Raw genomic sequence first — 111,913 nt, 5'->3', positions numbered from 1 at the left:
ATAATTTCCCAGGACTGCAGTTTACGCGCCGGATGACTGCCGACGCCACGGGAAATAAATAAGCCGCCATTTTGTACGCGAATCGGGAGAGGCATGGATAATTCAAGCATATATATTTAATTTTCCGCTAACGAAACGATAAAAAATCTCTTTCCAACTGATTATTAATCATAAATTAACGCCTTTCCGGATCGGAATCACACTTTTATGACGAAGTCGGAATCGTCCTCTTTTTATACTTTTCCCTTCCCTTGTTGCCTCGTTTATTCGGTGCAAAATAATTAATGTATTTGCAAAAGACAAAAAATGTCCGCCGGTCAGACAGCGGAATAATTCTGAACATCATCTTCGGGAGTTATTTATGACTACGGCTCCGATTACGACAAGCGACCTCACGAAGCACGTGCAGGACGCCAAATTATCTCTCCGTGAAAAAATAGGCTATGGTCTGGGCGACGCCGGTGGAACGGTCATCACCTGCCTGATCATGAACTTTCTCACTTTTTTCTATACTGACGTCTTTGGGCTCACCCCGGCGCTGGTCGGTACTCTGTTCCTTGCGCTGCGCGTGTTTGATGCTATTTCCGATCCGATCATGGGCGTCCTCGCCGATCGGACCCAAAGCCGATGGGGACGTTTTCGCCCCTGGCAGCTATGGATTGCGGTTCCTATTGCAGCGATCGGGGTGCTGACCTTTACCGTGCCGGATGCCGGCATGGGGGTAAAAATCGCCTGGGCCTTCGGCACTTACCTGCTGCTTTCAGTCAGCTATACCGCGATTAACGTCCCCTACTGCGCGCTCATTAATACGATGACCACTCGCCATAGCGAGGTGATATCCTGCCAGGCATGGCGCTTTGTACTGTGCGGCGTGGCAGGATTCCTGGTCTCCGTGGGCCTGCCGTGGTTGGTTAAAGCGCTCGGTCAGGGGAATACCGCCCAGGGTTATCAGTATGGTGTCGGCGTACTCTGCGCCATCGCGGCGGTGATGTTTTTGTGCTGCTTTTTCTGGGTACGTGAGCGTGTTTCCCTGGAGATGCTCGGCAAATTCACCCTGCGCGAACATATCGCCGGTCTGCGTAAAAACGATCAGTTGTTACTCATGCTGGCGATGTCATTCCTGTTGATCAACGTGTTTAACATTCGCGGTGGCGGCTACATGTACTTTATTACCTATGTACTGGGCGGCTCTACTGGCTATACATCGCTGTTTTTCACCATGGTCACCTTTTCCTCGATTCTGGGCGCCGCGATCGTCAATTGGCTGTCGCGCCACGTTGATACCGTCAAGCTCTATTACTACACCAATCTGGTATTGGCCTTACTGGCGGTGGGGATGTGGTTCCTGCCAACCGGTCCGTCCTGGCAAACGCTATGGCTGGCGGTCATTCTCGGCAATGGCATCATCCTGGGCTTTACCCTACCGCTGCATTTTTCGTTGATGGCCTTCTCTGATGATTATGGTGAATGGAAGACGGGTGTCCGTTCGTCAGGGATGAACTTTGCTTTCAACCTGTTCTTTATCAAGCTGGCATGGGCCTCCAGTGCGGGCATTATCAGCCTGGTATTTATCTACGTTGCTTATCAACCCGGCGCCAGCAACCAGACTCCATCCTCACTATCGGGGATCACGGCGATGGAAACCCTGCTGCCCGCGCTGTTCCATCTGTTGCTGGCCTTCGCTATCCGCGCCTGTAAGCTCAACAATCCCATGATGTCGCGCATTGCAACCGATCTGCGCGCACGTCACATTCAGTCTTAAGGAGAAATCATGGAAGTCGATCTGCACAAACTGAAAGTTAACGATCCGTTTCTGGGTCAGTATCAGCAACTGGTGCGTGATGTCGTCATTCCCTATCAGTGGGATGCCCTCAATGACCGGATCGCCGAGGCTGAACCCAGCCATGCGATAGAAAACTTCCGTATCGCCGCAGGTCAGCAGGCAGGGGAATTCTACGGAATGGTGTTCCAGGACAGCGATGTGGCGAAATGGCTGGAGGCAGTCGCCTGGTCATTGTGTCAGAAGCCAGATGCGGAACTGGAAAAAACCGCCGACGAGGTGATTGAGCTGATTGCCGCCGCGCAATGTGAAGATGGTTATCTGAACACCTATTTTACGGTGAAAGCGCCCGGGGAACGCTGGACCAATCTCGCCGAATGCCATGAATTGTACTGTGCCGGTCACTTGATTGAGGCTGGGGTGGCATTCTTCCAGGCAACCAGTAAACGCCGCCTGCTGGAGGTGGTATGTCGCCTCGCCGATCATATCGACAGCGTCTTTGGTCCGGACGGCAATCAGCTGCACGGCTACCCGGGACACCCTGAAATAGAGCTGGCGTTAATGCGTTTGTACGATGTGACTCAGGAACCACGCTATATGGCGCTGGCTAATTACTTCGTTGAACAGCGTGGGACACAGCCGCATTTCTATGACATCGAATATGAAAAACGCGGCAAAACTTCCTTCTGGAATACCTATGGGCCGGCGTGGATGGTGATGGATAAACCCTACAGCCAGGCGCATTTGCCGCTTGCCGAACAGACCACCGCTGTGGGTCACGCGGTTCGCTTTGTTTATTTAATGGCCGGCGTAGCGCACCTTGCACGCCTGAGCAAGAACGAAGGCAAACGCCAGGACTGCCTGCGGTTATGGAAAAACATGGTCCAGCGTCAGTTGTATATTACGGGCGGCATTGGCTCACAGAGCAGCGGGGAAGCCTTCAGCAGCGATTACGATCTGCCGAATGATACCGTTTATGCGGAAAGCTGCGCCTCTATCGGGCTGATGATGTTCGCGCGCCGCATGCTGGAACTGGAAGCCGACAGCCAATATGCTGATGTGATGGAGCGCGCGCTTTACAATACCGTTCTGGGCGGTATGGCGCTGGACGGTAAACATTTCTTCTACGTCAACCCACTGGAAGTGCAGCCCAAGGCTTTAAAATTCAATCATATTTATGACCATGTTAAGCCTGTTCGTCAGCGCTGGTTCGGCTGTGCCTGTTGCCCACCGAATATCGCTCGTCTCCTGACCTCGCTGGGACATTATATCTATACGCCACGCGAAGAGGCGTTGTATATCAATCTCTACGTCGGTAATCAGGCTGAGATCCCGGTAGGAGAAAAGACGTTACGTCTGCGTATCAGCGGTGACTATCCCTGGCAGGAACAGGTCAAAATTGTCATCGAGTCTCCGTCAGCATTGAACCATACGCTGGCGCTGCGTCTCCCGGACTGGTGCGAGGGGGCACAGCTCACCCTGAACGGCGCGCCGGTCACGCAGGATATACGCCAGGGCTATCTGCATATCCAACATCTCTGGCAGGAAGGCGACACCCTGATGCTAACGTTGCCGATGCCGGTTCGCCGGGTATATGGTAATCCGCTGGTTCGCCACCAGGCAGGCCAGGTGGCGCTGCAACGCGGTCCACTGGTTTATTGTCTTGAACAAGCTGATAACGGTGAGGCGCTGCATAACCTACTGCTGCCACGCGATGCCAGGTTCACGGTGTTTGAAGGAAAGGGGCTGTTTGCTCACAAAATGTTGATTCAGGCCCCAGGCTACAGAAAACATGCAGAAAACGCCGATGCGCAGAAGCTGTGGAGCTACGATCACCCTCTGGCCACCCCCCATTCACAGACGTTGACCTTTATTCCCTGGTTTAGCTGGGCAAACCGCGGAGAAGGCGAAATGCGTATCTGGGTTCGGGAAGCCGAATAAGGCCAGGCACAACGCGACCCCTCTTCCCCGGCAACACACCGTTCGCTGTCCGCCGGGGAGCAGGCGTTAATGATTAAAGAAACAATGCTTTATCGCGCAGGATATGATCGTTGCCGCGACGGCGGGTGTAGCCAATCCGATCGAAATACTCGAGGATCTGGATCGCCAGCTTCCGCCCTACGTTTAAGGTATCGCGAAAATCCGCCGCGCAGGTTGAGCCGCGCAGCTGATCCAGCTCGCGCACCCGCTGGGCGAACTGCACAATGCGATCGTTGCGGTAGTAACGATCTTTGACGATCGCGGTAATCATCCCCTGCTGCGCCGCCTGGCGCAGCACCGCGCGCATCAGGGACTCTTCAACATGGACTTCGCGCGCGAGATCGCGCACCCACCAGGGATCATCGCCGAACAGGGTCTCCACCTTCCGCCAGACCGCCTGCTGCTCGTCGGTAAACCCGGCTTTATGCTCGGGCAGATGCAGCCAGCCGTGATGGCTGTGGACTAATCCGCTCTCGCGCATCTGCTCAATCAGCAGCAGCACCAGCGCTTCCTCTTCCATCGGCAGCGCGATGCGGCGCAGGCGCTCCCGGCCAGGGCCCGGCTCGTCGCGATGCTGCTCATGGTAGCGCGCCAGGGCATCCAGCAATTTTCGCTGCCAGCGGGCGGCAAGCGGCGCACTAAGCAGGCGCTGTCCGGCCTGCAGATAGTCCGGTCGCTGGATCAAGGCCGCCATTCCGGCTTCACTCAGCTGCCGCGCCCAGGCGAAGCGCTCAAGCCGGACGGCGTCCCGCTGCAGATGCAGCTCCAGGGCCTGCGCATCGTCAGCGCCGACCGCCGCCAGGGCGTGCAGCCACTGCAGATACTCCGGTTTACGCTTGCCGCGGCGCGGGGGATCCAGCGTCACCACCCGTGCGCCGGCCAGCGTCAAGCGAGCGGAGATATCGCGGAGCACCAGCCGGTCGTTATCCGCCAGCCACAGCGGAGTATCCAGCACCAGCTCCGCCAGGCCGCCCTCCAGGAGCGACACCCGGCCGGTGATGTGGCTGGCAGCGTGGTGAATATGCAGCGGCTGCCACTGGCTGAGCGGCGTATGGCACTGCAGTTCGACAATCACCCGCTCTGCAGGCTCCGGCGGCGGTGAGGAGAGCAGCCAGTCGCCGCGGTGCAATGCCTCTTTCTGCGCATCGCCGACAATATTCAGCGCAATGCGCTGCCCGGCGTGCGCCTGCTCAACCGCTTGATTCTGGGCATGCAGGCCGCGGACGCGCATCGGCGTGTTGACGCCGGTGAGCCACAAAGTATCCCCGACCCGAACTTCGCCGGAGAGCGCCGTCCCGGTGACCACCAGCCCCGCCCCTTTGACGGTAAAGGCGCGATCCAGCGCCAGGCGAAAACGCCGCTGCTGTGGATGGGGGCGCTCCGCAAGCTGCAGCAGATGGCTGCGCAGTTCGGCAATACCGATGTTTTCCACCGCCGCGGTGGGGAAGAAAGCGGCGGCGTCAAAGCCCAGTTCGCGCAGGGTCTGCTCGACCTCCGCCTGAACCTCCGCCACCCTGGCGGCCGCCACGCGGTCCGTCTTGGTGAGGGCCACCGTCAGCGTCGGCTTTCCGGTCAGCTGCAGGATCGCCAGGTGTTCGCGGGTTTGCGCCATCACGCCGTCATCGCAGGCCACCACCAGCAGCGCATGGTCGATCCCTCCCACCCCCGCCAGCATGTTGGACAAAAACTTTTCGTGCCCGGGCACGTCAATAAACCCCAGCACCCGCCCGTCCGGTTGCGGCCAGTAGGCATAGCCGAGATCGATCGTCATTCCCCGCGCTTTCTCTTCCGGCAGACGATCGGCATTTACGCCGGTTATCGCCTGCAGCAGCGTCGTTTTGCCGTGGTCAACATGTCCAGCGGTGGCAATAATCATCGTAACAACATCTCCATAAACCGGGTTTCATCTTCCAGACAGCGCAGGTCCAGCCAGAGCCGACCGTCATAAATGCGGCCAATCACCGGGCACGGCAGCGCGCGCCAGCGGGCCGCCAGCGCCTCCAGCCGGCTGCCGCGGCCGTCATGCGGGGTAAAGGTCAACGCCGCGCCAGGCAGACGGTCGACAGGTAACGAGCCGCTGCCAATCTGCGACTGGCAGGCTGCCACGTTGACGGCAAAATCAGCATAGTGTGCCGCCAGGGCAGGCTGCAGACGTTCGGCCTGCCGGCGGATTTCGTCCGCCGGGCGGGTGAGCAGGCGCAGCGTCGGTAAGGTGTCCCGCAGCGCTTCCGGATGCTGATAGAGGCGCAGCGTGGCTTCCAGCGCCGCGAGGGTCATTTTATCCGCGCGCAGGGCCCGCTTCAGCGGATGGCTTTGCAGGCGGGCAATCAGCGCGCGTTTGCCGACGATAATTCCAGCCTGCGGGCCGCCGAGCAGTTTGTCGCCGGAGAAACTGACCAGGCTCACCCCGGCGGCGATCATCTCCTGCGGCATCGGCTCCTTCGGCAGGCCATACTGACTGAGATCCACCAGCGACCCGCTGCCCAGGTCGGCCACCACCGGGACGTCCAGCTCGCGGCCGATGACCGCCAGCTCCGCTTCGTCGACGGCTTTGGTAAAGCCTTCAATGCTGTAGTTGCTGGTGTGGACCTTCATCAGCAGGGCGGTATTGTCATTCACCGCCTGGCGATAGTCTTTGGCATGGGTGCGGTTGGTGGTGCCCACTTCGTGCAGCTGACAACCTGCCTGACGCATTACGTCGGGGATGCGGAACGCCCCGCCGATCTCCACCAGCTCGCCGCGGGAGACCACCACCTCCCTGCCGCTGGCGGTGGCCGCCAGCATCAGCAGAACGGCTGCCGCGTTGTTGTTCACGATACAGGCATCTTCCGCGCCGGTGATCTGGCACAGCAGATCGGCAATGGCGCGATCGCGATGGCCGCGCCCGGCGTCGTCGAGATCATATTCGAGCGTCACCGGCGCGCGCATCGCGCTGGCGACCGCCTCCACCGCCGCCTCAGCCTGGATGGCGCGCCCGAGATTGGTGTGCAGCACCGTACCGGTGAGATTAAACACCGGACGCAGGGCGCTCTGCCTTCTGGCGGTCAGCCGCTGCGCGCAGGCGCTCAGCCAGTCATGGCTCCAGTCAGGCAGTGTCTGACACTGGCGGATCTGTTCCCGCGCCTCGTCCAGCATCTGGCGCAGCTGCGTCACCACCTGCGAATGGCCGTGCTGCGCCAGCAGGGAGGAAAAAGCGGGGTCGCGGAGTAAGCGGTCAATGGCCGGAAGCCGGGTATAAAGCGCACGAATTTCGGTAGTCATCAATGGGCCTGGCGGTAAGTTATTTTCCCCCCTCCCGACGGGAGAGGGAGTCAACAATCAGCGGCGATTGTAACGCCTCCTTGCGCAAACTGTTACCTGCCTGGGTCAAGTCCGCGGCGGTTCGGTGCGCGCAAAGCTGGCGCGCTGGAACAGCGCATCCACCAGCTTCACCAGCTGCGGCCGGGTGGCGCACCAGCCCGGCGCCACCCGGCGAAAGTTCAGGTAGGCGATGGCGCAGGCCGTGGAGATGGTCGCCAGATTGACCTCGTCGCCGCGCAGCGTCCCGTCCGCCGCGCAGGCTTCCAGCCTGTCGAGGCCGCGCGCCACTTTCTCCCGCTGGCGGAGCAGCTCTTGCTCTGACTGTTGGGCCGCGGGGCGAGCCTTTTCGCGCACCAGCGCCTGGGCGGCCTCCATCACCCCATCCGCCAGCGCCTCTAGCTGGCGCATCCTGAGAGCGGCTCTGGGATCGGCGGGGATCATCGGCGGCGCCACGCCCAGCAGCTCGAGATACTGGGCGATAACCGGGGAGTCAAACCAGCATTCGCCGTCATCCGTCACCAGCGCCGGCACTTTGCCCAGCGGGTTATAGCGCGCCACGCCGTTGCTTTCGCTGTAGGGGGATTCGTTGACAAACTCAAAAGGGATGCGCTTTTCCAGCAGGATCACTGATATTTTGCGCACAAAGGGACTGGTGTAGCTGCCGATCAGTTTCATAGCCTGCTCCTTATCGCCAACAAAGATATGAGTATGGCTCAGGGCGAGGTAAAAGGCAGGTGAGCCTCCCGCTCAACCTGCCGCCGATCGCATTAATGGTCGAGATAGAGGTAGTGCATCCAGCTGGTCATGCGCAGCAGCACTTTACGCATCACCGAAACGTGGGCGAAATGGTCGGAGTAGACCGCCACCTGAGCGTAGATGCCATCGGGTAGCGCATCAATTTCGGCATTCGGATCGAGCTCGATGGTCGCCAGTACGCCATCGCTGCCCGGCGTCACGGTCAGCGACTGCAACGCCCCCTGCGCCTGATAGGTCCCCCCAGGCACCACCGGTAAAATGCTCACCAGTTTACCGTGGAACACCTGTCCGGGCAGGGCATTAAACACCGCTTCCGCGTCGTCGCCCTTCTCCAGCCTTAACAGCGAATTTTGCCTGAACTGGGCGACGATCAGCCGTTTTTGCTCGGGGATAAACACCATCACCGGCCGCAGCGGCAGCGAGGCGGCGTAGGTCCCCGGACGGATCAACACCTGAGTGATATACCCATCGCTGGGCGCCCGCACGGTGGTCTGATCGAGATTATATTTCGCCTCCGCCAGCTGGGCGCGCAGGCTGGCCACTTGCGACTGTTCGCCGTTGATCATGCTATCCAGCTGGCTCTGGATCTGCGCCTGCTCCGCCACCGACGCCTTGACCAGCGCATCCTGGGCCAGATAATTCTGCCTGGCGTTATCGATGTCGCTTTCCGAGAACGGATTCACCCGCGCCTGGCTCCCTTTCAGGTAGCGCTGATAGTCCTTGTATAAGCGATCGCGTTCCGCCGACACGCGGGTGGTGTTGGCCTGGGCTTCAGAGAGCTGCGCCTTGAGGGTGTTAATACTGTGCAGCGCTGTCACCAGGTCGGCCTGCAGGCGATCGACCCGCGCCTGGTAGCGCGCCGGGTCAATGGTAAATAACACCTCGCCCTTTTCGACGCGCTGATTCGCTTTGTCGGTGACGCTGCTGACGACCCCGGTCACCTGCGGCGTAATAGGAATAGATATTACCGCCTTTTGCGCCAGAAAGGTGTAAGGGTGGTTATAGTTCATTAATAAAATAAGCGCGCTAACAATAAATACGCCCCCCAGCGCCGCGGTGGGAACCGTCCATTTATTAACCGGTATTTTGAAGATTTTAAATATCGACCAGGCGATGGCCACGTAGGTCAAAATGATCAACAGATCCATAGTTTATTTCTCCGCCGCAGCGGTGGACTGTGGCCGCTGGATGGCCGCCACCTGATGTTCAAGGTCGCTCAGTCGTTGGCGAAGCTGTTGTATATCCGTCTCTTTTTCAGGTTCGTCGGGGTCCGTATTCGCCTTATGCTGCATGCCCCAACCGCGCTCAGGCCGGTACAGCGTGGCCCATATCCATAAAAATGGCCAGATGACGTGGAGAGTAAAAAGACTGACCCATCCGGCGACATGAATAGCATCGGAATGGGGGTGGTTGCGTTTTTTGGCAATTAAATAGGGAATATCGTGAATAATGATAATCCCATAAAAAATGACCAGAAAAACGAAGATCAGAACGCCCAGCGCAAAATAATTGAGAAACATAATTCCCTCGGCTTTACGCTAATAATTTATATGAATTTTAATCACGGCCCACTGATATCCGGACCGCTGATTTGAGCATAATTCACCCCTTTCATTTTTGCCATCCGGCGGAAAAAAGTTATTTAACAAACATGGTTGCTTAGTTACAGCGCCGCCTCGCCCTGGCCGCAAAACCGGGCCGAGATCACAGCGGCAAAAATCCACTGTGAAATTCTTTGTGATCAAAATCACAAACAAACAACAAAAACACGAAACAAAATTGTGACAAATATCACACAAAAACGCAGATTAGCGACTAAAACGGCGGTCTGTTGTTTTTTTACACAGCCATTATGTGATCGCAATCACTACAAAACCCTCTCCGCCCCCTATATTCATGTGATCTAACTCACACTTAAGGGCGCTGGCTGGACAGCTAAACGATTCAGTGCCAGATTTCGCACTATCAATCAGGGCCCGGCTACCTCTGCCGCCACATTAACAACAAACCTCGGGCTTTTAGCCTGCGCGATACGCAAAACAGAAGAAGGGGTGTTTTATGTCATCCGATATCAAGATCAAAGTGCAAAGCTTTGGTCGTTTTCTCAGCAATATGGTGATGCCGAATATCGGCGCGTTTATCGCGTGGGGTATCATCACCGCGCTTTTCATTCCGACAGGGTGGTTGCCAAACGAAACGCTGGCGAAGCTGGTCGGTCCGATGATCACCTACCTGCTGCCGCTGCTGATCGGTTACACCGGCGGTAAATTAGTCGGCGGCGAACGTGGCGGCGTGGTCGGGGCGATCACCACCATGGGCGTTATCGTCGGCGCGGATATGCCGATGTTCCTCGGCTCCATGATCGCCGGCCCGCTGGGCGGCTACTGCATCAAGAAATTCGATAACTGGGTAGACGGTAAGATCAAATCCGGTTTTGAAATGCTGGTGAATAACTTCTCCGCCGGCATCATCGGGATGATCCTCGCCATTCTCGCCTTCCTCGGCATCGGCCCGGCGGTAGAAGTTCTGTCGAAAATTCTGGCGGCTGGCGTTAACTTCATGGTGGCGCACGACATGCTGCCGCTGGCGTCTATCTTCGTGGAACCGGCAAAAATCCTGTTCCTCAATAACGCCATCAACCACGGTATCTTCTCGCCGCTGGGTATTCAGCAGTCCCACGAGCTGGGTAAATCCATCTTCTTCCTGATTGAAGCTAACCCGGGTCCGGGGATGGGCGTTCTGCTGGCGTACATGTTCTTTGGCCGCGGCAGCGCTAAACAGTCTGCAGGCGGGGCGGCTATCATCCACTTCCTGGGGGGTATCCATGAAATCTACTTCCCGTACGTGCTGATGAACCCACGTCTGATCCTGGCCGTTATCCTCGGCGGGATGACCGGTGTCTTCACCCTGACCATCCTCAACGGCGGTCTGGTCTCTCCGGCTTCCCCGGGCTCTATCCTGGCGGTGCTGGCGATGACGCCGAAAGGGGCCTACTTCGCGAACATCGCAGCCATTATCGCCGCGATGGCGGTCTCCTTCGTCGTCTCTGCGGTTCTGCTCAAGACCAGCAAAGTCAAAGAAGAAGACGATATCGAAGCCGCGACCCGTCGTATGCATGACATGAAAGCGGAATCCAAAGGCGCCAACCCGCTGGCGGCTGGCAATGTCACCAACGACCTGAGCCATGTGCGTAAAATCATCGTCGCCTGCGACGCCGGGATGGGCTCCAGCGCCATGGGCGCCGGGGTACTGCGCAAGAAAGTGCAGGATGCCGGCCTGAGCAACATCTCGGTCACCAACAGCGCCATCAATAATCTGCCGCCGGATGTTGACCTGGTGATCACCCACCGAGACCTGACCGAGCGCGCCATGCGCCAGGTACCGCAGGCGCAGCATATTTCGCTGACCAACTTCCTCGACAGCGGTCTGTACACCAGCCTGACCGAGCGTCTGGTGGCGGCCCAGCGCCACATCGACAACGAAGTCAAAGTCACCGATAGCCTGAAAGACAGCTTTGATGATACGGACAAAAACCTGTTCAAGCTGGGTGCGGATAACATCTTCCTCGGTCGCAAAGCGGCCACCAAAGAAGAAGCCATTCGCTTCGCCGGCGAGCAGCTGGTGAAAGGCGGCTACGTCGAGCCGGAATATGTGCAGGCGATGCTGGACCGCGAAAAACTGACCTCGACCTATCTCGGCGAGTCCATCGCGGTGCCGCACGGCACCATCGAAGCGAAAGACCGCGTGCTGAAAACCGGCGTCGTCTTCTGCCAGTACCCGGAAGGGGTGCGCTTTGGGGAAGATGAAGACGATGTTGCCCGCCTGGTGATCGGCATCGCCGCCCGCAACAACGAGCACATTCAGGTGATTACCAGCCTGACCAACGCGCTGGATGACGAAACGGTGATTGAGCGCCTGGCGAACACCACCAGCGTCGACGACGTACTGGCGCTGCTGAATAAATAATCAGCGCTATCCAACCCTCTCCTTTGGGAGAGGGTTGGGGTGAGGGAAAAAGCCTCACCCCAGCCCTCTCAGGTAAAAACATTAATTGAAGGTTAATACTATGAAAGCATTACATTTTGGCGCAGGTAATATCGGACGTGGCTTTATCGGTAAACTGCTGGCTGACGCGGGCATCGACCTGACGTTTGCCGATGTCAATCAGACCGTACTTGATGCCCTGAATGCCCGTCATAGCTACCAGGTTCACGTCGTTGGCGAAAATGAGCAGGTGGATACCGTCTCCGGCGTGAATGCCGTCAGCAGCATTGGCGACGAGGTAGTGGAGTTGATCGCCAGCGTCGACCTGGTGACCACCGCCGTCGGTCCCGTCGTTCTTGAGCGCATCGCCCCGGCCATCGCCAAAGGGCTGGCGAAGCGCAAGGCGCAGGGCACTGAACGCCCGCTGAACATTATCGCCTGCGAAAACATGGTGCGCGGCACCACGCAGTTAAAAGGCCACGTATTTAACGCTCTGGCGGAGGAAGATAAAGCGTGGGTGGAAACCCATATCGGCTTCGTCGACTCCGCCGTTGACCGTATTGTGCCGCCATCGGCGTCCGCTACCCATGACCCGCTGGAAGTCACCGTGGAAACCTTCAGCGAATGGATCGTCGATAAAACCCAGTTCAAGGGCGAACTGCCGACCATCCCGGGAATGGAATTAACTGATAACCTGATGGCATTTGTCGAACGCAAGCTCTTCACCTTGAACACCGGGCATGCTATAACCGCCTACCTCGGAAAACTGGCGGGCCACCAGACGATTCGCGACGCGATACTCGACGAGAAAATTCGGGCCGTCGTGCAGGGCGCGATGGAGGAGAGCGGCGCGGTGTTGATCAAACGCTACGCCTTTGACCCGCAGAAGCACGCGGCTTATATCCAGAAAATTCTTGGCCGTTTCGAGAACCCGTACCTGAAAGACGATGTCGAGCGCGTTGGCCGTCAGCCGCTGCGCAAACTGAGCGCCGGCGACCGTTTAATTAAGCCGCTGCTGGGTACGCTGGAATACGGCCTGCCGCACCGCAATCTGGTGAAAGGGATTGCGGCGGCGATGCATTTCCGTAGCGAAGACGATCCGCAGGCGCAGGAGCTGGCGACACTGATCGCCGACAAAGGGCCGCAGGCCGCGCTGGCGCAGATTTCCGGCCTTGACGCGGCAAGCGATGTCGTCGCGGAGGCCGTTAACGACTACAACGCGGTAAAATGATGCACAACCTGGCGCGGCCGACGTCGCGCCCATTACGACTCCTGTCAGATATGCAGGCAATGATGGAAGAAACACAAGCATTTGAAAACCGTGTGCTTGAGCGTCTGAATGCTGGCAAAACCGTACGAAGCTTCCTGATCGCCACCGTCGAGCTGTTAACGGAAGCGGTCAATATTCTGGTGCTTCAGGTGTTCCGTAAAGACGACTACGCGGTGAAATACGCCGTCGAGCCCTTGCTGGAGGGCAGCGGGCCGCTCGGCGATCTCTCAGTACGCCTGAAGCTGATTTATGGCCTTGGGGTGATAAGTCGTGCCGAATATGAAGACGCCGAGCTGCTGATGGCCCTGCGCGAAGAGCTTAATCACGACGGCAATGAGTACAGCTTTACCGACGACGAAATTATCGGTCCGTTCGGCGAACTGCACTGCGTCGCCGCCCTGCCGCCAACGCCGCAGTTTGATGACAGCGACGCCGAACTGCTGGCAATGCAGAAACTGCGTTACCAGCAGATGGTGCGTTCAACGATGGTGTTGTCCCTGACTGAGCTGATTTCACGAATCAGCTTAAAAAAAGCCTTCCAGAAATCAACGCTCTGATTCCGGCTCCGTCTGGTCGCAGGTCGGCCGGTAAAGCTGACGATAATATTCCAGACGCTGCAGAAACAACGCTTCCTTATCCTGAGGGATATCTCGCGGTACATGCTGCAGCCGCGGAGACTTTTTCAAATACTCCATAAACGCCTGACTGGAAGCCATAAAATCAACCGCTTTGTCGATTAAACGTGGTACGCCGTCGCCGATCTTTGCCATCACGTCCTCCTTTTGGGAATAATCTGATTAAGCATTAGCCAATTCACCGGCGTGGGTTAAGGAAAACGTGCTTATCTGCCGACAGGCTTCACAGAAATGAAATTAGCGCGGGTATCGGAAGGAATAATTATAAAATTCAAATTATTAGCAGATTAAGGTATCGTATTCTGACGGCGATAAACGGCGAATTTTTGATAAATAGCTATCAACAATAGCGGTCACGGCACATACTATAGGCGAATGAAGCCCCTTTTTTAACAGATCAAATCACCATGAAAGAAGTCGAAAAGAATGAAATCAAACGTCTGAGCGATCGTCTCGACGCCATCCGCCACCAGCAGGCCGAGCTGTCGCTGGTGGAAGCCGCCGATAAATACGCGGAGCTGGAGAAAGAAAAAGCCACTCTGGAAACGGAGATTGAACGTCTGCGTTCCGTCCAGAGCCAGAAGCTGAGCAAAGAGGCACAGAAGCTGATGAGCCTGCCGTTCCGCCGCGCGATTACCAAAAAAGAGCAGGCCGATATGGGCAAGCTGAAGAAAAGCGTCCGCGGCCTGGTGGTCGTCCATCCGATGACCGCCCTGGGCCGGGAAATGGGCCTGAAAGAGATGACCGGTTTCGCCCGCAGCGAATTCTGATCCCCAGCCCTCTCCGTTCGGAGAGGGTTATTCTGTCCTCCCCCCCTTTTTCGTTCCCTCTCCGGCCGATTGGTCCAACCAATAATTTTATCTACCCCCGGCAGTTCACAAATCCATCAAAATACATCACAAACCCGTTGCCTAAGAGTAACATCTGGTTAACCATTCGTTGTCATCAACCCTGCTATCCCTAATTGGCCGGGCCAATTTTACCTACGACGGGTCGGCAAAGAGCGCAGACTCAGCTCCCCGTCCTGGCGGCCCGATGGAGACCCTGCATGAATCTCTGGCAACAAAACTACGATCCCGCCGGTAATATCTGGTTATCCAGTCTTATCGCATCGCTACCGATTCTGTTTTTCTTTTTTGCGCTGATAAAGCTCAAACTGAAAGGCTATCTCGCCGCTACCTGGACCGTTGCGATCGCCCTGGCCGTCGCATTGCTGTTCTATAAAATGCCGGTGGATCGCGCCCTGGCCTCGGTGGTGTATGGCTTCTTCTACGGACTGTGGCCCATCGCCTGGATTATTATTGCCGCAGTCTTCGTCTATAAAATCTCGGTGAAGACCGGACAGTTCGACATTATCCGCTCGTCGATCCTGTCGATTACGCCTGACCAGCGCCTGCAGATGCTGATCGTCGGCTTCTCGTTCGGCGCCTTTCTCGAAGGGGCGGCGGGATTTGGCGCGCCGGTGGCGATTACCGCGGCGCTGCTGGTCGGCCTCGGGTTTAACCCGCTGTATGCCGCAGGCCTGTGCCTGATCGTCAACACCGCGCCGGTGGCCTTCGGCGCGATGGGCATCCCGATCCTGGTGGCCGGTCAGGTGACCGGTATCGACAGCTTCGCCATCGGCCAGATGGTGGGCCGCCAGCTGCCGTTCCTGACCATTATCGTGCTGTTCTGGATCATGGCGATTATGGACGGCTGGCGGGGCATCAAAGAGACCTGGCCGGCGGTGATGGTCGCAGGCGGCTCGTTTGCTATCGCCCAGTACCTCAGCTCTAACTTCCTTGGCCCGGAGCTGCCGGACATCATCTCATCGCTGGTCTCCCTGGTCTGCCTGACCCTGTTCCTCAAACGCTGGCAGCCGGTGCGCATCTTCCGCTTTGGCGATATCGGCGCCTCGCAGGTGGATATGACGCTGGCCCGCACGCGCTACACCGCGGGACAAGTGATCCGCGCCTGGTCGCCGTTCCTGTTCCTGACCGCCACCGTGACCCTGTGGAGCGTGCCGCCGTTCAAAGCGCTGTTCGCACCGGGCGGCGCGATGTATGACTTCGTCATCAATATTTCGGTGCCGTTCCTCGACAAAATGGTCGCCCGCATGCCGCCGGTGGTCAGCGCCGCGACGCCTTACGCCGCCATCTATAAGTTTGACTGGCTGTCGGCAACCGGCACCGCCATTCTGTTCGCCGCCCTGCTGTCCATCGTCTGGCTGCGCATGAAGCCGAAAGACGCGCTGACCACCTTCGCCGGAACGCTGAAGGACCTGGCGCTGCCGATCTACTCTATCGGCATGGTGCTGGCGTTCGCCTTTATCTCCAACTACTCCGGGCTGTCGTCGACCCTGGCCCTGGCGCTGGCCCATACCGGCCACGCGTTTACCTTCTTCTCGCCGTTCCTGGGCTGGCTGGGGGTATTCCTGACCGGTTCGGACACCTCGTCTAACGCCCTGTTCGCCGCGCTGCAGGCAACGGCGGCGCAGCAGATTGGCGTCTCCGATATCCTGCTGGTCGCGGCCAATACCACCGGCGGCGTCACCGGCAAGATGATTTCCCCGCAGTCGATCGCCATCGCCTGCGCCGCGGTAGGCCTGGTGGGTAAAGAGTCGGATCTGTTCCGCTTTACCGTCAAACACAGCCTGATCTTCACCTGCATGGTGGGCCTGATCACTACGCTGCAGGCCTACGTTTTAACCTGGATGATACCGTGATAGTGATGCCTAAACGCCTGGCCGACGACGTGGCGCGTCGCGTCCGGGCGCTGATTGAAGAACAACAGCTGGAGGCGGGCATGCGACTGCCCGCCGAGCGCCAGCTCGCCGCTCAGCTCGGCGTCTCGCGCAATTCCCTGCGCGAAGCGCTGGCGATGCTGGTCAATGAAGGGGTGCTGCTGAGCCGTCGCGGCGGCGGCACTTTCGTCCGCTTCCAGCATGAGCCGTGGTCGGAGCAAAACATCGTCCAGCCGCTGAAGACGCTGCTGGCCGATGACCCTGACTACAGCTTCGACATCCTCGAGGCCCGCCACGCCATCGAAGCCAGCACCGCGTGGCACGCGGCGATGCGGGCCACCGACGCCGATAAAGAAAAAATTCGCCTGTGCTTTGAAGCGACCCAGAGCGAAGACCCGGATATCGCCTCGCAGGCGGACGTCCGCTTTCATCTGGCCATCGCCGAAGCCTCGCATAACGTGGTGCTCCTGCAAACCATGCGCGGCTTTTTCGACCTGCTGCACTCCTCCGTCAAGCAGAGCCGTCAGCGGATGTATCTGGTGCCGCCGGTTTTTGCCCGCCTGACCGAACAGCACCAGGCCGTCATGGAGGCGATTGTCGCCGGCGACGCCGAGGCGGCGCGCCAGGCGATGATGGCCCACTTAGGTTTTGTCCACGCCACCATTAAACGTTTTGATGAAGACCAGGCCCGCCAGGCGCGAATTACCCGCCTGCCCGGCGATGCTATTGATAATTCCAGGGAGAATTCGTGATGATTATTTCCGCCGCCAGCGACTATCGCGCCGCCGCCCAGCGTATCCTGCCGCCGTTCCTGTTCCACTATATCGACGGCGGGGCTTACGCCGAACATACCCTGCGCCGCAACGTCGAGGACCTTTCCGACGTGGCGCTGCGCCAGCGTATTCTGCGCAATATGTCGGACCTGAGCCTCGAGACCACCCTCTTCAACGAGAAGCTGGCGATGCCGACGGCGCTGGCGCCGGTGGGGCTGTGCGGAATGTACGCCCGCCGCGGCGAAGTGCAGGCCGCCGGCGCAGCGGATGACAAAGGCATTCCGTTTACCCTCTCCACCGTTTCCGTCTGTCCGATCGAAGAGGTCGCCCCGACCATCAAGCGGCCGATGTGGTTCCAGCTGTATGTTCTGCGCGACCGCGGCTTTATGCGTAATTCGCTGGAGCGCGCGAAGGCGGCGGGTTGTTCAACGCTGGTCTTTACCGTCGATATGCCGACTCCCGGCGCCCGCTACCGCGACGCCCATTCCGGCATGAGCGGCCCGAACGCCGCCCTGCGCCGCTACTGGCAGGCGGTCACCCATCCGCAGTGGGCATGGGACGTTGGCCTCAACGGCCGTCCGCACGATCTGGGGAATATCTCCGCCTATCTCGGCCAGCCGACCGGCCTGGAGGATTACATCGGCTGGCTGGCGAATAACTTCGATCCGTCGATTTCATGGAAAGACCTCGAGTGGATCCGTGATTTCTGGGACGGACCGATGGTGATCAAAGGGATCCTCGACCCGGAGGACGCCCGCGACGCGGTGCGCTTCGGCGCCGACGGCATTGTGGTCTCCAACCACGGCGGCCGCCAGCTTGACGGCGTGCTCTCCTCCGCCCGCGCCCTGCCGGCGATTGCCGACGCGGTGAAAGGCGACATTACCATTCTCGCCGACAGCGGCATCCGCAACGGTCTCGACGTCGTGCGAATGATCGCCCTGGGCGCCGACAGCGTACTGCTGGGCCGCGCTTACCTGTACGCCCTGGCGACCCACGGCAAGCAGGGGGTGGCGAATCTGCTGAATCTGATCGAGAAAGAGATGAAGGTGGCGATGACCCTGACCGGCGCAAAAACCATCGCGGACATTAGCCGTGATTCGCTGGTGCAGAACGCGGAGGCGCTGCAGACCTTCGATGCGCTGAAGCAGCATAACGCGGCATAAGCTGCGCCGTTTTGCTCTCCCCCTCCCCCTCTCCCTCAGGGAGAGGGCCGGGGTGAGGGTTGACCAAATATCTGCTATTCTGCCCCCCGCAATTAAGGGGGCAGTATGCTGAACATCGTGTTATTCGAACCAGAGATCCCGCCGAACACCGGGAATATTATCCGCCTGTGCGCCAACACGGGCTTCAGTCTGCATATCATTGAGCCCATGGGCTTCACCTGGGACGATAAGCGCCTGAGACGCGCCGGACTGGACTATCACGAGTTCACCGCCGTGCAGCGCCACGCCGATTACGCGGCGTTTATCGCCAGCGCGCAGCCGCAGCGTCTGTTCGCCCTGACCACCAAAGGTACGCCGGCGCACAGCGCGGTGAGCTATCAGGATGGCGATTTCTTGATGTTTGGTCCGGAAACCCGCGGTCTGCCGGCCAGCATCCTTGATGCCCTGCCGCCGGAGCAGAAAATTCGGATTCCGATGATGCCGGACAGCCGCAGCATGAACCTGTCAAACGCGGTGTCGGTGGTGGTGTACGAGGCCTGGCGGCAGCTGGGGTATCCAGGCGCCGTGCTGCGCAGCTAACTGACCCCTTCCCGGATGGCGGCGCACCGCGCCTTATCCGGGCGACATGCTGGGAGGGGAGAGATCGTAGGCCCGGTAAGCGCAGCGCCACCGGGCAAGACGTTAAATCCCGTCGCCGTACTCGAAAGTGTGGTGGATGCCGTTGAAATGCTGATCCATATCCATCGCCGGCTTGTCGCTCTCCGGCTTGCCGACGATACGCGCCGGCACGCCTGCGGCGGTGGTGTGCGGCGGAACCGGCTGCAATACCACCGAACCGGCGCCAATCTTCGCCCCACGCCCGACTTCGATATTGCCGAGGATTTTCGCCCCGGCGCCAATCATCACGCCTTCGCGAATTTTCGGGTGACGGTCGCCGCTGGTTTTACCGGTACCGCCGAGGGTGACCGACTGCAGAATAGAGACGTCATCCTCAATCACCGCCGTTTCGCCAACCACAATACCGGTGGCGTGGTCGAGCATAATCCCGCGGCCGATTTTCGCCGCCGGGTGGATATCCACCTGGAAAGAGACGGACACCTGGTTTTGCAGGAAAATCGCCAGCGCACGCCGGCCCTGAGTCCACAGCCAGTGGCCGATACGATAGGCCTGCAGGGCATGGAAACCCTTCAGATAGAGCAACGGCGTCGAGTATTTATCCACCGCCGGGTCACGCGTGCGCACCGCCTGAATATCGCAGGCCGCCGAGGCGATCATTTCCGGGTCGGCGGCGTAGGCTTCTTCCACCACTTCGCGAATGGCGATAGCCGGCATAATCGGGGAAGCCAGCTTGTTGGCCAGCATATAGCTCAGCGCGCTGCCCAGATTTTCATGCTTGAGTAGCGTTGCGTGGTAAAAACTGGCGAGCATTGGCTCACAGTCCGCCAGAGCCCGGGCTTCGGCTTTAATATTATTCCAGACGATATCCAGTTCTTCACACGGCATTGCATACTCCAGGCGATATGGTAATGACCTGCCAGTTCTGCGCTGGCAGGGTCATTCAGGTGACAAAGGAAAGCTAATTGCTGCTGCGCTCGTCCTTGCGGGCGCGACCCAATAAGGTCAATGCTGCCTCGCGCGCAATTTTTCCGCAATACAATACCTGATAAATTTCCTCGGTTATTGGCATTTCGACACCTAAACGCTGTGCCAGAACGCGAACTTCCTTGGTATTGCGGTAGCCTTCAACCACCTGGCCAATCTTTTCCTGGGCGCTTTGCACGTCCATCCCCTGGCCGAGCATCATGCCGAAGCGACGGTTACGGGACTGGTTGTCAGTGCAGGTGAGCACCAGGTCACCGAGACCGGCCATGCCCATAAAGGTTTCCGGGTCGGCGCCCAGCGCCGCGCCAAGGCGAGACATTTCCACCAGGCCACGGGTAATCAGCGCCGTCCGCGCATTGGCGCCGAAGCCGATGCCGTCCGACATCCCCGCTCCGATGGCGATGACGTTTTTCACCGCGCCGCCGAGCTGGACGCCGATAAAGTCCGGATTGATGTAGACGCGGAAGCTCTTGCCGCAGTGCAGCAGGTGCTGCAGATCCTCGGCAAACTGCGGATCCGTCGCCGCCAGCGAAATCGCCGTCGGCAGGCCGGCGGCCAGCTCTTTGGCGAAGGTTGGCCCGGAGATCACCGCCAGCGGGATATCATCGCCCAGCGCTTCACGCGCCACGTCCTGCAGCAGACGACCGGTTTCGGCCTCGAGGCCTTTGGTCGCCCATACCAGACGCGCGTCAGGACGCATCAGCGGTTTAATCTGGCGTAACACCTGACCAAACACATGGCTTGGCACCACCACCAAAATATCGCGGCTGGCGGCCAGGGCGGTGGCCAGGTCGCTTTCAAGATGCAGCGTATCCGGGAAAGGCACATCGGGAAGAAACGCGGCGTTGCAGCGATCGTGTTGCAGCGTCGCGATATGTTTCGGGTCATGGCCCCAGAGCACAACGTGGTGGCCATTTCTTGCCAGGGTGATGGCAAGAGCGGTGCCGTAAGAGCCGGCACCGATCACAGTCATTGCAGCATTAAGTGCGTTCATCAGGCATCCTGATGTTGTTCAGCACCTTCGCCAGCCTGCTGCTGCAGATAGTTCATAAACAGCGCATCGAAGTTCACTGGCGCAAGGTTAAGTTGCGGGAAGGTACCGCGGGAAACCAGGCTGGTGATGCACTCGCGCGCGTACGGGAACAGAATGTTCGGGCAGTATGCGCCAAGGCAGTGCGCCATCTGGGTGCCTTCAATGCCGTCGATGGAGAAAATACCGCCCTGCTGTACTTCGCAGAGGAACGCGGTCTCTTCGCCCAGCGCGGCGGTCACGGTTACACGCAGCACCACTTCATAAACGCCTTCAGCCAGCTGGGTGGAGGCGGTATCCAGATCAAGTTTAACTTCCGGCTGCCAGTCTTTCTGGAAAACTTGCGGCGCGTTCGGCGCTTCAAAAGAGATATCTTTGGTATAGATACGCTGGATCTGGAAGGTCATTTCGGTGCTGTTTTGTTCTGACATAGTAAAACCCTTTCGTGTTGTCCTTAAATACGCGCTTCCGGCAGGGAAAGCGCGCAAAAATTAGCGCAAGAGGGGATCAAGTCCACCACGTGAATCAAGCGCATACAAGTCGTCACAGCCGCCAATGTGCTGCGCATCAATAAAAATCTGCGGAACCGTCGTCCGTCCGCTGCGCTGGATCATCTCCTCACGCTTCGCGGCATCGCCATCGATCGGCAACTCATGGAACGTTACGCCTTTGCTGTTCAGCAGCGCTTTCGCGCGGATGCAGAACGGGCAGGTCGCTTTGGTGTAGATCTCAATATTGGCCATGACTTCACTCCTGTTATTACCCTGAGGGTTTTACGCCGCAGCCTGTGTTCCCCTCACGTCAGGCGCGAAGGGGAAAACGCGGCGGCATCACCACGCGAGGTAAGTTATTTGCCGCGTACCAGAGGGAGGTTTTCGCCGCTCCAGCCAGCAATGCCCTCTTTCAGTACAAAGACTTTTTCAAACCCGGCTTTGTTCAGCGCGCTGGCTGGCTCTTGCGCCTGCATGCCGGAACCGTCTACCACAATAATGGGTTGCGATTTGTGTTTTTCCAACTCGCCGACGTTATTCGCTTTGATATCGCTGGGCAGCAGGTTGATGGCGCCGGCAATATGGCCTTTACGGAAATCGTCACGCTGACGCAGGTCGACCACCACCGCGTCTTCTTTATTGATAAGACGCGTCGCTTCACCACGGGTGATGACTTTAACTTTCGACATCAGGCCCTTGAAGGTGGTGAACAGCACCGCCCCCAGCAGCGCGATCCACGCGATGCTCAGAACAGGGTGACGGCCGATGAATTGCATAATTTCTTGCATGGGGGGTTACAACTCCCGACTAAGTGAGAAAAAAACCAGGAAAGGAGTATACCTGTGCCTTGCGGCAATTACAGCCAGTGAGCGCGATGTAATGTATTTTCTGCGGGCGGCGGCGAAAAAAAACCGTTCTCGCTGACGCGCCGCGGCCCGGCCGCTCCCTTTCTTTGATCTTTCACGGGGATTTAAACGATTCAGCTGTAGTAAAATTACGCAAAATTTCTGTCTTTGAGCATGAGGTTGTCGCAATGTCGGTTACTAAAAAACCTATGGTACTGGTGATTCTGGATGGCTACGGCTATCGCGAAGACCAACAGGATAACGCCATTTACAGCGCTAAAACGCCGGTAATGGACGCCCTGTGGGCCAAACGTCCGCATACCCTGATCGATGCATCCGGCCTGGAAGTTGGCCTGCCGGACCGTCAGATGGGGAACTCCGAAGTGGGCCACGTCAACCTGGGCGCCGGTCGTATCGTCTATCAGGACCTGACCCGTCTCGATGTGGAAATTAAAGAACGCACCTTCTTCGCCAATCCGGTACTGACCGCCGCGGTCGATAAAGCGGTTACCGCGGGTAAAGCGGTACATATCATGGGTCTGATGTCGCCGGGCGGCGTTCACAGCCACGAAGATCACATCATGGCGATGGTGGAGCTGGCGGCAGAGCGCGGCGCAGAGAAGATCTACCTGCACGCTTTCCTCGACGGTCGTGACACCCCACCGCGCAGCGCGGAAAAAACGCTGGCAAAATTCGAAGCCAAATTTGCCGCGCTGGGCAAGGGCCGCATCGCGTCGCTCATTGGCCGCTACTACGCCATGGACCGCGACAACCGCTGGGATCGCGTTGAGCAGGCTTACGATCTGATGACGCTGGCGAAAGGCGAATTCCAGGCCGATACCGCCGTCGCCGGCCTGCAGGCTGCCTACGCCCGTGACGAAAACGACGAGTTCGTCAAAGCGACCGTGATCCGCGCCGCCGGCCAGGCCGATGCCGCGATGGAAGATGGCGATGCGCTGATCTTCATGAACTTCCGTGCTGACCGCGCACGCGAAATCACCCGCGCCTTCGTCAACGCCGACTTCGACGGCTTTGCGCGTAAGAAAGTGGTTAACCTCGACTTCGTGATGCTCACCGAATATGCCGCCGACATCAAAGTGGCCTGCGCCTACCCGCCAGCCTCGCTGGCCAATACCTTCGGCGAGTGGATGGCGAAGCACGATAAAACCCAGCTGCGCATCTCCGAAACCGAGAAATACGCCCACGTCACCTTCTTCTTCAACGGCGGCGTAGAAGAGCCGTTCAAAGGCGAAGAGCGGATTCTGATTAACTCGCCGAAAGTGGCGACCTACGATCTGCAGCCGGAAATGAGCTCCGCCGAGCTGACCGAAAAACTGGTCGCGGCCATCAAAGGCGGCCAGTACGACACCATCATCTGTAACTACCCGAACGGCGATATGGTTGGCCATACCGGCGTGATGGAAGCGGCAGTGAAAGCCGTTGAAGCGCTGGATCACTGTATCGATCAGGTGGCGCAGGCGGTGGAATCCGTTGGCGGCCAGCTGCTGATCACCGCCGACCACGGTAACGCCGAACAGATGCGCGACCCGGCCACCGGTCAGGCGCACACCGCCCACACCAACCTGCCGGTTCCGCTGATCTACGTCGGTAACAAAGCGGTCAAAGCGGTCAATGGCGGCAAACTTTCCGACATCGCCCCGACCATGCTGTCGCTGATGGGAATGGAAATCCCGCAAGAGATGACTGGCAAGCCGCTGTTCATCGTGGAATAATCCTTCCCCATGAGGGGAAAGGCGACGTATTCAACTACATGGATCGCAACGGCAGTTCGATCCGTCCTTTACGCCAGCGCGCTCAGCGCTGGCGTATTACTGTGCGCGTCATCTGCGCACGCCGACGATCGCGATCAGCTAAAGTCCATCCAGGCCGACATCGCCGCCAGGCAGCGGGCGATTAAGCAACAGCAGCAGCAGCGCGCAAGCCTGCTCGCTCAGCTCAAAGCGCAGGAAGAGGCGATCGCCGCCGCGGCCCGCAAACTGCGCGAAACCCAGGACAGCCTGAACCAGCTCAATAAGCAGATTGACGAGATGAACGCTTCTCTCGCGAAGCTGGAGCGCCAGCGCGCGTCTCAGGAGCGTAACCTCGCCGCGCAGCTTGACGCGGCGTTCCGCCAGGGGCCGCATACCGGCATCCAGATGGTGCTGAGCGGTGAAGAGGGTCAGCGCAATCAGCGGATGCAGGTCTATTTCAGCTATTTCAACCAGGCCCGCCAGGAAACCATCGCGGAACTGAAGAAAACGCGCGAAGAGATGGCGGTGCAAAAGTCGATGCTCGAAGAGAAGCAGAGCCAGCAGCAGACGCTGGTCTACGAGCAAAAAGCCCAGCAGGCGAAGCTGGAGCAGGCGCGTAACGAACGGAAAAAGACCCTTTCCGGCCTGGAGTCCTCCATTCAGCGGGGTCAGCAACAGTTAAGTGAATTGCGGGCTAACGAATCGCGCCTACGCGGTCGTATCGCCCAGGCGGAGGCTGCCGCCAAAGCCCGTGCCGATCGGGAAGCTCGCGATGCGCAGGCGGTGCGCGACCGCCAGCAGGAAGCATCGCGCAAAGGCACCACCTATAAACCAACGGAAAGCGAGCGTTCGCTGATGTCACGCACCGGTGGGCTGGGCTCGCCGCGCGGTCAGGCGTTCTGGCCGGTTCGCGGTCCGCTCCTTCATCGATATGGCGAACAGCTGCAAGGTGAACTACGTTGGAAAGGGATGGTTATCGCCGCGTCTGAAGGCACCGAAGTCAGAGCGATTGCCGATGGTCGGGTCATTCTGGCCGACTGGCTGCAGGGCTATGGTCTGGTGGTGGTGGTCGAGCATGGCAAAGGCGACATGAGCCTGTATGGCTATAACCAAAGCGCGCTGGTCAGCGTCGGTACGCAGGTGCGTGCCGGTCAGCCTATCGCGCTCGTAGGCAGCAGCGGCGGTCAGGGCCGTCCGTCGCTCTATTTCGAAATTCGCCGCCAGGGTCAGGCGGTCAATCCACAGCCGTGGTTGGGAAGATAAGTTTTGCTTCAATTTCGCGCAATTGCTCTTGCCGTAGCCGGTTCGCTGGCTCTGGCGGCGCCAGCGTTCGCTGGCAAACTCTCCATCGTTATTGACGATTTTGGCTACCGCCCGCAGACCGAAAATCAGGTGCTGGCGCTGCCGTCCACTATCTCCGTCGCCGTGCTGCCGAACGCGCCGCACGCCCGGGAAATGGCCACGAAAGCGCATAATCTGGGCCATGAAGTGCTCATCCACCTGCCGATGGCGCCGCTCAGCAAACAGCCGCTGGAAAAAGACACCCTGCGCCCCGAAATGAGCAGCGAGGAGATCGAGCGCATCATCCGCGAGGCCTATGGCAAAGTCCCCTACGCCGTCGGGCTGAATAACCATATGGGCAGCGCGATGACCTCCAACCTGTTTGGCATGCAGAAGGTGATGCAGGCCCTGGAGCGCTACAATCTCTATTTTCTCGACAGCGTGACCATCGGCAATACCCAGGCCATGCGCGCCGCGCAGGGCACCGGGGTGAAGGTGATTAAGCGTAAGGTGTTTCTGGACGATACGCAGAATGAAGCCGATATCCGCACTCAGTTCAACCGCGCCATCGCCCTGGCGCGGCGTAACGGTTCGGCGATAGCCATTGGCCATCCGCATCCGACGACGGTGCGGGTGCTGCAGCAGATGGTCTATAACCTGCCGCCGGATATCACGCTGGTGCGCCCGAGCAGCCTGCTCAACGAGCCACAGGTCGACAACTCGACGCCAAACTACGCTCAGCCGCCTGCGCAACAAACGCCGCCGCAGCAGCAGAAGCCGCGTAATCCGTTCCACGGCGTGAAGTATTGCAAGCCGAAGCGCCCGCTGGAGCCCGTGAACGCCAGCCGCTTCTTCACTATCCTCAGCGACAGCATCAGCCAGAGCGCGCTGGTCCAGTACTATCGCCTCAAATGGCAGGGCTGGGACAATCCCGGCAGCTAGACCACTCAGGGGTCCGTTCGCTTTTGCGCGACGGGCGCCTGGTTATCTTCGTGGGCGTACCACGCCTTAAAATATTTGAGAAAGCTGTAAAACGTGGCGTACAGGCCGGTGACCACGCCGACTTTGCCATAGCGCCACGCCCCGCTGAACAGATACCACTTAAAGAAAGCGCCAATGGCGCTGACGATCCCCCGCGTCAGCGAAGGTGTGATCTGCTGGTGCTTCACCAGCCGGGTGGTATAGCTGTTCAGCTTATTAAACACTTCATGCAGCGAATAAAAGGTGTCATGGCGTACAAAGCCCGGCAGCCTGACGGAGCGCGCGTGTCCGACCACCTGGTCATCCACCGGCCGGTCGTTAAACCGCGCCTGCTGGCGGTTAAAGAGGCGCACCGGGTAATCCGGCGAGGAAATGGGGTAGATCGTCCGCACCTGCGTGCCGAGGACAAACCAGTAGCGCGGCAAACGCCAGGCGCAGGCTGGGTCAGGCTCCTCCCCCGCTTTTAACGCCTGAATGGCCGCCACGACGTCGTTATCAAGAATTTCATCGCTGTCCATGCACAGCACCCAGTCATGGCTGGCCAGCCCAATGGCATAGTTCATCTGCGCGCCGTGGGCTTTATAGGCATGGTGATGGACGGTGAGACCAAACTGCTGACAAATAGAGACCGTTTCGTCGGTGCTACCGGAGTCGACGACAATACACTCATCGGCCACCTTCAGCAGCGGGGGCAGCACCTCCATGAGCAGACGTGCAGAGTTACAGGTCAGTAAGCATACGGAGAGTTTAAGCATGATCGTTTCAAAGTTAAACCGCGACTAAACACACTGTATAAGCGAATAACCGTAAAATCGATGTAGAAATTGTGCGCTTGATATTAAGCAGGCTAAAAATGTTATCCAAATCTAAATTAAGGCGCCCGCAGGCGCCTTTTTTGCTGATGTTTACAACAGACCGGAGGCGTTATTCCCAGCTCAGAACCACTTTGCCGGACTGACCAGAGCGCATGGCGTCAAAGCCCTTCTGGAAGTCGTCAATGCCGAAGCGGTGGGTGATGATCGGCGAAAGATCCAGGCCAGACTGGATCAGCGCCGCCATCTTGTACCAGGTTTCGAACATTTCGCGACCATAGATCCCTTTGATAAACAGCCCCTTGAAGATGACCTTGGTCCAGTCGATGGACATATCCGACGGCGGGATACCCAACATCGCGATACGGCCGCCGTGGTTCATGGTATCCAGCATGCTGCGGAACGCCGGCGGCGCGCCGGACATCTCCAGACCCACGTCGAAACCTTCGGTCATCCCCAGCTCGGCCATCACGTCGTTGAGGTTCTCTTTCGCCACGTTCACCGCGCGGGTGACGCCCATTTTGCGCGCCAGCTCGAGACGGTACTCGTTAACGTCAGTGATCACCACGTTACGCGCGCCGACGTGTTTCGCCACCGCCGCCGCCATCACGCCGATCGGACCGGCGCCGGAGACCAGCACGTCTTCCCCCACCAGATCGAAGGAGAGCGCGGTGTGCACGGCGTTGCCGAATGGGTCGAAGATGGACGCCAGGTCATCAGAGATATTGTCGGGAATTTTAAAGGCGTTAAAGGCCGGGATCACCAGATACTCGGCAAAGCAGCCCGGGCGGTTGACACCCACGCCGATGGTGTTGCGGCACAGGTGGGTACGGCCCGCGCGGCAGTTACGGCAGTGACCGCAGGTGATATGCCCTTCGCCGGAGACGCGGTCGCCAATCTTAAAGCCGCGCACTTCCTGGCCAATCCCCACCACTTCGCCGACATATTCGTGCCCGACCACCATCGGCACCGGAATGGTCTTCTGCGACCACTCATCCCAGTTGTAGATGTGCACGTCGGTCCCGCAAATGGCGGTCTTGCGGATTTTAATCAGCAGATCGTTATGGCCGACTTCCGGTTCCGGTACGTCGGTCATCCAGATGCCTTCTTCCGCTTTCAGTTTGGATAACGCTTTCATCTCACACCCTTATTAGGCGATGACGCCCAGTTGTTTGCCGATGCGGGTAAAGGCTTCCACCGCACGCTCAATTTGTTCAGGGGTATGCGCCGCCGACATCTGGGTGCGAATACGCGCCTGGCCTTTCGGTACCACCGGATAGAAGAAGCCGGTGACATAGATCCCTTCTTTCTGCAGTTCGCGGGCAAAGTTCTGCGCCACCACCGCTTCACCCAGCATCACCGGAATGATGGCGTGGTCGGCGCCCGCCAGGGTGAAGCCTGCCGCAGTCATTTTTTCACGGAACAGACGCGCGTTGGCCCACAGGCGATCGCGCAGGTCTGCGCCCTCTTCGACCATCTCCAGCACTTTGATGGAGGCGGCCACGATGGCCGGCGCCAGAGAGTTGGAGAACAGATACGGACGGGAACGCTGGCGCAGCCACTCGACCACCTCTTTGCGTGCGGCGGTGTAGCCGCCGGAGGCGCCGCCCAGCGCTTTACCCAGCGTGCCGGTGATGATGTCGACGCGCCCCATCACATCGCAGTATTCGTGGGAGCCGCGGCCGTTTTCGCCGACGAAGCCGACGGCGTGGGAGTCATCGACCATCACCAGCGCATCGTATTTATCCGCCAGGTCGCAAACGCCTTTCAGGTTGGCGATCACACCGTCCATCGAGAAGACGCCGTCGGTGGCGATCAGCACGTGACGCGCGCCAGCGTCGCGGGCTTCTTTCAGACGCGCTTCCAGTTCCTGCATATCGTTGTTGGCATAGCGGAAGCGCTTTGCTTTACACAGGCGCACGCCGTCGATGATCGAGGCATGGTTCAGGGCGTCGGAGATAATGGCGTCTTCCGGGCCGAGCAGCGTTTCAAACAGGCCGCCGTTGGCGTCAAAGCAGGAGGAGTAGAGGATCGCGTCTTCCATACCGAGGAAATCCGCCAGCTTCTTCTCCAGCTGCTTGTGCGTATCCTGGGTGCCGCAGATGAAGCGTACCGAGGCCATCCCGAAGCCGTGGCTGTCCATACCGGCCTTCGCCGCGTCGATCAGCGCCGGGTGGTTAGCCAGACCCAGGTAGTTATTGGCGCAGAAGTTAATCACGTGGCTGTCGCCGACGGTAATGTCCGCCTGCTGCGCCGAGGTGATGATGCGCTCTTCTTTAAACAAGCCTTCGGCCCGAGCGGTCTCCAGATTGCTAGTTAACTGTTTGTAGAAATCACCACGCATTGCAACTCTCCAGATTCGGCAAAATTTGGCACATATTACCCAAAGCTATACGCTGATACGAGATGATGCAGGCCTGAATGAATTATTTGCAGCATAAATCACGTCAGCCCAGCACCTTATTCTGCGAATGGCTGTAGGCTTGCTCATGTGGTGATATGATATGAGCATTCATGTCCGGATTGTCTCCGGGCTCTCAACTTCAAAGGTACAGTTATGATCATCGTAACCGGCGGCGCAGGCTTTATCGGCAGCAACATCGTTAAAGCGCTGAATGACAAGGGCATTACCGACATTCTGGTTGTCGACAATCTGAAAGACGGCACCAAGTTTGTGAACCTGGTTGACCTGAATATCGCTGACTACATGGATAAAGAAGACTTTCTGATCCAGATTATGGCAGGCGAAGAGTTCGGCGACATTGACGCTATCTTCCACGAAGGCGCGTGCTCTTCCACCACGGAGTGGGACGGCAAGTACATGATGGACAACAACTATCAGTACTCCAAAGAGCTGCTGCACTACTGCCTGGAGCGCGAAATTCCGTTCCTGTACGCCTCTTCGGCGGCCACCTACGGTGGACGCACCAGCGATTTCATCGAGTCTCGCGAGTATGAGCAGCCGCTAAACGTCTACGGCTACTCCAAATTCCTGTTCGATGAATACGTTCGTCAGATCCTGCCGGAAGCCAATTCGCAGATCGTCGGCTTCCGCTACTTCAACGTCTACGGGCCGCGCGAAGGCCACAAAGGCAGCATGGCGAGCGTCGCTTTCCACCTCAACACCCAGCTGAATAATGGCGAAAGTCCGAAACTGTTCGAAGGCAGCGACGGCTTCAAGCGCGACTTCGTCTACGTCGGCGACGTGGCTGACGTCAACCTGTGGTTCTGGGAAAACGGCGTTTCCGGCATCTTCAACCTCGGCACGGGCCGCGCGGAATCCTTCCAGGCCGTCGCCGACGCGACCCTGGCGTACCACAAAAAAGGCAGCATCGAGTACATCCCATTCCCGGACAAACTGAAAGGCCGCTACCAGGCGTTCACCCAGGCGGACCTGACTAACCTGCGTAAAGCGGGCTATGACAAACCGTTCAAAACCGTTGCCGAAGGCGTAACGGAGTATATGGCCTGGCTGAATCGGGATGCGTAAGAGATAACATGAAAATTCTGGTGGTAGGCCCGTCTTGGGTGGGCGACATGATGATGTCGCAAAGTCTTTATCGTACGCTCAGGGCGCGCTATCCCCAGGCGATTATCGACGTGATGGCGCCAGCCTGGTGTCGTCCGTTGTTATCGCGCATGCCGGAAGTGAACGAAGCGATCCCGATGCCGCTGGGCCACGGCGCGCTGGCTATCGGCGAACGCCGCAAGCTCGGCCACAGCCTGCGCGAGCGTCGCTACGATCGCGCTTACGTGCTGCCAAACTCGTTTAAATCGGCATTAGTCCCCTTCTTTGCCAACATCCCGCTACGCACCGGCTGGCGCGGCGAGATGCGCTACGGCCTGCTCAACGACGCCCGGGTGCTGGACAAAGACGCCTGGCCGCTGATGGTGGAACGCTACGTGGCGCTGGCCTACGACAACGGCGTGATGCGCTGCGCCAAAGATCTGCCGCAGCCGCTGCTATGGCCGCAGCTGCAGGTCAACGAAGGGGAAAAGTCGCAGGCCTGCAGCGCCTTTAACCTGTCCAACGATCGGCCGATCATCGGCTTTTGCCCCGGCGCGGAGTTCGGCCCGGCAAAACGTTGGCCGCACTATCACTATGCTGCACTGGCGAAAAAGCTCATCGACGATGGTTATCAGATTGCGCTATTTGGCTCGGCAAAAGATAACGAGGCCGGCAAAGAGATCATCGCCGCCCTCAGCAGCGAGCAGCAGGCCTGGTGCCGGAATCTGGCGGGTGAAACCCAGCTGGAGCAGGCGGTGATCCTGATTGCCGCCTGTAAAGCGGTGGTGACTAACGATTCGGGGCTGATGCACGTCGCCGCGGCGCTGGACCGCCCGCTGGTGGCGCTGTATGGCCCGAGCAGTCCGGACTTTACCCCGCCGCTGTCGCATAAAGCGCGCGTGATCCGTCTGATTACCGGCTACCACAAGGTGCGCAAAGGCGATGCCGCGGAAGGTTATCATCAGAGCCTGATCGACATTACGCCAGAGCGCGTCCTGCAAGAGCTGAACGAATTGCTGACGGAAAAAACCGGGCACGAGGAAGCGTAGCGGATGCGGGTATTGATTGTAAAAACCTCATCGATGGGCGACGTGCTGCACACGCTGCCCGCGCTGACCGACGCCGCGCAGGCCATCCCCGGCATCCGCTTCGACTGGGTTGTGGAAGAAGGCTTCGCGCAGATCCCCTCCTGGCATGACAGCGTCGAGCGGGTGATCCCGGTGGCGATCCGCCGCTGGCGTAAAGCCTGGTTCTCCGCGCCGATCAAAGCGGAGCGTAAAGCCTTTCGCGAGGCCGTCCAGGCGGTCAAGTATGACGCCATTATCGACGCCCAGGGGCTGGTGAAAAGCGCTGCGCTGGTCACCCGTCTGGCGCACGGCGTCAAGCATGGTATGGACTGGCAAACGGCCCGCGAGCCGCTGGCCAGCCTGTTTTACAACCGCCGCCACCACATTGCGAAACAGCAGCACGCGGTGGAGCGTACCCGCGAGCTGTTCGCCAAAAGCCTCGGCTACGCGAAACCCCAAACCCAGGGGGATTACGCCATTGCGCGCCATTTCCTGCAGCACGAGGCTAGCGCTGCCGCCCCCTATCTGGTGTTCCTGCACGCCACCACCCGCGACGATAAGCACTGGCCGGAAAACCGCTGGCAGGAACTGCTCGATCTGCTGGCCGACAGCGGCGTCCGCATTAAGCTGCCGTGGGGCGCCCCGCACGAAGAGGCGCGGGCGAAGCGGCTGGCGGAAGGCCGGGAATATGTTGAAGTGCTGCCGCGCATGAGCCTTGAGCAGGTGGCGCAGGTTCTGGCCAGCGCCCGGGCCGTCGTCTCGGTCGATACCGGCCTGAGCCATCTGACCGCCGCGCTGGATAAACCGAACTTCACGCTCTACGGCCCGACCGATCCGGGGCTGATTGGCGGATACGGTAAAAACCAGCACATCGTGCGGCCGGAAAACAGCGCTAGCACCGGCGATATTACCGCCAGCCGGGTTCATCTTCTTCTGCAAAATCAGGGGCTGCTCTGATGGGATCCCTGTTTAAGCAGATCTATCGCTACACCCGCCCTCGCGCTTATCGTCACAATGAAAATCTGTGGCCTTTTACCCGCATCACCCGCGCGCCGAGCGGCGAAATCAGCGCGTTGCGCTATAAAGGGAAAACGGTGCCGCTGGTCAGCCTGAGCGCGCTGAAAAACAGCATGCAGGGCGAAGTCCTGCTGACCGCCACTGGCCCTTCGACCCGCAATATCGATTTTTCCCTGTTGTCGAAAACGATCCCGGTGATGGGCGTCAATGGCGCCTGGCATCTTGCCGACCGCCTGCACTTTTCGCTCTATACCATCGTCGACATGGAGTTTTTCGATAAGAAGCCGGACATTATCCGCGCCATCGTCAGTCAGCCGGACATTCTGCTGTTCACCACCATGCATGGGATCGCCAAAATCGTCGATCGCCATGCGGACGCGCTGCGCTGCCGTTTGGCGTTGATTGAGGACGGTTGCTATAAGATTTACCAGCCGAAAGTCGCCAGCGAAGCGATAAAGCGCACTTACCAGCAGAATCCGGCGATGTGCTTTCATCCCCAGCGCCCGGATATCTGTTTTAGCACCGATATTCGCCAGGGCGTCTTTGATGCCGGCACGGTGGTCTACTGGGCGCTGCAGATCCTCGCCTGGCTGGGCTTCAGCACTATCCTGGTGAGCGGTCTGGATATGACTAACTTCAACCAGCCGCGATTCTACGAAACACAACAAGAAAAATTGCCTTCGTACCTGGCAACAAAAGTGGATACCCTCGTCATGCCCTCCTTTGCGCATGCCGCGCAGGTACTGCAGCAACGCCAGATCCGGGTCATTAATTTTTCACCAGAAAGCGCTGTGCCGGACACTATTTTCGAAAAGGTTGCGTTTAATGAGTATTTTAAAAATGAGTAACTACGCCAGACAGGGTTACTCGATTGTTTTTCCTTTGTTTTTATTTTTCAGCGCGATTTTTTGCATGTCCACCCGGACCAATAACCTGCTGCATTTATCGATCCTGCTGCTCTTGCTCTCGCTGGTACGCCCGGAAAACCGCCAGGCGCTGGCCGGCGTGTTACGCGAACAGTGGCAGACCTGGGCGCTGCTGGCGGTCTTCTTTATCTATTACGCCCTCAGTAACCTGTGGGGCCATACGCCGCAGCATATCGACTCGCCGATCACCCACGGCGTGTACCTGACGGGCTATCTGTTGCTGATGGCGATGCTGCTCAGCGACGAACGAACCCGCCGCCTGGCCATGCTGGCGGTGGTTGGCGGGGTCACCGCGCTCTCGCTGTGGACGCTGATGTTCGACCACACCCTGGTCCTCACCGAACGAGCGGTCTCCCCCGAGAACCCCGGGCCAACAAACGTTATCGACCTTGCCGGATACTGCGGCATCGGCATCTTAATCTGCGGCATGCTGCTGAAAGAAAAAGCCAGCCACTGGCTCTATCTGCCAGTGGCCATCATGCTGGTGATGATGCTGCTGACCCAAAGCCGCGGGCCGATCATCGCCCTGGTGCTGGCGGTCGGCTGTACGCTGCACCTGCATGTCTTTACCCGCCGCAACCTGCTGATCGCCGCGGCGCTGGCCGTGCTGGTGGCTCTGCTTTTGGTCATGACGCCGGTGGGCGACATGCTGCTCGCCCGTTTCGAAGAGTTGGGCACCCAAAGCGGGCTGCGCCTGAGCATCTGGCACCATACGCTGTCGGAGATAGCCAGCCAGCCCTGGCTGGGACGCGGTTTCAGCTATGAACTGGATTTCATCAACTACAGCGGCGAACACATCACCACCACCCACAGCGTATATATGGGCGCCCTGCTGAAAGGCGGCATCGTGGGTTTACTGCTGTTGCTGGCGGTCATTGCCTGCGGACTGTGGCAGGCGTGGCGCAAGCGCCGCTCCGACAGCCGCTACAGTCTGGCGATCCTGTTTTACGCGCTGGTATTTATGGCCTCGCAGGGGATGTTTATCATCAGCAACCCCCGGGAAACCTGGGTGCTGTTCTGGCTGCCGCTGGGCATTGCGCTCAGCAAAGGGCTGGCGGAAAAGCGTTAACAAGAAAGGGCCGCTGACGGCCCTTTTTTATATTCACTTTTCTATTAACTGCGGGCGGCGACCAGCCGGTCGGCCTGCTCTTTAATCACCGGCCATACCGACTCAATCGCCACATCGGCGACATTCGCTTCTTCACAAACGATCTGCCTCGCTTTGTCATAGCCCGGCGCCCAGATATGATAGCCGGGCAGCCCGGTATCCTTGAGTTTGCGTTTGTTATAGACCGCCACCATCGGTTTATCGAAAGCGCGGGCGATATGCACGATCGAGGTGTCCGGCGTAATGACTAAATCACAGCTGCGAATCACCTCCACGGCGGAGTTGATGGTGCTGTCGGCGACGTACAGCGCCATATCCAGCCCCAGCTGCTGAATTTTCTCGCTGCGACCCACCATCACGATACAGACCCGGTAAGGCAGAGCATGTAGCCGCTCGACCAGGGTCGCCACCTGATGACGACAGAAGTCTTTATCCTCGGAGGCGGTAAAAGGGTTAATGGCGATGCGCAGTGCGACCTCTCCGGCCTGGGAAAGCAAGCGCGCCACTTTCTCCCGCTCATGGCGACAGCCGGGGAGATGATAGTCGTATGGCTGGTCGTCAACGACGCCAAAAAGCTTCACCACCTGTTGATAGCGCAGGGAAATATGGCTGTTGCTGTCAAAAAAAGCGATCGAATGATCGTAAAGTTTATAGGGCTCTTTATTAAAGCCAATCACGCTGGTCGCCCGTAAATCGGCGAGTAATTTAAAGCGTTCATAGCTGGTCACGTCATCAAAATCGATAACCGCATCAAAACCCGCCGCCCGTAACGTATTTAAGGACATGCGTGGTCGATATAAATATACTTGCTCAATGAATTCTGAGCCGGCTAATATTTCGCAGCATATTGGTCCGGTTAACACCGAAACCTGATATCCCCGTTCGGCCAGTATTCTGGCGCAGCCGGTGGTCACCACCATATCGCCGACTTTATCGTCCAGGCGCAATAGCAGCACGCGGCGCACGGGGGCCGGGTCGAAGGGTTTGCGCGCCGGCTTATTTCTGTATCGATAGTTAATTAAATTAAATTTAATACCGCGGAAAAAAGCGTTCTTTTTCCGCGTCAATTGTTTAAGGATACGCATACGGTACCTTGGGCTGTGTTAGCGCTGTGTGATTTTCCGCTGGTAATATTCTGCCAACGTCATGCCCTTCACCTGCGGCGCCAGCCAGCTAAAAAAGGCTTCAAGGTCAGCGTATAAACGCTCAATATCCCGTTCATTCTGGAACGTGGGGCTGCCGCCGGGCATATATTCTGAAGAGTGGAGCATATATTCCACGTAGTCATTGCCCTGCGTCAACGTTTGTTCGACGACTTTTTTCATCGTCTCCACGTTGCCGCCCATCGGACGCAGCCAGTGCACGGAGGGGGAACGCACTTTGCCGCGCAGGCGGTCGTAGCCCTGCTTCACGCTGTTCATCCACGCGGAGTGCTTGTACTGAATGCTCATCGGCACTTCCAGCAGCGGCGAGTGGCCCTCGCGGCTGATGTCATTTTCATCGAGAAAATAGGCATGCTGCGGGAAGCGACGATAATCGGTCCCGCCATCGCCCTGCGGCGCCCCCTTGGCGGTCTTCCAGTTCACCCGCGGCGTCACCGAGCAATCCACCTGATACCCGTACTCCACCAGCAGACGCGCATAGCGCTCGTCAAAGGCCCAGCGCCCGGCGCGATGACTAACCATTTTGGTCTGGAAGGTGTCCTCCAGCAGACGCGTCATATAGTCGACCTTCTCACGCATCATGGCATCGCTGTATTCAATGAGATAAGGCTTATGCCGCCAGTCATCGGCGGTCAGCGGCTCGGTCGGCGGGCTGTTCCAGGCATGCAGATGCATACCGACTTCCGCGGTGCCGCGGGCAATCACGTCTCTGGCGAATTCGATATAAAAGGGGTCGATGGCCATTTCATAATTGGTCAAATAGACCGGTTTAAAGCCATACTTTTCGCAAAGCTGCTGAAAACGCGGGAGATAACGCGCATTCTCGGTGGTGATGCTGTCATGTTTTTGCCAGAGGTTATCGCCCTCTGTATCAATCGTGATAAGAAATGCGGGATTGTGCACGAAAACGTCCTCAGGCCATACGTATCGGGTCATGGTAGAGCAATACAACGCTTCTCTCAATCTGTCTGATCCCCTAGAATCGGAACCCTTATCCTGGATGAAGAACAGAGTATGACGCCTGAAACCCTCTCCCGCAGCCCCTTGAACCCGGCGCGGATCCTGGTCATTAAGCTGCGCCATCATGGCGACATGCTGCTGATCACCCCGCTTATTCACGCGCTGAAACAGCAGTATCCCGCCGCCAGCGTGGATGTCCTGCTGTATGAAGAGACCCGGGATATGCTCGCCGCCAACCCCGATATCCACCATATTTATGGTCTCGACCGCCGCTGGAAAAAGCAGGGGAAAAAGCATCAGCTGAAGATGCAATGGCAGCTCATTCAGACGCTGCGCCAGCAGCGATACGATATGGTGCTCAACCTTGCCGACCAGTGGCCGAGCGCGATTATCAGCAAACTGACCGGCGCCGCGACGCGGATCGGCTTTGATTTTCCGAAGCGTCGCCACCCATTCTGGCGCTATTGCCACACCGCGCTGGCCGCTACCCAACAGCACAATCAGCTGCATACGGTACAGCAGAATCTCTCTATCCTCGCTCCGCTCGGTATCCAGTTGAACGACGCCCCGGCGCGGATGGGCTACAGCGAAGCAGACTGGGCCACCAGCCGCGCCCTGCTGCCGGAGGACTTCCGGGATAACTACATCGTCATCCAGCCAACGTCGCGTTGGTTCTTTAAATGCTGGCGCGAAGACAGGATGAGCGCGCTGATCAACGCGCTGTCCGCCGAAGGGTACGCGGTGGTACTCACCTCCGGCCCCGACGATAGAGAGAAGAAGATGGTGGAGACCATCATCGCCGGCTGCCCGCAGGCGCGGCTGCACTCTTTAGCCGGCCAGTTAACGCTGCGCCAGCTGGCGGCGGTGATCGATCACGCCCGGCTGTTTATCGGCGTCGACTCGGTGCCGATGCATATGGCTGCGGCTCTCGGCACTCCGCTGGTCGCCCTGTTCGGCCCCTCGAAGCTGACCTTCTGGCGTCCGTGGCAGGCGAAAGGCGAGGTGATCTGGGCAGGCGACTTCGGTCCGCTGCCCGACCCGGACGCCATCAACACCAACACCGACGAACGTTATCTCGATTTAATTCCTACCGACGCCGTGATCGCGGCGGCGAAAAAGGTACTGGCATGAGTAAATTCAGGCTGGCTCTGGTGCGGCAGAAGTACCGCCCGGACGGCGGCGCAGAACGGTTTGTCTCCCGCGCGCTGGAAGCCCTCGACAGCAGTCATCTGCAGCTGAACGTCATCACCCGCGAATGGCAGGGGCCGGTGAAACCGGACTGGCAGATCCATATCTGTAATCCGCGCAAATGGGGGCGCATCAGCCGCGAGCGCGGGTTTGCCAACGCCGCGCGGGCGCTCTGGCAGCGCGAATCTTTCGACCTGGTGCAGAGCCATGAGCGTATTCCCGGCTGCGATCTCTACCGCGCCGGCGACGGCGTTCATCGCCGCTGGCTGCAACAGCGCTCGCGCATTTTACCGGCCTGGAAAAGCCGCCTGCTGTTCGCCGACCGCTACCACCGTTATGTGATGCAAGCGGAACGCGAGATGTACGAAGACCCGCATCTGCGTGGGGTGATCTGCAACGCCGAGATGATCAAACGCGAGATCATCGAAGACTTTGGCCTGCCGGCGGACAAGATCCACGTTATCTATAACGCCATTGATAACCAGCGTTTCCTGCCGCCGGGCGAAGAAACCTTTGCCGCCTTACGCGCCAAATGGCAGTTGCCGCTGCAGGCAACGTGCCTGATTTACGTCGGCTCCGGCTTTGAGCGTAAAGGGCTGGCGGCGGCGATCCGCGCCATCGCCCCGACCGATCGCTATCTGCTGGTGGTTGGCAAAGATAAAGATCAGCCGCGCTATCAGGCGCTGGCGAAGAGTCTCGGCTGCGAAGCGCGGGTGCGCTTCTTCGGCATGCAGTCGGAGACGCTGCCGTTCTATCAGATGGCCGATGGCCTGCTGCTGCCGACCCTCTACGATCCGTTCCCCAACGTCATCCTTGAGGCAATGGCCTGCGGTCTGCCAGTGATCACCACCACCGGCTGCGGCGGGGCAGAGTTTGTCGTCAACGGCCACAACGGTTACGTCTGCGACGCCCTGGATATCCCGGCGCTGCAGCAGGCGGTGATGGCCCTGCCTGCCCGCGCGCTGGGCTCCGCGGAAGGCGACCGCGCCCGCGAGCGCATCATGACCTGCACCAGCGAGCGCCTCTCAACCCAGCTGCTTTCCCTTTATCAGGATCTGGTGAAATAACGATGCGCATCTTATTTGTGATTGACGGTTTGCCCGGCGGCGGCGCGGAGAAAGTGGTTCTCACCCTGGCGGCGCAGTTCCTGCGCGACGGCGATCGGGTCTCGCTCATTTCGCTACGCGACGTCTGCGAGTACCCATTGCCCGAGGGGCTCGACTACCAGGTGGTGGCCGATCGCTGCCGCAAACCGTGGCGCAAGCTGACCGAGCTGTCCCGCCGCGCCCGCCAGCTGGACGCCGCGGTCATCCGGGCCGAGCAGCAGGGACAATTTGACCTTGTGCTCTCCAACCTGCACAAAACAGACCGCATCGTCGCCCGCAGCCGGGCGCTGCGCGAGCGCAACGTCTGGTTCTGCCTGCACGGCGTCTTCTCGGCCTCTTATCTTGGTCACCGTACCGGCTTTGACCGCTGGATGAAGCAGCAGAAAATTAAGCGGATTTACCAGGGGCGCAACGTGGTAGCGGTTTCCGACGCCGTGGGGCGCGATCTGGTGGACGCCTTCGCCCTGCGCCCGGCGCAGCTGAAAACCATCTATAACCCCTTCGATATCGCCGCCCTGCGCGCCGGGGCGGAAGCCGACAGCGAGCGCCCGGACGGCGACTACCTGATTCACGTCGGCCGCTTCCATCCCGGCAAACGCCACGACCGCCTGCTCGAAGCCTACGCGCAAAGCGGCATCGACGCGCCGCTGGTGCTGTTAGGCCAGGGGAAACCGGAGCAAGAGCAGCGCCTGCGCCAGCTGGCCAAAACGCTGCAGATTGACGACCGGGTGTGGTTCAAAGGTTTTCAGGAAAACCCCTTACCGTGGATCAAAGGCGCGCGGATGCTGGTTTTGAGCTCGGATAGCGAAGGATTCGGCAATGTGGTGGTGGAGGCGCTGCTGTTGCATACCCCGGTCGCCAGCACCCGCTGCCCCGGCGGCGTCACCGAGATCCTCACCGGCGAACTTGCCCGCGGTCTGGCGGATCTCACCAGTCCGGCGCTGGCTCAGACGATGCAAAGCATTTACCATAACCCGCCGGCCATCGACGATGCCGCGCTGGAAAAATTCAGCGTCGTGTCCATTTGTCAGCAGTACCGTCAGCTGCAGCGCATCTGACGCCGTTAGTTAACCAGGATCGAAGATTTATGAGTCAAACGCCTTTACTGAGCATCGTGGCTGCCGTCTACAACGGTGAGAAATTTCTTGCGCAATTCTTTGAGTGCATTGAACAGCAGCAGCTGGACAGCTATGAACTGATCCTGGTGAACGATGGGTCGACGGACAACAGCCTGGCGGTGATCGCCGAATGGCGGGATCGGCTGCAGAACGTCCAGGTGCTGGAGCAGGAAAACCAGGGCGTCTCGGTCGCGCGCAATACCGGCCTGGCGGTTGCCAGCGGCAAGTACCTCGCGTTTCCGGACATCGACGATAAACTCTATCCGGGCATGTATCGCACGCTGCTGGAGATGGCGGAGAAAGCACATCTCGATGTCGCCACTTGCAACGGCACCTACGTGTACGAAAAGCGCCGCGAGAGCCACCCGATCTTTCCGCTGGATCGCTTGCCCTCGACCGGCGTGCTGCCGGGCCATGTCTGGCTCAAGCAGGCCCTGGACTCGCGGAAATTTCTGCACGTCACCTGGCTCAATATCTATCGCCACGATTTTATCCGCCAGCATCACTTCCATTTCGAACCCGGCCTGCGCCATCAGGATATCCCGTGGACCACAGAGGCGCTGCTGGCCGCGGAGCGCGTGCAGTACACCAGTCAGCAATTCTATGATTACTACATCCACTCTGAGTCGGTGTCGCATAAGCCGGACAACGACGACACGCTGATGCGTTCGGCGCGCCATTACATGAAAATTCTGGAGATGCTGGAGGCGATCAACCAGCGTTACCCGGACAAAGTGCGCCATATCGCCGCCTGTCGCTGGCAGATCGCCAAAGAAGGCCTGGGGATCATCCACACCTTCGACAGTATGAAAGATGAGTCGAAAAAGCATGTTATCATTAAAGAATTCTTCGACCGCGGTATCTGGCGGTTAATCTGGAAAAACGCCTGTACTTTCCGTTTACGCTGGCGCCTGGGACGCCGTTATCTGCGTATTAAGCGTTATCGCCACGCGGGATAGACCAAAAACCCGCTGTTTCCGCCAAAGAGATAGCTTTACGCGGGCTAAATGCTTAGAATTTGCCCGCCAAAACAGAGAACGGATAAATAGTTTGGAATTGCTTTATACCACCCTACTTTACCTTATTCAGCCGCTGGTGTGGCTGCGGCTGCTGCTGCGCAGTCGTAAGGCTCCTGCCTACCGTAAACGCTGGGCGGAACGCTATGGCTTCTGTCAGAACAAGGTAGAGCCGGATGGCATTCTGCTGCACTCCGTTTCCGTCGGCGAGACCTTAGCCGCCATCCCGCTGGTTCGCGCCCTGCGCCACCGCTACCCTTCTCTGCCGATCACCGTCACCACCATGACGCCGACCGGCTCCGAGCGCGCCATGTCGGCCTTCGGCAAAGATGTCCATCACGTCTATCTGCCCTACGATCTGCCCGGCGCCATGAACCGCTTCCTGGACACCGTTCAGCCGAAGCTGGTGATCGTCATGGAGACCGAACTGTGGCCGAATATGGTAGCCGCGCTGCATAAGCGTAAGATCCCGCTGGTGATTGCCAACGCCCGCCTGTCCGAACGTTCCGCCAAAGGCTATGCCAAGCTGGGCGGCTTTATGCGCCGCCTGTTGAGCCGTATTACGCTTATCGCCGCGCAGAATGAAGAAGATGGCAACCGCTTCCTCGCGCTGGGACTGAAGCGCAACCAGCTGGCGGTCACCGGCAGCCTGAAATTCGATATCTCCGTCACGCCAGAGCTGGCGGCCCGCGCGGTGACGCTGCGCCGGCAATGGGCGCCGCACCGCAAAGTCTGGATTGCCACCAGCACCCACGATGGCGAAGAGCAAATTATCCTCCAGGCGCATAAAAAGCTGCTGGAGACCTTTCCGAACCTGCTGCTGATCCTTGTTCCTCGCCATCCGGAGCGCTTCCCTGACGCCCGCGACATGGTGCAAAAAGCCGGAATGAGCTTCACTCTGCGCAGCACCGGCGAGATCCCCTCCTCCAGTACCCAGGTGGTCATTGGCGATACCATGGGCGAACTGATGCTGCTCTACGGCATTGCCGACCTCGCTTTCGTCGGCGGCAGCCTGGTGGAGCGCGGCGGCCATAACCCGCTCGAGCCGGCGGCACACGCCATTCCGGTGCTGATGGGGCCGCATACCTTCAATTTCAAAGATATCTGCGCCAAGCTGCAGCAGGACGATGGCCTGATCACCGTCACCGACGCTAACTCGCTGGTCAAAGAGGTTTCCACGCTGCTGACCGATGAAGACTACCGCCTGTGGTATGGCCGTCACGCGGTGGAAGTGCTGCACCAGAACCAGGGCGCGCTGTCGCGTCTGCTACAGTTACTGCAACCTTACCTGCCGCAGCGGAGTCATTAATGTCGAACCGGCTTTCCGTGGTGATGATCGCCAAAAACGCAGCGGACCTGCTGCCGGATTGTCTGGACTCCGTTAGCTGGGCGGATGAAATTATCGTCCTCGACTCCGGCAGTACCGACGGCACCGTCGAGCTGGCTCGCCGCCTCGGGGCGCAGGTCTATACCCATACCGACTGGCGAGGCTATGGCATTCAGCGCCAGCGCGCGCAGGACTATGCCACCGGCGACTGGGTGTTGATGATCGATACCGATGAGCGCGTCACGCCGGAACTCAGGCAGGCTATTCTTACGGTACTGGCAGCCCCGCAGCGCGGCGCCATCTACAGCATCGCCCGCCGTAACTATTTTCTCGGACGCTTTATGCGCCACAGCGGTTGGTACCCCGATCGCGTCCTGCGCCTGTACGAACGCGCCCGTTACCGCTATAACGATAATCTGGTCCATGAATCGCTGGATAGCCTGGGCGCCGAGGTCATTCCGTTGACCGGCGATCTCCTGCATCTGACGTGCCGCGACTTCGCTGGCTTTCAGCAAAAACAGCTGGCGTATGCCGCCGCATGGGCGCTAGAACGCCACCAGAAGGGCAAGAAGACCTCGATGGCGGGGATATTCAGCCACACGCTGGGCGCGTTCCTGAAAACGCTGCTGCTGCGCGGTGGGGTGCTGGACGGTAAGCAGGGCTGGTTACTGGCGATGGTCAACGCGCAGTATACGTTTACGAAATATACCGAGCTGTGGGCGCTGAGCCACGGCTACTCGGAGAAAGAGTCATCATGAGCACAAAAGCGATCTATCCGGGTACCTTCGATCCCATCACCAATGGCCATATCGATATCGTCACCCGCGCGGCGAGTATGTTCGATAAAGTGGTGCTGGCTATCGCCGCCAGCCCGAGTAAAAAGCCGATGTTCAGCCTTGATGAACGTATTGCGCTGGCGGAGCAGGCGACGGCCCACCTGGTGAATGTTCAGGTGGTCGGCTTCAGCGACCTGATGGCCAGCTTCGCGCGCGCGCAGCAGGCCAATATCCTGATCCGCGGCCTGCGGGCGGTGGCGGATTTCGAATATGAGATGCAGCTGGCCCATATGAACCGCCATTTGATGCCCACCCTTGAGAGCGTGTTCCTGATGCCGTGCAAAGAGTGGTCGTTTATCTCCTCTTCGCTGGTCAAAGAAGTCGCGCGCCACCAGGGCGATGTCTCTCACTTCCTGCCAGCCAACGTCCACCAGGCGCTGTTGAATAAGCTGAAGTAACGCATCTGCTGGGCATGAGCCAGGCTGGCGCTGCGCTTACCTGGCCTACAAACGTCCCCGTCCCACCAGATGCGCACCCGCAGGTCCGCTGACCTGGCCGACAATCATTCCTGTTCCGGTGACTATTTCTGACACTGGCGGCAATAAAAGGTCGCCCGCTGGGCATGTTTGGTCCCGACAACCGGCGTGCCGCAGATCCGGCAGGGTTCGCCCTTGCGGCCATAGACCTGTAGCTCCTGGGCAAAATAGCCGGGCTTGCCATCGCTTTGCAGGAAGTCCTTCAGCGTGGTGCCGCCCTGCTCTATCGAACGCAGCAGGACCAGCTTAATCACCTTCACCAGCTGCTCGCACTCGTCCCGCGACAGTGAGGACGCCAGCCTGTCAGGGTGGATCCCGGCGGAGAACAGAGATTCACTGGCGTAGATATTGCCGACGCCCACCACCAGCTTGTTATCCATCAGCCAGGGTTTGATCGCGGTTTTCTTCTTCGCGCATTTCTGCTGAAGATAATCGGCGTTGAAGGCGTCGCTCAGCGGCTCCGGCCCCAGATGCGCCAGCACCGGGTGGCCTTCCAGCTCTTTGGTCCACAGCCAGGCGCCAAAGCGGCGCGGATCGGTATAGCGCAGGACTTTACCGTTACTCATAACCAGATCAACGTGATCGTGTTTTTCCGCAGGCAGCTCTTCGCTCAGGATGCGCAGGCTTCCCGACATCCCGAGATGGACGATGATCCAGCCGTTCGGGAGTACCAGAAGCAGGTATTTGGCGCGACGACGCACGCTGAGCACCGGAACGTCGCTCAGGCGATAAATCTCTTCAGAAACCGGCCAGCGCAGCCGTCCGTTGCGCACGACGGCGTGCAGAATGGTTGCGCCAACCAGGTGCGGCTCAATGCCGCGGCGGCTGGTTTCAACCTCTGGTAATTCAGGCATGATTTTCCTCCATTAACCCGACGTATTGTGCTTCACGGACAGGTGGCTGAAAAGGGAGTGTGTGAAAGCAATATGGGGGAGTTTTAAAAACAAAAAACCCCGCCGGAGCGGGGTTTTTATACAAGGAGGCTAAAATTATTTGATTTTAGCTTCTTTGTAGATAACGTGCTGACGTACAACCGGATCGTACTTTTTCAGTTCCATTTTTTCCGGTTTGGTACGTTTGTTCTTCGTGGTGGTGTAGAAGTGACCAGTACCAGCGGAAGAAACCAGCTTGATTTTCTCACGAATACCTTTAGCCATGATTTATTTCCTCTAAGTACTTAGTACTTTTCGCCACGGGCACGCAGTTCAGCCAGAACTGTATCGATGCCTTTCTTATCGATTACACGCATACCTTTAGCAGATACGCGCAGGGTGACAAAACGCTTCTCGCTCTCAACCCAGAAACGGTGAGAGTGCAGGTTCGGCAGGAAACGGCGTTTAGTCGCGTTCAGTGCGTGGGAACGGTTGTTACCGGTCACCGGACGCTTGCCAGTAACTTGGCAGACTCGGGACATGTCTATTCTCCAAAAATCAAATTAGCTCGAGCTTCGTATGGGGTATTGGCGCCTCGTCAGGCTTTACAGCCTGGTCATCGCAGTTCAATGTGAACTCTCGACTGCCAGGCCCAAATGCCAAACCCGAGATTCTCAAAGGTGGCGTAGTATACGCTGACTCGGCGATGTGCTCAAGTCCCGAACAGACAAAGATCCCGAAGGATCGCCAGTTCGGGGCTAAATCCAGCCACGTTCGGCAAAAGATACATACGCACCGCGGCCGATAACCAGATGGTCAAGCACACGTATCTCCATGAATCGACAACACTTTACCACCCTTTCGGTAATCAGCCTGTCAGCCTGACTCGGCTCCGGACTACCGGAGGGATGATTATGCGCAAGGATCACGGCGGCGGCGTTCACTTTGATGGCTTCGCGTACAATTTCTCGCGGATGCACCTCAACGTGGCTAAGAGTACCAGAAAAAAGGCGGCTATGTTTCAACACGCGGTTCTGATTATCTAAAAAGATCACCATAAAGATCTCGCGCTCCTCTTCCGTCAGCTGGCTTTGCAAAAATTCCCGCGTCATCGAGGGGGTGACCAGCGCGGCCTCCTCAACCAGCTGCGAGCTAAAATAGCGCCGCGCCAGCTCGGCAATCCCCTTCAGTTGCGCATATTTCGCCAGCCCCAGCCCGTCAACGGCAACCAGTTGCGCTTTATCAGCGGAAAGCAGAGCGTAGAGCGAACCAAAACGCTGCAATAACGCCTGGGCGTAGCTCAGCACATCCTGACGGCGTGTGCCAATGCGCAGAAACAGCGCCAGTAGCTCAACATCCGTCAGCGCCTCGATGCCGAATTGCAGCATCTTCTCCCGTGGCATCAGATTTTCCGTTCCGTCCATGCGCCCTCCTGCGTGAATCAGCCTATCCTGGCACAGCCTGACGACGCTGCCGACCCGCCGCTTTTCACCCTGCGTAGCCGCTCGCAAAGTGAATGCCCGTCAGAGGCACGACGGCGGCAGGATTGTGATAAGATGCGCGGATTCTGGTCTACGGCAACAGGAATACATCATGATGACTCTGGCGGGTAAAAAAATCGTCCTGGGCGTCAGCGGCGGTATCGCGGCGTATAAAACCCCGGAACTGGTACGGCGACTACGTGAACGCGGCGCGGAAGTGCGTGTCGCAATGACGGAGGCGGCAAAAGCGTTCATCACCCCACTCAGCCTGCAGGCGGTATCCGGCTATCCGGTTTCCGACAGCCTGCTCGATCCGGCGGCGGAAGCGGCCATGGGCCATATTGAGCTCGGAAAATGGGCCGACCTGGTGATCCTCGCCCCGGCGACCGCCGATTTGATCGCCCGCGTGGCGGCAGGCATGGCCAATGATTTGGTGTCGACGATCTGTCTCGCCACCCCTTCCCCGGTTGCCGTCTTGCCCGCCATGAACCAGCAGATGTATCGCGCGCAGGCCACCCAGCATAATCTGCAGACGCTCGCTTCCCGCGGCCTGCTGCTGTGGGGACCGGGCAGCGGTAGCCAGGCCTGCGGCGACGTCGGCCCGGGGCGAATGCTCGATCCGTTAACCATCGTGGAGATGGCCGCACAGCATTTCGCCTCCCCTGTCAAAGATTTGCAACATCTCAACCTCATGATTACCGCGGGCCCGACCCGTGAGCCGTTGGATCCGGTGCGTTACATCTCAAACCACAGCTCCGGTAAGATGGGCTTCGCGATTGCCGCCGCCGCCGCACAGCGCGGCGCGAACGTGACCCTGGTCAGCGGACCGGTATCGCTACCGACACCGCCCTTTGTGCAGCGCATTGATGTCACTACCGCGCTGGAAATGGAAGCGGCCGTCCAGGCCAGCGCTCAGCAGCAGCACATTTTTATTGGCTGCGCCGCGGTGGCGGATTACCGAGCCGCCGCCATCGCCGAAGATAAAATAAAAAAACAAGGTGATGAATTAACAATAAAAATGGTTAAAAACCCGGATATCGTCGCCGGGGTTGCAGCGCTAAAATCGCATCGCCCCTACGTCGTTGGGTTTGCCGCCGAAACGAATAATGTGGAAGAATATGCGCGGCAAAAACGTGCCCGCAAAAACCTCGACCTGATTTGCGCCAACGATGTTTCCCAGCCTAATCAGGGATTTAACAGCGATAGCAACGCATTACACCTTTTCTGGCAGGATGGGGAAAAGCGCTTACCACTTGAGCGCAAGGAACTCCTGGGCCAATTATTACTCGACGAGATCGTGACCCGTTATGATGAAAAAAATCGACGTTAAGATTCTGGACCCGCGTGTCGGCCAGCAATTTCCGCTGCCGACCTATGCCACCTCCGGCTCCGCCGGACTTGACCTGCGAGCCTGTCTCGACGACGCCGTAGAGCTGGCGCCGGGCGCAACCACGCTGTTGCCGACCGGCCTTGCGATTCATATCGCCGATCCCTCTCTGGCGGCGGTGATCCTGCCGCGCTCGGGCCTGGGTCATAAGCACGGCGTGGTGCTCGGCAACCTGGTGGGCCTTATCGACTCCGATTACCAGGGGCAGCTGATGGTGTCCGTCTGGAACCGCGGTCAGCAGAGCTTTATTATCGAGCCGGGCGAACGTATCGCGCAGATGGTCTTTGTGCCGGTCGTGCAGGCGGAATTTAACCTGGTGGAATCTTTCGATGCCACCGACCGCGGCGAAGGCGGCTTCGGTCACTCAGGGCGTAAATAAGCCCAGCAACACGGAATCTGCATCCCAACGCGCATAATGCAATAACATCACCGCAAACTCTGGTTTGCGGTCGCGTTGTGGATGTCTGCCTGACAAGTGCTTATTTTCAGGGGTATTTTAAAACATGGCAGAAAAGCAAACTGCGAAACGGAATCGTCGCGAAGAAATACTTCAATCTCTGGCGCTAATGCTGGAATCCAGCGATGGTAGCCAACGTATTACCACCGCGAAACTGGCGGCTTCCGTCGGCGTTTCTGAAGCCGCGCTGTATCGCCATTTTCCCAGCAAAACCCGCATGTTTGACAGCCTGATCGAGTTCATTGAAGACAGTCTGATTACGCGCATCAATTTGATTCTGAAAGATGAGAAGGACACATCCGCGCGCCTGCGCCTGATTGTTCTGTTGATTCTTGGGTTTGGCGAGCGTAATCCTGGGCTGACGCGCATCCTCACCGGACACGCGCTGATGTTCGAACAGGATCGGCTGCAGGGCCGTATCAACCAGCTTTTTGAACGCATCGAAGTGCAGCTGCGTCAGGTGATGCGCGAGAAAAAAATGCGCGAAGGCGAAGGCTATACTCTCGACGAAACGCTGCTGGCCAGCCAGCTGCTCGCCTTCTGCGAGGGCATGCTGTCGCGCTTTGTGCGCAGCGAGTTCAAATACCGTCCGACGGATGATTTCGACGCCCGCTGGCCGCTGGTCGCCGCACAGCTGCAGTAGTTTTTTTGCATTGCCCGGTAGCGCTCTGCTTACCGGGCTTTTTCGTTACACGCCGTAGGCTTCGCGATAAGCGCGAACTGCCGCCAGGTGTTCCGCCATCTCCGGTTTCTCTTCCAGGTAAGCGATCAGCTCTTTCAGGGTGACGATCGAGATAACCTGGCAGCCGTAATCCCGCTCCACTTCCTGAATGGCGGAGATTTCGCCGCGGCCGCGCTCCTGACGATCCAGGGAGATCAGCACACCCGCCAGCTGCGCGCCGTTGGCCTGGATGATCTCCATGGATTCGCGAATCGCCGTACCGGCGGTGATCACATCATCCACCAGCATGACCCGCCCCTGCAGTGGGCTACCGACCAGATTGCCGCCTTCGCCGTGAGTCTTTGCCTCTTTACGGTTAAAGCAGTAAGGCAGGTCGCGGTCATGGTGTTCGGCTAACGCCACCGCGGTGGTGGTGGCAATCGGGATCCCTTTGTAGGCCGGGCCAAACAGCAGGTCGAACTCAATCCCGGAATCCACCAGCGCCTCGGCATAAAAACGGCCCAGCAGAGCCAGATCGCGCCCGGTGTTAAACAGGCCGGCGTTAAAGAAATAGGGGCTCTTACGCCCGGATTTCAGCGTGAACTCGCCAAACTTAAGAACCTGCTTGCTAAGCGCAAACTCAATAAACTGGCGCTGATACGGCTTCATGGATTCGCTCCTCATCTTACTTTTTTACGGTCAAAAAAAAGGCGACTTCTCAGTCGCCTTAAAAACTAATCTGCTAACGCCGCCTTCTGCGTCGTAATAATGGATTCGATCCCCCCTCGGGCTAACGCCAGGAGAGTGAGGAGCTCTTCATGGGTGAACGGCTCGCCTTCTGCCGTACCCTGCACCTCGATGATGCGACCATCTTCGGTCATCACCACGTTCATATCGGTTTCCGCGGCAGAGTCTTCGATGTACTCCAGATCGCAGATGGCTTCGCCATTAACGATCCCAACAGAGACCGCCGCCACCATCCCTTTCATCGGGTTAGTTTTCAGCTTGCCGGCCGCCACCAGCTTATTCAGCGCGTCGGCCAGCGCCACGCAGGCACCGGTAATAGACGCGGTGCGGGTGCCGCCGTCGGCCTGCAGCACATCGCAGTCGAGGGTGATGGTAAACTCGCCCAGCGCTTTCAGATCAACCGCCGCGCGCAGCGCACGGGCGATCAGGCGCTGAATTTCCATCGTCCGGCCGCCCTGTTTGCCTTTTGCCGCTTCACGCGCGTTACGCGTGTGCGTTGAACGCGGCAGCATGCCATATTCAGCGGTGATCCACCCCTGTCCCTGTCCTTTCAGGAAACGCGGTACGCCTTCGTCAATGGAGGCGGTGCACAGCACTTTGGTATCACCGAATTCAACCAGCACAGAGCCTTCAGCGTGTTTTGTATAATTACGGGTCAGGGTAACGGGGCGCACCTGGTTGGCGCTACGACCTGCTGGACGCATGATAGAAATCTCCGGCTTGAAACGAATGTGGCTGCGCATTATACGGATTAAAGGCGCTTATTCCTATCCTGATAAGGTCTCGAAAGCTATAATCCTCCCCACTCTCCTTTAAAAACAGGAACGTCTATGATCCGCAGTATGACCGCCTATGCCCGCCGTGAAATCAAGGGTGACTGGGGTAGCGCCGCATGGGAGCTGCGCTCGGTAAACCAGCGCTATCTGGAAACGTACTTCCGCCTGCCGGAGCAGTTCCGTAGCCTGGAGCCCGTGGTACGCGAGCGCATTCGCGCCCGCCTGACTCGCGGTAAAGTCGAGTGCACCCTGCGTTTTGAACAAGACCCCAGCGCTCAGGGCGAACTGATTCTCAACGAAAAGCTGGCTAAACAGCTGGTTAATGCCGCCAACTGGGTAAAAATGCAGAGCGATGAAGGGGAAATCAATCCGGTTGATATCCTGCGCTGGCCGGGCGTGATGGCCGCCAAAGAACAGGATCTTGACGCCATCGCCGCCGACATTCTGGCAGCCCTTGACGGCGCGCTGGATGACTTCATCGTCGCTCGCGAAACGGAAGGCCAGGCGCTGAAAGCGCTTATCGAGCAGCGTCTTGAAGGCGTGAGCGGCGAAGTGACGAAAGTTCGCGCCCATATGCCGGAAATTCTCCAGTGGCAGCGCGAGCGTCTGGTCGCCAAGCTGGAAGATGCGGAAGTGCAGCTGGAGAATAACCGTCTCGAGCAAGAGCTGGTGCTGATGGCGCAGCGTATCGACGTTGCCGAAGAGCTGGACCGCCTCGAAGCCCACGTAAAAGAGACCTACAACATTCTGAAAAAGAAAGAGGCTGTGGGTCGCCGTCTCGACTTTATGATGCAGGAGTTCAACCGTGAGTCGAACACCCTGGCGTCAAAATCGATCAATGCCGAGGTCACTAACTCTGCGATTGAGCTGAAAGTGCTGATCGAGCAAATGCGCGAGCAGATCCAGAATATCGAGTAATCTCAGATACCTTTCTGAAGGCCGGTTTACCGGCCTTTTTTCATTCATTTCAAAAGCAATGTCTTTTATCCAGTACCCGGCAGGTCAAAAACGCCCCTGCCGCGCACAGCAGCGTCGGGGCCAGATAGCTGTGATCCATGTGGGTGAACTCCATCACCAGCACCACCGCCGTCAGCGGCATCTGCATGGAGGCGGCGAGAAAAGCGGCTGCCCCCACCAGGGCGAAACTGCTTTCATCTCCGCCAGGGAACCCTGATTGCCAGAGCGCGCAGAGCAGCAGGCTGGCCAGCCCGCCCACCGCCAGCCCCGGGGTTAACAACCCGCCTTCCGCGCCGCCGCGCAACACCGCCAGGATCACCACCAGCTTCAGCCCTAACAGGATCGCGACCATGGAGTGAGGCAGCCCGTCGCTGAGCGCCTGCTGCATCGGCCCCTTGCCATTGCCCGGTAGCGCAGGGAACCAGAGGCTAAGGACGGCCAGAAGCGAAAACGCCAGCAGACAGAACACCGGCATCTGCCAGTTACTTCGCACGCGTGAACGCGCTGCGCTGGTCGCTTTGCGAAAGAGCCAGGCGCCGGCGCCAAGAATCGGGCCCGCCAGAATCGCCCACCAGAGAAAGGTGTGCGGAAGCGCGCTGGAAACAAAATGGTATTGCGATTCATCCCCTAACCCGAGGGTGGCCGTCCAGGCGGCAATCGCCGAGGTCATTATCGCCGCCAGCGTTTTTTCCCAGCTAAACGACAGCAGCATGACCTCGAGGGTGAACAACGCCCCTGCCAGCGGGACGTTATACACCGCCGCCAGGCCCGCGCCCGCCCCACAGGCAATCAGCGTACGGGTTTCATCCTCCAGCAGGCGCAGCTTACGCGCCACCATCCCCGCTCCCAGCGCGCCCATTTCCCGAGGAGCCACTTCGCGGCCAAGCGGGGACCCCAGCGCTACGGTGACGATCTGCAGCAGAGCGTGGATCGTCGTGGTGCCCGCGGGCATGGGGACGGAAGGGTTAGCCACCGCCGCGGCAATGGAAACCCGCTTCTGCCCATAGCGACCAAGCAGCCACCAGCCAAATCCGGCGACGATGCCGCCGGCCACGATTGCCGCGATGCGACGTGGCCAGGGCGACGCCGTGACGCCCTGTAAAAATGATACCGAACCGACGATATGCGCTGGGCTGTAGCCAAAAGCCAGGTGCTGAATGGCATGTAAAATCAGCGCCAGCGCCATACCGGACAGACCGGCCAGAATCCCGGTTAATACTACGGCCATCAGGCGAGTCAGAGAATGTTTGTTCCCGGCGGCGACACGCATTTTCTCATCTCCTCGAGAAAGAAAATAAAAGGATAAAGGTCGGGACTTAAACATTAGGTATTCTTAGCGTTTTCAATATAGATAACCGATCGGGAATAAGACATTACTTTTTCTAATCTGTAAAAATTCAAAAAATAATACTTAACCGCCAAATAAAGCCAATTTAAGCCATGTTGCCATTACTTTTTCCTGGCCTAACGACTTCACTTTAGAAAATATCAATCGTGATCCTGCGCACAAATCGTTAACCTGCCGGCCACTGTCTGGGGGATCTATGCTGCTTCATGTTCTGTATTTAATCGGTATCACTGCGGAAGCCATGACCGGAGCGCTGGCTGCCGGTCGTCGGCGGATGGATACGTTTGGCGTCATTATTATCGCCACCGCGACCGCGCTGGGCGGGGGTTCTGTTCGCGATATCCTGCTGGGACACTATCCTCTCGGCTGGGTGAAGCATCCGGAATACGTCATTATCGTCGCCGTCGCCGCCGTCCTTACCACAATTGCCGCCCCGGTAATGCCGCACCTTCGCCGGCTTTTCCTGGTGCTGGATGCGCTGGGGCTGATCGTGTTTTCCATCATCGGCGCGCAGATCGCCCTGGATATGGGCGAAGGCCCGGTTATCGCCTCTATAGCTGCGGTCATCACCGGCGTTTTCGGCGGCGTACTGCGCGATATGTTCTGCAAGCGCATTCCGCTGGTCTTCCAGAAAGAGCTGTATGCCGGGATCTCGTTTGCCGCAGCGGTACTCTATATAGCGCTGCAACACTACGTCAGCAGCCACGATGTGGTGGTCCTGGCCACGCTGCTGTTCGGCTTTACCGCCCGCATGCTGGCGCTGCGCTGGAAGCTCGGGCTACCGGTCTTCCACTACACCCACGACGCCCACTAACCGCCTCAAAACCCGGGGATGCGCTGCCTGCTAAGCCATTGCGCCAGCGCCGCCACGTCAGGGTCATGCAGGAAAGCCACTAACTGTCGGGCTCTGATCGCCCCCACGCCCGGCAGCGTGCGCCATTGCGCTTCACTCTTTGCCGTGAGGAGGCGCCAGTTTTCACTGCCAGGCCGCGCCAGCGTCCCCTGGGGCACCGGGATCCCCATCGCCAGCACCCAGCGTATAAAAGGCCGTTTACGAATAAGATCAAACTGATGCCAGAGGTGCTGCCCGCGGGCAGCCGAGATCCCCGGCATCGCCTGCAGCTGCTCCGGCGTGAGCGCCAGCCAGGAAAAAAGATGCTCCATCGGGTGCTGCTGCTGAATAACGCGCCATACGCTTTCCCCTACGCCATCGATATCCAGCGCCGACTTTGATGACAACCAGACCAGCCGGGAAAGAAACTGTTCGCTGCACTCGGGGGTGGCGAAATAGCAGGTTAGCGCATTGAATTTCGCCGCCGGCGCCGTCGGTTTACGGCGCTCGACCGTCCGCCAGACAACAGCGTCGATCCGTGGAATACCCTGGCCTGCCAGACTGATCTGCAGCTGATCGCCAACCCCAATATCCAGCGCCTGCCAGCGGCTCACAGAGCCAACGTTAACCCGCTGCACGCGTTTGTCATCCAGCCGCTGGGGCTCAAGCTCAGCCACTACGTTGAGTCTGCCGCTGCGGCCAGTACTGAAATGGATCGCCCGTACCTCCATCACCCGCGATGCCGGAGGATATTTCCAGGCTGCCAGCCACTCGCCCCTTCCCGGTGACCAGACGCGCCCCGACGGTTCGCGTCCTTCACGCACAATCACGCCATCGCTGACGAAGGGGAGCGGCGAGCGATACCAGCGCTGGCGCCACTCCGCCACCTGCTCAACGCGCGTTACCGAATGGGTGTATTGTCCGCTGTAGCCAAACCCCGCCTGCGCCAGCAGCTGCTGTCGACGGCGCATATCCGAGGGACCGTCTGGCCAGGCCCAGATAAAAACGTCCAGCTGGCTGAGCGCCGCCGCCGCCGCGTCAGCCCGCATCATCAACCCGGCGACTTTCGCCCGCGCGTTCATTCCGCCAGCCTGCTGCTGAATATGCCCCTCCCGACGCAGAAATAGCTCCCCCTGCAGCACGCTGTTGGCCAGTTCGCCGGTCGTCAACTTCGCCAGCGCCGGGATCTGCCGCGCTCGGGCGGTCCACAACTCACCGCGCAGGCCATCCCCGCGGCTGATAGCCTGAACCAGATGCCCCTGGCGATAGACCAGGGTGACCGCCACGCCGTCCACTTTAGGCTGTACCCACAGGTCGGTTTTATTTTTCATCCAGCGGGCCACGCTGGCCTCATCCGCCAGCTTGCGCACGCCGGTATGGGCGACCGGATGACGCGTATCGCCGGTCGGGGGAGGCAGATCGTCATCCTCAGGCGTCGCGCCCGGAAAGCATTGCCGCCACTGCGCCAGGCGCAGGGTGAGTTGGTCGTAAACGTCATCGCTCACCTCGCTGGCGCCCTGTCGCCAGTAAGCCTCGTTCCAGGCGTCAATCTGCTGATGTAGACGTGCGATCTCCTGTCTGCCTTTGGCCGGCGGCCAGTCCGGACACGACGCCAGCGCGCTGGCGGAGAACATCCCTATCGCCAGCCACCCTCCTCCTTTACGCATTGCTGTCCCCTCCTTCATCACCTGGCGGAGAGTCTGCGGCAGAATGCCGGAAACCGCGACGGCCGCTTTTTCACCCTGCGAAGCGCCTTCCAGGATTTACACCTCGTTGCAGCAACGGCTGGCGAATTCAGGAAAACGGCAGGCAAAATGAAAGAAACAGCGGCAAAAAGTGTGACAAGGACTGCGTCACGCCGCGGCGACGTGTATAATAGGCTCGTATGTAGGACCTCTTTCGATAACCACATACAAAAGACACTCATGGCTCAAGGCACGCTTTATATTGTTTCCGCCCCTAGCGGCGCGGGTAAATCCAGCCTGATTCAGGCTTTATTAAAAACCCAACCGTTGTATGACACCCAGGTATCGGTTTCCCATACCACGCGGGCGCCGCGTCCGGGTGAAGTGCACGGCGAACATTATTTCTTCGTGAATCACGACGAATTCCGCTCGATGATTGGCGAAAACGCGTTTCTGGAACATGCAGAGGTCTTTGGCAACTATTACGGCACGTCGCGTAAAGCGATCGAGCAGGTGCTGGCGACCGGCGTTGATGTCTTCCTCGATATCGACTGGCAGGGCGCGCAGCAGATCCGTAAAAGCATGCCTGGCGCACGCAGCATTTTTATTCTGCCGCCGTCAAAAGATGAACTGGACCGTCGCCTGCGCGGCCGCGGCCAGGACAGCGAAGAGGTGATCGCGAAGCGAATGGCCCAGGCCGTTGCGGAAATGAGCCATTACGCCGAATATGATTACCTGATTGTGAACGATGATTTTGACACCGCCCTGAGCGACCTGAAAAATATCATCCGCGCTGAACGTCTGCGCATGAGCCGCCAAAAGCAGCGACATGGCGCTTTAATCACCAAACTATTGGCAGACTGAACCCACATTCAGTATCATGCCCAGTCATTTCTTCACCTGTGGAGCATTTTAAGTATGGCACGCGTAACTGTTCAGGACGCTGTAGAGAAAATTGGTAACCGTTTTGACCTGGTACTGGTCGCCGCGCGTCGCGCTCGTCAGATGCAGGTAGGCGGAAAGGATCCGCTGGTACCGGAAGAAAACGATAAAACCACCGTAATCGCACTGCGCGAAATCGAAGAAGGTCTGATCAACAACCAGATCCTCGACGTACGTGAGCGCCAGGAACAGCAAGAGCAGGAAGCCGCTGAATTACAAGCCGTTACCGCGATTGCTGAAGGTCGTCGTTAATCACACAGCGGGTCGCCCTTGTATCTGTTTGAAAGCCTGAATCAGCTGATTCAAAACTACCTGCCGGAAGATCAGATCAAACGTCTGCGGCAGGCGTATCTCGTTGCACGTGACGCTCACGAGGGTCAGACACGTTCAAGCGGTGAACCTTATATCACGCACCCGGTCGCGGTAGCCTGTATTCTGGCCGAGATGAAGCTCGACTACGAAACGCTGATGGCCGCGCTGCTGCATGATGTGATTGAAGATACTCCCGCCACCTACCAGGACATGGAACAGCTTTTTGGTAAAAGCGTCGCCGAACTGGTAGAGGGGGTATCGAAACTTGATAAGCTCAAGTTCCGCGATAAGAAAGAGGCACAGGCCGAAAACTTTCGCAAAATGATCATGGCGATGGTGCAGGACATCCGCGTCATCCTCATCAAGCTTGCCGACCGCACCCACAACATGCGTACCCTGGGCTCGCTACGCCCGGATAAACGCCGCCGCATCGCCCGCGAAACGCTGGAAATCTACAGCCCGCTGGCGCACCGTTTAGGTATCCATCACATCAAAACCGAGCTCGAAGAGCTGGGCTTTGAGGCGCTGTACCCGAACCGCTACCGCGTCATTAAAGAGGTGGTCAAAGCGGCGCGCGGCAACCGTAAAGAGATGATCCAAAAGATTCTCTCGGAAATCGAAGGGCGTTTGCAGGAAGCGGGGATCCCCTGCCGCGTTAGCGGTCGCGAAAAGCATCTGTACTCGATCTACTGCAAAATGGTGCTTAAAGAGCAGCGTTTTCACTCGATCATGGATATCTACGCCTTCCGCGTTATCGTCCATGATGCCGATGTCTGCTACCGCGTGCTTGGCCAGATGCACAGCCTCTATAAACCGCGTCCAGGTCGTTTCAAAGATTACATCGCTATTCCGAAAGCGAACGGCTATCAGTCTTTGCACACCTCGATGATCGGCCCCCACGGCGTCCCGGTCGAGGTACAAATTCGTACCGAAGACATGGACCAGATGGCGGAGATGGGGGTCGCGGCGCACTGGGCTTATAAAGAGCACGGCGGCGAAAGCAGCACCACCGCGCAAATCCGCGCCCAGCGCTGGATGCAAAGCCTGCTGGAGCTGCAGCAGAGCGCCGGCAGCTCGTTTGAATTTATCGAGAGCGTTAAATCCGATCTGTTCCCCGATGAGATTTACGTTTTCACCCCGGAAGGCCGCATTGTCGAACTGCCCGCTGGCGCCACGCCGGTGGACTTCGCCTATGCGGTGCATACCGATATCGGCCATGCCTGCGTCGGCGCGCGCGTCGACCGCCAGCCCTATCCGCTGTCGCAGCCGCTCTCCAGCGGTCAGACTGTCGAAATTATTACCGCGCCGGGCGCACGTCCGAATGCCGCCTGGCTGAACTTTGTCGTCAGCTCGAAGGCGCGCGCCAAGATCCGTCAGCTGCTGAAAAACCTCAAGCGCGATGACTCGGTCAGCCTTGGCCGCCGTCTGCTCAACCACGCGCTGGGCGGTAGCCGCAAACTCGCCGAGATCCCGCCGGAGAATATCCAGCGCGAGCTCGACCGGATGAAGCTGGCCTCGCTTGACGACCTGCTGGCGGAGATCGGTCTGGGCAACGCCATGAGCGTGGTGGTGGCGAAAAACCTGCAGCAGGGCGAAGCTGCTGCGGCGCCGGTGCCAGCCAATGCCTCAAACCACGGCCATCTGCCGATCAAAGGCGCCGATGGCGTGCTGATCACTTTCGCCAAGTGCTGTCGCCCGATCCCCGGTGACCCGATTATCGCCCACGTCAGTCCCGGCAAAGGGCTGGTTATCCATCATGAATCCTGTCGTAACATCCGCGGCTACCAGAAAGAGCCGGAGAAATTTATGGCGGTTGAGTGGGATAAAGAGACCGCTCAGGAGTTCATTACGGAGATCAAGGTGGATATGTTTAACCACCAGGGCGCACTGGCTAACCTGACGGCGGCGATCAACACCGCCTCTTCCAATATCCAGAGCCTGAATACGGAAGAGAAAGATGGCCGCGTATACAGCGCCTTTATCCGCCTGACCGCCCGCGACCGCGTGCATCTGGCGAATATCATGCGCAAAATACGCGTCATGCCGGACGTGATTAAAGTCACCCGTAACCGAAATTAGCTTTTAGACAAAACATTCGAATTGCATCAAGGCGGCAAGCGAATGACAAATCTGCCGGGAGCAGATTTGAACGCTGCCTGCAGCGCCCCCGTCAGGGGCGAGGCCCAGGGATGGGCCGCGTGATCCGCAGCGGCTAAAGAGGTAATTCGAAGGATTAAGAGTAATGAATTCAAAGCGTTATGCGCGTATCTGCGAGATGCTCGCCAGGCGTCAGCCTGACCTGACGGTCTGCATGGAGCAGGTCCATAAGCCCCATAACGTCTCTGCGGTCATCCGGACCGCAGACGCCGTTGGCGTACACGAGGTGCACGCGGTCTGGCCGAGCAGCCGGATGCGCACCATGGCCTCCGCCGCCGCGGGCAGCAACAGCTGGGTGCAGGTGAAAACCCACCGTACCATCGCAGATGCCGTCGGCCACCTCAAAGGCCAGGGTATGCAAATCCTCGCCACCCATCTTTCCGACAAAGCCATCGATTTCCGTGAAATCGACTATACGCGCCCAACCTGCATCCTGATGGGTCAGGAGAAAACCGGCATCACTCAGGAAGCGCTGGCCCTGGCGGATCAGGACATTATTATCCCGATGATCGGCATGGTGCAGTCGCTGAACGTCTCCGTCGCCTCGGCGCTGATCCTGTATGAAGCCCAGCGGCAGCGACAGAATGCCGGGATGTACCAACGCGCCAACAGCATGCTGCCGCCGGAAGAGCAACAGCGCCTGCTGTTTGAAGGCGGCTATCCGGTGCTGGCCCGCGTCGCGAGACAAAAAGGGCTGCCTTACCCCCACGTTAACGAGCAGGGCGAAGTGGAAGCCGATGCCGCGTGGTGGGCCACCATGCAGGCTGCGAGGTAAACCCGATGTCAGGCCGCCTGTTAGATGCCGTTCCGCTCAGTTCACTCACCGGTGTCGGGGCTGCGCAGAGCAGCAAGCTGGCGAAGATCGGCCTGCATACGGTACAGGATCTGCTGCTGCACCTGCCTTTGCGCTACGAAGATCGCACCCATCTTTACCCGATAGCCGATCTGCTTCCCGGCGTTTATGCCACCGTGGAAGGCGAAGTGCTCAACAGCAATATCACCTTCGGCGGTCGCCGAATGATGACCTGCCAGATCAGCGACGGCACCGGCATCCTCACCATGCGCTTTTTCAACTTCAACGCGGCGATGAAAAACAGCCTCGCGACCGGTCGACGCGTGCTGGCCTACGGTGAAGCCAAACGCGGGAAGTACGGCGCCGAAATGATCCACCCGGAATATCGCGTCCAGGGCGATATGAGCACCCCGGAGCTGCAGGAGACCCTAACGCCGGTCTATCCGACTACCGAGGGCATTAAGCAGGCGACCCTGCGCAAGCTCACCGATCAGGCGCTCGAGCTGCTGGAGACCTGCGCTATCGGCGAACTCCTGCCGCCGGAGCTGGCGCAGGGGATGATGAGCCTGCCGGAGGCGCTGCGCACCCTGCATCGTCCGCCGCCATCGTTATTGCTTAGCGAGCTGGAAAGCGGCAAGCACCCGGCGCAGCAGCGCCTGATTCTGGAAGAGCTGCTGGCGCACAACCTCAGCATGCTGGCGCTGCGGGCAGGCGCCCAGCGCTATCACGCCCTGCCGCTCGGCGCCAACGATACCCTGAAAAATCAGCTGCTGGCCTCCCTGCCCTTTAAGCCCACCGGCGCGCAGGCGCGGGTCACCGCCGAGATCGAGCGCGATATGGCGCTGGACGTGCCAATGATGCGCCTGGTGCAGGGCGACGTCGGCTCCGGTAAAACGCTGGTCGCCGCCCTGGCCGCGTTGCGCGCTATCGCCCACGGCAAACAGGTGGCGCTGATGGCGCCCACCGAACTGCTCGCCGAGCAGCACGCCAATAACTTCCGCAGCTGGTTTGCACCGCTGGGCATTGAAGTCGGCTGGCTGGCGGGCAAACAGAAAGGCAAAGCCCGCCAGGCGCAGCAGGACGCGATCGCCAGCGGCGAGGTGCAGATGATTGTCGGCACCCACGCCATCTTCCAGGAACAGGTGCAGTTTAATGGCCTGGCGCTGGTGATTATCGACGAACAGCACCGCTTCGGCGTACACCAGCGGCTGGCGCTGTGGGAGAAAGGTCAGCAGCAGGGTTTTCATCCGCATCAGCTGATCATGACCGCCACGCCGATCCCGCGCACCCTGGCGATGACCGCCTACGCCGACCTCGATACCTCGGTTATCGACGAGCTGCCGCCGGGCCGAACCCCGGTGACCACCGTCGCCATCCCGGACACCCGGCGCAGCGATATTATCGACCGCGTGCGCAACGCCTGCACCCACGAAGGCCGCCAGGCCTATTGGGTCTGTACCCTCATCGAAGAGTCCGATCTGCTGGAGGCCCAGGCGGCGGAAGCCACCTGGGAGGAGCTCAAGCTGGCGCTGCCGGAGCTGAATATCGGTCTGGTGCACGGGCGGATGAAACCGGCGGAAAAGCAGGCGGTGATGCAGGCTTTCAAGCAGGGCGAAATGCACCTGCTGGTAGCCACGACGGTCATTGAAGTCGGTGTCGACGTGCCGAACTCGAGCCTGATGATTATCGAAAACCCGGAACGTCTGGGCCTGGCGCAGCTGCACCAGCTCAGAGGGCGCGTCGGGCGCGGCGCGGTCGCTTCCCACTGCGTGCTACTCTATAAATCGCCGCTCTCTAAAACGGCGCAGAAGCGTCTGCAGGTGCTGCGCGACAGCAATGACGGTTTCGTCATCGCCCAGAAAGACCTTGAAATTCGCGGTCCCGGCGAGCTGCTCGGCACACGCCAGACCGGCAACGCCGAGTTTAAAGTGGCGGATTTACTGCGCGATCAGGCGATGATCCCCGACGTTCAGCGCATTGCGCGCCACATTCATGAACGCTATCCGCTGCAGGCCCAGGCGCTGATCGAGCGCTGGATGCCGGAAACCGAACGCTATTCCAACGCGTAGCGCGCTTTTGCCGCGCTGCGGGCAATTTTTCTACACAATGAGTGGATTATGAAACGAGAACTGGCCATCGAATTTTCGCGTGTCACCGAAGCCGCCGCGCTGGCGGGCTATAAATGGCTGGGCCGCGGCGATAAAAACTCCGCCGACGGCGCAGCGGTGAACGCCATGCGCATTATGCTTAACCTCGTCAATATCGACGGCACCATCGTCATCGGCGAGGGCGAAATCGATGAAGCGCCGATGCTCTATATCGGCGAAAAAGTGGGCACTGGCAAGGGCGATGCGGTGGATATCGCCGTCGATCCCATCGAAGGCACCCGGATGACGGCGATGGGCCAGGCTAACGCCCTGGCGGTGATGGCGGTCGGCGATAAAGGCTGCTTCCTCAACGCGCCGGATATGTATATGGAAAAGCTGATTGTCGGCCCGGGCGCTAAAGGCGCTATCGACCTCAGTCTGCCGCTGGAAGAGAACCTGCGCAATATCGCCCGCGCACTGAACAAGCCGCTGGGCGAGCTGACCGTCACCGTGCTGGCGAAACCGCGCCACGACGCGGTGATTGCTCAGCTGCAGCAGCTGGGCGTGCGCGTGTTCGCCATTCCCGATGGCGACGTCGCGGCCTCCATTCTCACCTGCATGCCGGATAGCGAAGTCGACGTGCTGTACGGCATCGGCGGCGCGCCGGAAGGGGTGGTTTCCGCCGCGGTGATCCGCGCGCTCGACGGCGATATGCAGGGCCGCCTGCTGGCTCGTCACCACGTGAAGGGCGACAGTGAAGAGAATCGTCGCATCGGTGAAAACGAGCTGGCGCGCTGCAAAACCATGGGCATCGAAGCGGGTAAAGTGCTGCGCCTTGATGAAATGGCGCGCAGCGATAACGTCGTCTTCTCCGCCACCGGCATCACCAAAGGCGATCTGCTGGACGGCATCACCCGTAAGGGCAATATGGCCACCACCGAGACGCTGCTGATCCGCGGCAAGTCGCGCACCATCCGTCGGATCCAGTCGATTCATTACCTCGACCGTAAAGATCCGGACGTCCAGCAGCACATCCTGTAATACCGCTTTCTCTCCTCCAGGCAACCGTCCGCGGGCGGTTGTCCTGTTCTTCGTTTATATTTGATCAATAGAGCTTTCTTGCGCCTGCGGGGTGGAAATCTTGCCCGTCTGGGCCGAAGATAAAGCATCGCTTGGCAACAGGAGAAGACGATGGCGGACTGGGTTAGCGGCAAAGTGACAAAAGTGGAGTACTGGACGGACGCCTTGTTCAGTTTATACGTGCGGGCGCCGGTTCAGCCGTTTACCGCCGGGCAATTTACCAAGCTCGGGCTGGAAATCGACGGCGAACGCGTGCAGCGCGCCTACTCCTACGTCAACGCTCCCGGCAATCCCGATCTCGAGTTCTATCTGGTCACCGTCCCGGAAGGTAAACTGAGCCCGCGACTGGCGGCGCTGAAGCCGGGCGATGAGGTCCAGGTGGTGAGCGAAGCGGCTGGCTTCTTCGTCCTCGAGGAAGTACCGAATTGCGATACCCTGTGGATGCTGGCGACCGGCACCGCGCTTGGGCCTTACCTGTCGATTCTCCAGGAAGGCAAAGATCTTGAGCGCTTTAACCATCTGGTGCTGGTCCATGCCGTGCGCTACGCCGCGGACCTGAGCTATCTGCCGCTGATGCGCGAGCTTGAGCAGCGCTACGCCGGCAAATTACGCATCCAGACGGTGGTCAGTCGCGAAACCGTGGCAGGCTCGCTGACCGGCCGGGTGCCGTTCCTGATTGAAACCGGGGCGCTGGAGGAGGCGGTCGGCCTGCCGATGACCAACGACACCAGCCATGTGATGCTGTGCGGCAACCCGCAGATGGTGCGCGATACCCAACAGCTGTTAAAAGAGACCCGGCAGATGACCAAACATCTGCGTCGCCGGCCGGGCCACATGACGGCGGAGCACTACTGGTAATCAGGCGTCCGCTTTCCAGCGCACGTCCTGGGTCTCCTTGCCGAACTTATTCTCGCCCTGGGTGCCGACAAACGCCCCCAGGTCGATCAGCATCATGACGATAATCAGCGTCGGCACAAAGCGCCCGACGCCCCACTGCCAGACCTGCGGCAGCATCGCCCAGTTCCCCGCCAGCAGCATCCACGCCAAAATCATCAGCAGCGCCCACAGTCCGGATTTGCCGCGATCGTGCAGTCGCTTCACCACCACCGCCGCCGTCGGCCACAGCAGGCAGACGATAATAAACGCCGCCGTCTGCAGATTAAGCAGATTGCTCCCTGCCAGGGTGAACAGAGCGCTCATGGTCACCAGCCAGATGGCAATCCAGATCCAGAAATCGCGGCGGCCAATGCGCCCTTTAATTGAGAATAACCACTGCTGTAGGGTCATGCGTTTTTCCTTATCATCATCGTCTGCGTAGTTTACCCTGGCGTCGTGACTTTTTGACAAGCGCCGCGCTTCCCGATTTAATCGTCAGCAGGCAAAAAAAGGAACGACGGGCATGAAGAAGTGGACAATCTTGTGTTTCAGTGGGCTGATGGGCCTTGCCGTCGGCCCGCACGCGTTGTCCGCAGAAAGCGAATCGACGACCGCTGCCCCCTACCTGCTCGCCGGCGCGCCGAGCTTTGACCTGTCGATCAGCCAGTTCCGGGAAAAATTTAACGCCGATAACCCGAAGCTGCCTCTGAATGAATTCCGTTCCATATCAACCAGCCGCGATCGGGCTAACCTGACCCGCGCCGCCAGCAAGATAAACGAAAATCTCTATGCCTCCACCGCGCTGGAGCGCGGCACGCTGAAGATCAAATCCATGCAGATCACCTGGCTACCGATCCAGGGGCCGGAGCAAAAAGCGGCGAAGGCCAAAGCGCTGGAGTATATGAGCGCCATGATCCGCGCCTTCGTGCCCACCCTTAGCCCGGCGCAGAGCCAGCAAAAACTGCAGAAACTCCTGACCGCCGGCAAAGGCAAACGCTACTTCGCCGACACCGAGGGCGCCGTGCGCTATGTGGTAGCAGATCATGGCGAAAAGGGTCTGACCTTCGCTATTGAACCGATTAAGCTGGCGCTATCTGAAACGCTGGAAGGTAACAATAAATGACAAAAAGCAAAGCCTTTCCAGTGACGAGTCTCTATACTGTTTCACAGACCATGCTGCCCTCTGGGGCGGCTATATTCCTTAATTCGCTTAAGTAGCGTGGAGAATTAAAATGCGACATCCTTTAGTGATGGGTAACTGGAAACTGAACGGCAGCCGCCACATGGTAAACGAACTGGTTGCGAACCTGCGTACCGAGCTGGCTGGCGTAAGCGGCTGTGCAGTTGCCATCGCCCCGCCGGAAATGTATCTGGACCTGGCTAAGCGTGCGGCAGAAGGCAGCCACATCCACCTGGGCGCGCAGAACGTTGACGTGAACCTGTCCGGCGCTTTCACCGGTGAAACCTCCGCCGAAATGCTGAAAGATATCGGCGCGCAGTACATCATCATCGGCCACTCCGAGCGTCGTACCTACCACAAAGAATCCGACGAGCTGATCGCGAAGAAATTCGCCGTGCTGAAAGAGCAGGGTCTGACTCCGGTACTGTGCATCGGTGAAACCGAAGCGGAAAACGAAGCGGGCAAAACGGAAGAAGTTTGCGCGCGTCAGATCGACGCGGTACTGAAAACGCAGGGCGCTGCCGCTTTCGAAGGCGTGGTTATCGCTTACGAACCCGTATGGGCTATCGGTACCGGCAAATCCGCGACCCCGGCTCAGGCTCAGGCGGTGCACAAATTCATCCGTGACCACATTGCTAAAGCTGACGCCAAAATCGCTGAGCAAGTGATCATCCAGTACGGCGGTTCCGTTAACGCTGGCAACGCAGCAGAGCTGTTCACCCAGCCGGACATCGACGGCGCGCTGGTTGGCGGCGCTTCCCTGAAAGCAGACGCTTTCGCGGTGATCGTGAAAGCTGCAGAAGCGGCGAAAAAAGCCTAATCCGCTTTTCCCGGTGGCGACACGCGACCGGGATGACTGATAACTCTCTGAAGCCCGGCTTCGCACAGCGCAAGCCGGGCTTTTTTTGCCGCTACAGTTTCCCCAACAGCTGATACCAGGCGTAGTCCAGCGGCAGCAAAATCAAATAGCTCACCGCCGCCAGCGCCAGACACAGCAGCATCCCCGCCCTCGCCGGGACCTTGCCTAACCCCATCGCGACCACGATCGGCGACGCCTGATACGGCAGCAGCGGCGTGGAATAGCCCAGTACCTGAATCATAATTACGCTCAGCAACGGGAAGCCGGTGGCGTCGGCAAAGCTCTGGGCAAAGGTGGTGTAGAGCGCCGGCACGCCGTTGGCGGTCATAATAAAGTTCAGCGCGCTGGTTATCCCGGTCAGAGCGAGAAAGCTGGTGAAAGGATTGTCTTTATCCAGGGGCATCACTTCCAGCAGCGCATTGCCCACCACGCCGCCAATCCCGGTTTGGGTGACGGTGATCGCCAGCCCCAGAATCCCGGCGACGTAGATGCAGGTGCGCATATTCACGCCGCTGGCAAACTCCTCGCCGCTGATAAAGCCCACCCGCGGCAGCAGCGTTACCACCGCCGCCGCCAGGCCGGTCCACGCCGGGCCGACGCCGTGCCAGCTCTCGGTCACCCACAGCGTGAGGACCACCGCCAGCAGCCACGCCAGACGCTTCTCGTCGCGGCTCATCGCCGGCAGCGGCGCCAGGTCGCGCGGCGGATGCGGCTTACCAGGAAACAGCCAGCAGATTAGCGCCACCAGCGCCGCCCCTTTCAGCCAGCCAAGCACCGGCGTATGCAGCAGTAAATAGGGGACATAATTCAAGTGGATACCGTACGAGCCTTCCGCCGCGCCGCTCATCACCAGATTCGGCACGTTGGCGGGCAGAATGGTCGCCGACAGCTGAAAGGTGCCGAATCCCACCGCCAGCGCCAGGCCGAACCAGCCGCGGCTACCGTCGGCAATGCCCGCCCGGCGGGCCATCGCCGCCACGATCGGCATCAGCAGCGCGATGCGCCCCATGTTGGAAGGCATCACGAACGCCAGGGCGTAGCTGAGGAGTACCACGCTGGCGACCATCCGCGGCCAGGAGTCGGTTAGCCGCGCCGACAACGCCTGCGCCGCCCGGTCCGCCAGCCCGGTTTTACGGATCGCGATGCCGAGCACAAAGCCGCTGAACACCAGCCAGAAGGCCGAGGAGGCAAAGCCGCCAAAGATCACCTCCGGCGGGGCGATTTTCGCCATCATCGCCGCAGCGAAAAACAGCAGCGCGGTGATAAACTCCGGCAGCAGCGATGTCGCCCAGAGCACAATGGTGACGCCGACAATCAGTGAAGGGAGGAACAGCGGGTGGGTAAGCCAGAGCGACATGCCTGTCTCCTGTCGTTTTTTTCAGCAAGAATACGACGACAGGTAAGACAGGTAAACGCCAGAACTAGTGGTTTGCGTTAAGGATGGCGCAGCGATGATCCTGAATCTCTTCCGCCGAGGCCCGGTTCAGGGAGAGCAGGTTACGCTCCGTCGCCAGCAGCACCAGCGAGCCGTCGCTCTGCTGGGCCATCGCCAGCGCGAAGCGTCCCATATGCTGACGCGCCTCCGGCACCTCTTCCGCCAGCATCAGGAATGGGCTGCGCTGGGCCAGCTCCGCCTCCGTCACCCGGCGCGCCAGGTATTCATGGCCCTCAAGCCCACCCGGTAGCGGCAGCCAGCGGCTGCTGATCGCCGCCGCATCCTTATCTAACTGCGCGCGCACATCGGGGCGCAGGCAAGAGATATGAATATGGAAATGGTTTTGCGTGCGTCCGCTGCGCGAGTTGATTGCCAGCGCTACCGCGTTATCCGGGACCGGCGCGCCGTGGCGCTGGCTCATGATTTCACGCCCCTGCCAGGCCTGCCAGAAGAAGTTGGGCGTCAGCGGATCCAACAGCAGCGGGCTTTCGGTGCCGTTAATGCGGTAGGTCGGCATCAGCAAATACTGCAGCGGGCCGTTACGGTCTTTAAACAGCACATAGCCGCCCTTGAGGTTCACTTCGGCGCACGGCGACGGGTTTTGCTGCTGTTGCTGATGGGGAACGCACTGCTGCAGAACAATCTTGCGCAACGCGTCCGGGTTGCCAGAGTGCAGCCAGTAGTAGCCGCCGGCCAGCGCCGCGAGGATCGCCACCAGCAGCGCCAGCAAAAAGTATCTTACTCTTCTCATTTTCATTCCCTGTTAAGCCTGAAGCGGAAGAGTAACGTAATTTGATGACTAAATGAAAACAGATGACGGGCGGGGCGCTTTTCCGGATGGCGTCTGGCGCGTTGCCCGGGCTACGCTGGCGGCCTGTAGGCCTGCGCAAGCACAGCCGCTGCAGGGCGATGGCAGCAAGCCCCGCCGGAGCGGGGCTGGAGAGGTTTAACGCTGGCTAATTTGGTCGAAGGTGCCGCCGTTGGAGAAGTGCGCTTTCTGCGCTTTCGTCCAGCCGCCGAACTCCTGATCGATAGTGAACAGCTTCAGTTTCGGGAATTCATTAGCATATTTCTTCGCCACGTTCGGATCGCGCGGACGGTAGAAGTTCTTCGCCGCAATCTCCTGGCCTTCCGGCGAGTAGAGATACTTCAGGTACGCTTCCGCCACCTGGCGGGTGCCTTTCTTATCCACGACTTTATCGACCACCGAAACGGTCGGCTCAGCCAGAATCGACTCACTCGGAGTCACGATTTCAAACTTGTCTTTGCCCAGTTCGTTGGTCGCCAGCAGCGCTTCGTTTTCCCAGGCGATCAGCACATCGCCGATCCCACGTTCTACGAAGGTATTGGTCGAACCGCGCGCGCCGGAGTCCAGCACTTCCACGTTTTTATACAGCGCCTTGACGAACTCCTGGGCTTTCGCCTGGTCGCCATGGTTCTGATGCAGGGCATAGCCCCAGGCCGCCAGGTAGTTCCAGCGAGCGCCGCCGGAGCTTTTCGGGTTCGGGGTAATGACCGACACGCCCGGTTTGATCAGGTCGTTCCAGTCATGGATCTGTTTCGGGTTGCCCTTACGGACGAGGAACACGATGGTGGAAGTATAGGGCGCGGAGTTATCCGGCAGGCGCTTCAGCCAGTTTTTATCGATACGACCGCGCTCGGCGATCGCGTTGACGTCGTAGGCCAGCGCCAGCGTAACCACATCCGCTTCAATACCGTTAATCACCGAGGTCGCCTGCTTGCCGGAGCCGCCGTGCGACTGGCGGATCACCACGTTGTCGCCGGTCTCCTGCTTCCAGTGCGCGCTGAACGCTTTGTTGTACTGTTCGTACAGCTCGCGCGTTGGATCATAAGATACGTTTAATAGCTGAATGTCTTTTGCCAGAACGCTGGCGGATGCCAGCAACAGAGTTAACCCTACGCCCCACTTATTCATCGCACCGCTCTCTTTATGTCGTGTTGTGATGGGCTAAGCGTGCCAGAAAGCGATTCAATGATTAAAGAATAAAAAAAGATTGGCTATAACTTGCGAGAATAAAGGAAGGGATAAGGATCACCCCCTCCCTGGCGGGAGAGGGCGCGAAGCGATTAGACTTCTTCCATGCGGCCCAGCAGCGCCTGCAGACGCTCCTGCCAGCCCTGCTGCTGCTCTTTCAGCTGGCTGTTTTCGCGCTCCAGCTCTTCACGACCATGCTGCGCGCTCTGAACTTCCTGCGCCAGGGTGTTGTTCTTTTCTTTTAGCTCTTCGATTTCCATCTGCAACAGAGTGATGGTATCAATCGCCTGCTGAACCTTAGATTCTAATTTCTCAAACACTTCTAATGACATCGTCATACCTCTCCTGAACTTGCAAGGCGTTGATAGAAACTGGTGTTTCGTATACGCGGTCCCGCCTTAACGAAAATTAGCGCACATAGCGGTGTTATCGTCGATTGTATGAATCCCCGCCTCCCCTGTCCAGCGGCAAGCCGCGCAGATTGCGGTTTGCAACACTTTTCAGTCTTTACCTGGTACTTTCAGCGCAGTTCGCTCGTACTTCATGAGCCATTGTTAATTTTATGGTTAACAAAATGCGAGGTGAAACGCTCCGGCAGCGCGCTCAATGCGCGCGAATGGCGCGAAAACGCTCATTTTCTTGACGTGGTACACACATTTGAAGTTCGATATTTCTCGTTTTTGCTCGTTAACGATAAATTAACACTATGCCTACATGGCAATATGGTCGTCTGTGACCGCCCTACATACAATAATCATCACCACGCTTCAGGATTCGATTATGAGCCAAACATCAACCTTAAAAGGCCAGTGCATCGCAGAGTTCCTCGGTACCGGGTTGTTGATCTTTTTCGGCGTTGGGTGCGTGGCTGCGCTCAAGGTCGCGGGAGCCAGCTTCGGACAATGGGAAATCAGCATCATCTGGGGTCTGGGCGTCGCCATGGCGATCTACCTGACCGCCGGGGTATCCGGTGCGCACCTTAACCCTGCGGTGACCATCGCGCTCTGGCTGTTCGCCTGCTTCGATGGCCGCAAAGTGGTTCCTTTTATTATTTCGCAATTCGCTGGCGCCTTTTGCGCTGCGGCATTAGTTTACGGGCTTTATTACAATCTTTTCCTCGATTATGAAACCACCCACCATATGGTACGCGGCAGCGTGGAAAGCCTTGATCTGGCTGGCATCTTCTCCACTTACCCGAACCCGCATATCAATTTTGTGCAGGCCTTCGCGGTAGAGATGGTGATTACCGCTATCCTGATGGGCGTCATCCTGGCGCTGACCGACGATGGCAACGGCGTGCCGCGCGGCCCGCTGGCGCCGCTGCTGATCGGCCTGCTGATCGCGGTGATTGGCGCCTCCATGGGCCCGCTGACCGGCTTCGCCATGAACCCGGCGCGTGATATCGGCCCGAAAGCCTTCGCCTGGCTGGCCGGCTGGGGTGATGTCGCCTTCACCGGCGGCAAAGATATACCTTATTTCCTGGTGCCGCTGTGCGCACCGGTGGTCGGCGCGGCGCTGGGCGCGTTCAGCTATCGTAAGCTGATTGGCCGCCACCTGCCTTGCGACACCTGCGTGGACGAAGAGCAACAGAGCCCCTCCTCTTCCACCACTCAACATAAAGCTTCGCTGTAATCTGACTACGGGACACCGACTATGACCGACAAAAAATATATCGTTGCGCTTGACCAGGGCACTACCAGCTCCCGGGCCGTTGTGATGGATCATGATGCCAATATCGTCAGCGTCTCCCAGCGAGAATTCGAACAAATTTATCCTAAGCCAGGCTGGGTCGAACACGACCCGATGGAAATCTGGGCGTCCCAAAGCTCGACGCTGGTCGAAGCGCTGGCCAAAGCGGATATCAACTCCGATCAGATCGCGGCCATCGGTATCACCAACCAGCGTGAGACCGTGGTGGTGTGGGAGCGTGAGACCGGCAAACCGATCTATAACGCCATCGTCTGGCAGTGCCGCCGCACCGCAGAGATCTGCGAGCAGCTCAAGCGTGACGGGATGGAGGAGTATATCCGCAAGGCCACTGGCCTGGTGGTGGACCCCTACTTCTCCGGCACCAAGGTGAAATGGATCCTCGACCATGTCGAAGGTTCCCGTGAGCGTGCGAAGCGCGGTGAGCTGCTGTTTGGCACCGTGGACACCTGGCTTATCTGGAAGATGACCCAGGGTCGCGTGCACGTCACCGACTACACCAACGCCTCGCGCACCATGCTGTTCAACATCCACGACCTGGACTGGGACGACAAGATGCTCGACGCGCTGGATATTCCGCGCGCCATGCTGCCGGAAGTGCGCAAGTCGTCCGAAGTGTACGGCCAGACTAACATCGGTGGTAAAGGCGGGACCCGTATTCCTATCGCCGGGATCGCCGGTGACCAGCAGGCGGCCCTGTTCGGCCAGCTGTGCGTCAAGGAAGGGATGGCGAAAAATACCTATGGCACCGGCTGCTTTATGCTGATGAACACCGGCGAAAAAGCAGTGACCTCCACTCACGGTTTGCTGACCACCATCGCCTGCGGTCCGCGCGGCGAGGTGAACTACGCTCTGGAAGGGGCGGTGTTTATGGCTGGCGCCTCCATCCAGTGGCTGCGCGACGAGATGAAGCTCATCAGCGATGCGTTCGACTCCGAGTACTTCGCCACCAAAGTGAAGGACACCAACGGCGTGTATGTCGTGCCCGCGTTCACCGGTCTTGGCGCGCCCTACTGGGACCCGTATGCCCGCGGCGCGATTTTCGGCCTCACCCGCGGCGTGAACTCGAACCACATTATCCGTGCGACGTTGGAGTCCATCGCCTATCAGACCCGCGACGTGCTGGAAGCAATGCAGGCTGACTCCGGTATCCGTCTGCACGCCCTGCGCGTGGACGGCGGCGCGGTGGCCAACAACTTCCTGATGCAGTTCCAGTCCGATATCCTCGGCACCCGTGTGGAGCGTCCGGAAGTGCGCGAAGTCACAGCCCTGGGCGCCGCCTATCTGGCCGGGCTGGCGGTCGGCTTCTGGCAGAACCTTGATGAGCTGCAGGAGAAAGCGGTGATTGAGCGCGAATTCCGCCCGGGCATTGAAACCACCGAGCGCAACTATCGCTACAGCGGCTGGAAGAAAGCGGTGAAACGCGCCCTGGCGTGGGAAGAGCACGACGAAGCGTAAGATTGTTGAGGTATTCCCGGCTGGCGGCGTAAACGCCTTGGCCGGGATACAACCAGCAGGCCGCACACCCCGTAGCCCGGCTAAGCGTAGCGCGAGCCGGGGAGAAGCCGCGCCAACGCATAAATCCCGGGGTATCCCCGGGTTGCGGCGTAAACGCCTTACCCGGGCTACACAGCCCGCAGACCGCATAATCAGGTAGCGCACCGCCTCCGGGTTTTTATCAGCCAAACACCGGCAGCAGCAGAAACAGCTTAATCACCAGCGCGTTGACGATATCGATAAAGAACGCCCCCACCATCGGCACCACCAGGAAGGCCATGTGCGACGGGCCAAAACGGTCGGTAATCGCCTGCATATTGGCAATCGCCGTCGGCGTTGCCCCCAGACCAAACCCACAGTGGCCCGCCGCCAGCACCGCGGCATCGTAGTTTTTGCCCATCATCCGGTAGGTGACGAACACCGCATACAGCGCCATCGCCAACGCCTGGACCGCCAGGATAATAATCATCGGCAGCGCCAGGGAGGCCAACTCCCACAGTTTGAGGCTCATCAGCGCCATGGCGAGGAACAGCGACAGGCTGACGTTGCCCAGCACCGACACCGCGCGATCGAACACCCGATACAACCCCGCCAGCGCCAGGCTGTTGCTAAGGATCACGCCGATAAACAGCACGCAGACGAAGGTCGGCAGCTCAAAGACGCTGCCCGCCAGCAGTTGCGCAACCACCTTGCCCAGCGTCAGACAGATGGCGATCAGGGCGATACTCTCGATCAGCACCAGCGACGTGATCACCCGCCCTACGTCCGGCTTTTCAAAGGCGGTCGGCGCTACCTGATCGTCCGGCGTCCCGTCAGGAGAGGAAGAGTGCTTCACCAGGTAACGCGCCACCGGGCCGCCGATCAGACCGCCGAGCACCAGGCCGAAGGTCGCGCAGGCCATCGCCACCTCCGTGGCATTGGCAAAACCATAGCGCTCAATGAACAGCTTGCTCCACGCCGCGCCGGTGCCGTGGCCGCCGGAAAGGGTGATAGTGCCGGCCAGCAGACCCATCAGCGGATCCAGCCCCAGCAGCTTCGCCATGCCGATACCGAGGGCGTTCTGCAGCAGCAGCAGACCAACCACCACAATCAGAAAGGTACCCAGCACCTTGCCGCCCGCCCGCAGGCTGGCGAGGTTGGCGTTAAGCCCGATGGTGGCGAAGAACGCCAGCATCAGCGGATCTTTGAGGCTCATATCGAAATCAATTTCGATATCCATACTTTTTTTCAGCACCAGCAGCGCCAGCGCCACCAGCAGACCGCCGGCAACAGGTTCAGGAATGGTGTATTGCTTGAGGAGGGGAACGGTTTGGACGAGTTTTCTGCCGAGTAACAGCACAAGCGTTGCGGCAACGAGCGTCGATAAGGTATCGAGATGAAACATAAAAAGCTCCTTATGGCGCATGATCCATTCACACGCGACGATATTCCTGGTGTCTTTAGCTTCTCATCATGAGGAGTCAGAGGGGGATTTTACGCAGAACGGCGGAAAAAATGACAGAAAAACATATTTTGTATCCTGAATGATGCGATTTAGCATACAAAATGTTAATTATCTCGTTGCGCATATTCACGGCATAAATTTTTATGGGCAAACGCTGGCAAACGTTTGCTTTTGGTCTACAGTCCGATAAAATTCCCGCTTTGCCACCTTGGGATTGCTTGTGATGTCCGTTAACACCGCAGAGTCAGAAAATGCGCAACCGGTTGCGCATAAACCAGCCAGCGAATTAATCTACCGCCTCGAAGATCGCCCACCGCTACCGCAAACCCTGTTCGCCGCCTTCCAGCACCTGCTGGCGATGTTTGTCGCGGTGATCACCCCGGCGCTGTTAATCTGCCAGGCTCTCGGTCTCCCGGCGCAAGATACCCAACATATCATCAGCATGTCGCTGTTCGCCTCGGGCGTGGCCTCCATTATTCAGATCAAAGCCTGGGGCCCGGTCGGTTCCGGACTGCTCTCCATTCAGGGCACCAGCTTCAACTTTGTCGCCCCACTCATCATGGGCGGCACCGCGCTGAAAACCGGCGGCGCCGACGTCCCGACAATGATGGCCGCCCTGTTCGGCACCCTGATGCTGGCCAGCTGCACGGAAATGGTTCTCTCCCGCGTCCTGCATCTGGCGCGCCGCATCATTACCCCGCTGGTCTCCGGCGTGGTGGTGATGATTATCGGCCTGTCGCTGATTCAGGTCGGATTGACCTCCATCGGCGGCGGCTACGCGGCGATGGCCGACCACACCTTCGGCGCGCCGAAGAACCTGCTGCTGGCGGGCATCGTGCTGGCGCTGATCATCATTCTCAACCGCCAGCGTAATCCCTATTTGCGCATCGCTTCGCTGGTGATTGCCATGGCGGCGGGCTATCTGGCGGCGTGGTTCCTCGATATGCTGCCGGCCAACACCGCCCCGACCAACAGCAGCCTCATCACCGTTCCGACACCGCTGTACTATGGCCTCGGCATCGACTGGAGCCTGCTGCTGCCGCTGATGCTGGTGTTTATGATCACCTCCCTGGAAACCATCGGCGATATCACCGCCACCTCCGATGTCTCCGAGCAGCCGGTCTCCGGTCCGCTGTATATGAAACGTCTGAAAGGCGGCGTGCTGGCTAACGGCCTCAACTCCTTTGTTTCCGCGGTCTTCAACACCTTCCCGAACTCCTGCTTCGGCCAGAACAACGGCGTGATCCAGCTGACCGGCGTCGCCAGCCGCTACGTCGGCTTTGTGGTAGCGCTGATGCTGATCGTCCTCGGGCTGTTCCCGGCGGTGAGCGGTTTCGTACAGCATATCCCTGAGCCGGTGCTCGGCGGCGCCACGCTGGTGATGTTCGGCACCATCGCCGCGTCCGGCGTGCGCATCGTCTCCCGCGAGCCGCTGAATCGCCGGGCGATCCTGATTATCGCCCTGTCGCTGGCGGTGGGCCTCGGCGTGTCGCAACAGCCGTTGATCCTGCAGTTCGCGCCGGACTGGCTGAAGAATCTGCTCTCCTCCGGCATCGCCGCCGGCGGTATCACGGCGATTGTTCTGAATTTAATTTTCCCGCCGGAAAAAGCCTGATTTAACGCGCCCCCGGTCGTGCCATCGGCCGGGACGCCCCCCTGTTGTCCTCCACCGCCTGCTCCGTCACGGAAATAAACCACGCCTGCCTTGAGAAGTGCGCCTAAATCGGGCATAACACGGTTATGTGCATCTCACAGAGTGGAAGACCATGAAATTTCTTGGAAAGCTGATTCTCTGGCTGCTAGTCGCTCTGCTGCTCGTCATGGTTGGCGCGTGGTTCCTGCTGCAAACCCACTGGGGCGCCCGCCAGGCCAGCGCCTGGCTCAGCAATGGCACCGGCTGGCAGGTCTCCTTCGATGCGATGGATCATGATTTCTCCTCCCCTCTGCATGTGCAGTTGCAAAACGTCACCTTTGGCCGGGAAGGTAAGCCGGCAACCCTGGTGGCGAAAACGGTCGATATTGGTTTCAGCACCCGCCAGTTTAGCGACCCGCTGCATGCGGATGAGATTGTCCTTAACGACGGCACCCTGAATCTGTCCCCCCACTCTGCCGACCTGCCGTTCGCTGCCGACCGGCTAATGTTGCGCAATATGGCTTTCAATAGTCCGGAAACCGGCTGGGCGCTCAGCGCGCAGCGCGTCACCGGCGGCGTCAGCCCATGGGCGCCGGAGGCAGGCAATGTGCTGGGGAAAACGGCACAGATCCAGATGAGCGCAGGTTCAATGACGCTCAACGGCGTCGAAGCCAGCAACGTCCTGATTCAGGGCAAGATTGATCAGGGCGAGGTCACCCTCTCCACCCTCGGCGCCGATGTCGCCCGCGGCACCTTAACCGGCAATGCGAAACGCAGCGCCGACGGCAGCTGGCTGGTGGATAACCTTCAGCTAAATGAGATCCGACTGCAGAGCGCCGCCTCGCTGGCCGACTTTTTCGCGCCGTTAACCACGGTCCCCTCTCTGCAGATTGGCCGCCTGGATATCACCGACGCCCGCCTGCAGGGGCCGGACTGGGCGGTAACCGACCTCGACCTGAACCTGCGCAACCTGACGCTCAGTCACGGCGGCTGGCAGAGCCAGGACGGCACGCTGTCGATGAATGCCAGCGAATTTATCTACGGCTCGCTGCACTTTTTCGACCCGATCGTGAATGCCGAATTTTCACCCCAGGGTATTGCCCTGCGCCAGTTCTCCTCGCGCTGGGAGGGCGGCATGGTGCGAACCTCCGGCAACTGGCTGCGCGCCGGTAACGCGCTGGTGCTCGACGACACCGCCTTCGCCGGGCTGGAATACACGCTGCCGGCGAACTGGAAGCCGCTGTGGATGACGCCGCTGCCGGCCTGGCTGCAAAGCCTGACGCTGAAAAAATTCAGCGCCAGCCGCAACCTGATCATCGATGTGGACCCTGCCTTCCCATGGCAAATTACCGCTCTCGATGGCTATGGCGGCGAGCTTCAGCTGGTGAAAAACGGCAGCTGGGGGGTGTGGAACGGTAGTGCGACGCTGAACGCCGCGGCGGCGACTTTTAACCGAATTGACGTGCGCCGCCCTTCACTCAAGCTGAGCGCCACGGCGTCGACGCTCAATATCACTGAGCTCAGCGCGTTCACCGAGCGCGGTATTCTGCAGGCCACCGCCGCGGTATCCCAGCTGCCGCAGCGCCAGGTCAATTTGAGCTTGAACGGCCGCGGCGTGCCGCTGAATATTCTGCAGGCCTGGGGCTGGCCTTCGCTCCCCATCAGCGGGGATGGCAATCTCCAGCTGACCGCCAGCGGCAGCGTGCAGGCCGATGCCCCGCTCAAGCCGACGGTCAACGCACAGCTTAGCGCCGTGAACATGGAGAAACAGCAGGTGGCGCAAACGATGCGCAACGGCGAGGTCAATACCGCCCCCGCCGCGCCAGCGCCCGCTCCCGTCACGCCATAGCGATATCCCATCCCCCTCTCCCCCACGGAAGAGGGAAGGCTTCTCAGCAAAAACGCCGCTCTGGCTACGCCCTCTCCCTGTCAGGGAGAGGGTCTGCAGGCATTCTGAAACCTGTGTGCAATAAGCGGCTATCTGTGCCTATTTACCGCTACTGGTTCCCTTCAAATATCAGAGTTGCTATAACCAAAATACTGGAAGTCGATAAAAAACCGCTCCCTGTCCCTACAAAAATATAAAAGGATCAATCATGCCTGAAATACGTCAGCGTATTCTGGAGAATATGCAAAAATTCTCCCGGGCCATGATCGGCGCCGTATTGTTCTTGCCGGTCATTGGTTTAATTCTGGCCCTCAGTTCAGTATTAACTAATCCGACATTAATTGCTGAAACCAGTTTCCTGCACCAGCTTGGGCAAATGCTCGGCGACACCTTTTGGCCTTTATTTGGCAACCTTGGCTTATTATTTTGCGTCGGCATTAGCTATGGTCTGGCAAAAGATAAAAAAACCGAAGTCGCGCTGGTTGCGGTGATGTGCTTCATTATGTTTCTTGGCGCCAACCACTCCTGGCTGGAACACACTCACGGACTCGCCGAAAAAATTAACGGTGAATATTATGGCACCGGGCAAACCCAGCTGCTGGGCTTTGTGGTGGTGGATATGGGCGTTTTCCTTGGCATTATTCTCGGCTGCACCATCGCATGGGTGCACAATAAAGTCTCTACCATTGACCTGCCCGGCGCGCTGTCGATGTACGGCGGCGCCAAGCTGACGCTGGTGGCGATGACGCCGGTGGTTATCTTCTACGCCATCGCCTTTACCTGGATTTGGCCGTTTATGACCCACGGCATCTCCGCCCTCACCGGCTTTATGAAAAATGCCGGGGTCGCTGGGGTCTTCGTCTATGGTTTCTTTGAAAAATTTCTTATCCCGACCGGCCTGCACCATTTTGTCTGGTCCCCCTTCCAGCTCACCCAGATTGGCGGCACCCTGAACGTGGACGGCCAGGTGGTCTCCGGTACCCAGGCCATTTTCCTCGCCTATATGCGCCACCCGGATCTGACCCCGGTGATGAATGAGGCCCTACGCTTCTCACAGCAAGGGATGACCACCATCTTCGGCCTCGCCGGCGCCTCGCTGGCGTTCTACCACACCGCGAAGCCGGAGAAAAAAGTAATGGCTAAGGCGATTCTGCTGCCGGCGATTATCACCTCCATGCTGACCGGCATCACCGAGCCGATTGAGTTCACCTTTTTGTTTGTCTCGCCGCTGCTGTGGGTGATCCATGCGACGTTAACCGCCGCCTCGCAGGCCATTTGCGACCTCTTCACCGTACGCCCCTGGGGCGCATCGGGCCTGATCGAATTTCTGATCTATAACCTGCCGCTGCCGGTCTCCTTAACGCGCTGGCCGGGATATGTCCTTATCGGGATCGGCCAGTTCGCCGTCTACTACGTGATTTTCCGCACCCTGGTGGTGAGGCTGAATCTGAAAACACCGGGCCGGGAAGATGACGAGAGCGTGAAGCTCTACAGCAAAGCGGAGTACCGCCAGAAAGTCGCGCAGCCGCAGTCGGTTACCGATGACATTATCCGCGGCCTCGGGGGCAAGGAGAATATTCTCTCCGTCGATAATTGTTTTACTCGTCTGCGCGTAGCCGTGCGCGATATGGCGCAAGTTGATGACGCGCAATTAAAAAATACCGGCGCCAACGGCGTGGTGCGCAATCGTAATGAAGTTCAGGTTATTTATGGCGTAAAAGTGGGACAGGTACGTTCCCGGGTTGATAACTGGTTAGCAGAAAATTAATGAGGAGTTTGTATGAAATTAACCGTATTAGGCGGGGGCGGCGTTCGCTCTGCATTTTTAGCGAAATCTCTGGCCTATAATGCTCACCGCATTGGTTTAACGGAGGTGGTTTTTCTCGATAACTCTGCGGATAATCTGGCGATATTCGGCGAAATCGCCCGCTATGTATTTACGACCATTCGCCCGGATATTCATTTCACGACCACCACCGACCCGGTCGCGGCGCTGCAAAACGCCAATTATATTATTACCACCCTGCGGGTCGGCGGCGATGAAAGCCGCATTCGCGACGAGCGCATTGCGCTGCAACATAACACCCTCGGCCAGGAGACCACCGGCGCCGGCGGCTTCGCGATGGCCATGCGCTCGATCCCGGCGATCCTCGACTATTGCCGGCTGATCGAGGCCCATGCCGCCGAAGACGCCATTCTGTTTAACTTTACCAACCCGTCAGGCCTGGTGACGGAAGCGATCGTCAAGTCCGGCTTTAAGCGTCGGGTCTATGGGATCTGCGATGCGCCTTCCGAGCTGATTCGTGAACTGCCGGCGATCCTCGGCTGTGAGGAGCGCGACCTGAGCGTGGAATGCTATGGGCTGAACCATTTCTCCTGGTTTACCCACTTCACCGTGCGCGGGGAAGCGGTGACCGAGCGGCTGATCGCCAGCCCGGCGCTGTACCAGAAGACCGCGATGCAGTACTTCTCACCCGAGCTGGTGCGGCTGTGCGATAACCAGTTACTCAACGAATATCTCTATTATTACTACTATCGCGATGAGGCGCTGAAGGCGATTCAGGGGGCAGGCGAAACGCGCGGGGAGCAAATCGCCCGTATCAATCAGGAGATGCGCCAGGCGCTGCGCACCGTGGATGCCAGAACGCAGCCGGAAGCCGCCTTCAATATCTGGATGCAGCACTACCTGCGCCGGGAAAACAGCTATATGCAGAACGAATCCCGGCAGGAGAAATTTCATACCCGCGAGCCGCTGACGCTGCGGCAGTTTATCGAAGAGCCGGACACCGGCGGCTATGCCGGGGTGGCGCTGGATATTCTGGAAGCGGTGAACAGCACCACCACCAAGCGGATCGTGGTGTCGATCCAGAATAATGGCACGCTCGACTTTTTGCGCCCTGACGACGTGATTGAGATCAGCTGCGACCTGAGCCGGGAGGGCCTCAAGCCGGTCACGCCGACGAAGGTGCCGACGGCGCAGAAGAATATGATTTCCTGCGTGAAAGAGTATGAGCGGCTGGCGGTAGCGGCGATCCTGCAGCAGGATAAGTCGCTGGCGGTGCGGGCGCTGATGGCGCACCCGCTGATCGGTTCCTGGTCGCTGGCGAAAACCCTGGTCGAAGCTTATCTCGACGATAAGCAGTTCGCCGCCTGGCGGTAAATCACTGACCGGACCTGGAGGCGTAGGCCGGGTAAGGCGCAGCCGCCACCCGGCAACATGGTGGCGCGGCGCCTGATATATTGCCCGGCGGCACTGCGCTTAGCGGAGCTACCTATTGCCAGGTGCGCGGGTAAACCACATCTTCAGTAGCCGCTCAAAGCCTAGGATGCAGTAGCCGAAAAACGGGTTGCTCCAGTAAATATCATCGTCGAACTTCTGCGGATCGTGAATGATAAACGCCGTATCCGCAGCCTGCGCCAGCGGGCTCTGATAATCGCCGGTAAAGCAGACCAGGTTGATCTCCTTCCCCTCCATGGCCTTCACCCAGTTGAGCGCCGAGCTGCTGCGCCCGGATTTAGAAATGATCCAGATGGAGTCGAAGCGAGCGGCGTTTTTCTGCTCAAGGATTTCGTAATCCGGCCACAGCGCCAGGCTGGCATTCACCCCAGTGACGAGGAACTTGTTATAAATATACTGGGCAATCAACTGCGAAAAACCGCTGCCGTGGATCAGGACGCGCTGCTGCGCGAGGCTTGCCAGCAGCGGCGTCAGCGCCTCCGCCGGCTGAATGCTCATATAGTCGATATCGTTGGTGACATCGAGCTTCGGCATGGTGATATTGAACTTGATGAAATAGACCAGCTCCAGCCAGCCGCTGAACTTAAGCTTTTTCGCCAACCGCACCAGCGAGGAGGGATTACTGTAGCACTGCTCCGCCACGGCGCGGATCCCCAGGCGGATACACAGCTCCGGGTCGTTCTGGATAAAGCGCAGCACGGTCATTTCCGTTTTGCTTAGCTTCACGTCACGAAAGATATTTTCTAAGTCCATGGCGGGCTCCTCTCAGCGGCAGCATACGCTATCACCGTTCAGGAATAGCGTCTGCGGCCTGAGTCACCAGACTGAAATGAATGTTACTTTTTGTACAAAAATGGAATAAAAAAACCCTCTCCGCCGGAACGAGGGTGAACAAGGCGAGAATAATGGTGAGGGTGGCGCCGTCGCCCATGCCGTAGCCAATTTTCTCTTTGACGGACAAAACAGGATCTTTCATATGGGCACAATTCCCTTGGCGGCACCACAGATGGGTACCGGTTACATTTTTTATCAGCCTTTGCCGCAGGAAGATGAATTAGGTCATTATCAGAATATGTTTCATGTATTTTGCGATCGCGTTAGCCTGAAAAGAGTATGAAAAAGTGTAACTCATGGATTTTGAACGGATTTGTCTCAGACTGTTCTGCAAAGTCCAGTTTTAACAGTAAAAAAGTGCGTTCAGGTATGTGGTAAACGGCTGAAAGTAGCTATAATGCGCCCCGCCTCCATGTAGCAATCGAGGCGCGGAAGATCGTCATCTCCGGTGAGGTGGCTGGACTTCAAATCCAGTTGGGGCCGCCAGCGGTCCCGGGCAGGTTCAACTCCTGTGATCTTCCGCCAGTTTGCCTCTGCTCGCCCACAGCCACGCCCAACCAAACTGAGTCGCAAAACCCATCATCTCAGCCAATCATTTTCATCCAAACCCTGCGTTATTTTGTCTCCTGCAAACCCGTTACACTGGCGCAAAGGCCGCGTGCCGTTGCCAACCGAAACAGGAGAGCCATGATGACCCCCGAACTGAGACACTGTTTTTCCATTACCATCCAGGTTGATAAACCGGTGATAGTCTCCCGCAGTCCGCAGACCGGCAAGCGCCAGCTGATCCCGATTCTCGGCGGCAGCGTCTCGGGTCAACTGCGCGGCCACGTGCTGCCCGGCGGCGTCGATAGCCAGATTATCGGGCCCGACGGCACATGCAGGCTATCCGCCCGCTATGCCCTGCAGGTGGAGGAAGGGACGGTGTACGTGGAAAACAACGGTATCCGCCGGGTGCCGGCCCACTATCATGACCAACTGTTCGCCGACGATATGCGCTTTTTTAGCACTATTCCGCCGGAAGATATCTATTTTCGCACTGTCCCCACCTTCGAGGTGGATACCCCCGCGCTCAGCTGGCTAACCACCTCGCTGTTTATCTGCGCCGGCGGGCGTACTCAGGATGGGGTGATGCTCGATTTCTATCAGGTGGGCTGATTTTCACTTTCTGCATATAACTGTTATTGCCGTTAACCCGTTTTTCCCCTCCCGGCACCGGTCTACTATCGCGTCATCGCTTTATTCACCCGATTCACAGACCGGAGCAGTTATGAAAGCTATCGCCATTACTCAAGCCGCCGCTGACGGCGACAATATCCCTTTTTTAACCGAGATCGACCTGCCGGTCCCCTCCGCCCACGGGCGTGACCTGCTGGTTGCCGTGAAGGCGGTCTCGGTCAATCCGGTAGACACCAAAGTGCGCGCCGGCTTCCGGGGCGACACGCCGCGGGTGCTGGGCTGGGACGCCGTTGGCGTGGTGCAGTCCGTCGGCGAGGAAGTGACGCTGTTCGCGCCAGGCGATGAGGTCTGGTACGCCGGCGCCCTGGGCCGGGCCGGCAGCAACAGTGAATATCAGCTGGTGGATGAGCGCCTGGTGGCGCACAAACCGCGCACCCTCGATAACGCCTCCGCCGCCGCGCTGCCGCTGACGGCGATCACCGCCTGGGAGCTGCTGTTTCACCGTCTCGGCGTCGCGGAAGGCGGTAACGCGGGCGACACGCTGCTGATCGTCGGCGCGGCGGGCGGCGTGGGCTCGATCCTGACCCAGCTGGCCAGCAAACTGACCGCCATGACGGTGATCGGCACCGCTTCGCGTCCGGAGAGTCAACGGTGGGTCCGCGAGGCGGGCGCGCACCATGTTATCGATCACAGCAAGCCGCTCGCCGACGAGCTGGCGCGTATCGGCATCAACGCGGTGACCCATGTCGCCAGCCTGACCAACACCGACCAGCACTTCAATGCGCTGATTGACGCCCTCGCCCCGCAGGGCAAGCTGGCGCTGATTGATGATCCGGAGACCCTGGACGTGGTGCCGCTGAAAGCCAAAAGCCTCTCCCTGCACTGGGAATTTATGTTCACCCGCTCAATGTTTGAGACGGATGACATGATCGCCCAGCATCAGCTGCTGACCCGCGTGGCGGCCCTGATCGACAACCACACGATCAAAACCACCCTCGGCGAACACTACGGCGCCATCACTGCCGACAATCTGCAGAAAGCGCATCGCCAGCTGGAAACCGGACGCGCGGTGGGCAAGATTGTGCTGGAGGGATTTTAAGATGATAACCCTGCTCGCCGTGCTCAAGGCGAAACCAGGCCAAACGGACGCGCTGCGCCAGGCCCTGCAGAAGCTGCTCCTGCCGACAAGACAGGAGCCGGGTAATCTCGACTACGCGCTGTTCCAGCTGCGCGACGCGCCGGACACTTTCTACATGCGCGAAGCGTGGCGTGGGCAGGACGCCCTTGATGCGCATGTAGAGATGCCCTATTTTCAGGCGTTTGTTATGCAGATGGAGCGTCTGCTGGCTGAGCCGCTGCGGCTGGACTACCTGACGGCGATTGAGCCCTAAGCGGACCAGCAGGTGGGGGGCGACAAATCACGCCCTTCGCCTGCCAGGCTCAAAAATTGGCGGGAAGCGGTTGGGCGATAGTCATCAACACCCCGCGGTGGATAATAATATAACCGCCTTTGCGCAGCTCCGACAGAATCGACATAATGCGGCTACGCGACAGGTTGGTACGCCGCTGGATAAACCTTAATACATTGATCTGTCTACGATACGTCTCCGAATAGACCGCCAGCTCCATTAACAGGATGCGCACCATCTGGTAAGAGTCCACCCCCAGCAGCTCCTGCTCGCGCATGCTCAACACCATCAACCGCTGCGTCAGGATATGGGCCATCTCCTGCCACAGGTTTTTCTCATTCAGGATATTGACCGCGGCCTGATGCGCTATCCAGCGCCCGCTTAAATCCGTCTCAGCAAACAGAGAACAGTGGCGTTTATCCGGGAGCCCGTTAAACACGCCATAATTATCAATTAATCCCAATATTGCCGGGGCGAGGATCGTCGATATCACCAGTTGATTTTCCGCAAAGCAAACTGAAGCCACGCCTTCTTCGAGGAGAATGAAGCCGGATTCGCTTTGGGCCAAGGGAAAATGGTAATAGTTTGACTGCGCCAGTTCAAAAGGGGTGCTGACAGGCCGGAACGCGGATAATATGGATTCCACCGCAGGTAACGGTTTTGTCCGTCGTCCATAAAAAAAAGAGGGTAATGAGCGGGAATTCTGGCCGTTGGCGTCAGGTTTCGACATCGTGTTGTGTCATTAAGTCAGGTTGAAGGGCATGATTTTCAGCGGTAATAGTATCAACACGCGCAATCATGAATAAAAACCAAGTCGTTTCCATAATAAAAAGAGTGTAAGCATTATTATCGGCATAAGCGGTTTACCTCGATTTTCCATCACTAAAAAACAATAATTTTCGTAAATATTTATACGGCTTAGCCGCTTAAATGATAAACCTGTCTTATAAATTGCGACTCCGGCGACTCGCTCGCTTACGCCGTGCCTGATGCCGCTTTCCCCCTCGCATCTCTCTCAGTCCAGGCTACCCTTATCGATGCCACTGACCACCCGCATCCATCTCCCGCTCTATTCGATCAAGAGGTTTCGCTATGCTGATCAACGCTATAGGTACCTACTCCGCCAGCCAGCCGCTGGAATCAATGGCCATCACCCGCCGTGAACCGGGGCCGCAGGATGTGCAGATCGCCATCGCCTACTGCGGCGTCTGCCACTCCGATCTCCACCAGGCGCGATCGGAATGGGCGGGAACGCTCTATCCCTGCGTGCCGGGGCATGAAATTGTGGGCCGGGTCACCGCGGTCGGCGACGCTGTCTCGCGCTACGCCGTCGGCGATCTGGTGGGCGTCGGCTGCATGGTCGATAGCTGTCAACAGTGCGAGGAGTGCGCTGAGGGGCTGGAGAACTACTGCGACCATATGGTGCTGACCTACAACGGACCGACCCAGGACGCGCCGGGCCACACCCTGGGCGGCTATTCACAGCAGATCGTGGTTAAAGAACACTACGTGCTGCGGATAACCCATCCCGAAGCGCAGCTGGCCGCCGTCGCGCCGCTGCTGTGCGCCGGGATCACGACGTACTCGCCGCTGCGCCACTGGCACGCCGGGCCGGGTAAAAAAGTCGGCGTGGTCGGCATCGGCGGCCTTGGGCATATGGGAATCAAGTTGGCCCACGCCATGGGGGCTCACGTGGTGGCCTTTACCACCTCCGAATCCAAGCGTAATGCGGCCAGAGCGCTGGGCGCCGATGAGGTGGTGGTGTCGCGTAACGAAGACGAAATGGCGGCCCACGTCAAAAGCTTCGATTTCATCCTCAACACCGTGGCGGCGCCGCATAATCTCGATGCCTTCACCACGCTGCTGAAGCGCGATGGCACCATGACGCTGGTGGGCGCTCCGGCCACGCCGCATCCGTCGCCGGAAGTGTTCAATCTGATCATCCGCCGCCGGTCGATTGCCGGGTCGATGATTGGCGGGATCGCGGAAACTCAGGAGATGCTCGACTTCTGCGCTGAACACGGCATCGTCGCCGATATCGAACTGATCCGCGGCGATGAGATCAACGAAGCCTGGGAAAGAATGGTCAAGGGTGACGTGAAATACCGCTTCGTGATCGACAGCGCGACCCTCGCCGGCTAAGCGCCGCGGCGAAAGGTACGCCGCCATTCGGTCGGACTGACGCCAAAGCGCGCTTTAAACTGCTGACGCCAGGTGACGGCAGAGAGATAACCCACCGCCTCCGCCACCTGCTCAACCGGCAGATCGCCCGCCTCAAGCAGGCTCTGGCTGCGGCGCAGGCGTTCGGCGGTCAGCCAGTCGGTAATGCTCATCCCGGTCGCCCGGGCGAAGTGGCGGGTCAGGCTGCGGCGGCTCATCGCCACCACCCGGGCCAGCGAATCGAGATTATGCGGCTCGGCAATATGCTGCTGCAGATAATCCAGCAGGCAGTTGATTCGCGCATCGCGGGTGTTTTTCGGCACCGGCTGGGCGATGAACTGCGCCTGGCCGCCCTCGCGGTGAGGTGAAACAATCAGCCGCCGGGCGATCTGGTTGGCCGCGAGGCTGCCGAAACGCTGGCGGATGATGTAGAGGCAACAGTCCAGCGCCGCCGCGGTGCCCGCCGAAGTAATGATCCGCTGGTCGTCGACATACAGGGCGTTGATATCCAGCCGCACCTGCGGAAACCGACGCTGAAAATCCTGCTCAAACTCCCAGTGGGTCGCCGCGCGTTTCCCGTCCAGCAGCCCGGCGTAGCCCAGGACGAACGCGCCGAGGCACAGACCGACGATTTCCGCGCCGTTATTCCGGGCCCGCACCAGGCTATCAAGCAGCGCCTGCGGCGGGCGCCGGTCAACCTCGCCCCAGTAAGGCACCACCACGATATCCGCCTGTTCCAGCACGGCGAAATCGCCGCTGGCGTACAGCGCAAAGCCGTCGCGGGCGCGCAGTAGCCCCGGCCGCTCGGCGCAAATGTGCAGGTTAAAGCGTTTGCTTTCAGAGACAGAATCGCCAAACAGCATGCAGGGAACGGCGTAATGAAACGGGCTAAAGCCCTCTACGGCAACAATCGCCACGTCGGTGAGTTTCATCGTTCCTTCCCCTTGCGCACGTTAATAAACCACGGTTTCCCCATCCTGCGGGATACACACTACCTCGGCTATCTGATTATCCAGCGCATACTGGCGCATCTCTTCCCGGCTCACCAGGCAGTGGTTGACCGCTTCCAGGTGAATCGCCATGATTTTCGCTTCCGGCAGGGTGAAGTGTACGTTCAGGAGATCCTCTTTGCCCATGATAATCGGGCCAAAGCCGATGACGTGGGCGTAGCCGGCGTTGAGGACCACCACGTCCGGGCGCAGCTTCAGCAGGTCGGCTGCAATTTCATCACGCCAGATGGTATCCCCCACCAGCCACAGCGTCTTCTCCTGCGGATGGCGAAACAGCACGCCGCAGGCCTCGCCCAGGCGTTCGGCCATCGCCGGCACCGCGTAGGTGCGATCGCTGCCGTGCTGGCCGGAGGTGGTTTTCAGCAGGCGCACGCCGGCAAATTCGCTGTCTGCCGTCAGCAGGCGGATATCCTGGAAACCCTGGCTGCGCAGCAACGCGCCGTCGGCTTCGTGCTGGACGAACACCGGCAGGGTTTTCGGGATCGCGGCGATCGCCGCCTCGTCCCAGTGATCGTCATGGGTATGGGTGACGATCACCGCGTCAACGTCGATGATTTTATCGCGGGAAAAAGGCAGCGCCACCAGCGGGTTGCGCAGCTCGCTGCGCGCGGTGCCAGGAAAACCCGGCCAGGCGCCCTTGTCCGCCAGCATCGGATCGATCAGAAACTTTTTCCCGGCGTATTCAATAATCTGGGTCGCGTTACGGATATGGGTGATGTTCATGTTGGCGTTCCTCAGGGGGGTGATTTGACGAACATCGTACTGAGTACCAGCCTGGCGCAATAGGGGCATTTGGGCAAGGATCGATGAAATCGGGCCAACCTGCGGCGATTGCTATCCGCCTCCGGCTATGTTGTTCTGAAGGCTCCATTTTTGACAGGAGTGGCAGGATGAAGAAAAAACTGACCGCCGCCGATATGCACGACCCGCAGGTCATCGCCGAGACGCCGTGGTTCAGCATGCGCAAGGTGGGTATTGATATCGCCCCCGGCGAGCGCCGCGACTTTTACGCCATTCACTATCCGCGCCCGGCGGTGGGGATTGTGGCTATCCAGGATGACAAAGTGCTGCTGATTCGCCACTACCGCTACCTGATCGACAAGGTGGTGTGGGCCATTCCGTCAGGCGGCGTTGACGAAGGGGAAGATCCGGCGGCGGCCGCGCTGCGCGAGCTGCGGGAAGAGACCGGCTGGCAGGCGCAACGCGTCGAGGAGATCATGCGCTTCAACCCCTCCTACGGCAGCAGCGACCAGCTGTTTATCACCTGGCTGGCCACCGGTTTACGCTGGGTGGGGATGGATGCGGATCAGGATGAAGTGATGGAAACCGGCTGGTTTACCTTTGAGGAGATAAACCAGCTGATCGCCCGCGGCGAAATGCCGGACGGGCTGTCGCTGGTGCCGCTGCTGCAATTGATGGCGCAACCGCGCACCGGGCAGGCTACGGCTTAAGCATCCGCCAGCGGAACCACAGCTGGGCAACCAGGATCAGTACGCCGCCGATAATCTTCTGCAGCGGCAGCTGTTCGCCATACCACAGCGCGGCGGCAATGACCGTCAGCAGCGGTTCGAGCACCATAATGATCGCCGCGCTGGCCACCGCCGCGTACTTCTGCCCCTTCATCTGCAGACCGAAGCGCAGGCTGGTGGCGATGACAATGCTGGCCACCAGCCAGCCGAAGGTCGGCAGGGTCATCGGCTGGTCCCAGCGTTCAACGGCAGCGGAGAGGGTCAACCCGACGATACCCGTGATCGCCAGCTGGACGGTGGTCAGGGGGATCAGCGGTACTTCACGCGCGCAGCGGCTGGTGTAACAGAACCAGATGGACTGCACCAGCGCCGTCAGCAAAAACCAGCCCTGGCTGGGATGGAAGACTATCGGCATGTGCAGGCTGAGCAGGCCCAGGCCCACCACCGCGATCGGCAGGCACTCCCACCAGGCCCGCGGCGGACGCACCTTCATCATCACCCACGCGGTCAGCGGGACGAACATCATCGACAGGCTCATGATAAACGCCCCTTCGCCGAGCGACGCCGTCGTGGAGACCGAGTAGATCCACAGGCAGAGGTTGAGCGCAAACCATAGCCCGCTGATGATGAGCTTTGGCCAGTGCTGCTTTTGCGGGCGAAACCCGCGGCAAAACGGCAGCAGCAGCAGCGCGGCGAAGAAAAAGCGCAGCCCAAGGAACGCGAATACCGGCATGCCGGCGATCGCCTCGCGGGAAAAAATCCAGCCGCAGGCGGCAATCACCGTCGCGGCAATCAGCAGCAGATCGGCCTGCCGTTGGCGTACCATACGCGCCTCTCCCTGTAAGTTGGCTTACCAGCCCGGCACCGCGCCGCCGTTGAAGATAGTCTCTGCCGCCTTCGCCACCTCCGGCGACTGGTACGACTGCATAAACTCCTTCACGTTTTCCGCGTCTTTATTGTCTTCACGGGTCACGATGATGTTCACGTAGGGCGAGTTTTTATCTTCGATAAAGATGCCATCGCGAACCGGCGACAGCCCGGTTTGCTGCAGGTAGGTGGTGCTGATGATGGCCACGTCGACTTTAGGATCGTCGAGTACGCGCGGCAGTTGCGCCCCTTCCAGCTCCATAATTTTCAGATGATGCGGGTTGTCGGTGATATCCACCGCCGTCGGCAGCAGGCCGGTACCGGCTTTGAGGGTAATCAGCTTCTCTTTTTGCAGCAGCAGCAGCGCCCGCCCGAGGTTGGTCGGATCGTTGGGGATAGCGATCGTCGCGCCGTCTTTCAGTTCGGCGACTGACTTTATCTTGCGCGAATAGCCGGCCATCGGGAAGACGAAGGTATTGCCTACCGCCACCAGATGGTAGTTATGCGCTTTGTTGTCCTGCTCAAGGAAAGGCCGATGCTGGAAGACGTTGGCGTCCAGATCCCCGGCGTTGGTCGATTCGTTAGGCAACAGCGAGCCGCTGAACCCCACCAGCTCAACCTCCAGACCATACTTCTCTTTGGCCACTTTCTTCGCCACTTCCGCCACATCCTGTTCAGCGCCGTTAATCACGCCGACCTTAATGTGCTTCGCTTCATTACCCTTTTGGTCGCAGCCGACCAGCGCCAGACCCGCCAGCATTACCGCGGCGGCGGCACGTAAACGTAATCTCATCCTCTTCACCCTGTCCGTCCTGACTGTCGTTGTTTTTTTCGTGCAAAACTATAGCGACTTTCGGGTGGGGTAATAAACAGCAAACCACGCAACCGGAAATAAAATCATCTTCGTCAGGCGCGAAGCGCTAGCCCCGTCGCCACTCGCCCGGCGTCACGCCATAGCGCATTTTGAAGCGCTTCGAGAAGGACGCCAGCGACTGAAAGCCGCAGCGTTCGGCAATGACCTCGAGGTTGGTCTGACGCTCCAGGCGCAGCAGCCGGGCGGCCAGCGCCATTCGCAGCTGCGACAGCCACGCCTGCGGCGTCAGGTGATAAACGCGGGCAAAATGGCGGGCAAAGGTGGCCCGCGACAGAAAGGCGCGGGCGGCCATGGTTTCCAGCGTCCACGGCTGCTCCGGGGTCGCCATCACCGCCAGCACCGCCGGCATCAGGCGCTCATCGCTCATCAGACGCAGCAGCCCGCCTGGCGGCTGCTGCTCGCCAAGCAGCATGCGCAGCAGCAGCACCAGCAGCGTATCGCCGAGGCTGCGCACGATAGCGCTGCCGCCGGGACGCTGCGCCAGACTTTCGCGGACCAGTATGTTAAGCAATGGCTGCAGCTCCGGGCAGTCTTCGCGCGCATCGGTATGGAGATGGATCAGCGTCGACGCCTCAGTGAACAGCCAGCTGACGTGCGGACCAAAATAGAATTCGCCGCACAGCATCTCCAGCGCCCCCTCCGCCGGGCCGGCGCGCATTTCCGTCACCGTGCCGTTAAAGCGATGCGCCACCGGCAGCACCTGGCCCCACTCCACCAGGCTCTCCATCAGGTGCGGCGAACCGTGCGGCAGAAGGACCACATCTCCCGCGCGCAGGTGATGGGTCTGGCCGCCGACGTTAAGCCGCCCCTCGCCGCGCAGCACCACGTGCCATGGCACCACGCCGCTGCGCATTTGCTGGTGCCCGGCCTGCCAGCGGCCGCCGAAGCGACAGTGCAGGTTCACTTCGCAGCGCGGCGCCAGCAGCGCCAGCAGATGACTGAGACTGTCCATGCTTCTCCTGAGACGATAAGACAAAAAGGTGAGACGAAGACCGCCAGTCTAGCATGCGGCAACCGCCTAAGATGACCCCAATGCCAACACACACCCTCGAAAACAACAGGAGTTAACCATGAGCCGTTTAGCTGATATCCGTGAACAAGACGCCACCGGCAAAGCCGCCGATATTTTCGCCGGGATCAAAAAAGCGATGGGCAAAGTGCCGAATGCCTACCTGACCATCGGCGGCCACTCGCCGGCCGCGCTGCAGCAGGCGCTGGCGCACAATGCGATGCTACATAAAGGCAGCCTCAGCGCCCAACAGCTGGAAGCCATTAACCTGTCGGTCAGCGAAGCCACCGGCTGTGACTACTGCCTGGCCGCACATACGCTGATGGCGAAAAAAGCCGGCTTCAGCAGCGAACAGATCCACGCCCTGCGCCGCGGGGAGTATGCGGAAGAGGCACAGCTTGATGCGCTGGTGAAATTTGCGCAGACGCTGGTGACCACCACCGGCACGCTGCCGGAAGCCGACGTCGCCGCGCTGCGCAACGCCGGTTTTAGCGACCAGCAGGTGATTGAGATTGTCAGCGCCATCAGCGCGATCCTGTTCACCAATATGGTGAACCGGGTTAACGACACGGTGGTCGACTTCCCGAAAGCCGATTAATCCGTCGCGCAGCGCCGGTTTTACAGCCCCAGGTCGCTGAGCCCCGGATGATCGTCCGGACGACGCCCCTGGGGCCAGTGGAACAGGCGCTCGCTTTCGGCGATCGGCAGGTCGTTGATGCAGGCGTAGCGCGTCTGCATCAGCCCGTGCTGATCAAACTCCCAGTTTTCATTGCCGTACGAGCGAAACCAGTTGCCGCTGTCGTCGCACCACTCATAGGCGAAACGCACGGCGATGCGATTTTCCTGCCATGCCCACAGCTCCTTAATCAGCCGATATTGCTGCTCCTTACGCCATTTTCGCTGCAGGAATTCGACAATTTGCCCCCTGCCGTGGACAAACTCGCTGCGGTTGCGCCATTCGCTGTCCATGGTGTAGGCCAGAGCGACCTTTTCGGCATCGCGGCTGTTCCAGCCATCTTCCGCGGCGCGGACCTTCTGGATAGCGCTGTCGCGGGTAAACGGCGGTAACGGGGGACGTTGTTCGGTCATGCTGACTCTCCTCTGCGGGCTAATTGCTGCTGCAGGCGCTGATTCTCCTGCTCCAGGTCATGAATACGTTGCTGCAGGTTCTGGCTGTACTCCGCCACCTGCTGCGCGCTGTAGCGCGGCGTAATGTGCTGCGGGCAGTTCCAGTCAAACGCCTGCAGATGAAAAAGAAACAGGCGCTCGATGCGGGCGCGATAGTTGGCCGGCGCCACCTGCGCCAGCAGCTGCGGGTGGTTCTCTGCCGCCACGACCTCGACGGTGGCGTAGATTTTCAGCCTGGCACGGCGCGGATAATCCATCAAAAACAGGCAGGCCCGGTCGCTGCCGCGCAGGTTGCCGGTGGTAATGTACTGACGGTTGCCGCCGAAATCCGCCATCGCCAGGGTGGTATCGTCCAGCAGATGCAGAAACCCCGGCGGGCCGCCGCGATGCTGAATGTAGGGCCAGCCGCTCTGCGACACCGTCGCCAGATAAAAGCTGTCGCGGGTGGCGATCATCCCCGCTTCGCTGTCGCCGAAGCGGTCGGCCTGGCAGCGACTATGCGGCGTTTGCCACAGCTGGTCGCTGCCCATTTCATGCTGCACATCCATCACGTCCGGGGTGATGGCGATATCGAGAAAGGTTGCTGCCATAGCGCCTCCTGTTGTCTGGCGCCATCATGGACTGTACTGTAAAAAATGATAATACTGGTTTCGTGGCAATCATCTTTCCAAAAATCGGGAGAATAATGGATCGATTAAGCGCGATGGCGCTGCTGGTGAAAGTGACCGAGCTGGGGAGTATGTCGGCAGCGGCGCGGGCGCTGAATATGCCGTTGACCACCGTCAGCCGCCATATCGGCGAGCTGGAGAACGCGCTGGGGGTGCGCCTGCTGGCGCGGACCACCCGCAAACTGACGCTCACCGACGCCGGGGTCGATTATGTCGCTGCCGCGCGGCGGATCCTTGAGGAGGTGGAAAACGCCGAACGCCAGGCGACGGGCGAGTATCAGGAACCGAAAGGCGAGCTGGTGATCTCTGCGCCGACAATGTTTGGGCGCCAGCACGTTCTCCCGGTGATCGCTGAATTCATCGCCCGTTACCCGCAGATTCACGTCCGTTTGCTGCTCAGCGATCGTAACGCCGACCTGGTGGGCGACCATATCGATCTGGCGGTGCGGATAGGCGACCTGGCGGACAGCAGCATGGTGGCCACCCGCCTTGGCAGGATGCGCATTGTGGCCTGCGCCCATCCGGCGCTGCTGGCGAAATACGGCGAGCCGCAGCGGCCGCGCGATCTGGCGGCGCTGCCGATCATCCGCATTGAATCGCCGATGCCCTATCGCGGCTGGCGCTTTCGCGCCGCTGAGCGCGAGGACCAGTTGATTAACCTGCCGCCGGCGTTATCGGTCACCACGCCGGAGAGCGCTGCCGATGCCGCGCGGCTGGGGGTGGGCGTAGCTCGCTTACTGCACTATCAGGCGCTGGACGGCCTGCGACAGGGTGAGCTCCGTCTGCTGCTGGAGCGCGTCGAGCCGGAGCCGGCGCCGGTCCATTTGCTGTATACCGCCCGGGACCTGGCGCCGCTTAAGCTGCGAAAATTTATCGATTTTGCCGCGCCGGCGCTGCGTCAGGCGCTGCTGCGCATTGCCGGGGCCGCTTAGTGCGTCGCGGTCTTCAGCGGCGCCTCCTTTAACAGCCAGGAGAGGACAAACGCCACCGCCATAATGCAGGCCGCCATGAGGAACGCCGCGTGGATCGCCGCGCCGAAGGCGTCGAGATAGTCGAGGCGGATATCCGCGGGCAGGTGCTGCACCGCCACCGGATTCATTCCCGGCGGCAGTACCGCGCCTTCCGGCAACAGCTTTTGCAGGTTGCTCTGCAGCACGTGCGTGAACACCGCGCCAAACAGCGCCACGCCGATGGAGCCGCCGATCGAGCGGAACAGGGTCACGCCGGAGGTGGCGACGCCGTAAAGCTTCGCCGGCATCGCGTTCTGTACCGCCAGGACCAGCACCTGCATCACCAGCCCCAGACCCGCCCCCAGCACGCCGGTAAACAGGTACAGCTGCCACAGCGGTGAGTGAATGGTGATCCGGGTCAGCAGCACCATGCCGGTCACGCCAAGCAGGGTACCGAGGATCGGAAACAGGCGATATTTACCGGTACGGCTGATAATCCGCCCGCTGATAATCGAGGTCAGCAGCAGGCCTCCCATCAGGGGGATCAGCTGCAGCCCGGCCTCGGTGGGGGTCGCCTCCTTCACCACCTGCAGATAGAGCGGCAGGAAGGTGACTGATCCAAACAGCGACATGCCGATGACGAAGCCGATCAGACTGCACAGCAGGAAGCTGCGGTTGCGGAACAGCGACAGCGGAATAATCGGCTCGGCGGCCATTCGCTCTTCGTAGATAAAGCCGATGACCCCCACGATGCCGAAGGCCAGAATGCACCACAGCTGCGGGTCATTCCACGCATGAACGCTGCCCCCTTCCGAGGTAAACAGGATGATGCACAGCAGCGCCATGCTGAGGTAAATCGCCCCCAGCCAGTCAATCTCATGTTGGCTGCGTTTATTGCTGCTGTGGAATACCGCGCCGATCACCAGCAGCGCGAAGAGGCCCAGCGGCAGGTTGATGTAGAAGATCCAGCGCCAGGAGGCATGCTGCACCAAAAAGCCGCCGATCAGCGGGCCGATCACCGTCGCCAGGCCAAAAACGCCGCCGAACAGCCCCTGATAGCGGCCACGGCTGGCGGGCGGGATGACGTCGGCCACCGCCGCCATGCTGATGACCATCAGGCCGCCGCCGCCGAGCCCCTGCAGGCCGCGCATCAGCACCAGCTGGGTCATGTTCTGCGCCAGCCCGCAGAGGGCGGAGCCGACAAGAAACAGCCCAATCGCCACCTGCAGCACGATTTTGCGGCCGAACAGATCGCCGAATTTACCGTACAGCGGCACCGCGATGGTGGAGCTGAGGATATAGGCGGTAACCACCCAGGAAAGCTTGTCCAGCCCGCCCAGTTCGCCGACAATCGTCGGCAGCGCGGTGGAGACAATGGTCTGATCCAGCGCGGAGAGGAGCATCACCAGCAGCAAGGCGCTAAACAGCAGGCGTATCGACTGCACCGGTGGGTTCGCGACTTGAGAAGTCATCACAACACTCGCTTGATATTAATTAAATGCATAATTAATATTTAGTGAAAGAATGAGTCGGGTCAAGAGATCGCCATATCATGACAGCACAAAAGGATCAGGATACCCCCCGCCGCCCGGGGCGGCCGCGCGGTAAAAAACCGGGTACCGCCAACCGCGAACAGCTGATGGACATCGCCCTGACGCTGTTTGCCCGCGACGGCGCGGCCCGCGTGTCGTTGAACGCCATCGCCAAAGAGGCCGGGGTGACGCCGGCGATGCTGCATTACTATTTCAGTTCGCGGGATGCGCTGGTGACGCAGCTGATCGAAGAGCGCTTTATGCCGCTGCGCAACCACATCAGCCGCATCTTTGTCGACCATCCGCAGGACCCGGTGCTGGCGCTGACGATGATGGTCGAGACGCTGGCGCACATGGCGGAGAAAAACGCCTGGTTCGCGCCGCTGTGGATGCAGGAGATCATCGGCGAGATGCCGATCCTGCGTCAGCATATGGACGCCCGCTTCGGCGAGGAGCGTTTTCAGGTGATGCTGGAGGCGGTGCGCCGCTGGCAGCGGGAGGGCAAGATTAACCCGGCGCTGTCGCCGGAGCTGCTGTTTACCACGGTGATTAGCCTGGTGCTGGTGCCGTTTTCGCGCATCCACAGCGATCCGCGTTTACAGGCGGTTGACCGCCAGACCATCGTCAGCCACGCGCTGGCGTTAATGGGCCATGGCGTCGGGGGTTAAGGCGTGGTTTTGACGCTTTTGTAGCCCGGATAAGGCGCCACGCGCCGCCATCCGGGATTTTCCCTGCTCGCGCTACGCTTAGCAGGGCTACAGAAATAACGGCACAACCGTAAATTTCCCTGCTCGCACTGCGCTTAGCAGGGCCAGCACTCCCGTGTTATGTCCGGGCAGATTGCGCTCCCGATATTTCTTCTGCGTTATGCCTGGCATGGCGCAGGGAGCGCACAGGGGGCGGCCAGTCGCCGCCGTCCCCTGTACCCCCGGGCTCCGGCCAGCACCGGCAGTTTCAGTCGCGCAAGTGGGTAGCCGCTCGGCATCATGGCGGGCACAGCACGAACCGTAGGCCGGGTAAGGCGCAGCCGCCACCCGGCAAGAATACAGGTGCCGTGCCTGATATCCTGCCCGGCGGCGCTGCGCTTGCCGGTCCTGGGTGGGGCGAAACTACGGGAGAACTGTGTAGGCCGGATAAGGCATTTATGCCGCCATCCGGCACAATCACAGGTACGGTACCTGACCGCCCGGCGATATCAGGACCGTTACAGCGCCTTCGACAAATAGTGACGCTGCATTCCCGCATGCGGGAAGTCGGGCAGCGACATCTGCAGCTGATAGCCTAATTTCTGATAAAACGGCAGCGCCTGGAAGCTAAAGGTATCCACCAGCAGATGGCTGCAGCCCTGCGCCTGCGCCTGCCGCTCCGCCTCCTGCATCAGCTCGCTCCCCAGTCCGCGTCCGCGCGTCGCTTCGCTGACCCACAGATACTCAATGCACAGCCAGTTGCCCTTGCGTTTGGCAATCAACCCGCCCTGCATCACCCCTTGCGCATCGCGGGAGTAAACGCCCAGATCGCCAAACTGCGCCGCATCGAGATACTGCTGATTATAGTGCCGCAGACCGGCAAACAATTCTTGTTGGTCGTCGGGATTAATGCTTTTTGTAATAATTAACGCCATTAACTATCTCCAGTATCGCTGTGCCGAAAGGTTATTTTTCCTCTCCACTTTCACAAAAAATTCTTATTTTCTCCATGATTATTTGCCTTAATTTTTTGCGTTCTAAAAGTAAGCAAAAAAACCTTTCCATTATCGCGGCGGATCGTATAATGGGAAAAAATGAGAATGATCATTCTCACCACAAAACCAGAGGAGATGCGCTTTTCACCTCCTGAAGGCCGAAGAGGTTGGCTTCAGCGGAGACACAATAACAATCACGTTCAGGAACATCTGTGTTCCTTTTTTGTCATTTTCGCTTAGCCGAAAATGCCTCAGCGCCCAACCTATTCCCTCGTTTTTAAATAAACGGGGCGGACGTCTTATATCTTGAGAAAATATAATGAAATACATCATAGCTCCCATCGCGACAGCATTATTTCTCCTCAGCGGATGCGATAATGCGCAGACATCTGCCCCGCAGCAACCCACGCCGGAAGTGGGCGTGGTCACTCTGCAAAGCCAGCCGGTTCCGGTAGTCAGCCAGCTCACCGGCCGCACCACCGCCTCGCTCAGCGCCGAAGTACGCCCGCAGGTGGGCGGCATCATCCAGAAGCGCCTGTTTACCGAAGGCGATATGGTGAAGGCCGGGCAGGCCCTTTACCAGATCGATCCCTCCAGCTATCGCGCGACCTGGAATGAAGCGGCGGCGGCGCTGAAACAGGCCCAGGCGCTGGTGGTCTCCGATTGCCAGAAGGCTCAGCGCTACGCGTCGCTGGTCCGGGATAACGGCGTCTCCCGCCAGGATGCCGACGACGCCGCCTCCACCTGCGCCCAGGACAAGGCCAGCGTGGCATCGAAGAAAGCGGCGCTGGAGAGCGCGCGCATCAACCTGAACTGGACCACCGTCACCGCGCCGATTGCCGGGCGCATCGGCATCTCGTCGGTCACGCCGGGGGCGCTGGTCTCCGCCGATCAGGATACCGCGCTGGCGACGATCCGCGGGCTCGACACCATGTATGTCGATCTGACGCGATCCAGCGTCGATCTCCTGCGTTTACGCAAACAAAGCCTGGCCAGCAACAGCGATACCCTCAGCGTGACGTTAATCCTTGAAGATGGCAGCACCTACAGCGAAAAAGGGCGTCTGGCGCTCACCGAAGTCGCCGTCGATGAATCCACCGGCTCGGTAACCCTGCGCGCCATCTTCCCCAACCCGCAGCACGTCCTGCTGCCGGGGATGTTTGTCCGCGCGCGCATCGATGAAGGCATCATGAACGACGCGATCCTCGCCCCGCAGCAGGGGATTACCCGCGATGCCAAAGGCGACGCCACGGCGCTGGTGGTCGATGCCGACAACAAAGTTGCGCAGCGCGCCGTGGAAACCGGCGACACCTACGGCGATAAATGGCTGGTGCTGAGCGGCCTGAAAGCGGGCGACAAGCTGATCGTCGAAGGCACGGGTAAAGTGGCCCCAGGCCAGACGGTGAAGGCCGTTGCCGTCAACAATAACGGAGGCAACGCCTGATGTTCTCCCGTTTCTTCGTGCGTCGCCCGGTCTTTGCCTGGGTGATCGCCATTCTGATTATGCTCGCCGGCGTGCTGGCGATCCGCACTCTGCCGGTAGGCCAGTACCCGGACGTCGCCCCGCCGGCGGTGAAAATCTCCGCCACCTACACCGGCGCCTCCGCCGAAACCCTGGAGAACAGCGTCACCCAGGTGATCGAGCAGCAGCTTACCGGCCTCGACCATCTGCTCTACTTCAGCTCCACCAGCAGCTCCGACGGCTCGGTCAGCATCACCGTCACCTTTGAGCAGGGGACCGACCCGGACACCGCCCAGGTGCAGGTGCAGAACAAAGTCCAGCAGGCGGAATCGCGGCTGCCGAGCGAAGTCCAGCAGTCCGGCGTGACGGTGGAAAAATCGCAGAGCAGCTTCCTGCTGATCCTCGCGGTGTATGACAAAACCGACCGCGCCACCAGCTCCGATATCTCCGACTGGCTGGTCAGCAACCTGCAGGACCCGCTGGCGCGCGTAGAGGGCGTCGGCAGCCTGCAGGTGTTCGGCGCCGAATACGCGATGCGCGTCTGGATGGACCCGACTAAACTCGCCTCCTACTCGCTGATGCCTTCCGACGTCCAGTCGGCGATTGAGGCGCAAAACGTGCAGGTCTCCGCCGGTAAAATCGGCGCCCTGCCATCGTCCAGCGCCCAGCAGCTGACCGCCACCGTGCGCGCGCAGTCGCGGCTGCAAACCCCTGACCAGTTCAAAGCGATCATCGTGAAAAGCCAGGCCGACGGCTCGGTGGTGCGCCTGAGCGATGTCGCACGGGTGGAGATGGGCAGCGAGGATTACACCGCTACCGCCAATCTCAACGGCCACCCGGCCGCCGGGATCGCGGTGATGATGGCCCCCGGCGCCAACGCGCTGGACACCGCGACCCTGGTGAAAAGCAAAATCGCCGAATTCCAGCGTCAGATGCCGCAGGGCTACGATATCGCCTATCCAAAGGACAGCACCGAGTTCATCAAAATCTCGGTCGAAGACGTGATTCAGACCCTTTTCGAAGCGATTATCCTCGTGGTCTGCGTGATGTATCTGTTCCTGCAGAACTTCCGCGCCACGCTGATCCCGGCGGTGGCGGTCCCGGTGGTGCTGCTCGGCACCTTCGGCGTGCTGGCGCTGTTCGGCTACTCGATTAACACCCTGACGCTGTTCGCCATGGTGCTGGCGATCGGCCTGCTGGTGGACGACGCCATCGTGGTGGTGGAGAACGTTGAGCGCATTATGCGCGACGAAGGGCTGCCCGCCCGGGAAGCCACCGAAAAATCGATGGGCGAAATCTCCGGCGCGCTGGTGGCGATCGCCCTGGTGCTGTCGGCGGTCTTTCTGCCGATGGCCTTCTTCGGCGGCTCGACCGGGGTCATTTATCGCCAGTTCTCGGTGACCATTATCTCGGCGATGATGCTGTCGGTGGTGGTGGCCCTGACCCTCACCCCGGCGCTGTGCGGCGCGCTGCTCAGCCACTCCAGGCCTCATACCAAAGGGTTCTTCGGCGCGTTTAACCGCCTGTGGGGGCGCACTGAAGCGGGCTACCAGCGCCGCGTGCTCGGCGGCCTGCGCCGTGGCGCGGTGATGATGGGCGCTTACGTCCTGATTTGCGGGGCGATGGCGCTGGCGATGTGGAAACTGCCGGGCAGCTTTCTGCCGGTGGAGGACCAGGGGGAGATCATGGTCCAGTACACCCTGCCCGCCGGGGCCACCGCGGTGCGTACCGCCGAGGTGCGTCGCCAGGTCACCGACTGGTTCCTGACCAAAGAGAAAGCCAATACCAACGTCATTTTCACCGTCGACGGCTTCAGCTTTAGCGGCAGCGGTCAGAACGCCGGGATGGCCTTCGTGTCGCTGAACAACTGGTCGCAGCGCAAAGGCGACGACAATACCGCCCAGGCCATCGCCCTGCGCGCCAATAAAGAGCTGGGGACGATCCGCGACGCCACCCTGTTCGCCATGACCCCGCCGTCGGTGGACGGTCTCGGACAGAGCAACGGCTTCACCTTCGAGCTGATGGCCAGCGGCGGTACCGACCGCGACAGCCTGATGAAGCTGCGCAGTCAGCTGCTGGCGGCGGCCAACCAGAGCGGCGAGCTGCAGTCGGTGCGCGCCAACGACCTGCCGCAGATGCCGCAGCTGCAGGTGGATATCGATAACAACAAAGCGGTCTCGCTGGGGCTGTCGCTGAGCGACGTGACCGATACGCTCTCCAGCGCCTGGGGCGGTACCTACGTGAATGACTTTATCGACCGCGGCCGGGTGAAGAAGGTGTACATCCAGGGCGAGAGCGACGCGCGCGCCGTGCCCTCCGACCTCGGCAAATGGTTCGTTCGCGGCAGCGATAACAGCATGACGCCCTTCTCCGCCTTCGCCACCACCCACTGGCAATACGGCCCGGAAAGCCTGGTGCGCTACAACGGCTCCGCCGCCTTTGAGATCCAGGGCGAAAACGCCGCCGGCTTCAGCTCCGGCGCGGCGATGGACAAGATGGAAAAGCTGGCCGACAGCCTGCCGGCGGGCTCCACCTGGGCGTGGAGCGGCATTTCGCTGCAGGAAAAGCTGGCCAGCGGCCAGGCGATGAGCCTGTACGCCATCTCGATTCTGGTGGTGTTCCTGTGCCTGGCGGCGCTGTATGAGAGCTGGTCGGTGCCGTTCTCGGTGATCATGGTCATCCCGCTCGGCCTGCTCGGCGCGGCGCTGGCGGCGACGCTGCGCGGCTTAAGCAACGACGTCTACTTCCAGGTGGCGCTGCTGACCACCATCGGCCTGTCGTCGAAGAACGCCATCCTGATCGTGGAGTTCGCTGAATCCGCAGTGGATGAGGGTTATTCGCTCTCCCGGGCGGCGATCCGCGCCGCGCAGACCCGTCTGCGCCCAATTGTCATGACCTCGCTGGCGTTTATCGCCGGGGTGCTGCCGCTGGCCATCGCCACCGGCGCCGGGGCCAACAGCCGCGTGGCGATCGGCACCGGCATCATCGGCGGCACCCTGACGGCCACCCTGCTGGCGGTGTTCTTCGTACCGCTGTTCTTCGTGCTGGTGAAACGCTTCTTCACCCGCCAACGTCCTTCTCAGGAGTAAGGTATGTTTCGTTTGAGTTTTATGTTTATAGCGCTCCTGACCGCGGGCTGCGTCTCGCTTGACCCGCATTATGATCGCCCGGCCGCACCGGTGCCGGCTACCCTGCCCGGGGCGCACGGCGAATCGACGGCGGTGGTCGGCGACTGGCAGAAAGTGGTCAATGACGCGCGGCTGAAAAAAGTGGTCAGTATCGCGCTGAACAGCAACCGCGATGTGCAAAAGGCGCTGGCCGATATCGAGGCCGCGCGCGCCCAGTACGGCGAGACGCGGGCGTCGCTGTTTCCCACCGTCGATGCCGAGCTGAGCCATACCCGCAGCAAAACGGTGGCCAGCGGCCTGAGCTCCGCTTCGCAGGCCGACGGGGCGGTCTCCAGCTTCGAGCTGGATCTGTTTGGCAAGAACCAGAGCCTGTCGCGCGCGGCGCGCGAAACCTGGCTTGCCAGCGAATTCACCGCGCAGAATACCCGGCTGACGATGATTGCTGATTTGACCACCGCCTGGGTGACCCTGGCGACGGATAACAGCAATCTGGCGCTGGCGCAGCAGACCATGGACAGCGCAGCAAACTCGCGCAACATCGTCGCCCGTCAGATGGCGGTGGGCACCGCCTCCGCCGGCGATTTAAGCTCGGCGGAAAGCGTCTATCAGCAGGCACGCGCCAGCGTCGCCAGCTACCGCACGCTGGTGGCGCAGGATAAAAACGCTATTAACCTGCTGGCGGGGGAAACCGTGCCGGAGAGCCTGCTGCCCGGCACCCTCGACAGTCTCGGGGATAACTGCATCGCCCTGGTGCCGGCGGGGGTGTCATCGTCGGTGCTGCTGCGCCGGCCGGATATTCAGGAAGCGGAGCATAATCTGAAGAGCGCCAATGCCGATATCGGCGCGGCGCGGGCGAACTTCTTCCCGTCGATTTCCCTGACCGCCAGCGCCGGCGTCGGCAGCGACTCGCTGTCGTCGCTGTTCAGCCACGGGATGCAGGTGTGGTCGTTCGCCCCCTCCATCAGCCTGCCGCTGTTCACCGGCGGCAGCAACCTGGCGCAGTTGCGCTATGCGGAAGCGGAGAAGAAGGGGCTGATCGCCACCTACGAGAAATCGATTCAGAGCGCCTTTAAGGACGTTGCCGATGCGCTGGCGCGCCGGGAAACGCTAAATGAAGAGCTCGATGCCCAGCAACAGTATGTCGCCGCCGAGCAGACCTCGCTGGATATCGCCATGAAGAGCTATCAGGCTGGGGTCGGCGATTATCTGTCGGTGCTCACCGCCCAGCGCACGCTGTGGTCGGCGAAGACGACGCTGCTGTCCCTGCAGCAGACCGACCTCAATAACCGGATCACCCTCTGGCAGTCGCTGGGCGGCGGCGCCAGTTAATTTCACCCGCCGGGCGACCGCGCCCGGCTTCTGTAAGGAATCGTTATGCCACGTGTTTCCCTCTCCTGGGCGCTGATCCTCGGCCTGCTATCGGGCATTGGGCCGCTGTGCACGGATTTTTATCTGCCGGCGCTGCCGGAGATCACTCAGCAGCTGCAGGCCACCAGCACTCAGACCCAGCTGTCGCTGACCGCCGCGCTGATTGGCCTCGGCCTGGGTCAGCTGTTTTTCGGCCCGCTGAGCGACCGGATTGGCCGCCTGAAACCGCTGGCGCTGTCCCTGCTGTTGTTTATCTTCTCTTCGGCGATGTGCGCCCTGACCCGGGATATCAACATGCTGATTGTCTGGCGCTTTTTACAGGGCTTCGCCGGCGCCGGCGGCTCGGTGCTGTCGCGCTCCATCGCCCGCGATAAAAATCAGGGCACCCTGCTGACCCAGTTTTTCGCCCTGCTGATGACGGTGAACGGCATTGCGCCGGTCCTGTCCCCGGTGCTGGGCGGCTACGTGATCACCGCCTTCGACTGGCGAATTCTCTTCTGGACGATGGCCGCCATTGGCGGCGCGCTGCTGGTCATGAGCCTGACTATCCTGCGGGAAACGCGCCCGGCCGCGGCGACCCATGCCGCCCGCCAGCGGCCCGGCCAGCCGGTGCTGAAGAATCGTCGTTTTCTGCGCTTCTGCCTGATTCAGGCGTTTATGATGGCCGGGCTGTTCTCCTACATCGGCTCCTCTTCCTTCGTAATGCAGAGCGAATACGGCATGAGCGCCATGCAGTTCAGCCTGCTGTTTGGTCTGAACGGTATCGGGCTGATTATCGCGGCGATGATCTTTTCCCGTCTGGCGCGCCGCTTCAGCGCCGAAGGCCTGCTGCGCGGCGGCCTGACGCTGGCAGTGGGCTGCGCGGCGATCATGCTGCTGTTTGCCTGGCTGCAGCTGCCGGTTCTGGCGCTGGTCGGCCTGTTTTTTACCGTGTCGCTGATGAGCGGCATCAGTACCGTCGCCGGCGCGGAAGCGATGAGCGCCGTCGACGCCGCCCAGTCCGGGACCGCGTCCGCGCTGATGGGCACCCTGATGTTTGTTTTCGGCGGCATCGCCGCGCCGTTGGCGGGCCTCGGCGGCGAAACGATGCTGAAGATGAGCCTCGCGATGGCGATCTGCTACCTGCTGGCGCTGCTGATGGGGCTCAGCCAGCCGCGCGGCGCGCGCTAAACGCCAGGTGCGGTAATAAAATATTCCACCTTGATTACCGCACTATTTCCCGCCATCTCTACAATTCTCATATTATTCTCCTCGAACTAATCGTGATACTCTTCACAGGCAAGGAATAAATAATTCCTTATACTGCGCACGACTGAGAATAACGAGGTTTCTATGAGTATTGACCTGAGCAAACTGCTGACCGAGCGACGCAACGCCAACAGCGCCAACATTGACACCCTTTCCACCCTCGAGATGCTGACGGTGATAAACCGGGAAGACCAGCAGGTGGCCCAGGCGATTACGCCCTATCTGCCGCAGATTGCCGAGGTGGTGGATAAGGTCGCGACGGCGCTGCAGGCCGGTGGCCGCTTGATTTATATCGGCGCTGGCACCTCAGGGCGTCTGGGGATCCTCGATGCCAGCGAATGCCCGCCGACTTTTGGCACCCGCCCGGAGCAGGTGGTGGGGATCATCGCCGGCGGACATAAAGCGATTCTCAGCGCCGTGGAAAACGTGGAAGACAACAAAGCGCAGGGGGCGATGGATCTGCAGAACCTGAACTTCAGCAACCGCGATGTACTGGTGGGGCTGGCGGCCAGCGGACGCACGCCGTACGTCATTGGCGCCATGGAGTATGCCCATCGTCAGAATGCCTTTGTCGCCATCGTCAGCTGTAACCCGCATGGCGAAATGGCTCAGCTGGCGGACGTCGCCATCACCCCGGTGGTCGGCCCGGAGGTAGTGACCGGCTCGACCCGCCTGAAAGCCGGCACCGCGCAGAAGCTGGTGCTGAACATGATCTCCACCGGGGCGATGATCCGCGTCGGCAAGGTCTACAGCAACCTGATGGTCGACGTCGAAGCGACCAACGCCAAGCTGATTGAGCGCCAGGTTTCCATCGTGATGGAGGCGACCGACTGCGATCGCCCCACCGCCCAGAATGCGCTGGAGGCCTGCGGCCGTCACTGTAAAACGGCGATCGTGATGGTGCTCGCAGACTTAAGCGCCGAAGAGGCGCAGTCGCTGCTGGCGAAAAACAACGGCTACATCCGCAAGGCGCTCAGCAACACCTGAGCGCCGACAGACAGGTAACGGGCAATGGCAAAAATAACGAAAGAGATGATAGCGCGGATCCTCAGCCACGTGGGCGGCGCCGCAAACGTCGCGCAGGCAGGCAACTGCATGACGCGCCTGCGCTTGACCCTGCGCGATGAAGGCCTGGCCGACACCGCCGCCATCCGCCAGATTGACGGCGTGATGGGGGTGATCGTCAGCGACGAGCAGTTCCAGGTGGTGCTCGGCCCCGGCAAGGCGCAAACCGCCGCCGAGATGATGAACGGCCTGCTGGAGGAGGCGCCCGCCGCGCCGACGCTGGCCGACGTCGCGGCGGAGAAAAAACAGGCGCTGAAGGGCAAGCAGACCAGCGCGGTGCAGAAGTTTCTCGCCAAATTCGCCACCATTTTTACGCCGCTGATCCCCGGCTTTATCGCCGTCGGGCTGCTGCTGGGCTTCGCCACCCTGGCGGAACAGGTTTTCGTCCTGGAGAACGCCCATCCGAACGCCAGCCTGGTGGCGCTGATTGGCTATATGAAGGTATTCAGCAAAGGGATGTTCACCTTCCTGAGTATCCTGATTGGCTATAACGCCCAGAAGGCGTTCGGCGGCTCCGGCGTGAACGGCGCGATTATCGCCTCGCTGTTCGTGCTGGGCTACAACCCGGAGGCGACCAGCGGCGTCTACGCCGGGATCTCCACCTTCTTCGGCCACGGTATCGATCCGCGCGGCAATATCATCGGCGTATTGATCGCCGCCATCCTTGGGGCGTGGGTTGAACGCCAGGTGCGGCGGGTCATGCCGGCCAACCTCGATATGATCCTCACCTCGGCGGTGACGCTGCTGATCATGGGCGCGGTGACCTTTACGGTGATCATGCCGATTGGCGGCTGGTTGTTTACCGGCATGTCGTGGCTGTTCCTGCATCTTAACGGCAATCCGTTTGGCTCGGCGGTGCTGGCCGGTCTGTTCCTGCTGGCGGTGATGTTCGGCGTCCATCAGGGGTTTGTCCCGGTCTATTTTGCGCTGGTGGATGCCCAGGGCTTTAACTCGCTGTTCCCAATCCTGGCGATGGCCGGGGCCGGGCAGGTGGGGGCGGCGCTGGCGCTGTTCTGGCGGGCGAAGCGCGATTCGCTGCTGCGAACCCAGATTAAGGGGGCGATTATTCCGGGCTTCCTCGGGATTGGCGAGCCGCTAATCTACGGCGTCACCCTGCCGCGGATGAAGCCGTTTGTCACCGCCTGCCTCGGCGGCGCCTGCGGCGGCTTCTTCGTCGGGCTGATCGCCTGGCTGGGGCTGCCGGTCGGCCTGAACACGGTGTTTGGTCCGTCCGGCCTGGTGGCGCTGCCGCTGATGACCTCCGGCAGCGGGATTTACGCCGGGATGGCGGTCTACGCCGGCGGACTGGCGGTCTCCTACCTGTGCGGCTTTGCGCTCACCTGGCTGTTCGGCAGTAAAAATGTCGATTTAAGTTAGAACGCGATTGTCGGTTAATGCCCGGCGGCGGCTTCGCCTTACCGGGCCTGCAAAATAGTTGTACCGCCGCGCCCGACTACCATTTCCTGCCCCGCCGCCCCGGGCGGGCGCATGCTATGATTCCCCTTTGTCATATTTCGCCAGAGGAAAAGATGGGCTCCAGCAAAAAAGGGATGCTGAACGTACTGATTGCCGCCGTGCTGTGGGGCAGTTCCGGGGTGTGCGCGCAGTTTATTATGCAGGAAAGCCAGATGTCGTCGCCGTTTCTGACCATGACGCGTCTGCTGTTCGCCGGGCTGATCCTGTTGATGCTCGGCTTTGTTCACGGCGACCGCATTTTCCGCGTGCTGCAAAACCGCCGCGACGCCTTCAGCCTGCTGTTTTTCTCGCTGTTTGGCGCGTTAACCGTGCAGTTCACCTTTCTGATGACCATTGAAAAATCGAATGCCGCCACGGCCACGGTGCTGCAGTTCCTGTCCCCGACGATCATCGTCGCCTGGTTCGCCCTCGCCCGTAAAGCGCGTCCCACTCCGCTGGTGCTGGGGGCTATCTGCACCTCGCTGGCTGGCACCTTTCTGCTGGTGACCCACGGCAACCCGACGACGCTGTCGATTTCGCCGGCGGCGCTGTTCTGGGGGATCGCCTCGGCGTTTGCCGCCGCGTTTTATACCACCTATCCCTCGTCGCTGATTGCCCGCTACGGGACGCTGCCGATCGTGGGATGGAGCATGCTGTTCGGCGGCGCGATGCTGCTGCCGTTTTATGGCGGCCAGGGCACCGATTTTGTGGTTAACGGCAGCCTGCTGTTAGCCTTTTTCTATCTGGTGGTGATCGGTACTTCGCTGACCTTCAGCCTTTATCTTAACGGCGCGCAGAAGATTGGCGGCGCCAAAGCCGGGATCCTCAGCTGTGCCGAACCGCTGAGCAGCGCCCTGCTGTCGCTTCTGCTGCTGGGGATCACCTTCACGCTGCCGGACTGGCTGGGCACGCTGCTGATCCTGGCCTCGGTGGTGCTGATCGCCATCGACTCGCGGCGGCGGGTGAGAGCCGCCTGAGGCGATGATAACAAACGCCTTTTCAACAAGTTAAATTAACCGCTATTTGCGTGTTTGCCCGCCTGCGCATATAGTTGACGGAAGCGATTACGGAAGGAGAAGCCTGATGAAAGCATGTTGGATGGTATGCCTGGTCACCGCCCTGAGCGCCACGTCGGCGTGGGCTGAATCACCGCTGCAAAGCCTGCAGTTCGAACAGCAAAAGCAGCAGGTGCTTAAAGCGGTGAAGGAAAAATGCGCGCCAGCAAGCCACCTCAGCGACAACGATTTTGCCAATAACGTGCTGGCGACCGACGGCAACAAGAACGCGGTCCGCGAAGCAACGCTGGCGAAAGAGCGCAATAACCAGAAAAGCTACCAGGCCGCGATCGACAAAATCGTCTGTCCGGCCAAATAGCCATCTCGGCATGACCGCCGTCCTGTCGTGGACAGACGGCGGGGGATCTCGGTGAGTGCTGCGTTTAGTGCTTCGGAATAATTAAATCGCCGCGCAGCGGGCTGCCGCCCGGGTTGTCCGTTTTCTCGGTCAACCAGTTGACGATCCGCGACGCCATCGCGTCCATGGAATATTCAATCGCCGGGATAGTCGGGATACCGGGCAGCTGTAACGATCCGGCGAGGCTAAACACCATCACATTTTGCGGAACGGCGCGGTTAAACGCCTGCAGCTGCGGCACCACGCGCTGCGCCTGCTGTTCATCGCTCACCAGCAGCGCATTAAAGTTCAGCGTCGTGGCGTTATTGACCAGCTCCTGCACCGCCACCGACGGCGAGGTGTTATCCAAAAACACCAGATTGCGATTAAACGGCAAAAAGTTTTTTTCCAGCGCGTGCTTGTAGCCCAGCAGCACCTGATCGGCGAAGCCGCTGCTCTGGGGATGGATCAGCGCAATCTGCCTTCTGCCCTGGCTTATCAGATAGTGACAGGCGGTTTCGGCGGCGAAGGCGTGATCGAACTGAATGCTGTTTTCGCCCTCGCTGTCGAGGCAGTCCACCAGCACCACGTCCGGGCGGTTAATATTCAGAGGAAAACGCGCGCCGATGATCAGCACGTTATCGCACAGCCCGCAGGTCAACTCCTCCAGCGAGTTCATCACGCCGCTGCTGGTGTTGGCGAAGCGCAGCAGCAGGTGCTTCTGGTGCTGGCTGAGCTGTTTTTCCAGGGCGTAGAGATAGCTGGTGGTTTGATTGATATTGTCCTGGGCGCAGATGACGCCGATGCAGCCGGTGGACTGGCTAAGCAACGACTGGGCTATCATGTTTGGCCGGTAATTGAGCGTTTCCGCCGCCTGCAGCACCGCCTGACGACTGGCCTCCTTCACGCCACGTGAGCCGCTCAACACTCGCGACACCGTGGCTTTGGAAACCCCGGCAAGTCGTGAAACATCATTGATTGTCGACATCATTTTCCCCTGCGCGGGCGCCGCGCCCCGCTAAAATCCCGTAAACCTGAATCGCTTCAATTATGACCAGCGCAGTATATCCATTTCGCCATTTGTTTGGAAACCGATTTTCCATTTCAGCGCAAAACATCGCCAAATCGACAGAATAATGTGAGCCAAATCCAATAAATCCGCCCCATAAGCAGGAGATCTTGACCACTATCACAGTTCTGCTTTTTATAAATGGAAACCGGTTTCCGTCTGATATCAAATCATCCACGCAATAACTTTTTACATTTTGAGGATGGTCGTCGATGTACAAGATTATGCTGTGCTGTTCTGCCGGAATGTCCACCAGTCTGCTGGTCAGAAAGATGGTGGAGGCGGCGAATGAACGTGATCTGCCGGTGCAGATTGACGCCTATGGCGTTTCCGAATTTGACATCCAGTTTCCGCAGTATCAGGTGGTGTTGCTTGGCCCCCAGGTGAAATACATGTTGAAAACCCTGTCTGACAAAGCGGCTTCCCTCAACATTCCGGTTCAGCCCATCGATACGATGGACTACGGTATGCAGCGGGGAGACAACGTCCTGAATTATGCTCTGTCGCTGATCCCAGCGGCGCACTGAGAGGTGTTGAAATGAGTTCTCTGTATCAGTCCATGATTGCCGTGATCGAGCAATCTATTACTCCGCTGGCAGGACGCCTTGGGCAGCAGAAATATGTTATCGCTATCCGCGATGGCTTCACTGCCGCATTGCCGTTTATGATCATCGGCTCTTTCATGCTGGTATTTATCTTTCCGCCGTTTTCACCCGATACCACCAACGGCTTTGCCCGCGGCTGGCTCGATTTCTCCCAGCACTACCGCGAACAGCTGATGCTGCCGTTTAACCTCAGCATGGGCGTAATGACCTTCTTTATCTCGGTCGGCATTGGCGCCAGCCTCGGTCGTCAGTTTCAGCTCGATCCGGTGATGTCCGGTCTGCTGGCGTTTATGGCCTTCCTGCTGGTCGCCGCGCCCTATGCCGATGGTAAAATTTCCACTCAGTATCTGTCCGGCCAGGGCATTTTTACCGCCCTGATCACCGCCATCTACTCCACCCGCGTCTACGCGTGGCTGAAGCAAAACAACATCACCATCCGTCTGCCGAAAGAGGTGCCGACCGGCGTCGCCCGTTCATTTGAAATCCTGATCCCGGTGCTGGTGGTGATTGGTACTTTGCATCCGCTGAACCTGTTTATCGAAGCGCAGACCGGGATGATCCTGCCGCAGGCGATCATGCATCTGCTGGAGCCGCTGGTTTCCGCCTCCGACTCGCTGCCGGCGATTTTGCTCTCCGTTCTGATGTGCCAGATTTTCTGGTTCGCCGGGATCCACGGCTCGCTGATTGTCACCGGCATTATGAACCCGTTCTGGATGGCCAACCTGTCGGCAAACCAGGCGGCGCTGGCGGCCGGCACGGTGCTGCCGCACGTCTATCTGCAGGGTTTCTGGGATCACTATCTGCTGATTGGCGGCGTCGGTTCGACCCTGCCGCTGGCCTTCCTGCTGCTGCGTAGCCGGGCCACTCATCTGCGCACCATCGGCAAGATGGGCATCGTGCCGAGCTTCTTTAATATCAACGAGCCGATCCTGTTCGGGGCGCCGATCATCATGAACCCGATGATGTTTATCCCCTTCGTCTGCGTACCGATGGTCAACGCGGTGCTGGCTTACGGCGCGACGCGTCTTGGCTGGCTGAGCCAGGTGGTGTCTCTCACTCCGTGGACCACGCCGGCACCGATTGGCGCCTCGTGGGCGGCCAACTGGACGCTGAGCCCGGTAGTGATGTGCCTTATCTGCATGGTGATGTCGGCGGTGATTTACCTGCCGTTCCTGCGCGCCTATGAACGTTCCTTAATGAAAACCGAAGTTGAGAAAACCAAAAATAGCGTTCCGGTGGCAGAAACCGTTAGCTAATTCCTCTCCGCCCCGGAGAGATAATATGATGACAGCGTCATAATGCAGAAAAAGGACTTTCACTGCATTATTAAATAATAAAGACCTCAGGAATACACATGATTGAATTAGAAGATGCGGTAATGGAAATTATCGTCAATGCGGGACAGTCACGCTCATTATGTTTTGAAGCGCTGCATGCGGCCCGAACCGGAAATATCGACGAAGCGCGTTTACTCTTAAATGAGGCCGACGGTTACGCCCGCCGGGCGCATCAGATGCAGACCCAGCTCATCGAGCAGGATGCCGGTGAAGCGCGTCAGCCTATGACGCTTATTATGGTACATGCCCAGGATCATCTGATGAATTCGCTGCTGGCCCGCGAGTTCTCAGAAGAATTAATCCATCTGTACCAGCGTTAATTAATATGGAATAACGTCAGCGAGAATATTTCTCTCCGGCGTCGCTGTACCCTAAAAAAAACAAATCAGCTTATTTTGGTTATTTATTTTAGCCAGAATGGGATGGTTATTATCTGAAATATATTAATTATTAAAGCGAGATAACCATGAATACTGTGAAAAAACTGCCTTTAGCCATGGCGGTTGTCGCCGCGCTGTGCCCAATTTCCGTAATGGCGCAAGAATTTACTCAGGAACAGATCGACGCCATCGTCGCCAAAGCCGTTGATAAAGCGCTGGCCGACCGCCAGGCGAAAATTGACGCCGCGGCCGACAAAAAGGTCGACGTCATTACCAACCCGCAGACCACCGCCGCCTCGCCGGATGTGGCGATTCCGTTCGGCCTCAAGTTCAGT

Annotated in this window: 111 protein-coding genes, 1 tRNA gene and 1 pseudogene (1 of these 113 cut by a window edge); 67 read left to right on the top strand and 46 right to left on the bottom strand. The window is 59.3% G+C overall.

The annotated features are described in order from the left end of the window. Nucleotides 1–110: the 5' portion of an AraC family transcriptional regulator gene (locus tag ACOI7Z_RS13320; protein WP_032454348.1), read on the bottom strand. Its footprint begins 706 nt before the window's first position; the window shows 110 of its 816 coding nt (coding positions 1–110); the start codon lies at nt 108–110; its stop codon lies off the left edge, out of view. Nucleotides 111–361: 251 nt separating this feature from the next. Here ACOI7Z_RS13320 and ACOI7Z_RS13315 point away from each other — a divergent pair, with 251 nt between their 5' ends. Further along, nucleotides 362–1,762, top strand: a complete 1,401-nt coding sequence (locus ACOI7Z_RS13315; RefSeq protein WP_032454349.1) for an MFS transporter — start codon at nt 362–364, stop codon at nt 1,760–1,762. Nucleotides 1,763–1,771: 9 nt separating this feature from the next. Beyond that, nucleotides 1,772–3,721 carry a glycoside hydrolase family 127 protein gene (locus tag ACOI7Z_RS13310; protein WP_048298561.1) on the top strand — a complete coding sequence of 650 codons (1,950 nt, stop codon included), beginning with the start codon at nt 1,772–1,774 and terminating at the stop codon, nt 3,719–3,721. A 73-nt stretch (nt 3,722–3,794) separates the two neighbouring features. Here the strand turns inward: ACOI7Z_RS13310 and selB are convergent, their stop codons facing one another. From selB to ACOI7Z_RS13285, 5 genes are all read right to left on the bottom strand, one after another. After that, complete coding sequence (selB, locus tag ACOI7Z_RS13305; protein WP_086076517.1) at nt 3,795–5,636, bottom strand: selenocysteine-specific translation elongation factor; 1,842 nt, start codon at nt 5,634–5,636, stop codon at nt 3,795–3,797. Then, nucleotides 5,633–7,021: an L-seryl-tRNA(Sec) selenium transferase gene (selA, locus tag ACOI7Z_RS13300; protein WP_065882884.1), complete on the bottom strand. Its 1,389-nt coding sequence runs from the start codon at nt 7,019–7,021 to the stop codon at nt 5,633–5,635. The genes selB and selA overlap by 4 nt, the downstream gene beginning before the upstream one ends. 105 nt (nt 7,022–7,126) lie before the next feature. Beyond that, nucleotides 7,127–7,735 (bottom strand): glutathione S-transferase, encoded by a 609-nt coding sequence (locus ACOI7Z_RS13295; protein ID WP_004152043.1) that lies wholly within the window; start codon nt 7,733–7,735, stop codon nt 7,127–7,129. Nucleotides 7,736–7,827: 92 nt separating this feature from the next. Further along, on the bottom strand, nt 7,828–8,964 hold the full coding sequence (locus ACOI7Z_RS13290; protein ID WP_023291343.1) for an HlyD family secretion protein: 1,137 nt from the start codon (nt 8,962–8,964) through the stop codon (nt 7,828–7,830). 3 nt (nt 8,965–8,967) lie between these two features. After that, complete coding sequence (locus ACOI7Z_RS13285; RefSeq protein WP_023291344.1) at nt 8,968–9,336, bottom strand: DUF3302 domain-containing protein; 369 nt, start codon at nt 9,334–9,336, stop codon at nt 8,968–8,970. A gap of 538 nt (nt 9,337–9,874) precedes the next feature. Here ACOI7Z_RS13285 and mtlA point away from each other — a divergent pair. The 3 genes from mtlA to mtlR all read left to right on the top strand — a co-directional run bounded on the left by mtlA (nt 9,875) and on the right by mtlR (nt 13,627). Then, nucleotides 9,875–11,782 carry a PTS mannitol transporter subunit IICBA gene (gene mtlA, locus ACOI7Z_RS13280; RefSeq protein ID WP_044525038.1) on the top strand — a complete coding sequence of 636 codons (1,908 nt, stop codon included), beginning with the start codon at nt 9,875–9,877 and terminating at the stop codon, nt 11,780–11,782. A 100-nt stretch (nt 11,783–11,882) separates the two neighbouring features. Beyond that, the gene (gene mtlD / locus ACOI7Z_RS13275; RefSeq protein WP_023291346.1) at nt 11,883–13,031 is read left to right on the top strand and encodes a mannitol-1-phosphate 5-dehydrogenase; all 1,149 of its coding nucleotides are present in this window, start codon (nt 11,883–11,885) and stop codon (nt 13,029–13,031) included. Then, nucleotides 13,031–13,627 (top strand): mannitol operon repressor MtlR, encoded by a 597-nt coding sequence (gene mtlR / locus ACOI7Z_RS13270; RefSeq protein WP_002922401.1) that lies wholly within the window; start codon nt 13,031–13,033, stop codon nt 13,625–13,627. Before mtlD ends, mtlR begins: the two co-directional genes overlap by 1 nt. On the opposite strand, the gene ACOI7Z_RS13265 is transcribed toward mtlR, so the two are convergent. Beyond that, nucleotides 13,616–13,840 (bottom strand): hypothetical protein, encoded by a 225-nt coding sequence (locus tag ACOI7Z_RS13265; RefSeq protein ID WP_002922402.1) that lies wholly within the window; start codon nt 13,838–13,840, stop codon nt 13,616–13,618. The genes mtlR and ACOI7Z_RS13265 overlap by 12 nt on opposite strands. Before the next feature lie 272 nt (nt 13,841–14,112). On the opposite strand from ACOI7Z_RS13265, the gene ACOI7Z_RS13260 reads away from it, so the two are divergent. The 5 genes from ACOI7Z_RS13260 (at nt 14,113) to trmL (ending at nt 18,942) form a co-directional block, all read left to right on the top strand. Then, a complete protein-coding gene (locus ACOI7Z_RS13260) occupies nt 14,113–14,475 on the top strand; it encodes a YibL family ribosome-associated protein (protein WP_002922410.1) in 363 nt (120 codons plus the stop codon). 278 nt (nt 14,476–14,753) lie between these two features. Next, nucleotides 14,754–16,409: an L-lactate permease gene (gene lldP / locus ACOI7Z_RS13255; RefSeq protein WP_044525040.1), complete on the top strand. Its 1,656-nt coding sequence runs from the start codon at nt 14,754–14,756 to the stop codon at nt 16,407–16,409. Beyond that, the gene (gene lldR / locus ACOI7Z_RS13250) at nt 16,406–17,179 is read left to right on the top strand and encodes a transcriptional regulator LldR (RefSeq protein WP_004205041.1); all 774 of its coding nucleotides are present in this window, start codon (nt 16,406–16,408) and stop codon (nt 17,177–17,179) included. The genes lldP and lldR overlap by 4 nt, the downstream gene beginning before the upstream one ends. Further along, entirely contained in the window at nt 17,179–18,363 is a 1,185-nt protein-coding gene (gene lldD, locus ACOI7Z_RS13245; RefSeq protein ID WP_087848696.1) for an FMN-dependent L-lactate dehydrogenase LldD, read from the top strand. Before lldR ends, lldD begins: the two co-directional genes overlap by 1 nt. A gap of 105 nt (nt 18,364–18,468) precedes the next feature. Continuing rightward, nucleotides 18,469–18,942, top strand: coding sequence for a tRNA (uridine(34)/cytosine(34)/5-carboxymethylaminomethyluridine(34)-2'-O)-methyltransferase TrmL (gene trmL / locus ACOI7Z_RS13240; protein WP_023291348.1), 474 nt, complete (start codon nt 18,469–18,471; stop codon nt 18,940–18,942). A gap of 102 nt (nt 18,943–19,044) precedes the next feature. On the opposite strand, the gene cysE is transcribed toward trmL, so the two are convergent. The 5 genes from cysE to ACOI7Z_RS13215 all read right to left on the bottom strand — a co-directional run bounded on the left by cysE (nt 19,045) and on the right by ACOI7Z_RS13215 (nt 22,274). Further along, nucleotides 19,045–19,866 carry a serine O-acetyltransferase gene (gene cysE / locus ACOI7Z_RS13235; protein WP_002922426.1) on the bottom strand — a complete coding sequence of 274 codons (822 nt, stop codon included), beginning with the start codon at nt 19,864–19,866 and terminating at the stop codon, nt 19,045–19,047. Nucleotides 19,867–19,939: 73 nt separating this feature from the next. After that, complete coding sequence (gpsA, locus tag ACOI7Z_RS13230; RefSeq protein ID WP_004205045.1) at nt 19,940–20,959, bottom strand: NAD(P)H-dependent glycerol-3-phosphate dehydrogenase; 1,020 nt, start codon at nt 20,957–20,959, stop codon at nt 19,940–19,942. Beyond that, a complete protein-coding gene (gene secB / locus ACOI7Z_RS13225; RefSeq protein ID WP_002922428.1) occupies nt 20,959–21,426 on the bottom strand; it encodes a protein-export chaperone SecB in 468 nt (155 codons plus the stop codon). Before secB ends, gpsA begins: the two co-directional genes overlap by 1 nt. Before the next feature lie 60 nt (nt 21,427–21,486). Next, a complete protein-coding gene (gene grxC / locus ACOI7Z_RS13220; RefSeq protein WP_002922429.1) occupies nt 21,487–21,738 on the bottom strand; it encodes a glutaredoxin 3 in 252 nt (83 codons plus the stop codon). A 104-nt stretch (nt 21,739–21,842) separates the two neighbouring features. Beyond that, a complete protein-coding gene (locus tag ACOI7Z_RS13215; RefSeq protein ID WP_023291350.1) occupies nt 21,843–22,274 on the bottom strand; it encodes a rhodanese-like domain-containing protein in 432 nt (143 codons plus the stop codon). A gap of 245 nt (nt 22,275–22,519) precedes the next feature. Here ACOI7Z_RS13215 and gpmM point away from each other — a divergent pair, with 245 nt between their 5' ends. Genes gpmM through ACOI7Z_RS13200 form a run of 3 tightly spaced genes read left to right on the top strand, consistent with a single transcriptional unit; the run spans nt 22,520 to nt 26,305 of the window. Then, the gene (gpmM, locus tag ACOI7Z_RS13210; protein WP_086075609.1) at nt 22,520–24,064 is read left to right on the top strand and encodes a 2,3-bisphosphoglycerate-independent phosphoglycerate mutase; all 1,545 of its coding nucleotides are present in this window, start codon (nt 22,520–22,522) and stop codon (nt 24,062–24,064) included. Nucleotides 24,065–24,073: 9 nt separating this feature from the next. Further along, a complete protein-coding gene (gene envC, locus ACOI7Z_RS13205; RefSeq protein ID WP_023291352.1) occupies nt 24,074–25,345 on the top strand; it encodes a murein hydrolase activator EnvC in 1,272 nt (423 codons plus the stop codon). A gap of 3 nt (nt 25,346–25,348) precedes the next feature. After that, entirely contained in the window at nt 25,349–26,305 is a 957-nt protein-coding gene (locus ACOI7Z_RS13200; RefSeq protein ID WP_023291353.1) for a divergent polysaccharide deacetylase family protein, read from the top strand. Nucleotides 26,306–26,310: 5 nt separating this feature from the next. Here the strand turns inward: ACOI7Z_RS13200 and ACOI7Z_RS13195 are convergent, their stop codons facing one another. The 3 genes from ACOI7Z_RS13195 to kbl all read right to left on the bottom strand — a co-directional run bounded on the left by ACOI7Z_RS13195 (nt 26,311) and on the right by kbl (nt 29,500). Beyond that, nucleotides 26,311–27,099 carry a glycosyltransferase family 2 protein gene (locus tag ACOI7Z_RS13195; protein ID WP_023291354.1) on the bottom strand — a complete coding sequence of 263 codons (789 nt, stop codon included), beginning with the start codon at nt 27,097–27,099 and terminating at the stop codon, nt 26,311–26,313. A 169-nt stretch (nt 27,100–27,268) separates the two neighbouring features. Then, nucleotides 27,269–28,294, bottom strand: coding sequence for an L-threonine 3-dehydrogenase (tdh, locus tag ACOI7Z_RS13190; protein WP_004205051.1), 1,026 nt, complete (start codon nt 28,292–28,294; stop codon nt 27,269–27,271). 12 nt (nt 28,295–28,306) lie between these two features. Next, a complete protein-coding gene (gene kbl / locus ACOI7Z_RS13185; protein WP_086075611.1) occupies nt 28,307–29,500 on the bottom strand; it encodes a glycine C-acetyltransferase in 1,194 nt (397 codons plus the stop codon). 213 nt (nt 29,501–29,713) lie between these two features. On the opposite strand from kbl, the gene rfaD reads away from it, so the two are divergent. The 5 genes from rfaD to ACOI7Z_RS13160 are packed head-to-tail and all read left to right on the top strand — an operon-like array spanning nt 29,714 to nt 34,743. Further along, the gene (gene rfaD / locus ACOI7Z_RS13180) at nt 29,714–30,646 is read left to right on the top strand and encodes an ADP-glyceromanno-heptose 6-epimerase (protein WP_023291355.1); all 933 of its coding nucleotides are present in this window, start codon (nt 29,714–29,716) and stop codon (nt 30,644–30,646) included. Between the two features lie 8 nt (nt 30,647–30,654). Continuing rightward, nucleotides 30,655–31,713: an ADP-heptose--LPS heptosyltransferase RfaF gene (gene rfaF, locus ACOI7Z_RS13175; protein WP_044525043.1), complete on the top strand. Its 1,059-nt coding sequence runs from the start codon at nt 30,655–30,657 to the stop codon at nt 31,711–31,713. Nucleotides 31,714–31,716: 3 nt separating this feature from the next. Beyond that, entirely contained in the window at nt 31,717–32,688 is a 972-nt protein-coding gene (gene rfaC / locus ACOI7Z_RS13170; RefSeq protein ID WP_065882887.1) for a lipopolysaccharide heptosyltransferase RfaC, read from the top strand. Next, nucleotides 32,688–33,596, top strand: coding sequence for a glycosyl transferase (locus tag ACOI7Z_RS13165; protein WP_023291358.1), 909 nt, complete (start codon nt 32,688–32,690; stop codon nt 33,594–33,596). Before rfaC ends, ACOI7Z_RS13165 begins: the two co-directional genes overlap by 1 nt. Next, on the top strand, nt 33,574–34,743 hold the full coding sequence (locus tag ACOI7Z_RS13160) for an O-antigen ligase family protein (protein ID WP_170927806.1): 1,170 nt from the start codon (nt 33,574–33,576) through the stop codon (nt 34,741–34,743). The genes ACOI7Z_RS13165 and ACOI7Z_RS13160 overlap by 23 nt, the downstream gene beginning before the upstream one ends. A 44-nt stretch (nt 34,744–34,787) precedes the next feature. Here the strand turns inward: ACOI7Z_RS13160 and ACOI7Z_RS13155 are convergent, their stop codons facing one another. Then, on the bottom strand, nt 34,788–35,867 hold the full coding sequence (locus tag ACOI7Z_RS13155; protein ID WP_032454363.1) for a glycosyltransferase family 9 protein: 1,080 nt from the start codon (nt 35,865–35,867) through the stop codon (nt 34,788–34,790). 18 nt (nt 35,868–35,885) lie between these two features. Beyond that, a complete protein-coding gene (locus ACOI7Z_RS13150) occupies nt 35,886–36,848 on the bottom strand; it encodes a polysaccharide deacetylase family protein (protein WP_002922494.1) in 963 nt (320 codons plus the stop codon). 111 nt (nt 36,849–36,959) lie between these two features. Between ACOI7Z_RS13150 and rfaQ the strand changes: the two genes are divergently transcribed. The 7 genes from rfaQ (at nt 36,960) to coaD (ending at nt 43,894) form a co-directional block, all read left to right on the top strand. After that, nucleotides 36,960–38,036: a putative lipopolysaccharide heptosyltransferase III gene (gene rfaQ, locus ACOI7Z_RS13145; protein WP_048298566.1), complete on the top strand. Its 1,077-nt coding sequence runs from the start codon at nt 36,960–36,962 to the stop codon at nt 38,034–38,036. After that, nucleotides 38,033–39,160 (top strand): glycosyltransferase family 4 protein, encoded by a 1,128-nt coding sequence (locus tag ACOI7Z_RS13140; RefSeq protein WP_087848697.1) that lies wholly within the window; start codon nt 38,033–38,035, stop codon nt 39,158–39,160. The genes rfaQ and ACOI7Z_RS13140 overlap by 4 nt, the downstream gene beginning before the upstream one ends. A gap of 2 nt (nt 39,161–39,162) precedes the next feature. After that, on the top strand, nt 39,163–40,257 hold the full coding sequence (locus ACOI7Z_RS13135) for a glycosyltransferase (protein ID WP_023291364.1): 1,095 nt from the start codon (nt 39,163–39,165) through the stop codon (nt 40,255–40,257). A gap of 29 nt (nt 40,258–40,286) precedes the next feature. Continuing rightward, a complete protein-coding gene (locus ACOI7Z_RS13130; RefSeq protein WP_023291365.1) occupies nt 40,287–41,276 on the top strand; it encodes a glycosyltransferase in 990 nt (329 codons plus the stop codon). A gap of 91 nt (nt 41,277–41,367) precedes the next feature. After that, nucleotides 41,368–42,642: a lipid IV(A) 3-deoxy-D-manno-octulosonic acid transferase gene (gene waaA, locus ACOI7Z_RS13125; protein WP_004205065.1), complete on the top strand. Its 1,275-nt coding sequence runs from the start codon at nt 41,368–41,370 to the stop codon at nt 42,640–42,642. Then, the gene (locus tag ACOI7Z_RS13120) at nt 42,642–43,418 is read left to right on the top strand and encodes a glycosyltransferase family 2 protein (protein ID WP_032454366.1); all 777 of its coding nucleotides are present in this window, start codon (nt 42,642–42,644) and stop codon (nt 43,416–43,418) included. Before waaA ends, ACOI7Z_RS13120 begins: the two co-directional genes overlap by 1 nt. Beyond that, a complete protein-coding gene (coaD, locus tag ACOI7Z_RS13115) occupies nt 43,415–43,894 on the top strand; it encodes a pantetheine-phosphate adenylyltransferase (protein ID WP_004205067.1) in 480 nt (159 codons plus the stop codon). Before ACOI7Z_RS13120 ends, coaD begins: the two co-directional genes overlap by 4 nt. A gap of 122 nt (nt 43,895–44,016) precedes the next feature. Here coaD and mutM read toward each other — a convergent pair whose 3' ends face one another. The 4 genes from mutM to radC form a co-directional block, all read right to left on the bottom strand. Continuing rightward, entirely contained in the window at nt 44,017–44,826 is an 810-nt protein-coding gene (gene mutM / locus ACOI7Z_RS13110) for a bifunctional DNA-formamidopyrimidine glycosylase/DNA-(apurinic or apyrimidinic site) lyase (RefSeq protein ID WP_087848698.1), read from the bottom strand. A gap of 135 nt (nt 44,827–44,961) precedes the next feature. Beyond that, nucleotides 44,962–45,129, bottom strand: a complete 168-nt coding sequence (gene rpmG / locus ACOI7Z_RS13105; RefSeq protein WP_002922510.1) for a 50S ribosomal protein L33 — start codon at nt 45,127–45,129, stop codon at nt 44,962–44,964. A 20-nt stretch (nt 45,130–45,149) separates the two neighbouring features. Next, complete coding sequence (gene rpmB / locus ACOI7Z_RS13100; protein ID WP_000091955.1) at nt 45,150–45,386, bottom strand: 50S ribosomal protein L28; 237 nt, start codon at nt 45,384–45,386, stop codon at nt 45,150–45,152. A gap of 216 nt (nt 45,387–45,602) precedes the next feature. Continuing rightward, complete coding sequence (gene radC, locus ACOI7Z_RS13095; protein WP_017900054.1) at nt 45,603–46,268, bottom strand: RadC family protein; 666 nt, start codon at nt 46,266–46,268, stop codon at nt 45,603–45,605. A gap of 172 nt (nt 46,269–46,440) precedes the next feature. On the opposite strand from radC, the gene coaBC reads away from it, so the two are divergent. From coaBC to slmA, 3 genes are all read left to right on the top strand, one after another. Beyond that, on the top strand, nt 46,441–47,655 hold the full coding sequence (gene coaBC, locus ACOI7Z_RS13090) for a bifunctional phosphopantothenoylcysteine decarboxylase/phosphopantothenate--cysteine ligase CoaBC (RefSeq protein ID WP_087848711.1): 1,215 nt from the start codon (nt 46,441–46,443) through the stop codon (nt 47,653–47,655). Next, nucleotides 47,633–48,091 carry a dUTP diphosphatase gene (dut, locus tag ACOI7Z_RS13085; protein ID WP_004145270.1) on the top strand — a complete coding sequence of 153 codons (459 nt, stop codon included), beginning with the start codon at nt 47,633–47,635 and terminating at the stop codon, nt 48,089–48,091. The genes coaBC and dut overlap by 23 nt, the downstream gene beginning before the upstream one ends. 124 nt (nt 48,092–48,215) lie before the next feature. Next, entirely contained in the window at nt 48,216–48,812 is a 597-nt protein-coding gene (gene slmA / locus ACOI7Z_RS13080; protein ID WP_004205072.1) for a nucleoid occlusion factor SlmA, read from the top strand. Nucleotides 48,813–48,857: 45 nt separating this feature from the next. Here the strand turns inward: slmA and pyrE are convergent, their stop codons facing one another. Then, the gene (gene pyrE, locus ACOI7Z_RS13075) at nt 48,858–49,499 is read right to left on the bottom strand and encodes an orotate phosphoribosyltransferase (protein WP_004205073.1); all 642 of its coding nucleotides are present in this window, start codon (nt 49,497–49,499) and stop codon (nt 48,858–48,860) included. Nucleotides 49,500–49,564: 65 nt separating this feature from the next. Then, nucleotides 49,565–50,281, bottom strand: a complete 717-nt coding sequence (gene rph / locus ACOI7Z_RS13070) for a ribonuclease PH (protein WP_023319338.1) — start codon at nt 50,279–50,281, stop codon at nt 49,565–49,567. Nucleotides 50,282–50,407: 126 nt separating this feature from the next. Here rph and ACOI7Z_RS13065 point away from each other — a divergent pair, with 126 nt between their 5' ends. Next, nucleotides 50,408–51,271: a YicC/YloC family endoribonuclease gene (locus ACOI7Z_RS13065; RefSeq protein WP_008806823.1), complete on the top strand. Its 864-nt coding sequence runs from the start codon at nt 50,408–50,410 to the stop codon at nt 51,269–51,271. 49 nt (nt 51,272–51,320) lie between these two features. Here the strand turns inward: ACOI7Z_RS13065 and ACOI7Z_RS13060 are convergent, their stop codons facing one another. Further along, the gene (locus ACOI7Z_RS13060; RefSeq protein WP_087848699.1) at nt 51,321–52,580 is read right to left on the bottom strand and encodes a chloride channel protein; all 1,260 of its coding nucleotides are present in this window, start codon (nt 52,578–52,580) and stop codon (nt 51,321–51,323) included. 274 nt (nt 52,581–52,854) lie between these two features. Here ACOI7Z_RS13060 and ACOI7Z_RS13055 point away from each other — a divergent pair, with 274 nt between their 5' ends. Continuing rightward, nucleotides 52,855–53,472 carry a trimeric intracellular cation channel family protein gene (locus ACOI7Z_RS13055; RefSeq protein WP_002922654.1) on the top strand — a complete coding sequence of 206 codons (618 nt, stop codon included), beginning with the start codon at nt 52,855–52,857 and terminating at the stop codon, nt 53,470–53,472. Nucleotides 53,473–53,477: 5 nt separating this feature from the next. On the opposite strand, the gene ligB is transcribed toward ACOI7Z_RS13055, so the two are convergent. Continuing rightward, on the bottom strand, nt 53,478–55,157 hold the full coding sequence (gene ligB, locus ACOI7Z_RS13050; RefSeq protein ID WP_087848700.1) for an NAD-dependent DNA ligase LigB: 1,680 nt from the start codon (nt 55,155–55,157) through the stop codon (nt 53,478–53,480). A 258-nt stretch (nt 55,158–55,415) separates the two neighbouring features. Here ligB and gmk point away from each other — a divergent pair, with 258 nt between their 5' ends. From gmk to fpr, 7 genes are all read left to right on the top strand, one after another. Further along, entirely contained in the window at nt 55,416–56,039 is a 624-nt protein-coding gene (gene gmk / locus ACOI7Z_RS13045; RefSeq protein ID WP_002922664.1) for a guanylate kinase, read from the top strand. A gap of 54 nt (nt 56,040–56,093) precedes the next feature. Then, nucleotides 56,094–56,369: a DNA-directed RNA polymerase subunit omega gene (rpoZ, locus tag ACOI7Z_RS13040; RefSeq protein ID WP_000135058.1), complete on the top strand. Its 276-nt coding sequence runs from the start codon at nt 56,094–56,096 to the stop codon at nt 56,367–56,369. 18 nt (nt 56,370–56,387) lie between these two features. Beyond that, nucleotides 56,388–58,508 carry a bifunctional GTP diphosphokinase/guanosine-3',5'-bis pyrophosphate 3'-pyrophosphohydrolase gene (spoT, locus tag ACOI7Z_RS13035; RefSeq protein WP_004205080.1) on the top strand — a complete coding sequence of 707 codons (2,121 nt, stop codon included), beginning with the start codon at nt 56,388–56,390 and terminating at the stop codon, nt 58,506–58,508. Nucleotides 58,509–58,671: 163 nt separating this feature from the next. Then, nucleotides 58,672–59,361, top strand: a complete 690-nt coding sequence (gene trmH / locus ACOI7Z_RS13030) for a tRNA (guanosine(18)-2'-O)-methyltransferase TrmH (RefSeq protein ID WP_087848701.1) — start codon at nt 58,672–58,674, stop codon at nt 59,359–59,361. A gap of 5 nt (nt 59,362–59,366) precedes the next feature. Then, the gene (recG, locus tag ACOI7Z_RS13025) at nt 59,367–61,448 is read left to right on the top strand and encodes an ATP-dependent DNA helicase RecG (protein ID WP_023291375.1); all 2,082 of its coding nucleotides are present in this window, start codon (nt 59,367–59,369) and stop codon (nt 61,446–61,448) included. A 48-nt stretch (nt 61,449–61,496) separates the two neighbouring features. Then, a complete protein-coding gene (gene glpX, locus ACOI7Z_RS13020) occupies nt 61,497–62,507 on the top strand; it encodes a class II fructose-bisphosphatase (protein WP_023291376.1) in 1,011 nt (336 codons plus the stop codon). Nucleotides 62,508–62,657: 150 nt separating this feature from the next. Beyond that, a complete protein-coding gene (fpr, locus tag ACOI7Z_RS13015) occupies nt 62,658–63,404 on the top strand; it encodes a ferredoxin--NADP(+) reductase (protein ID WP_023291377.1) in 747 nt (248 codons plus the stop codon). On the opposite strand, the gene ACOI7Z_RS13010 is transcribed toward fpr, so the two are convergent. Then, complete coding sequence (locus tag ACOI7Z_RS13010) at nt 63,405–63,833, bottom strand: DUF805 domain-containing protein (protein WP_004173894.1); 429 nt, start codon at nt 63,831–63,833, stop codon at nt 63,405–63,407. 112 nt (nt 63,834–63,945) lie between these two features. Here ACOI7Z_RS13010 and ACOI7Z_RS13005 point away from each other — a divergent pair, with 112 nt between their 5' ends. Both ACOI7Z_RS13005 and tpiA read left to right on the top strand, forming a co-directional pair. Further along, nucleotides 63,946–64,545 carry a YiiQ family protein gene (locus tag ACOI7Z_RS13005; RefSeq protein ID WP_023291378.1) on the top strand — a complete coding sequence of 200 codons (600 nt, stop codon included), beginning with the start codon at nt 63,946–63,948 and terminating at the stop codon, nt 64,543–64,545. Nucleotides 64,546–64,654: 109 nt separating this feature from the next. Further along, the gene (gene tpiA / locus ACOI7Z_RS13000) at nt 64,655–65,422 is read left to right on the top strand and encodes a triose-phosphate isomerase (protein ID WP_002922909.1); all 768 of its coding nucleotides are present in this window, start codon (nt 64,655–64,657) and stop codon (nt 65,420–65,422) included. Between the two features lie 91 nt (nt 65,423–65,513). On the opposite strand, the gene ACOI7Z_RS12995 is transcribed toward tpiA, so the two are convergent. The 4 genes from ACOI7Z_RS12995 to zapB all read right to left on the bottom strand — a co-directional run bounded on the left by ACOI7Z_RS12995 (nt 65,514) and on the right by zapB (nt 69,230). Then, a complete protein-coding gene (locus tag ACOI7Z_RS12995) occupies nt 65,514–66,818 on the bottom strand; it encodes an SLC13 family permease (RefSeq protein ID WP_023291379.1) in 1,305 nt (434 codons plus the stop codon). Between the two features lie 64 nt (nt 66,819–66,882). Then, on the bottom strand, nt 66,883–67,653 hold the full coding sequence (locus ACOI7Z_RS12990) for a CDP-diacylglycerol diphosphatase (RefSeq protein WP_170927807.1): 771 nt from the start codon (nt 67,651–67,653) through the stop codon (nt 66,883–66,885). 189 nt (nt 67,654–67,842) lie between these two features. Continuing rightward, the gene (locus ACOI7Z_RS12985; protein ID WP_087848703.1) at nt 67,843–68,832 is read right to left on the bottom strand and encodes a sulfate ABC transporter substrate-binding protein; all 990 of its coding nucleotides are present in this window, start codon (nt 68,830–68,832) and stop codon (nt 67,843–67,845) included. Nucleotides 68,833–68,984: 152 nt separating this feature from the next. Next, nucleotides 68,985–69,230: a septal ring assembly protein ZapB gene (gene zapB, locus ACOI7Z_RS12980; RefSeq protein WP_086075620.1), complete on the bottom strand. Its 246-nt coding sequence runs from the start codon at nt 69,228–69,230 to the stop codon at nt 68,985–68,987. Between the two features lie 442 nt (nt 69,231–69,672). Between zapB and ACOI7Z_RS12975 the strand changes: the two genes are divergently transcribed. Together ACOI7Z_RS12975 and glpK are read left to right on the top strand one after the other, a co-directional pair. After that, nucleotides 69,673–70,524 (top strand): MIP/aquaporin family protein, encoded by an 852-nt coding sequence (locus tag ACOI7Z_RS12975; protein WP_012967047.1) that lies wholly within the window; start codon nt 69,673–69,675, stop codon nt 70,522–70,524. A 21-nt stretch (nt 70,525–70,545) separates the two neighbouring features. Next, nucleotides 70,546–72,057, top strand: a complete 1,512-nt coding sequence (glpK, locus tag ACOI7Z_RS12970; protein WP_004873089.1) for a glycerol kinase GlpK — start codon at nt 70,546–70,548, stop codon at nt 72,055–72,057. Nucleotides 72,058–72,277: 220 nt separating this feature from the next. On the opposite strand, the gene gltS is transcribed toward glpK, so the two are convergent. After that, nucleotides 72,278–73,480 carry a sodium/glutamate symporter gene (gene gltS, locus ACOI7Z_RS12965; protein ID WP_032454381.1) on the bottom strand — a complete coding sequence of 401 codons (1,203 nt, stop codon included), beginning with the start codon at nt 73,478–73,480 and terminating at the stop codon, nt 72,278–72,280. A 283-nt stretch (nt 73,481–73,763) separates the two neighbouring features. On the opposite strand from gltS, the gene ACOI7Z_RS12960 reads away from it, so the two are divergent. The 4 genes from ACOI7Z_RS12960 (at nt 73,764) to ACOI7Z_RS12945 (ending at nt 80,221) form a co-directional block, all read left to right on the top strand. Beyond that, entirely contained in the window at nt 73,764–75,155 is a 1,392-nt protein-coding gene (locus ACOI7Z_RS12960; RefSeq protein ID WP_004150226.1) for a nucleobase:cation symporter-2 family protein, read from the top strand. A 151-nt stretch (nt 75,156–75,306) separates the two neighbouring features. Next, nucleotides 75,307–77,022, top strand: a complete 1,716-nt coding sequence (locus ACOI7Z_RS12955; RefSeq protein WP_044525058.1) for an AsmA family protein — start codon at nt 75,307–75,309, stop codon at nt 77,020–77,022. Nucleotides 77,023–77,269: 247 nt separating this feature from the next. Beyond that, nucleotides 77,270–78,829: a PTS transporter subunit EIIC gene (locus ACOI7Z_RS12950; RefSeq protein WP_048335589.1), complete on the top strand. Its 1,560-nt coding sequence runs from the start codon at nt 77,270–77,272 to the stop codon at nt 78,827–78,829. A gap of 12 nt (nt 78,830–78,841) precedes the next feature. Beyond that, nucleotides 78,842–80,221 (top strand): glycoside hydrolase, encoded by a 1,380-nt coding sequence (locus tag ACOI7Z_RS12945; protein WP_048335591.1) that lies wholly within the window; start codon nt 78,842–78,844, stop codon nt 80,219–80,221. 108 nt (nt 80,222–80,329) lie between these two features. Here the strand turns inward: ACOI7Z_RS12945 and ACOI7Z_RS12940 are convergent, their stop codons facing one another. After that, complete coding sequence (locus ACOI7Z_RS12940) at nt 80,330–81,052, bottom strand: MurR/RpiR family transcriptional regulator (RefSeq protein WP_087848704.1); 723 nt, start codon at nt 81,050–81,052, stop codon at nt 80,330–80,332. A 31-nt stretch (nt 81,053–81,083) separates the two neighbouring features. After that, entirely contained in the window at nt 81,084–81,275 is a 192-nt protein-coding gene (locus ACOI7Z_RS12935) for a hypothetical protein (protein ID WP_048335595.1), read from the bottom strand. A 288-nt stretch (nt 81,276–81,563) separates the two neighbouring features. Between ACOI7Z_RS12935 and ACOI7Z_RS12930 the strand changes: the two genes are divergently transcribed. The 4 genes from ACOI7Z_RS12930 to ACOI7Z_RS12915 all read left to right on the top strand — a co-directional run bounded on the left by ACOI7Z_RS12930 (nt 81,564) and on the right by ACOI7Z_RS12915 (nt 83,703). Then, a tRNA-Sec gene (locus ACOI7Z_RS12930) sits at nt 81,564–81,658 on the top strand. A 165-nt stretch (nt 81,659–81,823) separates the two neighbouring features. Continuing rightward, entirely contained in the window at nt 81,824–82,291 is a 468-nt protein-coding gene (locus tag ACOI7Z_RS12925) for a DUF3237 domain-containing protein (RefSeq protein WP_032454383.1), read from the top strand. A 112-nt stretch (nt 82,292–82,403) separates the two neighbouring features. Further along, nucleotides 82,404–83,411 (top strand): zinc-binding alcohol dehydrogenase family protein, encoded by a 1,008-nt coding sequence (locus ACOI7Z_RS12920; protein ID WP_023291392.1) that lies wholly within the window; start codon nt 82,404–82,406, stop codon nt 83,409–83,411. A gap of 1 nt (nt 83,412) precedes the next feature. Then, nucleotides 83,413–83,703, top strand: a complete 291-nt coding sequence (locus ACOI7Z_RS12915; protein WP_032454386.1) for a putative quinol monooxygenase — start codon at nt 83,413–83,415, stop codon at nt 83,701–83,703. Between the two features lie 49 nt (nt 83,704–83,752). Here ACOI7Z_RS12915 and ACOI7Z_RS12910 read toward each other — a convergent pair whose 3' ends face one another. Next, entirely contained in the window at nt 83,753–84,451 is a 699-nt protein-coding gene (locus tag ACOI7Z_RS12910; RefSeq protein ID WP_023291394.1) for a winged helix-turn-helix transcriptional regulator, read from the bottom strand. A gap of 362 nt (nt 84,452–84,813) precedes the next feature. Here ACOI7Z_RS12910 and ACOI7Z_RS12905 point away from each other — a divergent pair, with 362 nt between their 5' ends. Continuing rightward, nucleotides 84,814–85,863, top strand: a complete 1,050-nt coding sequence (locus ACOI7Z_RS12905) for an NAD(P)-dependent alcohol dehydrogenase (RefSeq protein WP_044525064.1) — start codon at nt 84,814–84,816, stop codon at nt 85,861–85,863. On the opposite strand, the gene ACOI7Z_RS12900 is transcribed toward ACOI7Z_RS12905, so the two are convergent. Together ACOI7Z_RS12900 and ACOI7Z_RS12895 are read right to left on the bottom strand one after the other, a co-directional pair. Beyond that, nucleotides 85,860–86,813: a GlxA family transcriptional regulator gene (locus ACOI7Z_RS12900; protein ID WP_086075622.1), complete on the bottom strand. Its 954-nt coding sequence runs from the start codon at nt 86,811–86,813 to the stop codon at nt 85,860–85,862. The two genes, ACOI7Z_RS12905 and ACOI7Z_RS12900, sit on opposite strands and share 4 nt — an antisense overlap. Nucleotides 86,814–86,834: 21 nt before the next feature. After that, complete coding sequence (locus tag ACOI7Z_RS12895) at nt 86,835–87,614, bottom strand: MBL fold metallo-hydrolase (protein ID WP_023291397.1); 780 nt, start codon at nt 87,612–87,614, stop codon at nt 86,835–86,837. Between the two features lie 167 nt (nt 87,615–87,781). On the opposite strand from ACOI7Z_RS12895, the gene ACOI7Z_RS12890 reads away from it, so the two are divergent. Then, nucleotides 87,782–88,342: an NUDIX hydrolase gene (locus tag ACOI7Z_RS12890; protein WP_023291398.1), complete on the top strand. Its 561-nt coding sequence runs from the start codon at nt 87,782–87,784 to the stop codon at nt 88,340–88,342. On the opposite strand, the gene ACOI7Z_RS12885 is transcribed toward ACOI7Z_RS12890, so the two are convergent. The 3 genes from ACOI7Z_RS12885 to ACOI7Z_RS12875 form a co-directional block, all read right to left on the bottom strand. Beyond that, the gene (locus ACOI7Z_RS12885) at nt 88,332–89,186 is read right to left on the bottom strand and encodes a DMT family transporter (protein ID WP_023291399.1); all 855 of its coding nucleotides are present in this window, start codon (nt 89,184–89,186) and stop codon (nt 88,332–88,334) included. The genes ACOI7Z_RS12890 and ACOI7Z_RS12885 overlap by 11 nt on opposite strands. Before the next feature lie 24 nt (nt 89,187–89,210). Beyond that, nucleotides 89,211–90,020: a lipoprotein NlpA gene (gene nlpA / locus ACOI7Z_RS12880; RefSeq protein WP_023291400.1), complete on the bottom strand. Its 810-nt coding sequence runs from the start codon at nt 90,018–90,020 to the stop codon at nt 89,211–89,213. A gap of 127 nt (nt 90,021–90,147) precedes the next feature. Further along, entirely contained in the window at nt 90,148–91,053 is a 906-nt protein-coding gene (locus ACOI7Z_RS12875; RefSeq protein ID WP_023291401.1) for an AraC family transcriptional regulator, read from the bottom strand. A gap of 118 nt (nt 91,054–91,171) precedes the next feature. On the opposite strand from ACOI7Z_RS12875, the gene ACOI7Z_RS12870 reads away from it, so the two are divergent. After that, on the top strand, nt 91,172–91,708 hold the full coding sequence (locus tag ACOI7Z_RS12870; protein ID WP_087848706.1) for a carboxymuconolactone decarboxylase family protein: 537 nt from the start codon (nt 91,172–91,174) through the stop codon (nt 91,706–91,708). 20 nt (nt 91,709–91,728) lie between these two features. On the opposite strand, the gene ACOI7Z_RS12865 is transcribed toward ACOI7Z_RS12870, so the two are convergent. Together ACOI7Z_RS12865 and ACOI7Z_RS12860 are read right to left on the bottom strand one after the other, a co-directional pair. Further along, nucleotides 91,729–92,199: a DUF1348 family protein gene (locus tag ACOI7Z_RS12865; RefSeq protein WP_023291403.1), complete on the bottom strand. Its 471-nt coding sequence runs from the start codon at nt 92,197–92,199 to the stop codon at nt 91,729–91,731. Further along, nucleotides 92,196–92,828 (bottom strand): pyridoxamine 5'-phosphate oxidase family protein, encoded by a 633-nt coding sequence (locus ACOI7Z_RS12860; protein WP_087848707.1) that lies wholly within the window; start codon nt 92,826–92,828, stop codon nt 92,196–92,198. Before ACOI7Z_RS12860 ends, ACOI7Z_RS12865 begins: the two co-directional genes overlap by 4 nt. Nucleotides 92,829–92,923: 95 nt before the next feature. Between ACOI7Z_RS12860 and ACOI7Z_RS12855 the strand changes: the two genes are divergently transcribed. Continuing rightward, the gene (locus ACOI7Z_RS12855; RefSeq protein ID WP_023291405.1) at nt 92,924–93,838 is read left to right on the top strand and encodes a LysR substrate-binding domain-containing protein; all 915 of its coding nucleotides are present in this window, start codon (nt 92,924–92,926) and stop codon (nt 93,836–93,838) included. On the opposite strand, the gene ACOI7Z_RS12850 is transcribed toward ACOI7Z_RS12855, so the two are convergent. Continuing rightward, a complete protein-coding gene (locus ACOI7Z_RS12850) occupies nt 93,835–95,328 on the bottom strand; it encodes an MDR family MFS transporter (protein WP_032454395.1) in 1,494 nt (497 codons plus the stop codon). The genes ACOI7Z_RS12855 and ACOI7Z_RS12850 overlap by 4 nt on opposite strands. A gap of 80 nt (nt 95,329–95,408) precedes the next feature. Between ACOI7Z_RS12850 and ACOI7Z_RS12845 the strand changes: the two genes are divergently transcribed. Further along, a complete protein-coding gene (locus tag ACOI7Z_RS12845) occupies nt 95,409–96,056 on the top strand; it encodes a TetR/AcrR family transcriptional regulator (protein WP_023291407.1) in 648 nt (215 codons plus the stop codon). Between the two features lie 536 nt (nt 96,057–96,592). Here ACOI7Z_RS12845 and ACOI7Z_RS12840 read toward each other — a convergent pair. Then, nucleotides 96,593–97,009, bottom strand: coding sequence for a GNAT family N-acetyltransferase (locus ACOI7Z_RS12840; protein ID WP_032454397.1), 417 nt, complete (start codon nt 97,007–97,009; stop codon nt 96,593–96,595). Between ACOI7Z_RS12840 and ACOI7Z_RS12835 the strand changes: the two genes are divergently transcribed. Next, entirely contained in the window at nt 96,984–97,100 is a 117-nt protein-coding gene (locus ACOI7Z_RS12835) for a hypothetical protein (RefSeq protein ID WP_065882911.1), read from the top strand. The two genes, ACOI7Z_RS12840 and ACOI7Z_RS12835, sit on opposite strands and share 26 nt — an antisense overlap. On the opposite strand, the gene ACOI7Z_RS12830 is transcribed toward ACOI7Z_RS12835, so the two are convergent. Next, the gene (locus tag ACOI7Z_RS12830) at nt 97,060–97,182 is read right to left on the bottom strand and encodes a hypothetical protein (protein ID WP_032454401.1); all 123 of its coding nucleotides are present in this window, start codon (nt 97,180–97,182) and stop codon (nt 97,060–97,062) included. The genes ACOI7Z_RS12835 and ACOI7Z_RS12830 overlap by 41 nt on opposite strands. Nucleotides 97,183–97,388: 206 nt before the next feature. Here ACOI7Z_RS12830 and eefA point away from each other — a divergent pair, with 206 nt between their 5' ends. The 8 genes from eefA (at nt 97,389) to ACOI7Z_RS12790 (ending at nt 108,169) form a co-directional block, all read left to right on the top strand. Beyond that, the gene (gene eefA / locus ACOI7Z_RS12825; RefSeq protein WP_032454398.1) at nt 97,389–98,513 is read left to right on the top strand and encodes a multidrug efflux RND transporter periplasmic adaptor subunit EefA; all 1,125 of its coding nucleotides are present in this window, start codon (nt 97,389–97,391) and stop codon (nt 98,511–98,513) included. Then, a complete protein-coding gene (gene eefB, locus ACOI7Z_RS12820) occupies nt 98,513–101,620 on the top strand; it encodes a multidrug efflux RND transporter permease subunit EefB (RefSeq protein ID WP_060589905.1) in 3,108 nt (1,035 codons plus the stop codon). The genes eefA and eefB overlap by 1 nt, the downstream gene beginning before the upstream one ends. Nucleotides 101,621–101,623: 3 nt before the next feature. Continuing rightward, complete coding sequence (gene eefC, locus ACOI7Z_RS12815; protein ID WP_032454402.1) at nt 101,624–102,988, top strand: multidrug efflux RND transporter outer membrane subunit EefC; 1,365 nt, start codon at nt 101,624–101,626, stop codon at nt 102,986–102,988. Between the two features lie 45 nt (nt 102,989–103,033). After that, nucleotides 103,034–104,197, top strand: coding sequence for a multidrug effflux MFS transporter (locus tag ACOI7Z_RS12810; protein ID WP_087848709.1), 1,164 nt, complete (start codon nt 103,034–103,036; stop codon nt 104,195–104,197). A gap of 162 nt (nt 104,198–104,359) precedes the next feature. Beyond that, nucleotides 104,360–105,262, top strand: a complete 903-nt coding sequence (gene murQ / locus ACOI7Z_RS12805) for an N-acetylmuramic acid 6-phosphate etherase (RefSeq protein ID WP_087776713.1) — start codon at nt 104,360–104,362, stop codon at nt 105,260–105,262. 24 nt (nt 105,263–105,286) lie between these two features. Then, nucleotides 105,287–106,717: a PTS N-acetylmuramic acid transporter subunit IIBC gene (gene murP, locus ACOI7Z_RS12800; protein WP_086076497.1), complete on the top strand. Its 1,431-nt coding sequence runs from the start codon at nt 105,287–105,289 to the stop codon at nt 106,715–106,717. Nucleotides 106,718–106,869: 152 nt separating this feature from the next. Next, on the top strand, nt 106,870–107,772 hold the full coding sequence (locus ACOI7Z_RS12795; protein WP_283205528.1) for a DMT family transporter: 903 nt from the start codon (nt 106,870–106,872) through the stop codon (nt 107,770–107,772). A gap of 106 nt (nt 107,773–107,878) precedes the next feature. Then, on the top strand, nt 107,879–108,169 hold the full coding sequence (locus ACOI7Z_RS12790) for a YicS family protein (protein WP_023291415.1): 291 nt from the start codon (nt 107,879–107,881) through the stop codon (nt 108,167–108,169). A gap of 64 nt (nt 108,170–108,233) precedes the next feature. Here ACOI7Z_RS12790 and ACOI7Z_RS12785 read toward each other — a convergent pair whose 3' ends face one another. Both ACOI7Z_RS12785 and ACOI7Z_RS12780 read right to left on the bottom strand, forming a co-directional pair. Further along, nucleotides 108,234–109,175, bottom strand: a complete 942-nt coding sequence (locus ACOI7Z_RS12785) for a LacI family DNA-binding transcriptional regulator (protein ID WP_032429020.1) — start codon at nt 109,173–109,175, stop codon at nt 108,234–108,236. Then, nucleotides 109,159–109,476 (bottom strand): hypothetical protein, encoded by a 318-nt coding sequence (locus tag ACOI7Z_RS12780; RefSeq protein WP_124070018.1) that lies wholly within the window; start codon nt 109,474–109,476, stop codon nt 109,159–109,161. Before ACOI7Z_RS12780 ends, ACOI7Z_RS12785 begins: the two co-directional genes overlap by 17 nt. Here ACOI7Z_RS12780 and ACOI7Z_RS12775 point away from each other — a divergent pair. From ACOI7Z_RS12775 to ACOI7Z_RS12760, 4 genes and pseudogenes are all read left to right on the top strand, one after another. After that, entirely contained in the window at nt 109,469–109,783 is a 315-nt protein-coding gene (locus ACOI7Z_RS12775; protein ID WP_023291423.1) for a PTS sugar transporter subunit IIB, read from the top strand. The two genes, ACOI7Z_RS12780 and ACOI7Z_RS12775, sit on opposite strands and share 8 nt — an antisense overlap. Nucleotides 109,784–109,794: 11 nt before the next feature. Further along, the gene (locus ACOI7Z_RS12770) at nt 109,795–111,117 is read left to right on the top strand and encodes a PTS sugar transporter subunit IIC (RefSeq protein ID WP_023291424.1); all 1,323 of its coding nucleotides are present in this window, start codon (nt 109,795–109,797) and stop codon (nt 111,115–111,117) included. Between the two features lie 98 nt (nt 111,118–111,215). Further along, on the top strand, nt 111,216–111,518 hold the full coding sequence (locus ACOI7Z_RS12765) for a PTS lactose/cellobiose transporter subunit IIA (RefSeq protein WP_004205145.1): 303 nt from the start codon (nt 111,216–111,218) through the stop codon (nt 111,516–111,518). A gap of 146 nt (nt 111,519–111,664) precedes the next feature. After that, nucleotides 111,665–111,913: pseudogene (locus ACOI7Z_RS12760) on the top strand (hypothetical protein); the annotation flags it as partial.

It is taken from the genome of Klebsiella sp. C283 (genome assembly GCF_048822555.1).
In the GTDB taxonomy this organism is placed as follows: domain Bacteria; phylum Pseudomonadota; class Gammaproteobacteria; order Enterobacterales; family Enterobacteriaceae; genus Klebsiella; species Klebsiella quasipneumoniae.
This window is presented reverse-complemented; position numbering and strand designations above follow the sequence as displayed.

Coding starts and splice junctions, on each gene's coding strand:
- ACOI7Z_RS13315 (WP_032454349.1), top strand. CDS start 362: ATGACTACGGCTCCGATTACGACAAGCGACCTCACGAAGCACGTGCAG.
- ACOI7Z_RS13310 (WP_048298561.1), top strand. CDS start 1,772: ATGGAAGTCGATCTGCACAAACTGAAAGTTAACGATCCGTTTCTGGGT.
- selB (WP_086076517.1), bottom strand. CDS start 5,636: ATGATTATTGCCACCGCTGGACATGTTGACCACGGCAAAACGACGCTG.
- selA (WP_065882884.1), bottom strand. CDS start 7,021: ATGACTACCGAAATTCGTGCGCTTTATACCCGGCTTCCGGCCATTGAC.
- ACOI7Z_RS13295 (WP_004152043.1), bottom strand. CDS start 7,735: ATGAAACTGATCGGCAGCTACACCAGTCCCTTTGTGCGCAAAATATCA.
- ACOI7Z_RS13290 (WP_023291343.1), bottom strand. CDS start 8,964: ATGGATCTGTTGATCATTTTGACCTACGTGGCCATCGCCTGGTCGATA.
- ACOI7Z_RS13285 (WP_023291344.1), bottom strand. CDS start 9,336: ATGTTTCTCAATTATTTTGCGCTGGGCGTTCTGATCTTCGTTTTTCTG.
- mtlA (WP_044525038.1), top strand. CDS start 9,875: ATGTCATCCGATATCAAGATCAAAGTGCAAAGCTTTGGTCGTTTTCTC.
- mtlD (WP_023291346.1), top strand. CDS start 11,883: ATGAAAGCATTACATTTTGGCGCAGGTAATATCGGACGTGGCTTTATC.
- mtlR (WP_002922401.1), top strand. CDS start 13,031: ATGCACAACCTGGCGCGGCCGACGTCGCGCCCATTACGACTCCTGTCA.
- ACOI7Z_RS13265 (WP_002922402.1), bottom strand. CDS start 13,840: ATGGCAAAGATCGGCGACGGCGTACCACGTTTAATCGACAAAGCGGTT.
- ACOI7Z_RS13260 (WP_002922410.1), top strand. CDS start 14,113: ATGAAAGAAGTCGAAAAGAATGAAATCAAACGTCTGAGCGATCGTCTC.
- lldP (WP_044525040.1), top strand. CDS start 14,754: ATGAATCTCTGGCAACAAAACTACGATCCCGCCGGTAATATCTGGTTA.
- lldD (WP_087848696.1), top strand. CDS start 17,179: ATGATTATTTCCGCCGCCAGCGACTATCGCGCCGCCGCCCAGCGTATC.
- trmL (WP_023291348.1), top strand. CDS start 18,469: ATGCTGAACATCGTGTTATTCGAACCAGAGATCCCGCCGAACACCGGG.
- cysE (WP_002922426.1), bottom strand. CDS start 19,866: ATGCCGTGTGAAGAACTGGATATCGTCTGGAATAATATTAAAGCCGAA.
- gpsA (WP_004205045.1), bottom strand. CDS start 20,959: ATGAACGCACTTAATGCTGCAATGACTGTGATCGGTGCCGGCTCTTAC.
- secB (WP_002922428.1), bottom strand. CDS start 21,426: ATGTCAGAACAAAACAGCACCGAAATGACCTTCCAGATCCAGCGTATC.
- grxC (WP_002922429.1), bottom strand. CDS start 21,738: ATGGCCAATATTGAGATCTACACCAAAGCGACCTGCCCGTTCTGCATC.
- ACOI7Z_RS13215 (WP_023291350.1), bottom strand. CDS start 22,274: ATGCAAGAAATTATGCAATTCATCGGCCGTCACCCTGTTCTGAGCATC.
- gpmM (WP_086075609.1), top strand. CDS start 22,520: ATGTCGGTTACTAAAAAACCTATGGTACTGGTGATTCTGGATGGCTAC.
- envC (WP_023291352.1), top strand. CDS start 24,074: ATGAGGGGAAAGGCGACGTATTCAACTACATGGATCGCAACGGCAGTT.
- ACOI7Z_RS13195 (WP_023291354.1), bottom strand. CDS start 27,099: ATGCTTAAACTCTCCGTATGCTTACTGACCTGTAACTCTGCACGTCTG.
- tdh (WP_004205051.1), bottom strand. CDS start 28,294: ATGAAAGCGTTATCCAAACTGAAAGCGGAAGAAGGCATCTGGATGACC.
- kbl (WP_086075611.1), bottom strand. CDS start 29,500: ATGCGTGGTGATTTCTACAAACAGTTAACTAGCAATCTGGAGACCGCT.
- rfaD (WP_023291355.1), top strand. CDS start 29,714: ATGATCATCGTAACCGGCGGCGCAGGCTTTATCGGCAGCAACATCGTT.
- rfaF (WP_044525043.1), top strand. CDS start 30,655: ATGAAAATTCTGGTGGTAGGCCCGTCTTGGGTGGGCGACATGATGATG.
- rfaC (WP_065882887.1), top strand. CDS start 31,717: ATGCGGGTATTGATTGTAAAAACCTCATCGATGGGCGACGTGCTGCAC.
- ACOI7Z_RS13165 (WP_023291358.1), top strand. CDS start 32,688: ATGGGATCCCTGTTTAAGCAGATCTATCGCTACACCCGCCCTCGCGCT.
- ACOI7Z_RS13160 (WP_170927806.1), top strand. CDS start 33,574: ATGAGTATTTTAAAAATGAGTAACTACGCCAGACAGGGTTACTCGATT.
- ACOI7Z_RS13155 (WP_032454363.1), bottom strand. CDS start 35,867: ATGCGTATCCTTAAACAATTGACGCGGAAAAAGAACGCTTTTTTCCGC.
- rfaQ (WP_048298566.1), top strand. CDS start 36,960: ATGACGCCTGAAACCCTCTCCCGCAGCCCCTTGAACCCGGCGCGGATC.
- ACOI7Z_RS13140 (WP_087848697.1), top strand. CDS start 38,033: ATGAGTAAATTCAGGCTGGCTCTGGTGCGGCAGAAGTACCGCCCGGAC.
- ACOI7Z_RS13135 (WP_023291364.1), top strand. CDS start 39,163: ATGCGCATCTTATTTGTGATTGACGGTTTGCCCGGCGGCGGCGCGGAG.
- ACOI7Z_RS13130 (WP_023291365.1), top strand. CDS start 40,287: ATGAGTCAAACGCCTTTACTGAGCATCGTGGCTGCCGTCTACAACGGT.
- ACOI7Z_RS13120 (WP_032454366.1), top strand. CDS start 42,642: ATGTCGAACCGGCTTTCCGTGGTGATGATCGCCAAAAACGCAGCGGAC.
- coaD (WP_004205067.1), top strand. CDS start 43,415: ATGAGCACAAAAGCGATCTATCCGGGTACCTTCGATCCCATCACCAAT.
- mutM (WP_087848698.1), bottom strand. CDS start 44,826: ATGCCTGAATTACCAGAGGTTGAAACCAGCCGCCGCGGCATTGAGCCG.
- rpmG (WP_002922510.1), bottom strand. CDS start 45,129: ATGGCTAAAGGTATTCGTGAGAAAATCAAGCTGGTTTCTTCCGCTGGT.
- rpmB (WP_000091955.1), bottom strand. CDS start 45,386: ATGTCCCGAGTCTGCCAAGTTACTGGCAAGCGTCCGGTGACCGGTAAC.
- radC (WP_017900054.1), bottom strand. CDS start 46,268: ATGGACGGAACGGAAAATCTGATGCCACGGGAGAAGATGCTGCAATTC.
- coaBC (WP_087848711.1), top strand. CDS start 46,441: ATGACTCTGGCGGGTAAAAAAATCGTCCTGGGCGTCAGCGGCGGTATC.
- dut (WP_004145270.1), top strand. CDS start 47,633: ATGATGAAAAAAATCGACGTTAAGATTCTGGACCCGCGTGTCGGCCAG.
- slmA (WP_004205072.1), top strand. CDS start 48,216: ATGGCAGAAAAGCAAACTGCGAAACGGAATCGTCGCGAAGAAATACTT.
- pyrE (WP_004205073.1), bottom strand. CDS start 49,499: ATGAAGCCGTATCAGCGCCAGTTTATTGAGTTTGCGCTTAGCAAGCAG.
- rph (WP_023319338.1), bottom strand. CDS start 50,281: ATGCGTCCAGCAGGTCGTAGCGCCAACCAGGTGCGCCCCGTTACCCTG.
- ACOI7Z_RS13065 (WP_008806823.1), top strand. CDS start 50,408: ATGATCCGCAGTATGACCGCCTATGCCCGCCGTGAAATCAAGGGTGAC.
- ACOI7Z_RS13060 (WP_087848699.1), bottom strand. CDS start 52,580: ATGCGTGTCGCCGCCGGGAACAAACATTCTCTGACTCGCCTGATGGCC.
- ACOI7Z_RS13055 (WP_002922654.1), top strand. CDS start 52,855: ATGCTGCTTCATGTTCTGTATTTAATCGGTATCACTGCGGAAGCCATG.
- ligB (WP_087848700.1), bottom strand. CDS start 55,157: ATGCGTAAAGGAGGAGGGTGGCTGGCGATAGGGATGTTCTCCGCCAGC.
- gmk (WP_002922664.1), top strand. CDS start 55,416: ATGGCTCAAGGCACGCTTTATATTGTTTCCGCCCCTAGCGGCGCGGGT.
- rpoZ (WP_000135058.1), top strand. CDS start 56,094: ATGGCACGCGTAACTGTTCAGGACGCTGTAGAGAAAATTGGTAACCGT.
- trmH (WP_087848701.1), top strand. CDS start 58,672: ATGAATTCAAAGCGTTATGCGCGTATCTGCGAGATGCTCGCCAGGCGT.
- recG (WP_023291375.1), top strand. CDS start 59,367: ATGTCAGGCCGCCTGTTAGATGCCGTTCCGCTCAGTTCACTCACCGGT.
- glpX (WP_023291376.1), top strand. CDS start 61,497: ATGAAACGAGAACTGGCCATCGAATTTTCGCGTGTCACCGAAGCCGCC.
- fpr (WP_023291377.1), top strand. CDS start 62,658: ATGGCGGACTGGGTTAGCGGCAAAGTGACAAAAGTGGAGTACTGGACG.
- ACOI7Z_RS13010 (WP_004173894.1), bottom strand. CDS start 63,833: ATGACCCTACAGCAGTGGTTATTCTCAATTAAAGGGCGCATTGGCCGC.
- ACOI7Z_RS13005 (WP_023291378.1), top strand. CDS start 63,946: ATGAAGAAGTGGACAATCTTGTGTTTCAGTGGGCTGATGGGCCTTGCC.
- tpiA (WP_002922909.1), top strand. CDS start 64,655: ATGCGACATCCTTTAGTGATGGGTAACTGGAAACTGAACGGCAGCCGC.
- ACOI7Z_RS12995 (WP_023291379.1), bottom strand. CDS start 66,818: ATGTCGCTCTGGCTTACCCACCCGCTGTTCCTCCCTTCACTGATTGTC.
- ACOI7Z_RS12990 (WP_170927807.1), bottom strand. CDS start 67,653: ATGAAAATGAGAAGAGTAAGATACTTTTTGCTGGCGCTGCTGGTGGCG.
- ACOI7Z_RS12985 (WP_087848703.1), bottom strand. CDS start 68,832: ATGAATAAGTGGGGCGTAGGGTTAACTCTGTTGCTGGCATCCGCCAGC.
- zapB (WP_086075620.1), bottom strand. CDS start 69,230: ATGACGATGTCATTAGAAGTGTTTGAGAAATTAGAATCTAAGGTTCAG.
- ACOI7Z_RS12975 (WP_012967047.1), top strand. CDS start 69,673: ATGAGCCAAACATCAACCTTAAAAGGCCAGTGCATCGCAGAGTTCCTC.
- glpK (WP_004873089.1), top strand. CDS start 70,546: ATGACCGACAAAAAATATATCGTTGCGCTTGACCAGGGCACTACCAGC.
- gltS (WP_032454381.1), bottom strand. CDS start 73,480: ATGTTTCATCTCGATACCTTATCGACGCTCGTTGCCGCAACGCTTGTG.
- ACOI7Z_RS12960 (WP_004150226.1), top strand. CDS start 73,764: ATGTCCGTTAACACCGCAGAGTCAGAAAATGCGCAACCGGTTGCGCAT.
- ACOI7Z_RS12955 (WP_044525058.1), top strand. CDS start 75,307: ATGAAATTTCTTGGAAAGCTGATTCTCTGGCTGCTAGTCGCTCTGCTG.
- ACOI7Z_RS12950 (WP_048335589.1), top strand. CDS start 77,270: ATGCCTGAAATACGTCAGCGTATTCTGGAGAATATGCAAAAATTCTCC.
- ACOI7Z_RS12945 (WP_048335591.1), top strand. CDS start 78,842: ATGAAATTAACCGTATTAGGCGGGGGCGGCGTTCGCTCTGCATTTTTA.
- ACOI7Z_RS12940 (WP_087848704.1), bottom strand. CDS start 81,052: ATGGACTTAGAAAATATCTTTCGTGACGTGAAGCTAAGCAAAACGGAA.
- ACOI7Z_RS12935 (WP_048335595.1), bottom strand. CDS start 81,275: ATGAAAGATCCTGTTTTGTCCGTCAAAGAGAAAATTGGCTACGGCATG.
- ACOI7Z_RS12925 (WP_032454383.1), top strand. CDS start 81,824: ATGACCCCCGAACTGAGACACTGTTTTTCCATTACCATCCAGGTTGAT.
- ACOI7Z_RS12920 (WP_023291392.1), top strand. CDS start 82,404: ATGAAAGCTATCGCCATTACTCAAGCCGCCGCTGACGGCGACAATATC.
- ACOI7Z_RS12915 (WP_032454386.1), top strand. CDS start 83,413: ATGATAACCCTGCTCGCCGTGCTCAAGGCGAAACCAGGCCAAACGGAC.
- ACOI7Z_RS12910 (WP_023291394.1), bottom strand. CDS start 84,451: ATGTCGAAACCTGACGCCAACGGCCAGAATTCCCGCTCATTACCCTCT.
- ACOI7Z_RS12905 (WP_044525064.1), top strand. CDS start 84,814: ATGCTGATCAACGCTATAGGTACCTACTCCGCCAGCCAGCCGCTGGAA.
- ACOI7Z_RS12900 (WP_086075622.1), bottom strand. CDS start 86,813: ATGAAACTCACCGACGTGGCGATTGTTGCCGTAGAGGGCTTTAGCCCG.
- ACOI7Z_RS12895 (WP_023291397.1), bottom strand. CDS start 87,614: ATGAACATCACCCATATCCGTAACGCGACCCAGATTATTGAATACGCC.
- ACOI7Z_RS12890 (WP_023291398.1), top strand. CDS start 87,782: ATGAAGAAAAAACTGACCGCCGCCGATATGCACGACCCGCAGGTCATC.
- ACOI7Z_RS12885 (WP_023291399.1), bottom strand. CDS start 89,186: ATGGTACGCCAACGGCAGGCCGATCTGCTGCTGATTGCCGCGACGGTG.
- nlpA (WP_023291400.1), bottom strand. CDS start 90,020: ATGAGATTACGTTTACGTGCCGCCGCCGCGGTAATGCTGGCGGGTCTG.
- ACOI7Z_RS12875 (WP_023291401.1), bottom strand. CDS start 91,053: ATGGACAGTCTCAGTCATCTGCTGGCGCTGCTGGCGCCGCGCTGCGAA.
- ACOI7Z_RS12870 (WP_087848706.1), top strand. CDS start 91,172: ATGAGCCGTTTAGCTGATATCCGTGAACAAGACGCCACCGGCAAAGCC.
- ACOI7Z_RS12865 (WP_023291403.1), bottom strand. CDS start 92,199: ATGACCGAACAACGTCCCCCGTTACCGCCGTTTACCCGCGACAGCGCT.
- ACOI7Z_RS12860 (WP_087848707.1), bottom strand. CDS start 92,828: ATGGCAGCAACCTTTCTCGATATCGCCATCACCCCGGACGTGATGGAT.
- ACOI7Z_RS12855 (WP_023291405.1), top strand. CDS start 92,924: ATGGATCGATTAAGCGCGATGGCGCTGCTGGTGAAAGTGACCGAGCTG.
- ACOI7Z_RS12850 (WP_032454395.1), bottom strand. CDS start 95,328: ATGACTTCTCAAGTCGCGAACCCACCGGTGCAGTCGATACGCCTGCTG.
- ACOI7Z_RS12845 (WP_023291407.1), top strand. CDS start 95,409: ATGACAGCACAAAAGGATCAGGATACCCCCCGCCGCCCGGGGCGGCCG.
- ACOI7Z_RS12835 (WP_065882911.1), top strand. CDS start 96,984: ATGCTTTTTGTAATAATTAACGCCATTAACTATCTCCAGTATCGCTGT.
- ACOI7Z_RS12840 (WP_032454397.1), bottom strand. CDS start 97,009: ATGGCGTTAATTATTACAAAAAGCATTAATCCCGACGACCAACAAGAA.
- ACOI7Z_RS12830 (WP_032454401.1), bottom strand. CDS start 97,182: ATGATCATTCTCATTTTTTCCCATTATACGATCCGCCGCGATAATGGA.
- eefA (WP_032454398.1), top strand. CDS start 97,389: ATGAAATACATCATAGCTCCCATCGCGACAGCATTATTTCTCCTCAGC.
- eefB (WP_060589905.1), top strand. CDS start 98,513: ATGTTCTCCCGTTTCTTCGTGCGTCGCCCGGTCTTTGCCTGGGTGATC.
- eefC (WP_032454402.1), top strand. CDS start 101,624: ATGTTTCGTTTGAGTTTTATGTTTATAGCGCTCCTGACCGCGGGCTGC.
- ACOI7Z_RS12810 (WP_087848709.1), top strand. CDS start 103,034: ATGCCACGTGTTTCCCTCTCCTGGGCGCTGATCCTCGGCCTGCTATCG.
- murQ (WP_087776713.1), top strand. CDS start 104,360: ATGAGTATTGACCTGAGCAAACTGCTGACCGAGCGACGCAACGCCAAC.
- murP (WP_086076497.1), top strand. CDS start 105,287: ATGGCAAAAATAACGAAAGAGATGATAGCGCGGATCCTCAGCCACGTG.
- ACOI7Z_RS12795 (WP_283205528.1), top strand. CDS start 106,870: ATGGGCTCCAGCAAAAAAGGGATGCTGAACGTACTGATTGCCGCCGTG.
- ACOI7Z_RS12790 (WP_023291415.1), top strand. CDS start 107,879: ATGAAAGCATGTTGGATGGTATGCCTGGTCACCGCCCTGAGCGCCACG.
- ACOI7Z_RS12785 (WP_032429020.1), bottom strand. CDS start 109,175: ATGTCGACAATCAATGATGTTTCACGACTTGCCGGGGTTTCCAAAGCC.
- ACOI7Z_RS12775 (WP_023291423.1), top strand. CDS start 109,469: ATGTACAAGATTATGCTGTGCTGTTCTGCCGGAATGTCCACCAGTCTG.
- ACOI7Z_RS12770 (WP_023291424.1), top strand. CDS start 109,795: ATGAGTTCTCTGTATCAGTCCATGATTGCCGTGATCGAGCAATCTATT.
- ACOI7Z_RS12765 (WP_004205145.1), top strand. CDS start 111,216: ATGATTGAATTAGAAGATGCGGTAATGGAAATTATCGTCAATGCGGGA.